The sequence below is a fragment of the Atopobium deltae genome, from assembly GCF_001552785.1.
Lineage (GTDB): Bacteria > Actinomycetota > Coriobacteriia > Coriobacteriales > Atopobiaceae > Atopobium > Atopobium deltae.
In genome coordinates this window covers 147,524-255,223 of record NZ_KQ959516.1, presented here as the reverse complement: position 1 = coordinate 255,223, position 107,700 = coordinate 147,524, and the positions used below count along the sequence as shown (strand labels likewise).

The 107,700-nt window shown below is 53.0% G+C and carries 107 protein-coding genes, 6 tRNA genes and 1 riboswitch (1 of these 114 running past the window's edge); of the genes, 91 read left to right on the top strand and 22 right to left on the bottom strand.

The window, feature by feature from the left end; translation table 11 throughout:
• Nucleotides 1-29: 29 nt before the first annotated feature.
• On the bottom strand, nucleotides 30-1,073 hold the full coding sequence (locus HMPREF3192_RS06395) for a spermidine synthase (protein WP_066306603.1): 1,044 nt from the start codon (nucleotides 1,071-1,073) through the stop codon (nucleotides 30-32).
• 241 nt (nucleotides 1,074-1,314) lie between these two features.
• Here HMPREF3192_RS06395 and HMPREF3192_RS06390 point away from each other — a divergent pair, with 241 nt between their 5' ends.
• From HMPREF3192_RS06390 to HMPREF3192_RS06000, 80 genes are all read left to right on the top strand, one after another.
• A complete protein-coding gene (locus HMPREF3192_RS06390) occupies nucleotides 1,315-1,533 on the top strand; it encodes a Sec-independent protein translocase subunit TatA/TatB (RefSeq protein WP_066306601.1) in 219 nt (72 codons plus the stop codon).
• Nucleotides 1,534-1,783: 250 nt separating this feature from the next.
• Nucleotides 1,784-2,257, top strand: a complete 474-nt coding sequence (gene greA, locus HMPREF3192_RS06385) for a transcription elongation factor GreA (RefSeq protein ID WP_066306599.1) — start codon at nucleotides 1,784-1,786, stop codon at nucleotides 2,255-2,257.
• A 176-nt stretch (nucleotides 2,258-2,433) separates the two neighbouring features.
• Entirely contained in the window at nucleotides 2,434-4,485 is a 2,052-nt protein-coding gene (lysS, locus tag HMPREF3192_RS06380; protein WP_066306596.1) for a lysine--tRNA ligase, read from the top strand.
• Between the two features lie 229 nt (nucleotides 4,486-4,714).
• Complete coding sequence (locus HMPREF3192_RS06375; protein WP_082715694.1) at nucleotides 4,715-7,363, top strand: ATP-dependent Clp protease ATP-binding subunit; 2,649 nt, start codon at nucleotides 4,715-4,717, stop codon at nucleotides 7,361-7,363.
• 9 nt (nucleotides 7,364-7,372) lie between these two features.
• Entirely contained in the window at nucleotides 7,373-8,437 is a 1,065-nt protein-coding gene (disA, locus tag HMPREF3192_RS06370; protein ID WP_066306593.1) for a DNA integrity scanning diadenylate cyclase DisA, read from the top strand.
• Between the two features lie 15 nt (nucleotides 8,438-8,452).
• Nucleotides 8,453-9,487: an IspD/TarI family cytidylyltransferase gene (locus HMPREF3192_RS06365; protein WP_231723382.1), complete on the top strand. Its 1,035-nt coding sequence runs from the start codon at nucleotides 8,453-8,455 to the stop codon at nucleotides 9,485-9,487.
• Between the two features lie 48 nt (nucleotides 9,488-9,535).
• Nucleotides 9,536-10,018: a 2-C-methyl-D-erythritol 2,4-cyclodiphosphate synthase gene (ispF, locus tag HMPREF3192_RS06360; RefSeq protein WP_066306590.1), complete on the top strand. Its 483-nt coding sequence runs from the start codon at nucleotides 9,536-9,538 to the stop codon at nucleotides 10,016-10,018.
• A 126-nt stretch (nucleotides 10,019-10,144) separates the two neighbouring features.
• Nucleotides 10,145-11,683, top strand: coding sequence for a cysteine--tRNA ligase (cysS, locus tag HMPREF3192_RS06355; RefSeq protein WP_066306588.1), 1,539 nt, complete (start codon nucleotides 10,145-10,147; stop codon nucleotides 11,681-11,683).
• Nucleotides 11,676-12,587, top strand: a complete 912-nt coding sequence (gene rlmB, locus HMPREF3192_RS06350; RefSeq protein ID WP_156422897.1) for a 23S rRNA (guanosine(2251)-2'-O)-methyltransferase RlmB — start codon at nucleotides 11,676-11,678, stop codon at nucleotides 12,585-12,587. The genes cysS and rlmB overlap by 8 nt, the downstream gene beginning before the upstream one ends.
• A 34-nt stretch (nucleotides 12,588-12,621) precedes the next feature.
• Nucleotides 12,622-13,155: an NYN domain-containing protein gene (locus HMPREF3192_RS06345; RefSeq protein WP_066306584.1), complete on the top strand. Its 534-nt coding sequence runs from the start codon at nucleotides 12,622-12,624 to the stop codon at nucleotides 13,153-13,155.
• 166 nt (nucleotides 13,156-13,321) lie between these two features.
• On the top strand, nucleotides 13,322-13,681 hold the full coding sequence (locus HMPREF3192_RS06340) for a helix-turn-helix domain-containing protein (protein WP_066306581.1): 360 nt from the start codon (nucleotides 13,322-13,324) through the stop codon (nucleotides 13,679-13,681).
• Between the two features lie 84 nt (nucleotides 13,682-13,765).
• Entirely contained in the window at nucleotides 13,766-14,209 is a 444-nt protein-coding gene (locus HMPREF3192_RS06335; protein ID WP_197414584.1) for an ImmA/IrrE family metallo-endopeptidase, read from the top strand.
• Nucleotides 14,210-14,426: 217 nt separating this feature from the next.
• Entirely contained in the window at nucleotides 14,427-14,795 is a 369-nt protein-coding gene (locus HMPREF3192_RS06330; RefSeq protein WP_066306571.1) for a hypothetical protein, read from the top strand.
• Between the two features lie 2 nt (nucleotides 14,796-14,797).
• Nucleotides 14,798-15,142 (top strand): hypothetical protein, encoded by a 345-nt coding sequence (locus HMPREF3192_RS06325; protein ID WP_066306567.1) that lies wholly within the window; start codon nucleotides 14,798-14,800, stop codon nucleotides 15,140-15,142.
• Nucleotide 15,143: 1 nt separating this feature from the next.
• Nucleotides 15,144-15,551 (top strand): hypothetical protein, encoded by a 408-nt coding sequence (locus HMPREF3192_RS06320; protein WP_066306563.1) that lies wholly within the window; start codon nucleotides 15,144-15,146, stop codon nucleotides 15,549-15,551.
• Nucleotides 15,527-16,198 carry a DUF4417 domain-containing protein gene (locus tag HMPREF3192_RS06315; protein ID WP_082715693.1) on the top strand — a complete coding sequence of 224 codons (672 nt, stop codon included), beginning with the start codon at nucleotides 15,527-15,529 and terminating at the stop codon, nucleotides 16,196-16,198. The genes HMPREF3192_RS06320 and HMPREF3192_RS06315 overlap by 25 nt, the downstream gene beginning before the upstream one ends.
• A gap of 77 nt (nucleotides 16,199-16,275) precedes the next feature.
• A tRNA-Thr gene (locus HMPREF3192_RS06310) sits at nucleotides 16,276-16,350 on the top strand.
• A gap of 253 nt (nucleotides 16,351-16,603) precedes the next feature.
• Nucleotides 16,604-16,687: transfer RNA gene (locus HMPREF3192_RS06305), tRNA-Tyr, on the top strand.
• Nucleotide 16,688: 1 nt separating this feature from the next.
• Nucleotides 16,689-16,764, top strand: a tRNA-Thr gene (locus HMPREF3192_RS06300).
• A 21-nt stretch (nucleotides 16,765-16,785) separates the two neighbouring features.
• Nucleotides 16,786-16,862, top strand: a tRNA-Met gene (locus HMPREF3192_RS06295).
• Between the two features lie 91 nt (nucleotides 16,863-16,953).
• Nucleotides 16,954-18,144 (top strand): elongation factor Tu, encoded by a 1,191-nt coding sequence (tuf, locus tag HMPREF3192_RS06290; RefSeq protein WP_066306558.1) that lies wholly within the window; start codon nucleotides 16,954-16,956, stop codon nucleotides 18,142-18,144.
• A 315-nt stretch (nucleotides 18,145-18,459) separates the two neighbouring features.
• Nucleotides 18,460-18,609, top strand: coding sequence for a 50S ribosomal protein L33 (gene rpmG, locus HMPREF3192_RS06670; protein ID WP_082715692.1), 150 nt, complete (start codon nucleotides 18,460-18,462; stop codon nucleotides 18,607-18,609).
• Nucleotides 18,610-18,620: 11 nt separating this feature from the next.
• A tRNA-Trp gene (locus HMPREF3192_RS06285) sits at nucleotides 18,621-18,696 on the top strand.
• A 90-nt stretch (nucleotides 18,697-18,786) separates the two neighbouring features.
• Nucleotides 18,787-19,164, top strand: coding sequence for a preprotein translocase subunit SecE (secE, locus tag HMPREF3192_RS06280; RefSeq protein ID WP_066306555.1), 378 nt, complete (start codon nucleotides 18,787-18,789; stop codon nucleotides 19,162-19,164).
• A 1-nt stretch (nucleotide 19,165) separates the two neighbouring features.
• Nucleotides 19,166-19,705 carry a transcription termination/antitermination protein NusG gene (nusG, locus tag HMPREF3192_RS06275; protein ID WP_066306550.1) on the top strand — a complete coding sequence of 180 codons (540 nt, stop codon included), beginning with the start codon at nucleotides 19,166-19,168 and terminating at the stop codon, nucleotides 19,703-19,705.
• A gap of 162 nt (nucleotides 19,706-19,867) precedes the next feature.
• On the top strand, nucleotides 19,868-20,296 hold the full coding sequence (rplK, locus tag HMPREF3192_RS06270; RefSeq protein WP_066306546.1) for a 50S ribosomal protein L11: 429 nt from the start codon (nucleotides 19,868-19,870) through the stop codon (nucleotides 20,294-20,296).
• Between the two features lie 52 nt (nucleotides 20,297-20,348).
• Complete coding sequence (rplA, locus tag HMPREF3192_RS06265; RefSeq protein WP_066306545.1) at nucleotides 20,349-21,053, top strand: 50S ribosomal protein L1; 705 nt, start codon at nucleotides 20,349-20,351, stop codon at nucleotides 21,051-21,053.
• 356 nt (nucleotides 21,054-21,409) lie between these two features.
• Nucleotides 21,410-21,931, top strand: a complete 522-nt coding sequence (gene rplJ, locus HMPREF3192_RS06260) for a 50S ribosomal protein L10 (RefSeq protein WP_066306543.1) — start codon at nucleotides 21,410-21,412, stop codon at nucleotides 21,929-21,931.
• A 146-nt stretch (nucleotides 21,932-22,077) separates the two neighbouring features.
• Nucleotides 22,078-22,449: a 50S ribosomal protein L7/L12 gene (gene rplL / locus HMPREF3192_RS06255; protein WP_066306542.1), complete on the top strand. Its 372-nt coding sequence runs from the start codon at nucleotides 22,078-22,080 to the stop codon at nucleotides 22,447-22,449.
• A gap of 440 nt (nucleotides 22,450-22,889) precedes the next feature.
• Nucleotides 22,890-26,552: a DNA-directed RNA polymerase subunit beta gene (rpoB, locus tag HMPREF3192_RS06250; RefSeq protein WP_066306540.1), complete on the top strand. Its 3,663-nt coding sequence runs from the start codon at nucleotides 22,890-22,892 to the stop codon at nucleotides 26,550-26,552.
• Between the two features lie 5 nt (nucleotides 26,553-26,557).
• Nucleotides 26,558-31,000 carry a DNA-directed RNA polymerase subunit beta' gene (locus tag HMPREF3192_RS06245; protein WP_066306538.1) on the top strand — a complete coding sequence of 1,481 codons (4,443 nt, stop codon included), beginning with the start codon at nucleotides 26,558-26,560 and terminating at the stop codon, nucleotides 30,998-31,000.
• Between the two features lie 209 nt (nucleotides 31,001-31,209).
• Nucleotides 31,210-31,602, top strand: coding sequence for a hypothetical protein (locus HMPREF3192_RS06240; RefSeq protein ID WP_066306536.1), 393 nt, complete (start codon nucleotides 31,210-31,212; stop codon nucleotides 31,600-31,602).
• 171 nt (nucleotides 31,603-31,773) lie between these two features.
• Nucleotides 31,774-32,142 (top strand): 30S ribosomal protein S12, encoded by a 369-nt coding sequence (rpsL, locus tag HMPREF3192_RS06235; RefSeq protein WP_028263493.1) that lies wholly within the window; start codon nucleotides 31,774-31,776, stop codon nucleotides 32,140-32,142.
• Nucleotides 32,143-32,186: 44 nt separating this feature from the next.
• Entirely contained in the window at nucleotides 32,187-32,657 is a 471-nt protein-coding gene (gene rpsG / locus HMPREF3192_RS06230; protein ID WP_066306533.1) for a 30S ribosomal protein S7, read from the top strand.
• Between the two features lie 22 nt (nucleotides 32,658-32,679).
• A complete protein-coding gene (fusA, locus tag HMPREF3192_RS06225) occupies nucleotides 32,680-34,776 on the top strand; it encodes an elongation factor G (protein ID WP_066306530.1) in 2,097 nt (698 codons plus the stop codon).
• Nucleotides 34,777-34,823: 47 nt separating this feature from the next.
• Nucleotides 34,824-35,132 carry a 30S ribosomal protein S10 gene (gene rpsJ, locus HMPREF3192_RS06220; RefSeq protein WP_002563157.1) on the top strand — a complete coding sequence of 103 codons (309 nt, stop codon included), beginning with the start codon at nucleotides 34,824-34,826 and terminating at the stop codon, nucleotides 35,130-35,132.
• A 366-nt stretch (nucleotides 35,133-35,498) separates the two neighbouring features.
• The gene (locus HMPREF3192_RS07055; protein WP_082715691.1) at nucleotides 35,499-36,674 is read left to right on the top strand and encodes a BspA family leucine-rich repeat surface protein; all 1,176 of its coding nucleotides are present in this window, start codon (nucleotides 35,499-35,501) and stop codon (nucleotides 36,672-36,674) included.
• Between the two features lie 397 nt (nucleotides 36,675-37,071).
• Nucleotides 37,072-37,692 carry a 50S ribosomal protein L3 gene (gene rplC, locus HMPREF3192_RS06210; protein ID WP_066306526.1) on the top strand — a complete coding sequence of 207 codons (621 nt, stop codon included), beginning with the start codon at nucleotides 37,072-37,074 and terminating at the stop codon, nucleotides 37,690-37,692.
• A 43-nt stretch (nucleotides 37,693-37,735) separates the two neighbouring features.
• Nucleotides 37,736-38,362 carry a 50S ribosomal protein L4 gene (gene rplD / locus HMPREF3192_RS06205; RefSeq protein WP_066306524.1) on the top strand — a complete coding sequence of 209 codons (627 nt, stop codon included), beginning with the start codon at nucleotides 37,736-37,738 and terminating at the stop codon, nucleotides 38,360-38,362.
• Nucleotides 38,362-38,664: a 50S ribosomal protein L23 gene (rplW, locus tag HMPREF3192_RS06200; RefSeq protein ID WP_066306521.1), complete on the top strand. Its 303-nt coding sequence runs from the start codon at nucleotides 38,362-38,364 to the stop codon at nucleotides 38,662-38,664. The genes rplD and rplW overlap by 1 nt, the downstream gene beginning before the upstream one ends.
• A gap of 225 nt (nucleotides 38,665-38,889) precedes the next feature.
• Entirely contained in the window at nucleotides 38,890-39,723 is an 834-nt protein-coding gene (gene rplB / locus HMPREF3192_RS06195) for a 50S ribosomal protein L2 (protein ID WP_066306518.1), read from the top strand.
• Nucleotides 39,724-39,753: 30 nt separating this feature from the next.
• Entirely contained in the window at nucleotides 39,754-40,014 is a 261-nt protein-coding gene (gene rpsS, locus HMPREF3192_RS06190; protein WP_066306516.1) for a 30S ribosomal protein S19, read from the top strand.
• Nucleotides 40,015-40,029: 15 nt separating this feature from the next.
• Entirely contained in the window at nucleotides 40,030-40,392 is a 363-nt protein-coding gene (rplV, locus tag HMPREF3192_RS06185) for a 50S ribosomal protein L22 (RefSeq protein WP_066306509.1), read from the top strand.
• Between the two features lie 4 nt (nucleotides 40,393-40,396).
• The gene (rpsC, locus tag HMPREF3192_RS06180) at nucleotides 40,397-41,107 is read left to right on the top strand and encodes a 30S ribosomal protein S3 (RefSeq protein WP_066306505.1); all 711 of its coding nucleotides are present in this window, start codon (nucleotides 40,397-40,399) and stop codon (nucleotides 41,105-41,107) included.
• Nucleotides 41,107-41,535, top strand: a complete 429-nt coding sequence (rplP, locus tag HMPREF3192_RS06175; protein WP_066306503.1) for a 50S ribosomal protein L16 — start codon at nucleotides 41,107-41,109, stop codon at nucleotides 41,533-41,535. The genes rpsC and rplP overlap by 1 nt, the downstream gene beginning before the upstream one ends.
• A gap of 2 nt (nucleotides 41,536-41,537) precedes the next feature.
• A complete protein-coding gene (rpmC, locus tag HMPREF3192_RS06170; protein ID WP_066306501.1) occupies nucleotides 41,538-41,741 on the top strand; it encodes a 50S ribosomal protein L29 in 204 nt (67 codons plus the stop codon).
• A gap of 17 nt (nucleotides 41,742-41,758) precedes the next feature.
• Nucleotides 41,759-42,025 (top strand): 30S ribosomal protein S17, encoded by a 267-nt coding sequence (rpsQ, locus tag HMPREF3192_RS06165; protein WP_066306495.1) that lies wholly within the window; start codon nucleotides 41,759-41,761, stop codon nucleotides 42,023-42,025.
• A 92-nt stretch (nucleotides 42,026-42,117) separates the two neighbouring features.
• Nucleotides 42,118-42,486, top strand: coding sequence for a 50S ribosomal protein L14 (gene rplN / locus HMPREF3192_RS06160; RefSeq protein WP_066306493.1), 369 nt, complete (start codon nucleotides 42,118-42,120; stop codon nucleotides 42,484-42,486).
• 17 nt (nucleotides 42,487-42,503) lie between these two features.
• Nucleotides 42,504-42,821 (top strand): 50S ribosomal protein L24, encoded by a 318-nt coding sequence (gene rplX, locus HMPREF3192_RS06155; protein WP_066306491.1) that lies wholly within the window; start codon nucleotides 42,504-42,506, stop codon nucleotides 42,819-42,821.
• A gap of 399 nt (nucleotides 42,822-43,220) precedes the next feature.
• Nucleotides 43,221-43,787: a 50S ribosomal protein L5 gene (gene rplE, locus HMPREF3192_RS06150; RefSeq protein ID WP_066306489.1), complete on the top strand. Its 567-nt coding sequence runs from the start codon at nucleotides 43,221-43,223 to the stop codon at nucleotides 43,785-43,787.
• Nucleotides 43,788-43,857: 70 nt separating this feature from the next.
• Nucleotides 43,858-44,043 carry a type Z 30S ribosomal protein S14 gene (locus HMPREF3192_RS06145; protein WP_066306487.1) on the top strand — a complete coding sequence of 62 codons (186 nt, stop codon included), beginning with the start codon at nucleotides 43,858-43,860 and terminating at the stop codon, nucleotides 44,041-44,043.
• A 94-nt stretch (nucleotides 44,044-44,137) separates the two neighbouring features.
• Nucleotides 44,138-44,536, top strand: a complete 399-nt coding sequence (gene rpsH / locus HMPREF3192_RS06140; RefSeq protein ID WP_066306486.1) for a 30S ribosomal protein S8 — start codon at nucleotides 44,138-44,140, stop codon at nucleotides 44,534-44,536.
• Between the two features lie 28 nt (nucleotides 44,537-44,564).
• Nucleotides 44,565-45,101 (top strand): 50S ribosomal protein L6, encoded by a 537-nt coding sequence (gene rplF, locus HMPREF3192_RS06135; RefSeq protein ID WP_066306485.1) that lies wholly within the window; start codon nucleotides 44,565-44,567, stop codon nucleotides 45,099-45,101.
• Between the two features lie 64 nt (nucleotides 45,102-45,165).
• Nucleotides 45,166-45,534, top strand: coding sequence for a 50S ribosomal protein L18 (rplR, locus tag HMPREF3192_RS06130; protein WP_066306481.1), 369 nt, complete (start codon nucleotides 45,166-45,168; stop codon nucleotides 45,532-45,534).
• A gap of 11 nt (nucleotides 45,535-45,545) precedes the next feature.
• Nucleotides 45,546-46,067, top strand: coding sequence for a 30S ribosomal protein S5 (rpsE, locus tag HMPREF3192_RS06125; RefSeq protein WP_066306479.1), 522 nt, complete (start codon nucleotides 45,546-45,548; stop codon nucleotides 46,065-46,067).
• A gap of 2 nt (nucleotides 46,068-46,069) precedes the next feature.
• Nucleotides 46,070-46,258, top strand: coding sequence for a 50S ribosomal protein L30 (rpmD, locus tag HMPREF3192_RS06120; RefSeq protein WP_066306474.1), 189 nt, complete (start codon nucleotides 46,070-46,072; stop codon nucleotides 46,256-46,258).
• Between the two features lie 13 nt (nucleotides 46,259-46,271).
• Nucleotides 46,272-46,721 (top strand): 50S ribosomal protein L15, encoded by a 450-nt coding sequence (gene rplO, locus HMPREF3192_RS06115; protein WP_066306472.1) that lies wholly within the window; start codon nucleotides 46,272-46,274, stop codon nucleotides 46,719-46,721.
• Nucleotides 46,715-48,001, top strand: coding sequence for a preprotein translocase subunit SecY (gene secY, locus HMPREF3192_RS06110; protein ID WP_066306471.1), 1,287 nt, complete (start codon nucleotides 46,715-46,717; stop codon nucleotides 47,999-48,001). Before rplO ends, secY begins: the two co-directional genes overlap by 7 nt.
• A 102-nt stretch (nucleotides 48,002-48,103) precedes the next feature.
• A complete protein-coding gene (locus tag HMPREF3192_RS06105; RefSeq protein ID WP_066306469.1) occupies nucleotides 48,104-48,745 on the top strand; it encodes an adenylate kinase in 642 nt (213 codons plus the stop codon).
• Complete coding sequence (gene map / locus HMPREF3192_RS06100) at nucleotides 48,742-49,530, top strand: type I methionyl aminopeptidase (RefSeq protein ID WP_066306467.1); 789 nt, start codon at nucleotides 48,742-48,744, stop codon at nucleotides 49,528-49,530. Before HMPREF3192_RS06105 ends, map begins: the two co-directional genes overlap by 4 nt.
• A gap of 164 nt (nucleotides 49,531-49,694) precedes the next feature.
• Entirely contained in the window at nucleotides 49,695-49,913 is a 219-nt protein-coding gene (gene infA, locus HMPREF3192_RS06095) for a translation initiation factor IF-1 (RefSeq protein ID WP_028263469.1), read from the top strand.
• 125 nt (nucleotides 49,914-50,038) lie between these two features.
• A complete protein-coding gene (rpmJ, locus tag HMPREF3192_RS06090; RefSeq protein ID WP_002563183.1) occupies nucleotides 50,039-50,152 on the top strand; it encodes a 50S ribosomal protein L36 in 114 nt (37 codons plus the stop codon).
• 14 nt (nucleotides 50,153-50,166) lie between these two features.
• On the top strand, nucleotides 50,167-50,535 hold the full coding sequence (gene rpsM / locus HMPREF3192_RS06085; protein WP_066306465.1) for a 30S ribosomal protein S13: 369 nt from the start codon (nucleotides 50,167-50,169) through the stop codon (nucleotides 50,533-50,535).
• Between the two features lie 12 nt (nucleotides 50,536-50,547).
• Complete coding sequence (rpsK, locus tag HMPREF3192_RS06080) at nucleotides 50,548-50,949, top strand: 30S ribosomal protein S11 (RefSeq protein ID WP_066306462.1); 402 nt, start codon at nucleotides 50,548-50,550, stop codon at nucleotides 50,947-50,949.
• An 18-nt stretch (nucleotides 50,950-50,967) separates the two neighbouring features.
• The gene (gene rpsD / locus HMPREF3192_RS06075) at nucleotides 50,968-51,561 is read left to right on the top strand and encodes a 30S ribosomal protein S4 (protein ID WP_066306458.1); all 594 of its coding nucleotides are present in this window, start codon (nucleotides 50,968-50,970) and stop codon (nucleotides 51,559-51,561) included.
• Between the two features lie 23 nt (nucleotides 51,562-51,584).
• Nucleotides 51,585-52,526, top strand: a complete 942-nt coding sequence (locus tag HMPREF3192_RS06070; protein WP_066306455.1) for a DNA-directed RNA polymerase subunit alpha — start codon at nucleotides 51,585-51,587, stop codon at nucleotides 52,524-52,526.
• Between the two features lie 35 nt (nucleotides 52,527-52,561).
• Complete coding sequence (gene rplQ / locus HMPREF3192_RS06065; protein WP_066306453.1) at nucleotides 52,562-53,161, top strand: 50S ribosomal protein L17; 600 nt, start codon at nucleotides 52,562-52,564, stop codon at nucleotides 53,159-53,161.
• 374 nt (nucleotides 53,162-53,535) lie between these two features.
• Nucleotides 53,536-54,204, top strand: coding sequence for a hypothetical protein (locus HMPREF3192_RS06060; RefSeq protein WP_066306450.1), 669 nt, complete (start codon nucleotides 53,536-53,538; stop codon nucleotides 54,202-54,204).
• Nucleotides 54,188-54,529: a hypothetical protein gene (locus HMPREF3192_RS06055; RefSeq protein ID WP_066306447.1), complete on the top strand. Its 342-nt coding sequence runs from the start codon at nucleotides 54,188-54,190 to the stop codon at nucleotides 54,527-54,529. Before HMPREF3192_RS06060 ends, HMPREF3192_RS06055 begins: the two co-directional genes overlap by 17 nt.
• A 178-nt stretch (nucleotides 54,530-54,707) precedes the next feature.
• Entirely contained in the window at nucleotides 54,708-56,264 is a 1,557-nt protein-coding gene (locus tag HMPREF3192_RS06050; RefSeq protein WP_066306444.1) for an ABC transporter ATP-binding protein, read from the top strand.
• Nucleotides 56,261-57,082: an energy-coupling factor transporter transmembrane component T family protein gene (locus tag HMPREF3192_RS06045; protein ID WP_066306443.1), complete on the top strand. Its 822-nt coding sequence runs from the start codon at nucleotides 56,261-56,263 to the stop codon at nucleotides 57,080-57,082. The genes HMPREF3192_RS06050 and HMPREF3192_RS06045 overlap by 4 nt, the downstream gene beginning before the upstream one ends.
• A 159-nt stretch (nucleotides 57,083-57,241) precedes the next feature.
• The gene (gene truA, locus HMPREF3192_RS06040) at nucleotides 57,242-58,021 is read left to right on the top strand and encodes a tRNA pseudouridine(38-40) synthase TruA (RefSeq protein ID WP_066306662.1); all 780 of its coding nucleotides are present in this window, start codon (nucleotides 57,242-57,244) and stop codon (nucleotides 58,019-58,021) included.
• A gap of 23 nt (nucleotides 58,022-58,044) precedes the next feature.
• Nucleotides 58,045-58,857, top strand: coding sequence for a hypothetical protein (locus HMPREF3192_RS06035; RefSeq protein ID WP_066306442.1), 813 nt, complete (start codon nucleotides 58,045-58,047; stop codon nucleotides 58,855-58,857).
• Nucleotides 58,858-59,053: 196 nt separating this feature from the next.
• A complete protein-coding gene (locus tag HMPREF3192_RS06030; RefSeq protein WP_066306439.1) occupies nucleotides 59,054-60,127 on the top strand; it encodes a glycosyltransferase family 2 protein in 1,074 nt (357 codons plus the stop codon).
• Nucleotides 60,128-60,156: 29 nt separating this feature from the next.
• The gene (locus HMPREF3192_RS06025) at nucleotides 60,157-60,888 is read left to right on the top strand and encodes a response regulator transcription factor (RefSeq protein ID WP_066306434.1); all 732 of its coding nucleotides are present in this window, start codon (nucleotides 60,157-60,159) and stop codon (nucleotides 60,886-60,888) included.
• 1 nt (nucleotide 60,889) lies between these two features.
• Nucleotides 60,890-61,978, top strand: coding sequence for an ATP-binding protein (locus tag HMPREF3192_RS06020; RefSeq protein WP_066306432.1), 1,089 nt, complete (start codon nucleotides 60,890-60,892; stop codon nucleotides 61,976-61,978).
• Nucleotides 61,979-62,160: 182 nt separating this feature from the next.
• Entirely contained in the window at nucleotides 62,161-62,976 is an 816-nt protein-coding gene (locus tag HMPREF3192_RS06015) for an ABC transporter ATP-binding protein (RefSeq protein WP_407921950.1), read from the top strand.
• Nucleotides 62,966-65,161, top strand: coding sequence for an FtsX-like permease family protein (locus HMPREF3192_RS06010; protein WP_197414583.1), 2,196 nt, complete (start codon nucleotides 62,966-62,968; stop codon nucleotides 65,159-65,161). The genes HMPREF3192_RS06015 and HMPREF3192_RS06010 overlap by 11 nt, the downstream gene beginning before the upstream one ends.
• Before the next feature lie 109 nt (nucleotides 65,162-65,270).
• Nucleotides 65,271-66,095, top strand: coding sequence for a GNAT family N-acetyltransferase (locus HMPREF3192_RS06005; protein ID WP_066306426.1), 825 nt, complete (start codon nucleotides 65,271-65,273; stop codon nucleotides 66,093-66,095).
• Between the two features lie 87 nt (nucleotides 66,096-66,182).
• Nucleotides 66,183-66,974, top strand: a complete 792-nt coding sequence (locus HMPREF3192_RS06000) for a Cof-type HAD-IIB family hydrolase (protein ID WP_066306424.1) — start codon at nucleotides 66,183-66,185, stop codon at nucleotides 66,972-66,974.
• 1 nt (nucleotide 66,975) lies between these two features.
• Here HMPREF3192_RS06000 and HMPREF3192_RS05995 read toward each other — a convergent pair whose 3' ends face one another.
• Nucleotides 66,976-70,449, bottom strand: coding sequence for an insulinase family protein (locus tag HMPREF3192_RS05995; protein ID WP_231723381.1), 3,474 nt, complete (start codon nucleotides 70,447-70,449; stop codon nucleotides 66,976-66,978).
• A gap of 148 nt (nucleotides 70,450-70,597) precedes the next feature.
• Here HMPREF3192_RS05995 and HMPREF3192_RS05990 point away from each other — a divergent pair, with 148 nt between their 5' ends.
• Nucleotides 70,598-71,746 (top strand): DMT family transporter, encoded by a 1,149-nt coding sequence (locus HMPREF3192_RS05990; protein ID WP_231723380.1) that lies wholly within the window; start codon nucleotides 70,598-70,600, stop codon nucleotides 71,744-71,746.
• 2 nt (nucleotides 71,747-71,748) lie between these two features.
• Here HMPREF3192_RS05990 and HMPREF3192_RS05985 read toward each other — a convergent pair whose 3' ends face one another.
• Nucleotides 71,749-72,198 carry a universal stress protein gene (locus HMPREF3192_RS05985; RefSeq protein ID WP_066306422.1) on the bottom strand — a complete coding sequence of 150 codons (450 nt, stop codon included), beginning with the start codon at nucleotides 72,196-72,198 and terminating at the stop codon, nucleotides 71,749-71,751.
• A 170-nt stretch (nucleotides 72,199-72,368) separates the two neighbouring features.
• Here HMPREF3192_RS05985 and HMPREF3192_RS05980 point away from each other — a divergent pair, with 170 nt between their 5' ends.
• The 3 genes from HMPREF3192_RS05980 (at nucleotide 72,369) to HMPREF3192_RS05970 (ending at nucleotide 75,785) form a co-directional block, all read left to right on the top strand.
• Complete coding sequence (locus tag HMPREF3192_RS05980; RefSeq protein ID WP_066306420.1) at nucleotides 72,369-73,343, top strand: undecaprenyl-diphosphate phosphatase; 975 nt, start codon at nucleotides 72,369-72,371, stop codon at nucleotides 73,341-73,343.
• Between the two features lie 39 nt (nucleotides 73,344-73,382).
• A complete protein-coding gene (locus HMPREF3192_RS05975) occupies nucleotides 73,383-73,841 on the top strand; it encodes a low molecular weight protein-tyrosine-phosphatase (RefSeq protein ID WP_066306418.1) in 459 nt (152 codons plus the stop codon).
• 174 nt (nucleotides 73,842-74,015) lie between these two features.
• Complete coding sequence (locus HMPREF3192_RS05970; RefSeq protein WP_066306416.1) at nucleotides 74,016-75,785, top strand: immunoglobulin-like domain-containing protein; 1,770 nt, start codon at nucleotides 74,016-74,018, stop codon at nucleotides 75,783-75,785.
• 314 nt (nucleotides 75,786-76,099) lie between these two features.
• Here HMPREF3192_RS05970 and HMPREF3192_RS05965 read toward each other — a convergent pair whose 3' ends face one another.
• Nucleotides 76,100-78,559: a DUF3825 domain-containing protein gene (locus HMPREF3192_RS05965; protein ID WP_066306414.1), complete on the bottom strand. Its 2,460-nt coding sequence runs from the start codon at nucleotides 78,557-78,559 to the stop codon at nucleotides 76,100-76,102.
• Between the two features lie 409 nt (nucleotides 78,560-78,968).
• Between HMPREF3192_RS05965 and HMPREF3192_RS05960 the strand changes: the two genes are divergently transcribed.
• Nucleotides 78,969-81,032: a heavy metal translocating P-type ATPase gene (locus HMPREF3192_RS05960; protein ID WP_331696511.1), complete on the top strand. Its 2,064-nt coding sequence runs from the start codon at nucleotides 78,969-78,971 to the stop codon at nucleotides 81,030-81,032.
• Nucleotides 81,033-81,282: 250 nt separating this feature from the next.
• Here the strand turns inward: HMPREF3192_RS05960 and trmB are convergent, their stop codons facing one another.
• Together trmB and yfbR are read right to left on the bottom strand one after the other, a co-directional pair.
• The gene (trmB, locus tag HMPREF3192_RS05955) at nucleotides 81,283-82,182 is read right to left on the bottom strand and encodes a tRNA (guanine(46)-N(7))-methyltransferase TrmB (RefSeq protein WP_066306411.1); all 900 of its coding nucleotides are present in this window, start codon (nucleotides 82,180-82,182) and stop codon (nucleotides 81,283-81,285) included.
• Nucleotides 82,183-82,222: 40 nt separating this feature from the next.
• The gene (gene yfbR, locus HMPREF3192_RS05950) at nucleotides 82,223-82,822 is read right to left on the bottom strand and encodes a 5'-deoxynucleotidase (protein ID WP_066306409.1); all 600 of its coding nucleotides are present in this window, start codon (nucleotides 82,820-82,822) and stop codon (nucleotides 82,223-82,225) included.
• Between the two features lie 282 nt (nucleotides 82,823-83,104).
• On the opposite strand from yfbR, the gene HMPREF3192_RS06850 reads away from it, so the two are divergent.
• The 3 genes from HMPREF3192_RS06850 (at nucleotide 83,105) to pth2 (ending at nucleotide 85,796) form a co-directional block, all read left to right on the top strand.
• Nucleotides 83,105-83,266 carry a hypothetical protein gene (locus tag HMPREF3192_RS06850; RefSeq protein ID WP_156422895.1) on the top strand — a complete coding sequence of 54 codons (162 nt, stop codon included), beginning with the start codon at nucleotides 83,105-83,107 and terminating at the stop codon, nucleotides 83,264-83,266.
• A 340-nt stretch (nucleotides 83,267-83,606) separates the two neighbouring features.
• Nucleotides 83,607-85,286 (top strand): energy-dependent translational throttle protein EttA, encoded by a 1,680-nt coding sequence (gene ettA, locus HMPREF3192_RS05945; RefSeq protein WP_066306406.1) that lies wholly within the window; start codon nucleotides 83,607-83,609, stop codon nucleotides 85,284-85,286.
• Nucleotides 85,287-85,367: 81 nt separating this feature from the next.
• Entirely contained in the window at nucleotides 85,368-85,796 is a 429-nt protein-coding gene (pth2, locus tag HMPREF3192_RS05940) for an aminoacyl-tRNA hydrolase (protein ID WP_066306403.1), read from the top strand.
• 512 nt (nucleotides 85,797-86,308) lie between these two features.
• On the opposite strand, the gene HMPREF3192_RS05935 is transcribed toward pth2, so the two are convergent.
• Both HMPREF3192_RS05935 and HMPREF3192_RS05930 read right to left on the bottom strand, forming a co-directional pair.
• The gene (locus HMPREF3192_RS05935; RefSeq protein WP_066306394.1) at nucleotides 86,309-87,664 is read right to left on the bottom strand and encodes a putative manganese-dependent inorganic diphosphatase; all 1,356 of its coding nucleotides are present in this window, start codon (nucleotides 87,662-87,664) and stop codon (nucleotides 86,309-86,311) included.
• Nucleotides 87,665-87,909: 245 nt separating this feature from the next.
• The gene (locus HMPREF3192_RS05930) at nucleotides 87,910-88,293 is read right to left on the bottom strand and encodes a hypothetical protein (protein ID WP_066306392.1); all 384 of its coding nucleotides are present in this window, start codon (nucleotides 88,291-88,293) and stop codon (nucleotides 87,910-87,912) included.
• A 93-nt stretch (nucleotides 88,294-88,386) separates the two neighbouring features.
• Between HMPREF3192_RS05930 and HMPREF3192_RS05925 the strand changes: the two genes are divergently transcribed.
• Nucleotides 88,387-89,436, top strand: a complete 1,050-nt coding sequence (locus HMPREF3192_RS05925) for an asparaginase (protein ID WP_066306650.1) — start codon at nucleotides 88,387-88,389, stop codon at nucleotides 89,434-89,436.
• Between the two features lie 57 nt (nucleotides 89,437-89,493).
• Here HMPREF3192_RS05925 and HMPREF3192_RS05920 read toward each other — a convergent pair whose 3' ends face one another.
• The 10 genes from HMPREF3192_RS05920 to galE form a co-directional block, all read right to left on the bottom strand.
• The gene (locus HMPREF3192_RS05920) at nucleotides 89,494-90,975 is read right to left on the bottom strand and encodes a DUF1846 domain-containing protein (RefSeq protein WP_066306391.1); all 1,482 of its coding nucleotides are present in this window, start codon (nucleotides 90,973-90,975) and stop codon (nucleotides 89,494-89,496) included.
• 281 nt (nucleotides 90,976-91,256) lie between these two features.
• Nucleotides 91,257-92,687, bottom strand: a complete 1,431-nt coding sequence (gltA, locus tag HMPREF3192_RS05915) for an NADPH-dependent glutamate synthase (protein WP_066306390.1) — start codon at nucleotides 92,685-92,687, stop codon at nucleotides 91,257-91,259.
• Complete coding sequence (locus HMPREF3192_RS05910) at nucleotides 92,675-93,517, bottom strand: sulfide/dihydroorotate dehydrogenase-like FAD/NAD-binding protein (protein ID WP_066306389.1); 843 nt, start codon at nucleotides 93,515-93,517, stop codon at nucleotides 92,675-92,677. The genes gltA and HMPREF3192_RS05910 overlap by 13 nt, the downstream gene beginning before the upstream one ends.
• Before the next feature lie 391 nt (nucleotides 93,518-93,908).
• Nucleotides 93,909-94,541, bottom strand: a complete 633-nt coding sequence (gene pth / locus HMPREF3192_RS05905; protein ID WP_066306388.1) for an aminoacyl-tRNA hydrolase — start codon at nucleotides 94,539-94,541, stop codon at nucleotides 93,909-93,911.
• Between the two features lie 8 nt (nucleotides 94,542-94,549).
• Nucleotides 94,550-95,545: a ribose-phosphate diphosphokinase gene (locus HMPREF3192_RS05900; RefSeq protein ID WP_066306381.1), complete on the bottom strand. Its 996-nt coding sequence runs from the start codon at nucleotides 95,543-95,545 to the stop codon at nucleotides 94,550-94,552.
• 3 nt (nucleotides 95,546-95,548) lie between these two features.
• The gene (glmU, locus tag HMPREF3192_RS05895) at nucleotides 95,549-97,030 is read right to left on the bottom strand and encodes a bifunctional UDP-N-acetylglucosamine diphosphorylase/glucosamine-1-phosphate N-acetyltransferase GlmU (RefSeq protein WP_066306378.1); all 1,482 of its coding nucleotides are present in this window, start codon (nucleotides 97,028-97,030) and stop codon (nucleotides 95,549-95,551) included.
• Between the two features lie 59 nt (nucleotides 97,031-97,089).
• Nucleotides 97,090-97,164: transfer RNA gene (locus tag HMPREF3192_RS05890), tRNA-Gln, on the bottom strand.
• 141 nt (nucleotides 97,165-97,305) lie between these two features.
• On the bottom strand, nucleotides 97,306-98,217 hold the full coding sequence (locus tag HMPREF3192_RS05885; protein ID WP_066306376.1) for a peptidoglycan-binding domain-containing protein: 912 nt from the start codon (nucleotides 98,215-98,217) through the stop codon (nucleotides 97,306-97,308).
• An 80-nt stretch (nucleotides 98,218-98,297) separates the two neighbouring features.
• Nucleotides 98,298-99,542 carry a polyprenyl synthetase family protein gene (locus HMPREF3192_RS05880; RefSeq protein WP_066306374.1) on the bottom strand — a complete coding sequence of 415 codons (1,245 nt, stop codon included), beginning with the start codon at nucleotides 99,540-99,542 and terminating at the stop codon, nucleotides 98,298-98,300.
• 4 nt (nucleotides 99,543-99,546) lie between these two features.
• Complete coding sequence (gene galE, locus HMPREF3192_RS05875; protein ID WP_066306371.1) at nucleotides 99,547-100,605, bottom strand: UDP-glucose 4-epimerase GalE; 1,059 nt, start codon at nucleotides 100,603-100,605, stop codon at nucleotides 99,547-99,549.
• 301 nt (nucleotides 100,606-100,906) lie between these two features.
• On the opposite strand from galE, the gene HMPREF3192_RS05870 reads away from it, so the two are divergent.
• Entirely contained in the window at nucleotides 100,907-101,935 is a 1,029-nt protein-coding gene (locus tag HMPREF3192_RS05870) for a 3-deoxy-7-phosphoheptulonate synthase (protein ID WP_066306368.1), read from the top strand.
• 76 nt (nucleotides 101,936-102,011) lie between these two features.
• Here HMPREF3192_RS05870 and HMPREF3192_RS05865 read toward each other — a convergent pair whose 3' ends face one another.
• The 3 genes from HMPREF3192_RS05865 to HMPREF3192_RS05855 are packed head-to-tail and all read right to left on the bottom strand — an operon-like array spanning nucleotide 102,012 to nucleotide 105,499.
• Nucleotides 102,012-102,833, bottom strand: a complete 822-nt coding sequence (locus HMPREF3192_RS05865) for an energy-coupling factor transporter transmembrane component T family protein (protein ID WP_066306363.1) — start codon at nucleotides 102,831-102,833, stop codon at nucleotides 102,012-102,014.
• Entirely contained in the window at nucleotides 102,826-104,907 is a 2,082-nt protein-coding gene (locus HMPREF3192_RS05860; protein ID WP_082715701.1) for an ABC transporter ATP-binding protein, read from the bottom strand. Before HMPREF3192_RS05860 ends, HMPREF3192_RS05865 begins: the two co-directional genes overlap by 8 nt.
• Nucleotides 104,908-104,929: 22 nt before the next feature.
• Nucleotides 104,930-105,499 carry an ECF transporter S component gene (locus HMPREF3192_RS05855; RefSeq protein ID WP_066306360.1) on the bottom strand — a complete coding sequence of 190 codons (570 nt, stop codon included), beginning with the start codon at nucleotides 105,497-105,499 and terminating at the stop codon, nucleotides 104,930-104,932.
• Between the two features lie 6 nt (nucleotides 105,500-105,505).
• Nucleotides 105,506-105,630, bottom strand: a riboswitch (FMN riboswitch).
• Between the two features lie 181 nt (nucleotides 105,631-105,811).
• On the opposite strand from HMPREF3192_RS05855, the gene murB reads away from it, so the two are divergent.
• The gene (gene murB / locus HMPREF3192_RS05850) at nucleotides 105,812-106,780 is read left to right on the top strand and encodes a UDP-N-acetylmuramate dehydrogenase (RefSeq protein WP_066306359.1); all 969 of its coding nucleotides are present in this window, start codon (nucleotides 105,812-105,814) and stop codon (nucleotides 106,778-106,780) included.
• Between the two features lie 4 nt (nucleotides 106,781-106,784).
• On the opposite strand, the gene HMPREF3192_RS05845 is transcribed toward murB, so the two are convergent.
• Nucleotides 106,785-107,700 carry the 3' portion of a PFL family protein gene (locus HMPREF3192_RS05845; protein ID WP_066306647.1) on the bottom strand. 449 nt of this gene lie beyond the right edge of the window, so the window shows 916 of its 1,365 coding nt (coding positions 450-1,365); its start codon lies beyond the right edge, outside the window; the stop codon is at nucleotides 106,785-106,787.

The window sequence follows — 107,700 nt, the reverse complement described above, 5'->3', positions numbered from 1 at the left end:
TGCAAGCGTAACAAGACCGTTAGAAATGGCTACAAGCTCGCAGAAAGTAAATCCTGTATGCCAAACTGACTGCTCAGGTCCGCGTCGCTTGCAACCATCACATTGCAACCGCCACGTTTTGGATCCTCGGGGTACTCGGCGATCATATACACATGGGCGAATACCTGCTCAAATGTCGCGAGCGCCTCGTACAGGTGCTCGGAGCGCCTGCCCTCAAGCACCGAAATAATGTTTGCAATATACAGGCCATGCTCGCACAGGTGCTCGTGAATGAGCTTCGCACCCTCCAGCGTGCCCAGCGGGCCAAGCGGTCTTTTTCCTGCGAAGGCATCGTTGACGATAAGATCGAACTTCTCGCCAGAATCACGCAGCCATTGCCAGCCGTCGACGCAGCACAGCTGCAGGCGGCCGTTACGCTCGGTATCGTATCTGTCGATAAGATCGTCCAAGAAGAAATGTTTTTTGGCGAGTTCGGTGATTGCGGGATCGATCTCGATAGCAAATACCTGGATGTTTTTGTGGTGCGCCACGAGGTATTTGGGGAATGAATAGCCGCCTCCGCCGATGACGACGCAGCGGGTGGGTGCGATTTTGGCGTTGGGGTCGGCGGTGTTGCCCTCGGCGGTGGCATCTGCCTGAACCCCACGCATGACACGCATGTATTTTTTGACGAGTAGCGCAAAGTTTCGGTGATACATACAGGCGAGCTCAAAGCGCAGGTCCTTATCGATATAGCTCACCGATTGAAACGCATTGTTGACGTTGAGCAGGCGAATGGGCGTTCCGTCGGCATCTTGGGAGTCAAAAATGAGCGCCTTGCCAAACATGGTTTTGGGCACATAAGTAATGCCGCGAAGTGCAAGCAGGCGAGGAAAAGCCCAGCGAAAGAGCAAACCGAGTACCATCAGACCAACAAGATTGACGACCCAAAACGCTGGTGTCGTGGGGTTAAACAAACTGTCGAGCACGATGTTAGAGAAACGGCATTGTGCATTGCTGGACGCGCCGATTGCTGCGACGCTGCCGCCCGCCGCGATACTGGATAAGGTGTTAAAAGCCGTAGTAAAAGCCATATGGTTTCGCTTTCGATCGTGCCGTCGCGATGAGTCTACCTTGTCGAGACCATTGTCGAGACATTTCCATTTGAAAAATAAATCCCGTACATGGTAGGATAACCACGCATTTGGATATAGTTTTTGTAGTGAACGTCTCGTGTATGTACTCTTTTATATACCTTTTATATACTAAAGGATACGATAAAGGACGTGAACACAACCAAGTACGTGCTTGATTTTACCAATTATGGAGGTAATTATGTTTTTAGGCATGGGTCCGATGGAGCTCATCATTATTGCTGGAGTTGTCCTTCTTATTTTTGGACCTAAGAATCTCCCAAAGCTTGGTAAAACGCTCGGAACAACCGTTAAAAGCATTCGCGAGGGCATGGATGAGGTTGATGATACCCCGTCTACCAGCTCAAAGAAGCACATTGAGGATGCCGAGGTTGTAGACACCAAGTCTGACGATAAGTAATGCGGCTTGAGGACGCCTGCTCGTAAGAGTCAGGCGTCTTGTGCGTTAAGGCCTGTGTCGCTTATGCGAGTGACAGTGTGCATCAGTTCTGCAGCTTAGTGCATGTTTGATTTGTGCAGATACGCTGATATGTGTCGTCGCTTTATGCACGTATAAGCGACAATGAATATTATATAAACGCCGTATGCGCTAAGGCTTGTGCCTGCGCACTACGGCTTGTGTCATAAAAGTTTCGATTAGAGAGTAGAGCATGGAAAACGAAATTATCCTTACTCCCGAAGGCCGCCAGAAGCTCGTTGATGAGCTCGAGTGGCGCGAAGGGGACAAGCACCTCGAAATTATCGAAAGCATTAAAGAGGCCCGCGAGCAGGGCGACCTTTCCGAAAACGCCGAGTACGACGCCGCGAAGGAAGAGGAAGCTCAAAACGCCGCACGCATTGCCGAGATCCGCAAGATCTTGTCGACGGCCAAACTTGCCGAGGTAAGCACTGGTCGCAGGCGCATTGTCTCCATTGGTAGTACGGTGGAAGTTTCTAACGAGAAGGGCAAGAAGCTGTCCTTTACCATTGTGGGAACCACCGAGACCGATTCGCTTTCTAATCGCATTTCGAACGAGTCGCCCGTGGGTGCCGCGCTGATCGGCGCAAAGATTGGCGATTCGGTTGAGTACGCTACGCCGTCGGGCAAGACCCGTACCTTGAAGGTCGAGAAGATCTCGAGGTAGCGTCGGACGTGCCGCCGTCGGGCGCCGCATTGAGGCGTGACATCGGCTTTTGCACGTGGTAACACGTACTATTTGTAGGAATTATAAACGCGACAAGACGTGTTTTGGGATATGCGCAGCGCAGCAGGTTGAGCCGCCGTCCTTGAGCGCGTCTTGTTGTCTAAGAAGGGAACGTCATGGCAGCATCGCAGACCGAATCACAGCAGCATAACGAAACTGCAGCTCAGCTCCAGGCGAGCGCTCAGTCTCAGCCCCAGGTCAACATCAACGACGAACGTGCTGTTCGTCGTGCGCGCCGTCAAGCCTTCATCGATGCTGGCGTCGATCCATATCCTGCGCGTGCAGATATCTCCGCGCATGCGGGTGATCTTATCGACCGCTATGCCCAGCTTAAGGCAGGCGAGTCCACCGAGGACATTTACTCACTTGCGGGACGCATTCGCGCATTTCGCCGCCAGGGGAAGCTTGCCTTTATCGTACTGGAAGATGTAACGGGCTCGCTGCAGCTGTTCTGTCGCCGCGACGTGCTGGGTGACGAGGCCTGGGAGTTGCTCAAACAGTACGATGTGGGCGACATTATTGGCGCGACTGGTCCTGTGGTGCGTACCCGCCGCGGCGAGCTTTCTCTTGCGGCAACCTCCACGACGATGCTCGCGAAGTCCTGTCGTCCGCTGCCTAACAAATGGAGCGGCTTAACAGATAAGGAAACGCGCTATCGTCAGCGCTACGCCGATCTTATCGTCAATCCTGACGTGATGAAAACCTTCCGAAATCGCAGTCGCATTATTTCGGCTATTCGCCGCTACATGGAGCAGGCCCAAGGGTACATCGAGGTCGAGACCCCTATTCTGCAAGAGACCCTCGGCGGCGCCAACGCACGTCCGTTTACGACGCATTTTAACGCGCTGAATCAGGACTGCTATCTGCGCATCGCGACGGAGCTGCACCTGAAGCGCTGCATCGTGGGAGGCATGGAGCGCGTCTTCGAGATCGGTCGCCAGTTCCGCAACGAGGGCATGGATCAGACGCACAACCCCGAGTTCACCTCGATGGAGGCCTACTGCGCCTACTCCGACATCAACGGCATGATGCGCCTGACCGAGGGGCTGTTTGGCGCCATCGCCGACGAACTCGGTCTGGGCGATACCCTCAACTACCAGGGGCAACAGATCAACATTGCGGCGCCGTTCCGCGCGGCCCCCATGAGCGAGCTCGTGAGCGAGGTTGTGGGCCGCGAGGTTTCGATGGAGTCGCCGGTTGAAAGTCTGCGCGAACTCTGTGATGCGCACGAGCTGCCCTATGATGTGAGCTGGGGCGTCGGCCGCTTGATCTTTACATTGTACGACGAGCTTGTCGAGAAGACCCTCGTTAACCCCACGTTTGTTTGTGATTATCCTGTTGAGGTTTCGCCGCTGGCCAAGCGCAAGCCCGACGACCTGCGCTTGACCGAGCGCTTTGAGTTGGTTGTGGCTGGCCACGAGTATGCCAACGCCTTTACCGAGCTCAACGACCCTGTCGATCAGGAGCAGCGCTTCCAGGCGCAGGTGGCTGCCAAGGCCGCTGGCGATGCGGAGGCCATGGAGTATGACGCCGATTACGTGCGCGCACTTGAGTACGGCATGCCTCCTTGCGGTGGTGTTGGCTACGGCATCGACCGCTTGGTCATGCTGTTTTGCGATGAGCCGTCCATTCGCGACGTACTTTTGTTCCCGCACATGCGCCCCGAGCATGCGGGTGCGTCCGCGGGCGCCACAGATGCAGCTGCCGAGAAGACCAACGATACCGCACCAGTCGCCGCCGAGGTTGCCGATGCGGTCCCCGCAAGCGCCACAAAGCCCTTATCGGTACCCTTTGATCCCACAAAACTCACCATTGAACCCTTGTTCGAAGATGAGGTCGATTTCGAAACCTTTAGCAAATCTGACTTCCGCGCGGTCAAGGTGAAGGAGTGTTCGGCTGTTCCCAAATCGAAGAAGCTCTTGCAGTTTGTGCTGGACGACGGCACGGGTGAAGATCGCATCATTTTGAGCGGCATTCACGCGTATTATGAGCCAGAAGACTTGGTAGGCAAAACCCTGATCGCCATCACCAACTTGCCGCCGCGCAAGATGATGGGCATCGCTTCGTGCGGCATGCTGTTGAGTGCCGTGCACGAAGAAGCGGGTGAGGAGCGCTTGAATTTGCTGATGGTCGATAAGAACATTCCGGCAGGTGCAAAGCTGTACTAAACGCTTGCCACACTGCGGGTTGTGCATCGCGTGCCGCCGCGCACGCGATGCACGTTGCAAAATTGTACAAAGTATGTGCGCGCTCATCGTGGGTATACATCAAGCAAAAGACTCATCCAACGACTCGGCTGTCTTTTCGACAGATCTTATCGGCTGACGCTGCTCCAATGCGACCGCCGCCTTTTGGTGGCCCAGCAGCAACGCTAATAGAGAAGGGACCATCTTTTCTATGTTCGAAAAATTTACTGATAGAGCTAAAAAGGTCATGAGCTATGCCAAAGATGAGGCGCGCAAGCTTGGTCAGATGTATGTGGGCACCGAGCATCTGCTGCTTGGCCTTATCAAAGAGCACGATGGCATCGCGGGCCAGGCCTTAACGAAGCTCGAAGTGGATTATGACGAGACCCTCGAGCTTATCCGCGAGCTCACGAAGACGGAAGATTCCGAGGTTCCCGGCGGGCACATTCCCTTTACACCGCGTACCAAGCGCGTGCTCGAAAACGCTTACCGCGAGACGATGCTGCAGGGTAAGACCTACATTTCGACGGAGCATCTGCTGCTTGGCATCGTGCGCGAGGGCAACGGCAGCGCCATGACGGTGCTTACGCGTATGGGCGTGACGTCGGACGCCATCCGTGCTGCTATCAGCGAACTTATCGATAAGTCCCCCGAGGCAGCTCGCGCCGCCGCACAGGTGCGCATGAGCCCCGAGGAATTTTTGAGCCGTCCCGAGTCCGAAGGTTCCACCCTTGCAGAATTTGGTCGCAATCTCACAAAGCTTGCACAGCAGGGTCAGCTTGATCCCGTCATTGGTCGCGACCGCGAGATCGACCGCGTCATGCAGGTGCTCGCACGCCGCCAAAAGAATAATCCCCTTATTTTGGGCGATCCTGGCGTGGGCAAAACCGCCATTGCCGAGGGACTCGCGCAGCTCATTGCCAACGACCAAGTGCCCGATATTTTGCACGACAAACAAATCTGGACGCTCGATGTAGCGGCGCTGGTCGCGGGTGCAAAGTACCGCGGCGAGTTTGAGGACCGCCTCAAAAAAGTGGTGGCCGAGGTCATCGCCTCCAAGCGAGACATTCTGTTTATCGACGAGATGCACACCCTGATCGGCGCCGGCTCGGCCGAGGGCTCCATCGACGCCGCCTCGATTTTAAAGCCCGCACTTTCGCGTGGAGAAATCCAGGTCATTGGCGCGACAACCGCCGATGAGTATCGCAAACATATCGAGAAGGACTCCGCGCTCGAGCGCCGGTTTCAGCCAGTGATGATCACAGAGCCCACGCTCGAGGATTCCATCCAGATCATTCAGGGTCTGCAGGATCGCTACGAGAAGCACCACCATGTGCACTACACACCCGATGCCATCGAGGCGGCGGTCAAGCTTTCGGACCGCTACATTCAGGATCGCTTCTTGCCCGATAAGGCCATCGACGTGATCGACGAGGCTGGCGCACGCACGCGCATTCAAAAGGTCGAGAAGCCCGCCGAGTTCGTTGCTGCTTCCAAAAAGCTGCGTGACATCAAAAAGAAAAAGGCTGCAGCCGCTGCGGCTCAAGAGTTTGAAGAAGCCGCCCAGTATCGCGATACCGAAAAAGAGCTCACCGCCACCGTCAAGCAGTTACGCGACGCGTGGAAAAAGTCGCGTGACGAGCACATTACCACCATCACGCAAAACGACATCGCCGACGTCATTAGTAGCATGACGGGTGTGCCTGTCTCCAACTTGACCGAGGCCGAAGCCTCAAAGTTGCTGCGTGCCGAAGATGCCCTACATCAGCGCGTTATCGGCCAAGACCAGGCAATTTCGTCTGTGGCGCGTGCGATTCGCCGCAGCCGCTCGCCGCTCAAAGATCCGCGTCGTCCAGGCGGCTCCTTCATCTTCTTGGGACCGTCGGGCGTGGGTAAAACCGAGCTTGCCAAAGCGCTCTCGGAGTTTTTGTTTGGCAGCGTTGATGCTCTTATCACCTTTGACATGTCCGAGTTTATGGAGAAGCACGCTGTGTCCAAGCTGGTCGGTGCTCCTCCAGGATACGTGGGTTACGAAGAGGCTGGCGAGCTCACCAAGGCTGTGCGCCGCCGCCCGTATTCGGTGGTGCTTTTCGACGAGATTGAAAAGGCCCATCCCGATGTCTTTAACATTTTGCTGCAAATTTTGGACGAGGGTCGCTTGACCGACGGCCAAGGCCGCAAGGTGGACTTCTCGAACACGGTCATCATCATGACGAGTAACATTGGTGCGCGACAGATTGCTACGACCACCACGATGGGCTTTAGTTCGTCGAGCTCAGAGGGCCTGTCCGATAAGGAAATCAACTCGCGAGTGACCAGCGAGCTCAAGAAGCTCTTCCGCCCCGAGTTCCTCAACCGCGTGGACGAAATTGTGGTCTTTAAGTCGCTCGGCACCAAGCAATTGCGTGGTATTGTTGATCTGATGCTTTCGGAGCTGCGCGATCGCCTGATTTTGCAAGGCATGTCGCTCGAGTTGACCGATGGAGCGCGCGATCTTATCGCTAAGCAGGGTACCGACGTGGTCTACGGCGCCCGTCCGCTGCGCCGAGCGATCCAAACGCTCATCGAGGATCGTCTGGCCGAGGAGCTGCTGGCTGGCAAATGGAAGGTCGGCGACATCATTTCGATCTCGGTCCGCGGTGATTCGCTGGTCTTCAAGCGAAAGCGTGGCAAGATCCCCGAGCTGTCGAAGCGTACTCACATGGAGTTGCCGCAGCCTCGCAATCAGTGGTCGGTTCCCGATGAGTTGCCTGACGGTGCTGGCGAGAACCCCGGCGAGCCCGACACCACTGCAGGTCCCGACACCACCGCAGGTCCCGACACCACCGCAGGTCCCGAAGAAGAGCTACCGTTTACGTAAGGAGAAACAATGGATGCGCCCCTCGATTCCACCCCCGTGTCCTCGATCGACGAAGCAATTCGTCTGACCGCGCCTGGTACGGCCTTACGACACGCCCTCGATATGATCATCGCTGGCAATTTGGGTGCCCTTATCTGCGTGGGCGATTCAAAAAAAGTGCTTGAAGCCGGAAACGATGGCTTCCCGCTTAATATCTCGTTTACGGCAAACAGGCTTTTTGAGCTCTCCAAAATGGATGGCGCTATTGTGATAGATCGCGACTTGACGCAGATCATGCGCGCGAATTTTCACCTCAACCCTGACCCGTCGCTTCCCACAACCGAGACGGGCATGCGTCATCGTACCGCCGCACGCATGAGCTTGCTCACCAACGCGATGGTTATCTCGGTATCGGAACGCCGCCAGGTGGTACACATTTATTTTCGTGGAGAGTCGTATCAGCTGCGCACGGTGGCCGAACTGACCGCCCGCGTCAGCCAGCTGTTGGCCACGTTGCAAACGACGCGCCAGGCGCTCGACCGAAGCCTTTTGCGCTTGACCTCACTCGAGCTCGACAACTATGTGACGCTGGCCGATATCGCAAACATTTACAGCCAGTTTGAGCTGCTCATGGTGACCGACGAGCATCTGCAGGACTACATCGCCCAGCTCGGCTGCGACGGCCGCACAGTCGAGATGCAGCGTATGCAACTCATCGGCGACATGGACAACGAGTACAGCCTCATGATCCGCGACTACGCGAGCGATTCCAGCATCGAAGCAGCTCAGCGCATCCGCAAGCGCTTCTCGGAGCTGTCCGCCAAAAACGAGCTCGACATCAAAAACATCGCGAGCGTGCTGGGCTATCCCGACCGCCGCGAAGATAACGTCATGGTCCCGTTGGGTCTGCGTACGCTGTCGAGAATTTCGGTGGTGCGCGAGGGTATGGCCGATAAGATCGTCGATGAGTACGGCTCACTGCAGGATCTGCTTGACGACATCAAGCAAAATCCCGAGCGCCTTGACGAGATTGGTGTTCGCAACTCGATGATTTTGGCGGACAGCCTGCTCAAGATGCACGAAAGGCAGCAATAGTGAAAGGCAGCAATTGTGAAGCCAGACACGTCGCATAAAGATTCAATGGCGGACACAACGTCGACTGATGTCGCAGCAACACTTTCCGAGCCGACCACCGCATCACTTGCTGCGGCAAAATCGGTGCTCGCACGCCCGTGCAGCTATGCCGAACGCACGCGTACTCACACGCAAACAAAAACCCGCTTGCGGCTGCAAAACCAAGCACAAACACCAGCCGATACCTGCGCCATTATCGCAGCGGGAGGATCGGGTGTTCGCTTTGGTGACCCAAGAGGCAAGCAATTTGTGCCACTGTGCGGCCTTCCTTTAATGAGCTGGTCGTTACTCGCGTTTGATGAGGCTCCTTCAATCTCGTCGATCGTGGTGGTGTGCGCTGAAGACGTTTTGGACGACGTTCGCGAGAAGATCGTCTCGAAGCTGCATTTGCATAAACCTGTTTGGTTTGCGATAGCTGGTGCTACCAGGCAGGATTCCTGCTATGCGGGCTTACTTCGTTCTCCCGTGCACGCTCGCTACGTAGCTATTCATGATGCGGCGCGCCCGCTGATTCAGGCCGACGCTATCGAGCGCGTCATTGCGCGCGTGCGCGCGGGTGCCGTCGCGGGCGCCGAGCGCACAGCGAGCGGCTCCTCGGCAGACGCCGCGCTTACCGTCGCACCCAACGACACCATTGACGGAGCCATTTTGGCGCATCCCGCAACCGATACCCTTAAATTGGTTCACGACAAGCGCATACAAACGACACCACCTCGTGCAGACTATTGGTGTGCCGAAACGCCGCAGGTATTTAAGCGTGCTACCATTCTGCAAGCGAATCATCAGGCGCGCGTCGACGAACTTATCGTCACGGACGATGCGTCGCTCATGGAGCAGCAGGGCTACATAATTGAAGTCGTGCCGAGTGTCGACGCCAATTTTAAGGTGACCGTGCCAGAGGATTTGATTTTGGCCGAGGTGGTGCTGCAAGATCGCATTGCACGTGCAGCGCAAGCGGCCGCTGATGAAGGTGGCAGCGCTGGCAATCCGACTGCGGCCGACGAGGATTAGGCAGCTACACAATCGCTGACGAGGACGTATAAGAGGGGATACAATAACGTGTTACGCATAGGACATGGGTATGACGTGCATCAGTTTGCCGACGAGCGCCCGCTGATTTTGGGCGGCGTGACGATCGAGTATCCGCAGGGATTGCTTGGGCATTCGGACGCCGATGTGGTGGTGCATGCCCTTATCGACGCTCTTCTCGGTGCAATGCGCAACAAGAGCATTGGCGACCTGTTTCCCGATACGGATCCCCGGTATAAAAATGCAAATTCGCTGGAACTTCTCGCCCGCGTGGGTAAGCTCATGCGCGAGAAGGGCATTGCGCTTGTAGACTGTGATTGCACGATCGTGGCGCAGGCACCTAAGCTCAAGGATCATTTTGCGGACATGCGATGTAACATGGCGCATGCGCTGCAACTATCGCCTGAGCAGGTGGGTGTGAAGGCTACGACGACCGAAGGTCTTGGTTTTGAAGGCAAAAAGGAAGGAATAGCAGCTTGGGCGGTGGTTTTGCTGGAGTCGACGAGCGAGTAAGCCACGGCGCAGCATCCACGCCTCGCACCCGCGCCAAAAGCGCCACAACCGCAGTGCCCAGCCTGCGCCCAAAAGCACCCATCCACAAGCAAACCCGCGAAGCATACACAGGAAACCGAGAGAACCATGCTTATTTACAACACGCAAACACATAAAAAAGAGCCCCTGCAGCCCACAGAACCTGGAAAAATCCGCATGTACGTCTGCGGCCCCACGGTGTACGATCAGATCCACATCGGCAACGCGCGTACGTTCTTATCGTTTGACGTTATCCGCCGCTATTTGACCTATCGCGGCTTTGCAGTCACCGTCGCGCAAAATCTAACAGACGTTGACGATAAGATCATCAATCGCGCAAACGAAGAAGGCCGCAGCTCCGCCGAGGTGGCCGAGGAGTTTTCGAACGCGTTTATCGACATTATGCACCGCTTTGGCATCGCTGACCCCGACATTCGTCCCCGTGCGACGCAAGAAATCCAGGCCATGCAAGATATGATTAGCCTGCTCATCGACCGTGGTTTTGCGTACCCCGCCGACAATGGTGACGTCTACTTCTCGGTTCGTTCCGACAGCGCGTACGGCATTTTGTCTGGCCGAGACCTCGATCGGTTGCGTGCGGGCGAGCGCGTGGAGGTCAATGACCAAAAGCGCGACCCCTTTGACTTCGCCCTCTGGAAAGCGGCAAAGCCTGGTGAGCCTGCCTGGCCAAGCCCTTGGGGAGAAGGTCGCCCTGGCTGGCACACCGAATGCTGCGCGATGATCCACCGCTACCTGGGTACGCCCATCGATATCCATGGCGGCGGCCAGGACCTAGTCTTTCCGCACCACGAAAACGAAACCGCGCAGGCCATGTGCGCATGGGACGCCCCCTTGGCGCATACCTGGATGCACACGGGCATGCTGCGCGTCAACGGCGAAAAAATGTCCAAATCCCTCGGCAATTTTTACACCCTCAAGGAGGTGCTGGACAAATATCCTACCAACGCCGTGCGCCTGCTGATGCTCCAGACGCACTATCGCGCCCCACTGGACTTCTCGTTTGACCGCTTGGACGGTACGCTGGGCACCATCGAGCGCCTCGAAAGCTGCGTGCATAATCTGCTTTGGGCTGCCGAGAATACCGGCGAGCTCGCGATCGCACCTGCCGCCGCGCCGTCCGCCGAAACCGACGCCGACGATGTGGACGTCGAATTTAAGGCGGCCATCGCGGCGGCCCGCAACGAGTTTGTTGCCCAGATGGATGACGACTTTAATACCGCTGGCGGCTTAGCAGCGCTCTTTACGCTTGTGAGCAGCGCAAACACCTATTTGGATAAGCATGCGGGACAGGTGGTGCCCGAGCTTGCTCGCGATGCTGCACAAACCATCACCGAGCTACTGGGCGTGCTTGGCATCGAGCTTCAAAGCCAGGATAAGTCTGATCTTCCTGCCGAGTTACTCGATCTTGCAAAACAGTATGCGAGCTATGACGGCAACGACATTGCCGAGGCTGCAAAGTTTGTACTCGATGCACGTACTTCTGCACGCGCCAAGAAAAACTGGTCGCTCGCCGATGCTATTCGTGACGCTCTCGCCGAGCTCGGTCTTATCGTCGAGGACACCGCTGCTGGTCCACGCTTAACGCACAAAAGTGCAGTCAAGGGCAAGGGTGGTGCTCGTGGCTAAACGCACAACGGGCAAACGTCCCGCAGGCAAGGGCAAGCGCCCCACTACTGAGAAGCGCTCCACAGGCAAGAATCCTGCGAGCAAGCGCCCCGCTACAGGCAACCGCCCCGTTGCAAGTAAGCGTCCCACTCCACGTCGCTCACCCGAGCACAGCTACGACCTTATCGAAGGGCGCCGCGCGGTATATGAAGCGCTCGATGCAGGCGTACCCTTAGCAAAAGCGCTCATTGCGCGCCAGAACGCCGAGCAAGACGCATCCTTTGTGGCGCTCTGCAAACGCCTACAGCAAGAGGGCGTCGCGTGCGAAGAAGTTTCAAGGCAAGTGCTGGATAGCTTGTCATCTCACGGCGCTCACCAAGGAATAGTTGTGCGCACGCAGCCATTTGTCTATGCGCAGCTCGACGACATTCTCGACCGCGCCACCGCTGATCACGAGCTCGTGCTCATCCTCGATCACGTAACCGACGAAGGCAATTTTGGCGCCATTATCCGCAGCGCCGAAGTCGTGGGATCCGCTGGCGTGGTTATTGCCAAGGCGCGCGCTGCTCGCGTGGGCACGGCCGTCTACAAAACGTCGGCGGGCGCCGTGTTTCATACTCCCATTGCGCAGGTTTCCAACCTTGCGTCGGCGATTGATACGCTCAAAGAGAAGGGCTTTTGGGTCGCCGGCGCCACAGAACACGCACAGCAGCTGGCGTGGGATGCGCCGTTGCATGGTCGCTTGGCGCTGGTAGTTGGTTCGGAGGGGAAGGGGATTTCCCAACTCTTGCTGAAGAAATGCGACTTTAGCTGCAAATTGCCGCAGCGCGGTATCGTTGAGTCGCTCAACGTGGCCCAGGCGACGACCGCTCTTTGTTTTGAATGGCTCCGCCAGTCGACGGGCTTATCGTCCGACCTTTTGTAAGTAAATCTCGTACATTAAATCGAGCTGATGTGTGATGGCACGACAAGAACTGCTTATTGTCGATGGATACAACGTCATATTTAAAACGCCCCGCTACATGGATCTGATGGATGCCCCCGATCCGAAGTCCTTATCGACCGACCCCTTTGACAGGGCTCGTGAGCTGCTCATTTCTGATGTTGCCGCCTATGCACAGAGCCGCTATACGCCCGTCATCGTGTTTGACGGCTCGGGCAACGTGAGCCCCGAGCGTCCCAATCTTACGCGTGCTTCGGTGCGCCTTATTTTTTCGAAGCCGGACGAAACTGCCGACGCCGTTATCGAGCGCCTGGTGACGCAGTGCCGCTTTGAGGATCGCCCCGTGAGTGTGGTGACTTCCGATAACACCATTCGCGCCACGGTAGGCGGCATCCCTGTCACACGAATTTCGAGTGCGACGCTCATCAGTGATGTCGTGATTAACGAGAAGGACTCTCGGCAGGTCATGGCTGACCAGGGTAAAAAGCGGATGACAGTTGCTGATCGCCTGGATGAATCGACACTTGCTAAGCTTAAAGAGCTGCTGTAGCTAAGTTCGGCATGAAACTGCATATCTTACTAGGTGTTTAGGCACCTCTTCAGTCACAAAAGTACAAGAAAAAATATTCTTGTAGCATAGTTTTACAGATTGTAAAACTATGCTACAATCTTAAAAGAAGGATTCTGTTCGAGGCCTTAGGAGGAAAGGAAGACTCATGTTAACCACGTTAGGAAGATTTCTACGCAAACTGAGAATCGATAACTTGGAGCTTTTAAAGGATATGGCAGACAAGATAGGAATGTCTTCCGCAATGCTCTCTGCCATTGAAAACGGAAAAAGAAGTCCACAGGCCGATTTTGTGGATAGGATTGCAGATGCTTATAGGTTATCAGCAGACGCCAAGCAAGAGCTCATTGCTGCTTTTTGCGAAGTGCAGAATGAAGTAAAGATCAACATGAAGAATAAAAGTGCTAACGATCAGAAGCTGGCCTTTTCCTTTGCACGTCGTTTTGATGAGCTTGATGATCAAAGTAAGAATGAAATTATGAACATCTTAGGAGGTAGAGGGGTTTAGAAGGATAAGTATAAAGACGGCATTGAAGTACAATCCATGTCTAGGCAGGCCATTCGAGATCTTACAAAGACGTTGCGTTCTTATATGGGTGTTTCAGATAATCAAAAGTTTCCAGTTATGAAATTTCTAGAGTTTGTAATGCCCAAGATATATGAAGATTTTAATTATGAAATCCTCTCAAAGGAGGAAATGAAAAACAAGCATGGGGAGACATATCCGAACAAACGTATAATCCACCTGCGTCAAGATGTTTACGAGGGTGCTTGCAATGGAAATGGCAGGGATCTTTATACCGTTGCCCATGAAATAGGGCACTTTTTTATGCATGCTGGAGATTACTCTTTCGCACGTCGTGCTCAAGAAGAATTTCCAGTATATGAAAATTCAGAATGGCAAGCGGATGTTTTTGCTGCAGAACTTTTGATGCCTTATACAGAAATTAAAAACATGCGTCCCGCAGATGTAAGCAGGATCTATGGTGTTTCACCAACGGCGGCACAGGTTCAGTGCAGGATAGTGAATAAATAGGAGTTGATGTGTTTGATTGATTTGAAAAAAACAGTCGTACTTGCTCCAACAAGCACGACTGCAGACGGACCGCTGGGATCCCATTGTCAATTTATTTTAACATTTGTTTCACGTGAGCGAACAATCTTTCTAGCGATTCGACTAGACAAACACAAAGTAATTTTGGTGTTCTCGAAGAATTTTTCGCTTAATCGATCAGTAGGAAGGATTTTTGCCCATGGCAGATTCAAAGTCTCTTTACTCTGACGCATCTGACGAATTTGTAAACAAGGATGTGCAGGAGGAAGCGCAAGCCCAGCGCTGGTACAACAAAAGCAAGGTTCGTGAGGCGCGGCACAAAAAGAAGTGGGAAAGCACTCCTGTTGATATCAACGAGATTGTCGAGCGCTTTGCTCCAGGGGCAAAAGGAGTAAAAGATAAAATTAAATATATCTATAGAGGCGAACGATATATTGTTGTCGCCGATATGGCCTCAGGATATCTTCGAATTCAAGATAGTATTACTAAAGAGTATCTCCACCTAGATGGAACACCAGGTAACGACGATGACACTCATTTTAAGATCAAACGCAGGGAGGAAATGTAATTATGAGAATCGACGTATTTAAAACTTTTGATGGGGTTTCCTATTATGGGGACATTCCTCAATCATTTGGACTAGATGACGCAATAGTGGAATCAAAACGATACAGCTTTGATGTTCCGTGGAGCATGTTAAGCGATTTTGCATTACTGATAGATGATGCATGTGATGTTGCGCTTGATGCTTTTGACGTGGAGTACATACGTTACGAAAAGTGCAACAAACTCATTGATTTGCTGAACACGATTTCCTACCCAGAGTACAAAGAAATGGACAAGTTTATTGCCGACTTAAAGGTGGCAGCCAAACGGGCCATAGAGTATGGCACTGGCGTAGTTGTGGAGCTGTAGTATGAAAAAATCGTATAAATTGTTGGGTTTGTTTTGGGATCGAAAGCCAGAAGCGTCAGCTGTCTATGAGCTGGATGCATACGATCCAGATTATCTTGCTATAACAGAGCAACCGTCTTTATTTGATCTTGTCGAGAAGAAGCGTCGCATTACGCTGACGGAACTTCTGAACGTGAATACTCACCAAGCATTTGAGACCATCATCGAAAAACTAAAAGGCTGCAATTCGGTGGCTATTGTGAATGATTGCCACCCAAGGTCGCGCTCTCGTATCCATCGAGACTTCTTTTTGCACAGGCTGCTGCAGGTAATCGAAGCGCTGTCCTCAAAATTACCAGAATCAAAAGTTATGTTGATGCCGCCTTGGGGGGAGGATAACCAAATATGTTTTCTCGACTTACTGATGTAATGAAGGTAGTGGAGGAGTACTCAAAGTATTTAGAAAGCGAAGGCATCCCACTTGATGAACAGAGCTTTCCAGTTCTTCACCCAGAGTGTTTTCTCGACACGTGGCCAGAAGCTGTAGTTCCTTTCCAGAACAGAAATTCTACCCTCGTTGCAGATCCAAGCAAAACAGTGATCTGTTTTTACTGTCCAGATGAAAGAATCTATCCGAGACTTGACAAAGTTTTTAAAGAAATTCCCGAGTACCAAAGATTTATGGGTGTTGTTGCCACGGACGTAACAGTAACGCAGGATATGGATCCAGAGTGGCAATTCGAAATTATGCTCCTTAATCAGTTATTTATGGGCGTACTTGCAGTCAAAGGCATAAAAGTTATTCCAAACTTACGTTGTGGCTTGCAAGAAACGCTCTTTTGTTTTGAGTCCATACCTCCTGGCGTAATGTGCGCTTCAGGAACACTTGGCTGCTCAAATCTTAAAAGACCACATGACATGAGCTATCTCGAAAAAGTAATGAAAGTGCGTCCGTCCAAAATACTTATTTACGGCAAGCCTGATCCAATTATGGAATCTCAACTCAACACAGTGGGGATTCCGTACAGGCGCTTTGATGATGTGCATCGTGCTACGAAAAAAGAGAGAACGTCATGATTTTTTCTGACGTTCTTCTCGCGCCCCTTGCAAAAATATTGTATGATTACGGTTGCACGATGGGTGCGTTTGATTGTGCTGGTGTAGCTCAATGGTAGAGCCCTGGTTTTGTAAACCAGTTGTTGTAGGTTCGATCCCTATCACCAGCTCCATGATAAGCCCGAGGCCTTTGGGCATACCCGAGGCGCTCCGAGAACAGGAGCTCGCCGACGAGTAATAGAACTGCTCAAGGCCTCGTTTTTATCGACAGAGAAGAACGCCTGAGCTCAAAATGTGCAGGAAACGTGACAAAGTTACGCCCGGGTGCGTGGTTTGCATTGACAAGCTATGATTTAGGTCGTAACATTTGCACGCTTGCAAGCGCGTGTGTTTGGCGCATGTTTGCAAGTCGCTTGAAAAACGCATGGGGATATGGCACAGCGGCAACTGCGGCGGACTGTAAATCCGCTCCCTCTGGGTTCCTTGGTTCGAGTCCAAGTATCCCCACCATGCCCGTGTAGCTCAGTCGGTAGAGCACTTCGTTGGTAACGAAGAGGTCACCGGTTCAAATCCGGTCGCGGGCTCCATTTTTTCGAGCACACGCCCATGCCGGCGTAGCTCAGCTGGTTAGAGCACACGGCTCATACCCGTGATGTCACTGGTTCGAATCCAGTCGCCGGTACCAGAATTCTTACGGCCCCCATGGGCCGTTTGGAATATATACGCAAGTTATTGTGGGATAGCCAATAAGAGCTAGTTCCAAGAGGAGGATGGCAATGGCCAAGGAGAAGTTCGATCGTTCCAAGCCACATGTAAACATTGGTACCATTGGTCACGTTGACCACGGTAAGACCACTCTTACTGCTGCAATCACCAAGGTCCTTTCCGAAACCGAGGGCTGCAAGGCTAACTTTACTGCCTTCGAGAACATCGATAAGGCTCCTGAAGAGCGTCAGCGTGGTATTACCATTTCTGTTTCTCACGTAGAGTACGAGACCTGGGAGCGTCACTACGCACACGTAGACTGCCCTGGTCACGCTGACTACGTTAAGAACATGATTTCCGGCGCTGCACAGATGGATGGTGCAATTCTCGTAATTGCTGCTACAGATGGTCCTATGGCCCAGACTCGTGAGCACATCCTTCTTGCCCGTCAGGTAGGCGTTCCTTACATTATCGTTTACCTCAACAAGTGCGACATGGTTGACGACGAGGAGCTCATTGACCTCGTAGAGATGGAGACTCGTGACCTTCTCTCCGAGTACGATTTCCCCGGCGACGACCTGCCCATCGTTCGCGGTTCCGCACTTGGCGCCCTCGAGGGCGAGCAGAAGTGGGTTGACTCTGTTGTAGAGCTTATGCACCAGGTTGATTCCTACATTCCAACGCCCGCTCGTGACAACGAGAAGCCCTTCCTGATGGCTATCGAGGATGTTATGACCATTTCTGGTCGTGGTACCGTTGCGACCGGTCGTGTTGAGCGCGGTGAGCTCAAGCTGAACGACCCCGTCGAGATCATTGGTATCCGTGACACCCAGAGCTCCGTTGCTACGGGTATCGAGATGTTCCGTAAGACCATGGACTTCTGCGAGGCTGGCGACAACGTCGGTATCCTTCTGCGTGGTGTTAAGCGCGAGGACATCGAGCGTGGTCAGGTTCTCTGCAAGCCTGGTTCGGTAACCCCTCACAAGAAGTTTACCGCTGAGATCTATGTTCTGACCAAAGAAGAGGGTGGACGTCACACCCCATTCTTCGATGGTTACCGTCCTCAGTTCTACTTCCGCACCACTGATGTTACTGGTAACATCAGCCTGCCCGATGGCGTAGAGATGGCAATGCCTGGTGACCACGTCACCATCAACGCAGAGCTCATCTACCCAATCGCTATGGAGGAGGGTCTGCGCTTCGCTATTCGTGAAGGTGGACACACCGTTGGCGATGGCCGTGTAGCTACCATTGTTGAGTAATCTACTCGATTGATTGTTCTGAACCCGGCGTCTTCTTTGAGGGCGTCGGGTTTTGTTTCTGTACATATTGGCATACATTTGCCGCACGAAGCATCTAACGAGAAGATCAAGCGATGTGTACACGCCGCGGTCGCGCGATAGCGCGACGTTCGCGCCGAGAGCGCACGGTCTTCTCAACAGAAGGTTTTGATAGTTTTGTTGAAGATGTCCTTGTTTTGTTAGGATAGCTTGACAAGATCAAACTCGTGATGGTAACGTATTCCACCGCGTATAACTGAGAGGCGCTCTCAGTTATTTGGGTAACTGGGAGGTTTCATGCGTACTATGGTCACCCTAGCTTGCACTGACTGTAAGCGTAGGAATTACACCACGAACAAGAATAAAGCTAACAACCCCGAGCGTATGGAGTTGAAGAAGTATTGTCCATGGTGTCACAAACATACGCCTCATAAGGAAACCCGCTAGGTTTTTCTCATACGCCGGTAGTTCAATTGGTAGAGCATCGGTCTCCAAAACCGACTGTTGAGGGTTCAAGTCCTTCCCGGCGTGCCAGCAAATACACCGGCCCGGCCCCTACGGGCGGGCCGGATTTATTGAGATGGGGTATATCTGCAAAGATGTGCACCCGAAGGGATGAAGTTCATGGCGAACAAGGAGCGCAATAAGAGGAGTGCCCGCAAGGCTCGCGCGCAAGAGCGTGCCGAGCGCGAGATTGCTCAGGTTGATGCTACCCCCACGTCCCAAACAAAGACTGCCGCGGCTGCACAGCCGCAGGCTGCCACCAAGCGCGTAGCTAAACAAGCAAAGGCTGCCAAGAAGCCTAGTTTTCTCGGCAAGAGCATGAGCTGGTTTGGCGATGTCCGTATGGAGATGCGCAGAGTTACCTGGCCTACAAAGGGTGAGTTGAAGAATTACAGCCTTGGTGTTCTTGCCATGCTCGTGATTTTTGGTATCGTGCTTTGGGCCGTTGACCTTGGTGTTGTTGCAGTGCTTTCGGCATATGCAGAGTTAGGGGCATAGCATGGCTAAGCGTTGGTATGTCGTTCATACCTATTCAGGTTACGAGAACAAGGTGAAAGTTGACCTCGAGCATCGTATCGAGACGTTTGGCTTGGAGAATGTTGTTGTTGACATTCAGATTCCGACTGAAGAGGTTACCGAGCTCAAAGAGGGCGGTAAGCGCGAGACGAAGGAAGCAAAAGTATTTCCTGGCTATGTCTTGGTGCGCATGGAGATTGACGATAACTCATGGGCTGTTGTACGTAACACCCCTGGCGTAACTGGATTTGTTGGTATTGATGGTAAGCCGACGCCCTTGACGCGTGACGAGTTCAACAAGATTATGCGCCGCTCGTCGAAGAGCGCAGACGTGCCTCGTCCAGCCTCTACTAATTTGGAAGTTGGTCAGGCTATTCGCGTTGTTTCTGGTCCTTTGGCCGACTTTGATGGCACCATCTCCGAGATTATGCTCGCAGCTGGTAAGGTCAAAGTTATGCTGGCTATCTTTGGTCGAGAAACGCCCGTCGAGCTCAACATCGAGCAAATCGCAGCGATTAACTAGCATTTGCTGCTGCCTTGCGGCGCGTGCCCGCACACCCGCGACTGACAAACATATCAACAACCTCTTGTTTCGTTCGGTGAGGAATGCTTCTGGAGCAAGAGTGTTCGATAACATAAACACATGTATTTGAAACACATGTAAGCAAAACACAGGAGATTACGTATGGCTGAGAAGCAAGTTGTAAAGCTTATTAAGCTTCAGATCCCTGCAGGACAAGCAAATCCTGCACCTCCAGTAGGCCCTGCCCTCGGTGCTGCACAAGTTAACATTATGCAGTTCTGCCAGGCCTTCAACGCACAGACCAAAGAGCAAGCTGGCGACATCATTCCTGTCGAGATTTCGGTTTACGAAGACCGCAGCTTCACCTTTATTTGCAAGACCCCTCCCGCGGCAAAGCTTATCTTAAAGGAGCTTGGCCTCAAGAGCGGTTCGAGCGTTCCTCAGCGCGATAAGGTCGGTCAGCTTACGCAGGACCAACTCAAGAAGATCGCTGAGATCAAGATGCCAGACCTCAACGCCAACGATGTTGAGGCAGCTATGAAGATCGTTGCTGGTACAGCGCGTTCTATGGGCGTTACCATCGCCGAGTAGTATAACGATGTGGGAGGGTTCGCATACCCGCATGCACCACAAAGGAGGAACTATGCCAAAGCACGGAAAGAATTATCGCAACGCTGTTGCCAAGGTAAGCTCTGAGCTCTATAGCCCCAAGGCTGCCCTTGAGCTTGTCAAGGAGCTTGCAGGCGCCAAGTTTGACGAGACGATCGACGTTTCGATTCGTTTGGGCGTTGACACGCGTAAGGCCGACCAGAACGTTCGTGGCTCCATTTCGCTGCCCAACGGCACTGGTAAGACGGTTCGCGTTGCTGTTTTTGCCGAGGGCGAGAAGGCCCGCGAGGCCGAGGCCGCAGGCGCTGACATTGTTGGTGCCGATGACTTGGTTGCATCCATTCAGGCTGGTAACTTCAACTTTGACGCTGCCATTGCAACTCCTAACCTGATGGCTAAGGTTGGTCGCATTGGTAAGCTGCTCGGACCCCGTGGTCTTATGCCTAACCCCAAGCTTGGTACCGTCACTATGGACGTCGCCAAGATGGTCGGCGAGCTGAAGGCTGGTCGTGTTGAGTATCGTGCTGACCGCTACGGTATTTGTCACGTACCTCTGGGCAAGGTTTCCTTTGATATTGCTGCTTTGGTCGAGAACTACCAGGCACTTATCACCGAGATTTTGCGCGTAAAGCCCGCAACCGCTAAGGGCCGTTACGTGAAGTCGGTTGTTGTTTCTTCCACCATGGGGCCTGGTGTTAAGGTTGATGGCACCAAGGTTCGCGCCTTGATGGAAGACTAAGTTTGTTACCTGTGCGCTGATGCGCTTCTCTGCGACACCGTTGTCGGCACTGCCGAGAAGTGCACCGGCGTCTGTTGTATTTTTTATGCTCGCCAGGCTATTTTGCGTGCAGTGCTTGCATACAAGTGCGTACATAGCTATGGTAGAACACGTAACAAAGACGTTGAGCACGTCCACTGCCAGAGACAGCTGGTGCCCGATTGGGGCCTAAGGGGAGAGATCCCGCCCGCCGAGGTGGTCTTAAGAAGTTCGCATCTTTAGGACCCTGTCTGGCATTGCTTGGCAGGGTTTTTGCATGAGCAAGACCCACCGTGCAGGTGGGGCGTGCATAAGGACATGCATAAAGGAGGTGTATTATGCCAGCACAATCTAAGTTCGATATGCTCGAGAAAGTTTCCGCTTCTCTCGATAAAGCAGAAGGCCTTTTTGTCATCGACTACCGTGGTCTTTCCGTAAAGGAGGCACAAGAGCTGCGCCGCTCTTTGCGTGAGTCCCATGCCGAGATGAAGGTCTACAAGAACAACATCGTAAAAATTGCTCTCGAAAAGGCAGGTTTGCCCACGCTTGACGATGCACTCGTCGGTACCTGCGCCTATGTCTTTTACGAGAACGATCCGGTTGATGCAGCCAAGGTCATCAAAGACATGAGCAAAAAGTTCAAGAAACTTGAGTTCCTTGGTGGTATTGCCGATGGTAGAGCTGTAAGCGCCGAGCAGGCAGTCGCTATTGCCGATCTTCCTTCTCGCGAGGAACTTATCGCCAAGTTCGTGGGTTGCATTTCCAATCCTCTTACGCAGACGGTACGCGTTCTCAATGGTCCTGCACAGGGACTTCTTACCGCGCTTTCGGCCTTGCAAGACAAGAAAGATGCTGCATAAGCAATCGCGATGTGCCTGCTGTTTGGGCGCAGATGAAAAACGGATTGCATCACACGGCATGTTTCACCTGTTTGTAGTGTTTGAACATTCGTATGTTAGCTAGGACAACAAAACACAAAGGTTGTCCCTCACAAAGGAGAATTGACATGGCTGTCACAAAAGACGAAATTATTGAAGCTCTTAAGGAGATGCCCGCTTTGGAGCTTGCTGACCTCGTACACGAGCTCGAGGACGTATTCGGCGTATCCGCTGCTGCTCCTGTTGCTGTAGCTGCTGCTCCTGCCGCTGCTGAGCCTGCAGAAGAGAAGACCAACTTTGACGTTGTTCTTGAGGGCTTCGGCGAGAACAAGATCGCTGTTATTAAGGTTGTTCGTGAGCTCACCTCCCTTGGCCTTAAGGAGGCTAAGGAGCTCGTCGAGAGCGCTCCTAAGGCTGTTCTCGAGGGTGCTAAGACCGACGATGCCAATGCTGCCAAAGAGAAGCTCGAGGCTGCTGGCGCTGCTGTCACCCTTAAGTAGTAACTGCTTAAGATTGCGAGTCGCGGCTTAGGGCTGCGACTTGTGAGCCACGGCTTAGGGCTGCGTGCTGCTGCCCAAGAGTTGCAGCCGCCGTTTAGATAAAGCAGCTAAGCTCACGCTCGTACACAACGCATCATGTAAAGGACTTCTGGTTGCGCCAGAAGTCCTTTTGCGTGGGGTTGCAAATGCGCGGGCTTCTCGCCCGGCGTTAAGAAAATTTTTCTTTGGCATCCGCGCACCGTTGCGCTACAATTAAAAATCCTGCACGTATCCTACATATTCCGACTTTTTTGTTTGTGCAGGTAAATGGCAAATTCAAAATTTATACTCCAAAAAGTCAGCTAAGTCAAGTATTTACATTGACCCGGCCGCCTTCCTTCGGTAAATTATTAGATTGCGATATTTGTCGCATTATGTCGTTCCGAAGGAGGAAACACCTGGTGCCTACCACAAAGATTTCCACTACAACCTCCGCAAATGCACGTACGCGCGTGAGCTTCAGTAAGATCACCTCGAACGTCGAGCCACCCAACCTCATAGAAGTTCAGAAGGAATCGTTTAAGCGTTTCATGACCAACGGCTTAGACGAGGCTTTCGCAGAGGCTTCTCCTATCGAGAACGCCGCTGGAACCATGGAGGTTTCGTTTGGCGAGCATCAGTTTGGAGACCCTGCACACAGCATTGCGGAATGCCGTGCAAAAGACATTTCTTACCAAGCGCCTATGCTGGTAGAAGTTCGTTTTGTTAACAAAGAAACGGGTGAAATCAAAGAGCAGCTCGTCTTCATGGGTGACTTCCCCCTGATGACCGAGCGCGGCACATTTATTATTAATGGTTCTGAGCGCGTTGTCGTTTCTCAGCTTGTTCGTTCTCCAGGCGTCTATTTTTCCGAGGAGACCGACGCAGGCATTGTCATTCATCGCTCGCAGTTTATTCCTGCGCGTGGTGCGTGGCTTGAGTTCGAGATCGATAAGCGCGGTCAGCTCGTTGTTTCTATCGATCGTAAACGTCGTCAGTCGGCAACCTTGTTGCTTCGCGCACTAGGCATCGCTGAGTCTGATGACGACATCATTAACTTGTTAGGCGATTCTGACGTCGTGCGTTCGACCATCGAGCGCGACGCGGTACAAACGCGTCAGGGTGCTCTTGAAGAGATTTATCGTCGCCAGCGTCCCGGCGAGCCCGTCACGGCTGATTCGGCTCGTTCGTTGCTGGATGGCTTGTTCTTTAACCCCAACCGCTATGATTTGGCGCGCGTTGGACGTTACAAGATCAACAAGAAGCTCGGCCTTTCGTGTGATCCCGAGGTCACCACGCTTACCAAAGAGGACATCGTTGTCTCGTTGCAGCACTTGCTTGCACTGCATGCTGGCGATACGACCAAGCGTGTTGACGACATTGACCACTTTGGTAACCGTCGCGTGCGCACCGTGGGTGAGCTGGTACAAAACCAGTTCCGCATTGGTATGAGCCGCATGGAGCGCGTTATACGCGAGCGTATGGCTTCGCAGGATGCCGATGACATTACTCCACAATCTCTGATCAACATTCGTCCCATTGTGGCAGCGATCAAAGAGTTCTATGGCTCTTCTCAGCTTTCGCAGTTCATGGACCAGTCCAACCCGCTTGCGGGACTTACCAACAAGCGTCGTTTGTCCGCCTTGGGACCTGGTGGTCTTGCGGGCCATAAGTCTGGTTCGAGTCGCCGCACCAATGTTCCTACTGCGGTGCGCGACGTTCACAACTCGCACTATGCACGTATGTGCCCGATCGAGACCCCCGAAGGCCCCAACATTGGTCTTATCGGCTCGTTGGCACTGTATGCCCACGTCAATGAGTACGGCTTTATCGAGGCGCCTTACCGTCGTGTTAAGGACGGCGTGGTCACCGATGAGATTGTCTGGATGACGGCAGATGAGGAAGAGCAGCACAACATTGCTCCTGCTAACACGCCTACTGACCCCAAAACGCATGCCTTTGTCGAGCTTGATCCCGCCACGGGCAAGCTCGTACGTCCCGCCCGCGTGGTTGCACGTACGCGCGACTTCGACGGTTCCTTTGGTGCTCCTGCGCAGGTGCCCGTCGAGGACATCGACTTTATCGACGTGTCGCCTCGACAGCTCTTGAGTGTAGCTGCGACGCTGATTCCATTTTTGGAGCACGACGACGCAAAGCGTACTCTGATGGGTGCAAATATGCAGCGTCAGGCCGTACCTCTGATCAAGACCGCCGCTCCTTTGGTTGGTACGGGCATGGAAGCTCGTGCCGCCTTGGATTCTGGCGAGATGATCTGCGCTTCCGAAGACGGTCGTGTTATTGAGGTTGACGCACTGCACGCTGTGGTAAAGGGCGCATCGGGCGAGCTCACCTACGAGTTCCCCAAGTTTGAGCGTTCCAACCAATCGACCTGCATCAACCACCGCCCCGTCGTACAGGTGGGCGATGACGTTGTTGCTGGTCAGCCTTTAGCAGACGGTACCTCTATCGATAAGGGCGAGCTCGCGCTTGGTAAAAACCTGCTCGTGGCCTACATGCCATGGGAAGGCTTCAACTACGAGGACGGTATTGTCGTTTCGGAGCGTGTTGTCCAGGATGACCTGCTCACCTCCATCAACATTTCTCGTCACGAGATTGATGCGCGCGATACCAAGCTCGGCCCCGAGGAAATCACTCGCGAGATCCCCAACATTTCGGAGGATATGATCGCAAACCTCGATGAGGACGGCATTATTCGCGTCGGCGCCGAGGTCGGCCCTGGTGATATTTTGGTTGGAAAGGTAACCCCCAAGGGCGAAACGGCCCTCACCGCAGAAGAGCGCCTGCTGCGTGCTATCTTTGGTGCGAAGGCTCATGACGTTCGTGACACCTCGCTCAAGATGCCCCACGGTGCATACGGCCGCGTTGTCGAGGTTATTCGCTTTAGCCGCGAGGCGGGCGACGACCTGCCACCAGGGGTCAACGAGCTCGTGCGCGTCTTCGTTGCACAGCGTCGTAAGATTCAGCAGGGCGATAAGATCTCTGGTCGCCACGGTAACAAGGGTGTTGTCTGCAACGTTTTGCCTGTTGAGGACATGCCGTACATGGTTGATGGCACCCCCATTGACGTACTGCTTGACCCGCTGGGCGTACCTTCTCGTATGAACGTAGGCCAGCTGCTTGAGTGCCACCTTGGATGGGCCGCAAGCCATGGTTGGGATACCACATCCGACCATTCCGACACCCATGTACCAGGACCTATGTATGTCTCGACGCCCGTCTTTGACGGCGCCAACGACACCGAGGTCGCTGAGGTATTGCGCCGCACCAACATCAACATGATTAACAAGGCCAAACAAGAGTACGGCTCGCACATGAACAAGGACTTCATTCCACAGCTTTCGAGCGTGGGTAAGACCACGCTGTACGATGGCCGCACGGGTGAGCCTTTCCGCGATCAGATCACCGTGGGTACCAGCTACATCTTGAAGCTCGGTCACATGGTTGACGATAAGATCCACGCGCGTTCGACTGGCCCCTACAGCTTGGTTACCCAGCAGCCTTTGGGCGGCAAGGCGCAATTTGGTGGACAGCGTTTCGGAGAGATGGAAGTGTGGGCACTGTACGCCTACGGTGCTTCCAACGTGTTGCAGGAGATCTTGACTGTCAAGTCCGACGATACCGTTGGTCGTGTCAAGACCTACGAGGCCATTGTGAAGGACGAAAACGTTCCTTCGGCTGGCACACCCGAGTCCTTCAAGGTTTTGGTAAAGGAAATGCGCTCCCTGGCACTTTCGGTCGAGCCTATTACCTACAGGCGCCGCCGTCATTCGTCCGCCACGCCCGCGCCAACGAGCGCTGCAGCCGCTACGCCCGTCGCCGCTGCCGAGAAGACCGCTGATGCTGCAGTTACCGTCGTAGACGACATGATTGGCGCTCCCGCAACTACCAGCGCAAACGACGCAAGTGACTTGATTGGCGCGTCTGCAATGAGCGCAAACGCATCCGACCCCCGTGTTGCCACCGCATCCGCTGTAGATGATCTTGCAGCCGATCTTATTGGCGACGAGTCCCAGACCACAGACGTCGAAGCCTTTGTTGGCAATGGCGACAACGATAAGGAGTAATCAACGTGGCAGATTTCGATACTACCGACTTTGATGCCATTAAGATCTCGCTTGCTTCTGCTGATCAAATCCGCAGTTGGTCTCATGGTGAAGTAAAAAAGCCCGAAACGATTAACTATCGTACGCTCAAGCCCGAAAAAGATGGCTTGTTCTGCGAGAAGATCTTTGGACCGGTCAAGGACTGGGAATGCTCCTGCGGCAAGTACAAGGGCATCCGCTTTAAGGGCATTGTCTGCGAGCGCTGTGGCGTTGAGGTAACCAGCGCCAAGGTGCGCCGCGATCGCATGGGCCACATTGAGCTGGCCGCTCCCGTGAGCCACATCTGGTACTTCAAGTCGCCCAACAGCTTCCCGCTGGCCCGTCTTTTGGATATTAAGGGCAAGGATCTCGAGAAGATCCTCTACTTCGCAAGCTATGTCATCACCGACGTGGACTACGAAGCGCGCGAGGCCGACAAGGACGAGCTGCGCGAAGAGCTTGCCGCCGACATCGAAGAGCTCGATGCCGAGCGAGACGAGCAAATCGCACGCGTCCGTCAGCAGGGCGAAGGCTCTGGCGATAATTTCGACGAGCTTGAGCCCTTATCGGAAGACGAAGTGCGCGCCGAAGTGGTCGACATCGAGGAAGAGTACGAGGAAGAGAAGGCCCTGCGCCGCGACGCTTACGAGCGCTTTATGCAGCTCAAGAAGCGCGATCTTATCTCCGACGAATCCTTATTCCGCGAGATGAAGCGTTACTATTCTATCTACTTTAAGGGTGGCATGGGCGCCGAGGCTGTACGTGAGCTGCTCCGCAGCGTGGATCTCGAGAAGGATTCCGAAGAGCTGCGCGCCATCATTGCTGATGAAGAGGGCCAAAAGGCCAAGCGCGAGAAGGCCGTCAAGCGCCTCGAGATTGTTGACGCCTTCCTTGAGGGCAAAAACAATCCCGCGGACATGATTCTGGATGTCATCCCCGTGATTCCGCCCGACCTGCGCCCCATGGTGCAACTAGACGGTGGCCGTTTTGCGGCATCCGACCTCAATGATCTGTACCGCCGCGTCATCAATCGCAACAACCGCCTCAAGCGTCTGTTGGATTTGGACGCGCCCGCTATTATCGTCAATAACGAAAAGCGCATGCTGCAGGAAGCCGTCGACGCGCTGTTCGACAATGGCCGTCGTGGACGCCCCGTCACTGGCCGTGGTGGCCGTCCCTTGAAGTCTCTTGCCGAGGCGCTCAAGGGTAAGCAGGGTCGCTTCCGTCAGAACTTGCTCGGTAAGCGTGTTGACTACTCGGGTCGTTCGGTTATTGTTGTTGACCCCCAGCTTAAGCTGCACGAATGCGGCTTGCCTAAGACCATGGCGCTCGAGCTCTTTAAGCCCTTCGTTATGCGTCGCTTGGTTGAATTGAATAAGGTCGAGAATATCAAGGGCGCGAAGCGCGCCATTGATCGTGCGATTCCCGCCGTCTGGGACGTGCTGGATGAGGTTATTCAGGACCGCCTGGTGCTGCTTAACCGTGCTCCGACCTTGCACCGTCTGTCCATTCAGGCCTTCGAGCCCGTTCTGGTCGAGGGTAAAGCAATCCACTTGCATCCGCTGGTCTGCGCGCCCTTTAACGCAGACTTCGACGGTGACCAAATGTCGGTTCACGTTCCTCTATCGACGCAGGCTCAAACCGAGGCTCGCGTCCTGATGCTCTCGTCGAACAACGTTAGAAGCCCGGCTTCGGGTAAGGTACTCACGGTGCCTTCTCAGGATATGGTCTTTGGCGTGTACTTCCTGACGACTGGCAAGGACAATGTCGCTGGTCACGGCCGCATCTTTAGTAGCTTTGACGACATTTTGAGCGCCTACGATTCGCGCTGTGGCTTGGACATTCAGGCCAAGGTTGTCGTGCGTGTTAGCTCCGACGATGTAAACTTGGAGAAGGACGACAAAAAGTACTTCCGCGTCTACAACGGTCGCAACGAGCTCGTTGACTACGACGTCACGGAAGGCCCCGTCCGCTTCGAGACCACCGTTGGTCGCATCATCTTTAACCGCCAGTGCCTGCCCGCCGATTACCCCTTCATCAACTATAAGATGGTAAAAAGCGACATGAGCAAGCTGGTTAACAACTGCTGCGATCGCTATGACTTGACGCAAGTTGAGGAAATTCTCGACAGCATCAAGTACGCTGGCTTCCACTTTGCTACGCGCGCGGGCTTGACCGTCTCGGTTTGGGATGCTGTCATTCCTGACGAGAAGGAGCAAATGCTCGAGGAGGCACAGGCTGCCGTTAACGAGATTAACGAGAACTACGAGGACGGTTTGCTTTCGGAGCGCGAGCGTCACGCCGAGGTTGTTCAGGCATGGACATCGTGCACCGAGGAGCTGGGTAGCAAGATGCTTGCTGGCTTTACCGAGGATAACCCTATTTACATGATGGCTGACTCGGGCGCCCGTGGTTCGAAGACACAGCTTCGCCAGCTCGCTGGTATGCGTGGTTTGATGGCCGATATGAGTGGTGACACCATCGACCTGCCCATTAAGGCAAACTTCCGCGAGGGCTTGGAACCGCTGGAGTACTTCATTTCGACCTATGGCGCTCGTAAGGGTCTGGTCGACACGGCTTCCCACACCTCCGACTCTGGTTACTTGACCCGTCGTTTGGTCGACGTGGCGCAGGATGTTATCGTGCGTGAGCAGGACTGTGGCACTGACGAGGGCGTGACCTATCACCTCATTAAGCCTGGTACCACCACGCTCAACACCAACCTCGTTGGCCGCTGCACGCTCAACGACATCATTGACGATAAGGGCAATGTCGTCCTTAAACAGGACGAATACATCGAGTCTACTGACGACATTCAGGCGCTCGTTGACGCTGGCCTGAAGAAGGTCGAGCTCCGCGCTCTTCTCACCTGTAAGTCAAAGTATGGTGTTTGCCAAAAATGCTACGGTTGGGACTTGTCCACCCGTCGTCCCGTTAACATCGGTACCGCCGTCGGTATTATCGCCGCGCAATCCATTGGTGAGCCTGGTACGCAGTTAACGATGCGTACGATTCACTCTGGTGGTGTTGCCGGCGCCGACGACATTACGCAGGGTCTTCCTACGGTTGCTCGCATGTTTGACGTCGTTGGCAACGTTAATGAGAAGATCTTGGGTCGCGAGGCCGACCTGGCCGAGAATTCTGGCGTGCTCAAGATCATCCCCGAGACGACTGACTACGTCTTGCAGATCGTGGATCCCGAGGACGAAACACGCGTTATTGTCGAGAAGAAAGTCCCTGTGTCGGTACGTTTTATGCCTGGCATCGAGGATGGCAGCGTTGTTCGTGCTGGTGACCAAATCACCAAGGGCTTCGTCAACTTCCGCCGTCTGCGTGCACTGACCGACATCGAGTCGACAATGCATACCTTTGTTGAGTCGGTTAAGGATGTCTACACCAGCCAAGGCGTCGATTTGGACGATAAGCACATCGAGGTTATTGCTCGTCAGATGCTTCGCCGTGTCCAGATCACCAACCCTGGGTCTTCTCGTTACCTGCTTAATCAGTACGTTGACCGTTACGAGTTTGCTGACACGGTTAGCGCCCTGCAGCTTGCGGGCAAAACGCCCCCCGAGGCAACGCCTGCCATTTTGGGTACGCTGCGCGTCGCGAGCTCCATTGATTCGTGGCTTTCGAGTGCATCGTTCATTCGTACCGCGGGTGTTTTGACTGATGGTGCCATTAGGGGAGAGGTGGACAACCTGCTCGACCTGAAGAGCAACGTCATCGTGGGTAAGAAGATTCCTGCTGGTACGGGCCTGTATGCCTACAACGATGTTGAGTTGACCTATCACGGTGAGCCCATTGGTAAAGCTTCTTCCGAAAAGACCCTGCCTGAGTGGGCGCCCGATATGCTCAAGGAAATCGAGGAGCAGCTGCCGCAGCAACTCGACTGGGTGGGCGACGACTACGCGAGCAATGGTGTGTACACCAAGAATGGTCATACGCTTACCAGCGATGAGGCCAAGCTGTATCTGTTTGATGATCTAGGCGTATCACAGCGCTGGACCAACAAGTTTAGCGAGGTTGGTATCGAGACGGTCGGTGACCTCATTGGCAAGACCGAGGACGATCTGCTGCGCATCGACGGTATTGGTGCAAAGGCGATTGAGGAGCTTCGTGATGGTCTTGAGACACGAGACTTGCTCTTTATCCTTGAGCCCGACGACGATGTCGCCACCGACGACGACTTGGCGCAGCTTTTAAATATGGTCTTCAGCCCCGATGATGACGACATTATGTTGGGTGCCGCCGCTCCCGCAACGCATCACTTTACCGATGAGCTCATCGGCGCTCCTTTGGAGTCGAGTACCGATGATACTTCCGATGTCATTAACGAGGACATCGACTCGCTTGACGACCTGCTTCATAAGGTGGCTTGTCAGGAGGATGACGCCGCTCTCACTGACGAGAATGACGACGAAGAGTAAGCCCTTAGGCGCGCTCGTTCTGTCGTAAGCGCCTGCGTGTATCCGTGCCTGCGCGCTCAACGTTGCATCCGCATCTAATCGCGAGCCTAAAGAAAACGTCAGACCCCAAACTCAAGTGTTGACTTGGGTTTGGGGTTTTGCATGCGTGGCTAGTGAGTATCGGTATGAGAATTTCTCCATTTTTGATGTGAAAAAGGAGGATGATTCGTATGAGAAAAATTCCTTGGTTACGCAACTTCGCACCAGGATCGATGCTTGCTGCTTCGTTGCTGATGGCACTGCCCATCAACGTCCTTGCCTGTAGTGGCATCTATGTGGGCTCTCAACTCACCGCAAATGGCGATACCTATTTTGGACGGACGGAAGACGGCTTTCTCCGTCACCGTAAAGTATTCGGCATACAACCAGCAACCAACAATTCAGGTAAGAAATACGTAGGTTCGCAGGGTTACGAGCGTGCGTATCCTCAGAAAACCTACCGCTTCTCATATATCCGCGACGCAAAGGCAACTGAAGTTGGCAAAAACTTGGCCGAGCAGCTGCAGAATAAAGTGCTTCCCGCTATGCACTGCTATGAGGCGCGAGTTATGTTCAGGCTGTGAATCGTGGATACGCCCGGATGCGTGGTGTGTTGACGCTCGAGTTAAAGCGTTGTATTGTACCTGATTGCGCCAATTTTGGCGATGGTGCTGCATCGTCGTTTGAGGTTCGCATTTGAGGTTAGTATAGTTGCTTAGCATAGTTGTTAGCAAATAGGTAAGAAGGAGAAAACTTTGCCTACAATTAACCAGCTCGTTCGCCAGGGTCGCGTGAGCGTCAAGGCCAAGTCCAAAAACGCCGCTCTCCAGCACAACCCCCAAAAGCGTGGTGTCTGCACTCGCGTGTTTACCACCACCCCCAAAAAGCCAAACTCGGCTCTTCGTAAGGTTGCTCGTGTGCGTTTGGTCAACGGCATCGAGGTAACTGCCTACATTCCTGGAGAAGGACACAACCTGCAGGAGCACTCTATCGTTCTTATCCGTGGCGGTCGTGTTCGCGACCTGCCTGGTGTTCGTTATAAGATCGTTCGTGGTGCTTTTGACTGTGCAGCCGTTCAAAACCGTAAACAGGGTCGTTCCCGCTACGGTGCTAAGCGCGGTTAATTCAAGAAATATTCGTTGTTCTTACTGTCCTTAAGGAGAAGATAATGCCGCGTCGTGCAGCAGCAGTTCGCCGTGAGGTTCAGCCTGATGCCGTTTATAACAACAGGCTCGTAACCCAGCTTATTAACAAAATTTTACTCGATGGCAAGAAGTCCGTCGCAGAGCGCATTGTCTACAGCGCCTTTGACCTTGTTGCCTCCAAGACTGGTGAGGATGCCCTTGCCGTCTTCAAAAAAGCCATGGATAACGTACGTCCCACGCTTGAGGTTAAGCCGAAGCGTGTTGGTGGTGCAACCTATCAGGTTCCTATGGAAGTCAACGCTCGTCGTGCAACCACGCTTGCGATTCGCTGGATCGTTGGTTTTTCTCGCACGCGTAAAGAAAAGACGATGATTGATCGCCTTGCTAACGAAATTATTGATGCTTCCAACGGTGTTGGTGCTTCCATTAAGAAGCGTGAAGATGTATTCAAGATGGCAGAGGCCAACCGTGCCTTCTCCCATTATCGCTTCTAAGTGGGAAGGTCTGGAATAATTTATGGCAAAGGTTAAATATAAACTCGAAGATCTTCGTAATATTGGCATCATGGCTCACATCGATGCTGGTAAGACGACTACGACCGAGCGTATTTTGTACTACACCGGCAAGACCCACAAGATTGGTGAGGTCCACGACGGTGCAGCTACCATGGACTGGATGGTGCAGGAGCAGGAGCGCGGCGTAACCATTACGTCTGCTGCTACTACCTGCTTCTGGAAAGATCACGTCATCCAGATCATCGACACCCCAGGTCACGTAGACTTTACCGCCGAGGTCGAGCGCTGTCTGCGCGTCCTCGATGGTGCTGTTGCCGTGTTTGACGCGGTAGCAGGTGTACAGCCACAGTCCGAGACCGTTTGGCGTCAGGCTTCTAACTACAACGTACCTCGTATCGCTTTTATCAATAAGTACGACCGTATTGGTGCCGACTTCAACCACGCTATCGAGACCATGAAGGATCGCCTTGGCGCAAACGCTGTGGCCATTCAGGTACCGATGGGTGCTGAGGATCAGTTCTGGGGTCTTATCGACTTGGTTACCATGGAAGCATGGGACTTCAAAGAGGACGCCAAGGGCATGATTTTCCCCGAGCGCATGGATGCCATTCCCGATGAGTTTGTCGATGTGGCTAACGAGAAGCGCGAGGAGCTGCTCGAGGTTGCCGCAAACTATGACGATGAGCTCATGGAGATGATCCTGGAAGAGCAACAAATTCCTGTCGAGAAACTCAAGAGTGCTATTCGCGCTGGTGTTTTGGCCAATGACTTAAACCCTGTGTGCGTTGGTTCTGCATACAAGAACAAGGGCGTGCAGGAGCTGCTCGACGCCGTTATCGACTACCTCCCCAGTCCTTTGGACATTCCTGACGTCGAGGGTGTTGACCCCAAGACGGGCGACACGCTGACGCGTAAAGCAAACACCAAGGAGCCCTTCTCGGCATTGGCCTTTAAGGTTATGACCGACCCCTTCGTTGGTAAGCTGACCTACTTCCGCGTGTACTCTGGTCAGGCCGAGGCTGGTAGCTACGTGTACAACTCTGTGAAGGATCACCGCGAGCGTTTGGGCCGCATCCTCGAGATGAACGCAAACGACCGTGTCGACCGTGACGAGTGCTCCGCTGGTGACATTGTCGCCGCCGTTGGTTTGAAGAACACCACCACGGGTGACACCCTGTGCGACGAGCAGCACAAGATCGTACTCGAGTCCATCGAGTTCTCGGATCCTGTTATTGACGTCGCTGTTGAGCCTAAGACCAAGGCTGAGCAGGACAAGATGAGCGTTGGCTTGGCCAAGCTCGCCGAAGAGGACCCAACCTTCCAGGTGCACACTGATCACGAGACTGGCCAAACCATTATTGCTGGTATGGGTGAGCTTCACCTCGAGATCATCGTTGATCGTCTGCGCCGCGAGTTTAAGGTCGACTGCAACGTTGGTAAGCCGCAGGTTGCATACCGCGAGACCGCGGGTCATGCCGTACAGCACGCAGAGGGTAAGTTTGTTCGCCAGTCCGGTGGTCGTGGTCAGTATGGTCATGCCATTATCGACATGGAGCCCAACGAGCCAGGTGCTGGTTACGAGTTTGTCAACGCTATCGTGGGTGGTGTTATTCCTAAGGAATACATTCCATCTATCGATAAGGGCATTCAAGAGGCTTTGGACTCTGGTGTTGTTGCTGGCTATCCTGTTGTGGACATCAAGGTTACCTTGGTCGATGGTTCGTACCACGAGGTCGACTCCTCCGAGGCTGCCTTTAAGATTGCTGGTTCCATGGCAATTAAGGACGCTTTGAAGAAGTCCGATCCTGTATTGTTGGAGCCCATCGAGGACGTTGTTGTCGAGACGCCCGAGCAGTACATGGGTGACGTTATGGGCAACCTGTCCAGTCGCCGCGGTAAGATTGAGGGCATGGAGGACCGCAAGGATACCAAGGTTATCCGCGCTAAGGTTCCCCTGGGCGAGATGTTTGGTTATGCAACCGATCTTCGTTCCCAAACTCAAGGTCGCGCGAGCTACACCATGCAGTTCGGTTCCTATGAGGCTGTCCCCAAGGCTGTTGCCGAGGAAATCATAAGTAAAGCCGGCGGTAACGCCTAAGAGACAAACCCTTATGAGCTTGTTGCTCAATGATGGAGGTACTTAAAGTGTCAAGTCAAAAGATTAGGATTCGCCTCAAGGGCTACGATCATGAGGTTGTCGATCAGTCCTCGAAGCTTATCGTTGATACCGCACAAAAAACTGGTGCGCGCGTTTCGGGCCCCATTCCTCTGCCTACCGAGCGTAACCTGTACACCGTTATCCGTTCTCCGCACAAGGACAAGGATAGCCGTGAGCAATTCGAGATGCGCACCCATAAGCGTCTTATCGACATCTTGGAGCCAACGTCTTCAACCGTCGACTCGCTGATGCGCCTTGATTTGCCTGCTGGTGTTGACATTCAAATCAAGCTGTAACGCTTAACACAAGCAAAAAACGATAAAAGCTGCGCGCACGTCGCAGCGCCGCAACATTGTTGTCTATAAAAGCCCGTATGCGTAAAGCTGCGGGCTTTTTGCTTTTCGTCTGCCGTTACCCGCTGCTATTTGCTGATTCGCTATTGCTAGTCGCCGCTGCCCGCGTTGTCCACCGCTGTTCCACACACTGTTGTTCACTGTCGCTGCTCCATCTGCCGTTTTACTTGTTTTATATTATTCAGATTTGGTTTATCATAGAATAGTTCTAGGATTGCAAGATTTCATACGCAGCTTAATTCAATACAAGGAGTCTATCGTGTGCAAGCCACTTTTGTCTAAGCCTAAGCCTATAAGCGCCTGTCCGATTTGGAAGAGGGCAATGTAAGCGGATGGAAGACAGACAGGGTAACCGATAGCGCCTTGATGTTTTATAACTGTCAAGCGCTTACCAAGCTCGATGTTTCTGCCTGGAACATGCAGCGCAATAAAAATATACAGATGATGTTTTACTGGTGCCTCAATCTTCCTGAGCTGGATACTTCTGCATGGACGCTTTCACCCGAAGCCAAAACCTCTTCGTTTAGTACGGGTGCCTCGAGAGCTTTTGGTCGTCTGCTGTCCCTCACAGAACTTGATGTCACTAAGCTCGGCCACTGCTATCACAAAGGCATGGTTGAGCTCAATACTCTTAAGGTTTCTGACGCTGCTGGCAATGAACAGGCGTATCCCGCCGCGCTCGAAACCCTCAAGATGAACACCTACAAAGACACGCAGTCTGGACCGAACAACAGCAGCGTGACTCGCGACTTTACGCAGGCAAAAGACTTCCACACAAGCTTTATTCTTCCCGAGAAGAGCCATTGGAATGTTTATCGTCTTGACGGCGCCGCGACGCGTCAAAAAAAGATTGCCACTTACGACACCGATGCTGCTGGCTTAATGCAGATGACTAATGTTAATCCCCGCATTACAGAGACAGAATCGTTGCAGCAAGATACAAACTATGAGTTCCACATGGCCCATAAGTTGACCTTTGATCCTAACGGCGGCACGCTCGCTTCAGGTACGCTTGATTACATATACGTTGACAGGCACGGTGTGGTCAAGGCCGATGGTATTGTCGATAAGACCGCTCACCCCACAGGTAAAAATCCACAAGCTCAGATTGCTGCTGGGCTTACGCCCCCTGCCGAGAAGGGCAAGTTTTTATATTGGTCCACCACACCAGATGGCAGCTCTGATGCACTGGCAACAGGTATGACCATAACAAAAGACGTGACGCTGTATGCCATTTATGCGCCCAAGTCGCAGCCAACGCCGCCGACACCACCAGCACCAAACCCGCAGCCAACGCCAGGCAAGCCAGCACCTAAGCCTGAAGCTCCCGCAGGCAAGCCAACACCCAAGCCAGCAGCTCCAGCGGCGCCCACAGCTAAGCTGCCCAAAACGGGTGATGTATCTCAGGCAATGATGCCACTTGTCGCGATCTTCTCGGCTGCAGGCGTTGTTATGGCGAGATTGCATCGTCGTAATAAGGCATAGACGTAATACAGGTAAAACATCTTTTGTTGAGAGCCGTCGGTCCTACGCTGTAGGGGGGGGCGGCCCTCGCGCATAAACGTAGCATGCATAAACAAGTTGCATAATCGCGTGTCACGCCGCAGCGTCACACCGAGTGTCACACTGCGCATCAAGCTCATGCGAAAACCCAATGGATACGCCCGAGACGGTGTATTATGTTGGTGCAGCTAGATGCTAGTAATTTTTTATGCGTAGACCTTGTGAAGTTAAAAATATACGTCTACAATAGATAGGCTTATGTCATAGGGAGAAGTGTGTCTATTCGCCCGCGACATACACCTATAAGATGTGGTCCGCTGAGGAAGGGCGCAAGGGTGCGCTTTTTAGGGTCTCAAGACCACCGAAGGTAAGGAGTGGTATGGTCACCACGATTCTTGGCCGCAAGCTGGGAATGACCCAGGTCTTCGACGAGAATGACAACGTCGTGCCTGTTACGGTTATTCAGGCTGGCCCCTGTGTTATTTCGCAGGTAAAAACGAAGGCAACTGATGGCTACGATGCCGTACAGATTGGCTTTGGCGAGCTTAAGGCAAAGCACGTCAACAAGCCAATGGCAGGTCATTTTGCCAAGGCTGGCGTTGAACCCATGCGCTTTTTGCGCGAGGTTCGCGTTGAGGACGCTTCCGAGTTCAAGCCTGGCGACGTAGTATCCGTTGCAGATTTTTCTGAGGTCGCTGCCGTTGATGTAACGGGCACCTCAAAGGGTAAGGGCTTCCAGGGAACCATTAAGCGTTGGAACTTTTCCCGTGGTCCTATGACTCACGGTTCTCGTAACCAGCGCCGTCCAGGTTCTATTGGTCAGTGCGCTTACCCCGCTCGCGTTCGCAAGGGTCTGCACATGGCAGGTCACATGGGCGACGAGCGCATCACCGTTAAGAATCTGAAGCTCGTTCAGGTCGATATCGAGCAGAACATCATGCTCGTAAAAGGTGCTGTTCCTGGTGGTAAAAACGCTATCGTCTCCATTCGCATGGCTTAAAGCCACACACCATCCGAGTCTTTAGGCTAACAAGGAGAACATGATGTCTAAAATCGAAATCAAAAACGCTGAGGGGAAGGCGACCGATACGGTCGAGTTTTCCTCTGCTGTGTATGGCATTGAGCCAAACATTGCTGTTGTACACCAAGTAGTGGTATGTCAGGCCGCAAGCCTTCGCCAGGGTACCCACGCTACCAAGAACCGCTCTGCGGTATCGGGTGGCGGCGTTAAGCCCTGGCGTCAGAAGGGCACCGGTCGCGCTCGTCAGGGCACCATTCGCGCTCCGCAATGGGCTGGCGGTGGTGTTGTCTTTGGACCAACCCCGCGCTCTCACGCACGCCGCACCAACGCTAAAGAGGTTAAACTTGCGATGCGCTCGGTCTTATCGGGCAAACTTGCTGATGCTGAGCTCGTGGTTGTTGAGGCTTTGAGCTTTGACGCACCTTCCACCAAGAAGGCTGTCGAGCTTCTTAAGAACCTCGGCCTTGCCGAGAAGCGCATCACCGTGGTTGTTGCCGACGACGACATTAACACCTTCCTGTCGTTCCGCAACCTCAAGCGCGTCACCGTCATTGGTGCTTCCGAGGCAACTGCAGGTCTGCTCATCGACAACAAAGCTCTTCTCATGAGTGCTGATATTGCTAAGTACTTCGAGGAGGTGCTCGCATAATGAATTCTGTATACAACGTCATTATTCGTCCAGTTGTTTCTGAGCGTTCGTTTGACCTTATGGGTCAGCGCAAATACACCTTCGAGGTTGCTCAGACTGCAGCAAAAGAAGAGATTGCTGCCGCTGTCGAGAAACTCTTTAATGTGCACGTCATTAAGGTAAACACCATGTCCGTCAAGCCCAAAACGAAGCGCGTTCGCTACGTTGCTGGCAAGACTCGCACATGGAAGAAAGCCGTGGTAACCCTCGCTGAGGGCGATTCCATCGAGATCTTCGGAAACCAGCAGGTCTCTGAGGCTTAGTTTGTAGGAAGCAGGTCGAGAAGAAACCTGCTCGTCGAGGTGTCGCGTCCTCTATAGATACGCGCGGCACCGTGGTAATCCGGTGTTACCCTACTCGAGGCTTGTGTAATGGAGCGGTGAGCGCCGCAGCGTCGCAAGCGCACCCGCGCAGCTCACACCGCAGCTCGCAAACACAGCCCCCATCCCTAGGCAGGGTAGCCAGCGGATAAAGAAAGGGAAAGATTTATGGGAGTTAAGCACCTTAGACCCACCAGTGCTGGTCGTCGCTTCCAAACGATTTCGGATTTCGCCGAGGTCACGACGAACAAGCCCGAGAAGTCACTTCTCGCTCCGTTGTCTAAGCATGCTGGACGCAACAACAACGGTCGCATCACCACTCGTCACCAGGGCGGCGGCCACAAGCGTCAGTATCGCATCATTGACTTTAAGCGTAAAAAAGATGGCATTCCTGCTAAGGTTGCCACCATCGAGTACGATCCAAACCGCTCTGCACGCATCGCATTGCTTCATTATGCCGATGGTGCCAAGGCCTACATCTTGGCTCCTAAGGGCCTCAACGTCGGTGACGTCGTTGTTTCGGGTCCTGGCGCGGACATTAAGCCCGGTAACTGCCTTGCTCTGGCAGACATCCCTGTTGGTACCTTGGTACACGCAGTGGAGTTCTTGCCTGGTAAGGGTGCTGCAATTGCTCGTTCTGCAGGCACCTCCATTCAGTTGATGGGTAAGGATAACGGCTATGCCGTCTTGCGCATGCCTTCTTCTGAGCTTCGCCGCGTTCTTCTCACCTGCCGTGCAACGATTGGTGAGGTTGGTAACGCCGAGCACTCCAACATCACCATTGGTAAAGCTGGCCGCAACCGTTGGCGTGGCATTCGTCCTACCGTTCGTGGTACGGTCATGAACCCTGTTGACCACCCACACGGTGGTGGTGAAGGCAAGAACCACACTTCTGGTCGTCCTTCTGTATCGCCTTGGGGTAAGCCCTCCAAGGGTGCTAAGACGCGTGACCCGAAGAAGGCTTCTAACCGCCTGATCATCCGCCGTCGTAAGACGAAGTAGTCTAAACACGAGTAAGAGGAGAAAGATTCAATGAGCAGAAGTCTCAAGAAAGGCCCGTTTGTGGAGACTCGCCTCCTTGCGCGTGTTGCTGCACAAAACGAGGCTGGTACCAAAGACGTTATTAAAACCTGGTCACGTTCTTCCACCATCTTTCCCGAGATGGTAGGACACACCATTGCGGTGCACGATGGACGCAAGCATGTCCCCGTGTACGTGACCGAGTCCATGGTTGGTCACAAGTTGGGTGAGTTTGCCCCAACCCGCACGTTCCGCGGTCACAAGGTTAAGTAGGGGAGGTAACACTAAATGGCACAAACTACTACCTCTCGTGAGGTTCGCGCACAAGCGAAGTACGTTCGCGTTGCTCCTCGCAAGAGCCGCCTTGTTGTTGACACCATTCGCAACAAGACCGTCGAAGCTGCGCTGGAGACCCTCGCCTTTACCGACCGCGCTGTTGCTGTCGATGTCGAGAAGGTCCTGCGTTCTGCAATTGCAAACGCCGAGAATAACCACGGGCTTCGTCGCGATAACTTGGTAATCAAGGCTGCATACGTTGATGAAGGCCCCACGCTGAAGCGTATTCGCCCTCGTGCAAAGGGTTCTGCATCTCGTATTAATAAGCGTACAAGTCACATCACTATTGTCGTTGCTCCACGAAAGGAGGCATAAGAGCATGGGTCAGAAAGTCCAGCCTACTGGCTTCCGTCTTGGCATTACCGAAAACTGGCGTTCCCGTTGGTTTGCTGGTAGCAAGACATACGCACAAAACCTCGGAAATGACCTGCAGATTCGCCGTTTCCTCGAGAAGCGCCTGAGTCGTGCTGCTCTCTCCCGCGTGGAGGTCGAGCGTGCAGGTGACAAGGTAAAGGTCATTATCCTTACCGCTCGCCCTGGTATTGTCATCGGTAAAAAGGGCTCCGAGATCGACGGCCTTCGCAGTGATCTCGAGAAGCTCTGCGGTGTCGAGAAGGGCCAGGTCGCCGTTGACGTTATCGAGATCAAGCGTCCCGAGTTGGACGCAAGGCTCGTAGCTCAGTCCATTGCTGAGCAGCTCGAGCAGCGCATCGCATTCCGTCGTGCCATGCGTAAAGCCGTTCAATCCGCCCGCAAAGCCGGCGCTAAGGGTATTCGTATCCAGTGCTCCGGTCGTCTCGGCGGTGCCGAGATGGGTCGTCGTGAGTGGTATCGTGAGGGTCGTGTACCCCTGCACACCCTGCGCGCACGTATTGACTATGGCATCAGCACAGCTCGCACCACCATGGGTGCCTGCGGTATTAAAGTTTGGATTTACCTGGGCGAGAAACTCCCTGGTCAGCCTGCGCCTAATCCCGCACTTGAAGGCACCAGCCGTCCTCGCCGTCGTGGCGAAAGGAGGGGCAAATAATGCTAGCTCCTAAGCGCGTGCTTCACCGTAAGGTGCAGCGTGGTTCAATGAAGGGTGTTGCCAAGGGCCACACCAAGCTCAACTTCGGTACCTATGGTATTCGTGCCGAGGAGGCACACTGGATTACCAACCGCCAAATCGAGGCTGCTCGTATTGCAATTACTCGTCGTATGCGTCGTGGTGGTAAGGTTTGGATCACGATCTTCCCAGATAAACCAATCTCTAAGAAACCCGCCGAGACCCGCATGGGTAAAGGTAAGGGTAATCCCGAAGAGTGGGTAGCCGTTGTAAAACCTGGTCGTATTATGTTTGAAATCACCGGTGTTTCCGATGAGGTTGCTCGCGAGGCCTTGCGTCTTGCTCAGCACAAACTGCCCATTAAGACCAAGATTGTTACCAGCGCCGACCAGGACGGGGAGGATAAGTAACTATGAAGTCGACTGAACTTCGCAAGCTCTCGGATGAGCAGCTTGCGCAAAAGCTTGAGGACGGCCGTGCAGAGCTGTTTAACCTCCGCTTCCAGATGGCCACCAGCCAGCTGGACAATACGGCGCGTGTAACAACCGTCAAGCGTGACATCGCGCGCGTTCAAACCGAAATGCGTGCACGTCAAATCGCAGCACAGTCCAAGTAGATCGCAGGAGATACACTATGACTCAAGAAACATCCAGGAATTCGCGTAAGCTCCGCACTGGTGTTGTTACGTCTATCTCTGGCGAGAAGACCGTGACAATCGAAATTGTGGACCGTAAACGTCATCCTAAATACGGCAAGATGATGACTTTGACCAAGAAGCTTCACTGCCATGACGAGCAGGGCATCGCAGGTATTGGCGATACCATCCGTGTTATGGAAACACGTCCCTTATCGAAGACCAAAAGATGGCGTGTTGTTGAGGTTGTCGAGAAGGCCAAGTAAGCACGATCTTTACTTAATCGATTCCATGTCATGTGTGCCATACACACCGTTATACATGGCACACCTCTGATGGAACATGTTCGGAGGATCTGATGATTCAACAAGAGACCATGCTCGTCGTCGCCGACAACTCCGGCGCGCGTCGCGTGAAATGCATCAAGATTCTGGGCGGCTCCAAACGTCGTTACGCCCGCATTGGTGACGTTGTTATTGGCGCTGTTCAGGAAGCTACCCCTGGTAGCAACATTAAAAAGGGCGATATCGTTCGTTGCGTTATTGTCCGCACCGTCAAAGAGACCCGTCGTAAGGACGGCAGCTACATCCGTTTTGACCAAAACGCTTGTGTTGTCATCAACAAAGACGGCGCTCCAGTCGGTACCCGCATCTTCGGGCCTGTTGCCCGTGAGCTGCGTGATCGTAAGTACATGAAGATCGTCTCTCTCGCACCTGAGACGCTGTAGGCAAGGGAGCGAATACAATGTCTAAGATGAACATTAAAAAAGACGACCTTGTGGAAGTTATTTCGGGCAAGGATAAGGGCAAGCAGGGCAAGGTTCTGCGCGCATTTCCTTCCAAGAACAAGGTTATTGTCGAGGGCGTTGCCATTATCAAAAAGGCCGTGCGCCCAACGCAGACCAATCAGCAGGGTGGCATCGTTTCGAAGGAAGCAGCCATTGATGTTTCCAACGTTGCGCTGGTTGACCCCAAGTCTGGCAAGCCCACGCGTGTAGGCTATCGCTTTGACGAGACGGGCAACAAAGTGCGCTTTGCTAAGCGCTCTGGTGAGGCTCTGTAATTTTTATTCAACGCGCAACCGCGTAAACGCGTGAAACGTGAGACGCGTGAAAGCGTAAAACATGATGCGAGCTCGTGGGCATATCCGCCTGCGAGCTCGTACTTTTTATCTGTTCGCGTCCCGAGTCGTCGCTCATTACGTTCCGAGCTTTGCACTGCAAGATGCAAGTAGATCACAAACTGCTAGCAGACCACAGGGCGCCTGTAGATGTGCAGGTTAGATGTACAAATTTTGGCAATTCTCAAAAATATAAATTCTATGCTAGCAATAGCAATTCAAAAACACTAAACTTTATCGATGCATGTCTATGTGTAATGGGCGTGTTATGGCCCTTTGCATGCCAAACAAAGGGGCGCGAGGCCAACCCCGCGCATAATCCACCGTTGTTAAGGAGATATTATGGCAGATAAGAAGGATAAAGTTGTCCCTCGCTTAAAGCAGCGCTATTACGCCACCGTTCGCGATGAGCTGCAAAAGCAATTTGGTTACACCAACGTCAACATGATTCCTAAATTCGAGAAGATCGTGGTAAACATGGGTGTTGGCGAGGCAGCCACCGATTCCAAGGCTATTGACGCTGCCGTTGCCGATCTGCGCACCGTTACTGGTCAGCAGCCCATCGTTACCCGTGCTCGTAAATCTATTGCTACCTTCCATCTTCGTGCTGGTATGCCCATTGGTGCAAAAGTTACCCTTCGTGGTGAGCGCATGTGGGAGTTTCTCGACCGCCTGATTGCTATTGCAATCCCTCGCATTCGCGACTTCCGCGGTGTTTCTCCCAAGAGCTTCGATGGCCGCGGTAACTTCTCGATGGGTATTACCGAGCAGCTCATCTTCCCCGAGATTGACTTCGATAAGGTCGATCACACGCGCGGTATGGATATCACCATCGTGACCACCGCACAAACCGATGAAGAGGGTAAGGCGCTGTTGCAGGCCTTTAACTTCCCCTTCAAGAAGAACTAACGAGAAGATACTATTCACATGGTAAGTCGCGCCTTGACATCGGGCCAAGACGACTTTATAAGGAGGATTTGTGGCTAAGACATCGATGATCGTCAAAGCTTCACGCGAGCCGAAGTTTTCTACGCGTACGCAGAGCCGTTGCCAGCGTTGTGGGCGTCCCCACTCCGTCTATCGCAAGTTTGGTCTGTGCCGTGTATGCTTCCGCGAGCTTGCAAGCACCGGCGAGCTTCCTGGCGTCAAAAAAGCAAGCTGGTAAGGCTTGCCGCCAAAGCAGCCGTATCCAGGCGCTTTTACTACGGGTTTAAGCGAACCGGATAGGGAAATTCATCTCTAACAAAGGAGAACACTACATGAACGTTACCGATCCTATTGCCGATATGCTTACACGCATTCGCAATGCAAGTTCCGCTGGTAAGGAGACAGTTTCTATGCCTTCTACCAAGGTACTTGCCCAGATTGCACGTGTTATTGGCGAAGAGGGCTACATCGAGGGCTACGTCATCGAGGACGCCAAGCCCCAGAACATTCTTACCATCACCCTTAAATATGGTAAGAACCGCGCTAAGACCATCAAGGGCATTCGTCGTATTTCGAAACCTGGTCTTCGCATTTATGCTGCAGTGAACGACCTTCCCCGCGTGTTGGGTGGTTTGGGCACCGCAGTTATTTCGACATCTAAAGGCATGATGAGCGATCGCGACGCCCGTAAGGCTGGCGTCGGTGGCGAAATCATCGCATACATTTGGTAAGACTCAAGGAATTAGGAAAGGAGACACCGTGTCTCGTATCGGTAAAAAGCCTGTCCAGATTCCTTCTGGAGTCACTGTGACAGTCGACGGCACTCACGTAAGCGTCAAAGGCTCAAAAGGCGAGCTCTCGCGCGTCTTTTCTGACCTCGTCAGCATTGCTCACGAGGGCGACGAACTTCTCGTCACTTGTGTAGACGAGACGAGCGAGTCCAATGCACAGCAGGGCCTTACCCGCACCCTTATCCACAACATGGTGACGGGTGTTTCCGAGGGTTTCGAGAAGAAACTCGAGCTGACGGGTGTAGGTTACCGTGCCATGCTCAAAGGTAGAGACCTCGAGCTCTCTTTGGGCTATTCTCATCCTGTCGTATATTCTGCACCTGCAGGTATTACCTTTGAGGTTCCCGACAACACTCACATCAGCGTCAAGGGTATCTCAAAAGAGCAAGTCGGTCAGGTTGCGGCCGAGATCCGCGGCAAGCGTCCACCTGAGCCATACAAGGGCAAGGGTATTCACTACGCTGGCGAGCACATTCGTCGCAAGCTTGGTAAGGCTGCTAAGTAATCGTAAGACTTGCAAAATAACAAGACCGTCACCCCGTCAGGTGTCGGCATAAAAAGGAGTGTTGATGAATAAGTTTAAGGCAAAGAAGCTTGGTCTGAAGCGCCGCCAACGCCGCATTCGTGCCAAGATTTTTGGCACCGCCGAACGTCCTCGCTTGAGTGTACATCGCACAAACAGCAACATTTATGCACAGCTTATTAACGATGTAGAAGCTCAAACTATTTGCACTGCCTCCACGCTCGATGCTGAGTTTAAGGCAACAGGAAAGGTAGCTTCCAACAAAGAGGCTGCTGAATTTGTAGGCGAGCTCGTTGCAAAACGCGCCATCGAGAAGGGCGTAACGGTCGTTACGTTCGATCGTGGTGGTCGCCTCTATCATGGTCGTGTCAAGGCACTCGCAGATGGAGCCCGCAACGCGGGCCTGAAGTTCTAGGAGGAATTTAGATGGCACGTGATCGTAAGCGCCAGCAAGAGACTGATCTTCAGGAGCGCGTCGTATACATTCGCCGCGTTTCCAAGACCGTTAAGGGTGGCCGTCGTATGTCGTTGGTCGCGCTGGTAGTAGTCGGCGATGGCAAAGGTAATGTCGGCCTTGGCTCCGGTCGTTCGGCTGAGGTACCCCTGGCTATTCAGAAGGCAGTCGAGGACGCTAAGAAAAATATGTTTAAGGTACCCATTACCGAGTCTGGTTCCGTACCGCACGAGGTAGAGGGTCACTATGGTGCAGGCCGCGTCTTTATTCAGCCTGCCTTTGAAGGTACCGGTCTTATCGCTGGTGGTCCCGTACGTCCCCTGTTCGAGCTTGCAGGTATTACCAATGTACTTGCCAACTCGCTTGGTACGGACAACGCATTGAATATGATTAAAGCGGCTGCTGAGGGCCTCAAAAAACTCGAGAGTCCCGAGCAAACCGCCGAGCGTCGTGGCCTGACCGTCGGTGAAATGTTCGTCGGGAAGGATAAATAATCATGGCAGAAAAGACTCTTAAAGTTACGCTCGTGCGTAGCGCTGTTGCTTCCGTCAAGAAGGACCAGACGGCTACCTGCCGCGCCATGGGCCTTCGCAAGATTAGCGACGTCGCAATTCTTCCCGATAATCCCAGTGTCCGAGGCATGATTTTTAAGGTCAAGCACCTCGTGACCGTAGAAGAGAACTAAGGAGTTAGCCGGTATGCAACTCAATGATCTTCGTCCTGCTCAGGGCGCTAAAAAGGCTCGCAAGCGTGTAGGCCGTGGTAACTCCTCTGGCTATGGCACGACCTGTGGCCGCGGCCAAAACGGTCAGCTCTCTCGCGCAGGTGGCGGTAAGGGTTCGGGATTCGAGGGTGGACAGCAGCCACTGGCTATGCGCCTTCCTAAGCTTCCTGGATTCAAAAACATCAACCGCGTTGAATATGCCCCTGTCAACGTTTCTCGTCTGAATGGTCTTTTTAATGACGGCGACGTTGTCGATGGCGCTGCTCTTCTCGAGAAGGGCGTCATTAAGAGTGAGTTTATTCCCGTTAAGATTCTCGGCGACGGTGAGCTCACCAAGAAGCTTACGGTCAAGGTGGACAAGGTTTCCGCTTCTGCTCAAGCTAAAATTGAAGCGGCTGGAGGAAAGGTTGATCTCCCGTGCTAAAGGGAATCGCCAATGCATTCCGTATTAAGGAATTGCGTAACAAAATTTTATTGACGCTTGGTATTTTGCTCCTGTACAGGCTTGGTGCACACCTGCCTGTACCGGGCATTCCTGTCGCGGGAATGCTCGCGGCATACAAGTCTGCGTCAGCAAACGCGAACTTTATTTCGGTATTAGACCTCTTCTCGGGCGGTGCGCTTTCGCGTGTCTCGCTCTTTAGCTTGGGTATTATGCCCTACATCACTGCCGAAATTATCATGCAGATGATGCAGACAGTCGTTCCCTCTTTGGCCGAATTAGTGAAGGAAGGCGAGTCGGGTCAGCGCAAGATTACCCAGTACAACCGCTACATTACGATTGTGCTCGCGTTTATCAGCGCTATTGGCTATTTATTCTTGTACAAGAGCCCCGCCTTTGGCATTAGCTTTGCCAATACTGGCGCGCCAGAGCTGCTCATGGATGCTGTTGTAGTAGTAACCATGGTCACTGGTGCCATCATGATCATGTGGCTTGGTGAGGTTATTACGCAGCGCGGTATTGGTAATGGCATGTCGTTGATTATCTTTACCAACATCATGAGTGGTTTTCCCACGGCTATCCAGAGCACCATTCGCTCTGGCAACATGGGTCTTCTGTACGCAGCAGGAACATTGCTGATCATCGCTATTGTCGTACCCTTCATTGTGTACATCGAGCGTGGTCAGCGCAGGATCCCTATCCAGTATGCTAAGCGCGTTATCGGGCGTCGTATCATGGGTGGTCAGTCAACTTATTTGCCCATTAAGGTCAATACGGCTGGCGTCGTCCCCATCATCTTTGCGTCTACCATTTTGTATTTCCCCGCCCAGATTGCCGTCTTCTTCCCAGGCGTTGCCTGGATCAGCGGCTTTGCGAATGCAATCTCGACTGGCTGGGTGAACTGGATTTTGTCGGTCATGTTCATCGTCTTCTTCGCGTATTTCTATACGTCGATGGTCTTCAATCCAGACGATACTGCCGATAACCTCCGTAAGCAGGGTGGCTTTATTCCAGGCGTTCGTCCTGGTTCTGCAACAGCGGCGTACATTAAGAGCACGCTTGATCACATTACCTTGCCAGGAGCAATCTTCATGGCATTGATCGCTGTTGTGCCATCCATTGTTTTTACCTTTACCTCCAATGCGCTCATTCGAACCTTTGGTGGTACCTCCATTTTGATTATGGTAGGCGTTGGCTTAGACACCATTTCGCAGCTTGAGGCACAACTCAAGATGCACAATTATGAGGGCTTCTTCAAATAAGCCTTGCCAAGTCCATCCCGCGCTCGCGTGTGCTCGTATGCGTTCGTGCGCGGTTGTAAGCAGATGTAGTCTTCATGTAAGCGTTAGGAAAGAGTGAGACACATGAACATCGTATTATTAGGCGCTCCTGGCGCTGGCAAAGGAACCCAAGCTCAAAGGCTTGTGGATGAGTTTGGCGTTGTTCATATCTCGACTGGAGATTTGCTTCGTGCGGCTGTTAAAGCACAGAGCTCTCTGGGTATTCAGGCTCAGTCGTTTATGAAGACGGGCGCACTCGTTCCCGATGAGCTGGTTATCGGCCTTGTGAAGGAGCGCTTAAGTGCCCCCGACGCCGCCGCTGGCTTTATTTTGGATGGTTTTCCTCGCAATGTTGCACAAGCGCAAGCGCTTGACGCAGAGCTTGAGACCTTGGGCAAAAGTATCACGGATGCCCTTCTCGTCGACGTCAAAAACGACGTCATTATCGAGCGCTTGAGCTCGCGTCGTACCTGCCGTGACTGCGGGTACATGACCAACGCCCAAGCAGCAAGTGAGCGCAACAACGTATGTCCCAAGTGCTCGGGCGAACTGTATCAGCGCGAAGATGACAAACCACAAACGATTGCACATCGTTTGGATGTGTATCAGCAACAAACCTTCCCCTTGATTTCGTATTACGAGAAGCGCGGTCTTCTCGTCAAGGTCGATGGGGACAGGCCTGTTGATGAGGTATATACAACAGTAAAGGATCGGCTCGGTCTATGATTATTATCAAAACACCGCAGCAGATTGAAGAACTCAAAGCTTCAGGTGCCGTGTCAAAACTGGCATTACGTCGCGTTGGCGCTGCTATTAGGCCTGGCGTTAGTACCTTAGAGCTTGATCAAATTGCGGAGAGCGTCATTCGTATGCATGGCGCTATCCCGACATTTAAGGGGTATCAAGGTTTTCCAGGTTCGATTTGCGCGAGCGTAAACGATGAAGTTGTGCATGGTATTCCATCTGCTGACGTTCGCCTTTCCGAGGGCGACATTGTTTCGATTGATACGGGAGCTACCGTCAACGGTTGGGCAGGCGACAACGCGTGGACCTTCTACGTTGGCGAGCCTTCCGATGAGGCCAAGGCGCTGTGCGAAGTGACGCGCGACTGCCTTAAGGCTTCGATTGCGCAGGCAGTTCCTGGAAACCACATCGGTGACATTGGTTACGCATGCCAAAGCCTTGCCGAGAAGCACGGCTATGGCGTGTTGCGCGACTACGTGGGTCATGGCGTTGGCCGCGACATGCACGAGGATCCCAACGTTCCCAATTATGGAAAGCGGGGTCGCGGGGTTCGTCTACAGGTCGGCATGGTGTTGGCCATTGAGCCCATGATTACCTTGGGCAGCCCCGAGGTCTACACTGCCGAGAATGGCTGGACGGTTTCGACCGCTGACGGCTTGTTGTCGGCGCATTTCGAGAATACCATTGCGATCACGCAAGATGGTCCGGTGGTAGTCTCGGCAGATGCTGACGGTCCATGGTGTTCGATGTATGGAGGCCAGCTCTAAAAGACTTCACGTGAGTTGCGTGCGTGAGTGGTGTGTGCGACCTCGCCGGTCTTCTCGCCCGTACCCGTACGCTTGTGTGTGCAATTCATGATGTTTTTGCAAAAGTATCTATAACTTAGGTATGATGTCTAATCGCCTATATTGTGCGAGGAGAGGTATACAGGGTGAGCAAACAAGACGCAATCGAGCTTGAGGGTAAGGTGCTTGAGCCTTTGCCAAATGCTATGTTCAATGTCGAGCTCGAAAACGGTAGCACAATCCTGTGCACCATCTCGGGTAAGATTCGAATGAACTATATTCGTATTTTGCCTGGAGATAAGGTCGTCGTGGAAATTTCTCCCTATGATCTTACTCGCGGGCGCATTACCTATCGTTATAAATAAGTGCTTGCTGTTTTTACAGTATGGTATTCACGCCTGCGGCTGGGCGAGTAGATAGTGCATGATCAGCGCCACCTGGTCGGCCACCAAGCACGAGGGTTCATCAGAACTATCGAGAGGAAACAGAGATGAAGGTACGTCCTTCCGTCAAGAAGATGTGCGATAAGTGCAAAGTGATTCGCCGTCACGGTAAGGTTTACGTGATTTGCGAGAACCCGCGCCATAAACAGCGCCAGGGCTAAGAGAGGAGCACAAGTTGGCCCGTATTAACGGTGTCGACCTCCCGCGCGAGAAGCGCGTCGAGATCGGTCTGACCTATATCTACGGCATTGGCCGCACCAGCGCTAACAAGATTTGTCAAGTTGCTGGGGTAAATCCAGATACTCATGTTCGTGACCTCACTGAGGACGAAGTAACAAAGCTTCGTGACGCTATTAGCGACAACTATACCGTTGAGGGTGACCTCCGCCGTGAGGTTCGCCAGAATGTAGCCCGTCTCATGGAGATTGGTTGCTATCGCGGTTTGCGTCACCGCAAAGGTCTTCCTGTCCATGGCCAGCGCACCCACACGAACGCTCGTACCCGTAAGGGTAAGCGTCGTCAGGTCGGCGGTAAGAAGAAGTAGGGAGACTAGACAATGGCTACACAAAAGAAAAACGCTCGCGTTCGCGTAAAGCGCTCTGAGCGTAAAAACATTGCTGTTGGACAGGCTCACATTAAGAGCACCTTTAACAACACAATTGTTTCGATTACTGACCCAGCGGGCAATGTAATCGCCTGGCAGTCTGCTGGTACTGTTGGCTTCAAGGGTTCTCGTAAATCGACCCCCTTCGCCGCACAGATGGCAGCAGAGGCTTGCGCTAAGGCCGCAATGGAGCACGGTCTGCATAAGGTGGCCGTCTTCGTAAAGGGCCCTGGCTCTGGTCGCGAGACTGCAATTCGCTCACTTCAGGCAGCAGGTCTTGAAGTTTCGAGCATTCAGGACAAGACCCCCATTCCGCACAACGGTTGCCGTCCGTGCAAGCGTCGTCGCGTGTAGTAAGGAAGGATTACTAACATGGCAGTGGATAGGACGCCTGTTCTGAAAAGATGCAGGTCTCTAGACATTGATCCCATCGTCATGGGAATCAACAAGAAGTCCAATCGTCAGCCCCAGCGTCAACATCGCAACGAGTCCGAATATGGTCAACAGCTGCGTGAGAAGCAAAAGGCTAAGTTTATTTATGGCGTATTAGAAAAGCAGTTCCGTGGTTACTACGAGAAGGCTCTGAAGATTGAAGGCATTACGGGTGACAACCTGTTGGCTATTCTCGAGACTCGTCTTGACAATGTTGTCTTCCGTCTAGGCTTTGCTCGTACTCGTAAGGAAGCTCGTCAAACCGTTCGTCATGGACACATTACCGTCAATGGCAAGCGCGTGGACATTCCTTCCTACCGTGTAGAAGCTGGCGACGTTGTTGCAGTTGCAGCAAAAGCCAAGGACTTGCTTCCTATTAAAGAAGCATTAATTTCCACCGAGCACATGACGGTACCCGCGTGGCTTGAGGTTGATATCGAGAAGCTCCAGGGTAGCGTATTGCAACTCCCGAGCCGCGATCAAATCGATCTTGATCTTGATGCCCAGCTCATCGTCGAGCTCTACTCCAAGTAGTTTAGCTCTGGTTGGAGGTATACATGTCCGAATTTATCCGCCCTACAGTTTCTGTTGAGGAGATCAAAGACACGCTCGCTCGCGTTATTGTCGAGCCTTTGGAGCGCGGTTACGGCGACACCTTGGGCAACTCCCTGCGCCGTGTTCTTTTGTCTTCTTTGGAGGGCGCTGCTGTCGAGGCTATTCGAATTGATGGCGTGCAGCATGAGTTCACTTCGATCGAGGGCGTCTATGAAGACGTTACCGACATCGTCTTAAACGTCAAAGAGCTTGTATTTGCAGCGACAGGTACAGGCGACGAGGCTGAAGCAAGCATCAACATCGATGGTCCCGCAACAATCTGTGGCGGTGATTTCTCCGTTCCATCGCAGTTCAATCTTATTAATCCTGAGCACGTCATTTGCCACTTAGGCGAGGGTGCTCACCTGTCGATGTCTTTGCACATTGGCGTCGGCCGTGGTTACGTTAACGGCGAGGATAACGAGCGTGATTCCGATCCTATCGGTATTGTTCACATTGACTCGCGCTTCTCTCCCGTGCGCCGCTGCGCCAAGGTAGTTGAACCCTGCCGCGTTGGCCAGCACACCGACTACGACCGTTTGATCCTCGAAGTCGAGACCGATGGTTCCATCGCACCTCGCGATGCTGTTGTAGAGGCTTCCAACATCATTGACCAGCACATGGCTGCGTTTATGAGCTTGGCCGAGCAACCCGAGGAGCCAGAGGAGCAATCCATCTTCGCGACTGAAGAGCAGGACGATAACAGCGATCTTGATAAGCAGATTGAGGACTTGGACCTTTCGGTTCGTTCCTACAACTGCCTCAAGCGTGCAGCTATTCATTCTGTACGCCAGCTGGTTGAGTTCTCCGAAAACGATCTTCTCAACATCCGTAACTTCGGCGTCAAGTCCATCGAGGAAGTTAAAGATAAGCTTGAATCGATGGGGCTTGGTCTTAAACCTTAAACCCCGCCACTTACACGCTTAGAGGAGTAGTAAGAATGAGGCATAACAAAAAGCGCGGTATGAAGCTTGGTACTGACGCAAGCCACACTAAGGCCATCAAGAACGGCCTGGTAAGTGCTTTGCTCACCCATGACCGCATTAAAACTACCATTGAGCGCGCCAAGGCCATTCGCCCTGACGTTGATCGCATTATTACCTGGGCCAAGAAGGGTGACCTCGCGTCCCGCCGCAATGCTATCAGCAAGCTTAATGACCCCGCATTGGTATCCGAGGTCTTCCAGAAGGCTGCACAGGGTATGTGGGCCGACCGCAATGGTGGTTACACACGCATTATGAAACTTGGCGCTCGCAAGGGCGATAACGCCGAGGTTGTTATCATCGAGCTCGTCAACGAGACTTTGGCTGCAAAGGCAACGGAGGCTCCCGCAACCGTCACGAAGGTGACCAAAGTTGTCGAGAAGACCGACGAGGTCGCTGCTGATGCTGCTGAGGCCGACGATGTCAAGATCGACGAGGCTGCTGCTGATGACGCCAAGATCGACGAGGTTGTTGCTGACGACCCTAAGGCTGACGACGCCAAGGTCGACGAGGCTGTAGCAGACGAGGCTAAGGCTGAAGAGCCCAAAGCTGAGTAGCTAAAAATTGCAGCTGGTACGTTGACCCAGCTGTGTCACAAAAGTGTATGAAACAGACGTCCCGCAAAGCGCGGGGCGTCTGCTTTTTTTGATTTGGGGCCCACAATCCAGCAAATTTTTATAGCTTGAAATCATACTGAATTCAGTTAATATACAGTTTATAATACCAGCTTACGCCTGCGGTAAAAAATATACCGTTGGCGTAATTCTCATACGCTTTTATATGAAAAAGCGTATTTTTAAAGCAAGTTAAAAACCACGAGACGAAAGGAGAATCCAACACACGAAAGAAAGGGGGTACGTGAAACTTTTCTACCCTAGCTCTACCTTTGCTCCACCAATTTCTATTAAAAGCGTATCAAAGGAGGCTCATCATGAGTCCAAAAACAGTACGTACTATTATTTCAGGAGCTTTATCGGCTGTGTTGGTATTTTCTTCTATTCCCTGTGGTGCGTATGCACAAACTACTGTTGATGCTAACGGTTCTTCTGTAAGCGTACGCCAAGTTTCAAATGATTCTTTTGAAGTTGTTCAAGACAAACAACTCTCTAAGATTACAATTGCTAATACTGATCACCATAGAAACGTTACAGTCACCAATACTGCAACTGGTGAAAAATCATTCTTTTCCTACGATAAAAAAGCTCGTACACTGTATTCTTCCATAACAGGAAAAACGATTTCTCTTGATGAGATACAGACCGCCTCAAGTGAGGACGGTGGGTCGTATTTTGCCACCAGATCCTCAGGCAAAATCTCGTATAAATATGTCTCCTATAAATCTATACGAGACGCAATTGGTATTGCGGCTACTGTGGCAACTGTGATTGGAGTGATTCTATCGTTCTTCCCAGCAACGAGAATAGCTGGAAAGGTTAGTGGGAAAATCGCAGATATCCTAAATGCACTTCATAATAGAATTCCCAATCAATCGAATCATGGTCTGAAGCTCACGCAAAAAACCAAAAGACTTAAATATATTCGTTGGGGAAAACCCGTCTATCTCACAGTGGAGGAGACAATAAATGTCACAACATACTGATGATGTCTTGCCGCGCGAGATGAATGACATCTATAACAGCAAACTGTATAAGTACGTCTATTATACGGTGACACTGCTTGCAATGGGTGCGCTTTTACTTGAACTGATTAGGATGATGGGAGTACACTTCATTTCGCTGGAGTTTGAAAATACATTGCTTAAGGGCATTATATGGTCGATCTTCTGCTATGTAGTACTATTGCCGCGCCCTTGGTTTAACGAAACGGGATTAAAGCAGCCATTTAGATGGTACGTAGCATTTGTCATTATTGACCTATTATCACTTTTACTATGCCTTTTAGGATATTTCTTCTGGCCGTTTTAGATGCAACGGTGCATGTTTATAAACGTACTATAGAGTGAAAGCAGAGCGGGGTCGAAAATTTCGGTCCCGCTCAGCTGTGACTGTAGTTTTGGGATACACGCAATAAATATCCCCTAGAAAAGTCTGTTGTTTGTGGTAAGCAGTTTGCATACCACCCAAGAAAACGTATGCTAGAAAAATGCTTCGTTTTGATCACATAGATTTTTCGTATGATACAAAAAACGCAGGGTCATATGCCCTGCGTGACATTTCGTTTGAACTTCTCGCCAGCGAACATGTGTGTGTGGTTGGCAGTAACGGCTCGGGTAAATCGACGCTACTGCGCCTTGCAAATCAAACGCTTAAACCTTCGGCGGGCTCCATATGCCTCAACGGTCGCAACTTTGAGGATCTACCCTCAAGCGAGATTAAACAGCGTGTCGGTCTTGTGCGCCAGGATCCCACGACGCAGCTCGTCTCGTCGGTCGTTTTTGATGAGCTTGCGTTTGGTCCGCGCAATCTGGGGCTGCCACATGATGAGGTTCGGCGTCGTACATCCGAGGCTCTGCATAAGGTTGGTCTGGATGGTTTTGAGCAGCGTTTGACGCATGATTTATCGGGTGGTGAGCAGCAACGTCTTGCGCTTGCTGGGGTTATGGTGATGCGCCCGCAGGTATTGCTGCTTGATGAGGTGGATTCTCAGCTCGATCAGGCTGCGCGAAAGGCGGTCCGAAAGCATATTAAAACGCTGCTGGCCAGCGGAGTGGCAGTGCTCGAGGCAACACACGATGCGGGCGCGCTGCAAGATGCAACGCGCGTTCTGGTACTTGAGCAGGGGCGTTTGCTGTGGTCTGGCGCTCCTGAGGTGTTGCTTTCCTCAGACGAACTGATGCTCCGCTCTGGTCTTATCACTCGACACGGCCAAAGTCATAGCGCACAGCCGAAATTTGCTCCTAGCGAGAAGAATACTTCAAAGGCAACGACTCCTGCCCCTCAACACAATGTTATACTGCACGCCGAGAAACTCGCTGTTGTTTGCAACACTTCGCGAAACGTGTTGCAAAAGCCTGACGCGCATAAGTCCCACCGCGCGTGCAGACAAGCTCTTATTGATGACATTTCCCTAGATTTACATGCGGGCGAGCTCACGCTTGTCAGCGGAAAGTCAGGAGCGGGAAAGACAACGCTTGCGCTGGTGCTTGCAGGGCTTATGAAGCCAAGTTCAGGTAAGGTCTTGTACGAGGATCAACCCGTGCGTCCTTCGCAGGTGGGCTTTGTGTTTCAACGAACTGCTGACCAGCTTTTTTGTGACACCGTACTGGATGACGTAATGTTTGGTCCTTTGCAGCAAGGTTTGTCGGTTGTGCAAGCTCGCGCGCAGGCAATCGCTGCGCTTCGGACGTTGGGCGTTTCTGAAGAGTTGTTTGACCGATCGGTTTTTAGCCTGTCGGGGGGTCAAGCCAGGCGTGTGGCTATAGCAGGCGTCTTGAGTATGCAAACGCGCGTGCTTATCTTTGATGAGCCGACCTGCGGTCTTGATGCGCAGGGGTGCTACGAGCTGCAAACGCTAGTTGCACAGCTCTGTCAGCGTGGTTGCGCGGTGCTCATTATCACTCACGATACCGAAGACTGGATGGATCTGGCGAGCGCGCATCTGCTTCTTGACGAGGGACACGTGGTGGAGCGGGAGTGCGCGGTCGAGAAGGGTCGCATTGTTGCACAAGGTCACGTGATAGGCGAGGGGTGCCAACGATGACAAGTTTTGCTTCAAAGACGCACTCAGCAGTCTACTCGCTTACGCGCTCTACCATGGACTTGCCAGGCATCGCTCCCGCCGCCAAGCTTGCAGCGGCAGCATGCTTACTTGTGAGCATCTTTTTTGTACGCTCCTACGTGGGGCTGGCGCTGTTGGCGCTGTTACAGCTACTGTTACTTTTTGCTTCGCGCATACCGTTTCGGCTGTACACTCCTCTCGTCAGACCACTTGTGGTGATCACCTGCATAAGTATCGTGCTCAACGGATTGGTGCTCGATGGTTCGGGCAGCATCTCGCTCATCGGTTCCTGCGGCATTACGCCGCAGCGCTTGCAGCAAAGTATGTTTGCGCTGGCAAGGATATATGTGCTTGCAAGCTATTTTATGCTGGTATTTTCGACCGTTACAGCGGTGCAAATCGTCGATGTTATTCGCGCGCTGTTGCAACCGCTTGAGCGTCATCGCTGCGGGGCTCTCGATCGAAGGTTTCTTGTAAACGATATTGCTATGATGCTAACCATTGCACTGCGCTTTTTGCCCCTAAGCATCGAGCAGGTCAATCAGCTTGTGCTCGCGCAGCGTTCGCGCGGCGTGCGTTTTGAGCAAAAAAATCTGTTCAAGCGCATGTCGATGTGGCTGTCGGTGTTTATTCCCACCATCGTACTTTTGCTCCAGCAGGCCGACGAGCTGGGGCAAGCTATGCAGGATAGATGTTATGGCGCCCGCGAGCCGAGCTTCGTGGCGCTGTGCATGCGCACTCGCGATATACTGTTTCTTATCGTAAGTGTTTTCTTTTTTGTGGGCGCCGTTCTGTTTTAAAAGCCATTGTAGAAAGCTGTTGTAGAAAGTCCGCGTCAGCCTCGCACGATAGGTGAAAGTTTGAGTATCGATACGAACAATATTGTTGAGCCGAGAAGATCGGCGGAAGTTGCGGCGGCGGAAGTTGCGGCTGGTCTGTCCGACCCCATTGCCGCTACCATGGTGATTAAGCTCGGGTACCGTGGGGCTAATTTTTCTGGCTTTGCCGCGCAGACGGATGGTGTTCGTACGGTCGCCGCCGAACTGATCCGCGCCTTGCAAATTTATTTGCATCGACCCGTAGAGATTGTCTGTGCTGGGCGCACCGATGCAGGGGTTCATGCCCTCGCACAGCATATTAGCCTTCCTGTCTACGCCTCGGAGCTGGCGCTGGGCGGTGCTACGATCAAGCGCGCTCTCAGTGCACTGGTGAGCGACGATATTTCGATTTCGGCAATATATCGAGCAGCGCCGGGCTTCTCGGCACGCTTTGATGCACAATCGCGTACGTATCGCTATCGCATTGCTGATGGCTGGACACGCCCCGTACTCGCGTATGATCATGCCTGGTGGCTTCGCGCAAACCCGCAGGTAGACGCTATGAATCGGGTTGCCCAAGCCCTGGTGGGGGAGCATGACTTTAAAAGCTTTTGCAAGGCCGCGTCGGCGGTGGGCAAATCGACGAATCGTTGCATTTATTGCCTGCAGGTTTCGCGCATCGAGGAAGCTGGAGAGTCGCTCATTGCGGTCGACATTTGCGGCAATGCGTTTTTGCATTCAATGGTGCGCACGATTGTGGGGACGCTCGTAGAGGTTGGCTGCGGTCGCCGAGAAGAATCGTGGGTGGCCGAGGTGCTCGCTGCAAAAGATAGGCGTACTGCTGGGCAGTGCGCTCCCGCGAAGGGTCTAGTGTTTGCGCAGGTGGCGTATCCGCAAGGCGCGCTGGAACTCTGGAAGTAGTGATCTAAGGAGTAGTGATCGGCATGGCAAAATGCACGACAAAACGCATTCGTTATCAGCGCAGCGACGTGGCTTTGAAGACAAAGCACAGCACGCGCAATGCCCTTATCGTCCTAGCAGTGTTGGCGGTAGCGCTGGTCGGCGGCCTTCTTGTTATGTGGCATTTTGCGCAGACGAACTCCAAATTGGGTGACACGCAGCTCACGCAATCAATCAAGGCGCAAAAAACCACCACGACGCCTACTGCGCACACCAAGCTTTCGGGCCATGCTGTCATCACCACGCTGGTCTTCATTCACGCTGACGATAATACCAAGGCGCTGCAGGAAGCGAAGCTCATTTGCATGGATACGACAGCCAAGCGCTCGCACTTCGTGAATCTGCCCGTGCATATACGCGTTGCGTCTGGCGAGAAGCCCGTCGGCTTGCAGGAATTTTTTGCGCAGCACGAGTCAAAGGGCAGCATTGATGCGGTGGCCTCGACGTTGGGGCTTCAGATCTCGCACGTTATGGTGGTCGACTCCCAAGGGTGGGAGCGCTTTTTGGCTACGTCCCGTATGGGTGCGTCGGAGCTCTTAAAGCAAGCGCCCGAATTGCTCAAGACCTTGCACAGCGACATGTCGGCCCCTGAGTTGCTCGACTTCTTTGATACTGCGCGCTCGATTGGTCGAAAAAACACCAAAAAGGTTGAGGCACCGCTTGTTGCGAACGCCGCTGCGGGTGGCGCCGCGAGTGCAGCCGCGGCAGGCGACGCAGGTCAAGACACCGATAACAACCAGGTAGTGGTCGATAACGAGAAGCTCGGTCTTCTCGTCGGAACGCTTGTGGAGCAGTGAGCTCGTAGTACGCGCGACCATCCGCGGAGGCTTCTCGGCGTGACGGCCTTCTCGACATGTCGATGCCCTCATTCTGTTGGTTTCTCGTGATATCCCACAGATGCGGGTAAAATAAACAACATAGCCTATAAAGCTACTTGGTTAAACTGGGTTGCACTGGGTTACGCTGGATTATGTTGGATTAGCTGGAGGTTTAATGGCTCGCAATAATCCCCAAGTTTCAGTCATTATGCCAGTCTATAACGTCGATACGTACGTTGGTCGTGCTATCGAGAGCTTGCAGAATCAAACGTTTCGCGACTTTGAGCTGCTCATTGTTGATGATGGCTCGACGGACCGTTCGGGCGACATTTGTGACCGTTTTGCCAAAAAAGATATTCGCATTGATGTCTTCCACACTTCCAACGCGGGTGCTCCTGCTGCACGCAATTTGGCGCTGGACCACGCCCGCGGCACCTACGTCTACTTTATGGATGCCGACGACTGGGCCGAGCAGAACATGTTGCAGGATATGGTTTCGCATGCAAGCGAGCACGCAGCGCAACTCGTCGTGACGGGCTTTTACATCGACACCTACTACGCAAAAAATAGTAACGAGCACATCAGCGAGCTCAAGCATCAGCCATCCGCAAACTACACCAACGCGGCAGCTTTTAGGCAAGCCGCCTACAAATTGTTTGACGAGAATCTCTTGTATACACCCTGGAATAAGCTCTTTTTGCGCTCGCGCATAGAAGAGCTGTCTCTGCGTTTTAGGCCTACGTTTTGGGATGATTTTCCTTTTGTGCTCGACTTCATTCGTGACGTCGAGCGCGTCGTGGTCAGCGATAAGGCCTACTATCACTTCATTCGTTCGCGTTCGGAATCCGAGACCTCCCGCTGGCGCCCCGACATGTACGAGAAGCGCGAGGAAGAGCATGGCTGGATGTGCGATTTGTACGAGCACTGGGGTCTTCTCGATACAAGCGAGCATCGGGAAATGATTTACCGCCGCTACATTGAGCGCCTGGTTGGCTGCATCGAAAACGTATGTAATCCTTTGTGCACTCTGTCGCGCGCGCAAAAGTTGCAGGCGATTCACATGATGATCAGCACGCCAACAGCGCAAAAAGCTGCCGAGATTGCGCAACCTCGTTCGTCACATATGAAGGCGCTTATCGCCCCCATTCGAGCTCGGCGCACTTGGCTTGTCTACCTCGAGGGTAGCGTGATTTCGTTTGTTAAGCGGCGTAACACGAAGCTGTTTTGTCAACTCAAGTCACGTCGCTAGAGCTATGAGATTGCTGGAGTCGTGTAGCTATGGCACATCTTTTTGTCGTTGAAGATGATAACACCATGTGTGATCAGCTCTGTTGCCTTTTGCGCAATGCGGGTCACAGCGTTGAGATTCCCACTTCGTTTGAGAAGATCGCACAGCAGGTCATGAGCGCACAACCCGATATTTTGCTTCTGGATTTGGGGCTGCCTGGTGTCGACGGGCAGTTCGCGCTGCACGAAATTCGTCAGCAAACGACGATTCCCGTTATCGTCCTCACCAGTCGCGACAACGAACTCGATGAGCTTATGAGCATGAATTTGGGGGCAGACGATTTTCTCGCCAAGCCCTATAATGGCCAGATTTTGCTAGCACGTATCGATGCTGTGCTTCGTCGTAGCAAACCTGCACACGAGATGAGTCGCATCATTAGCTGGGCGGGACTTTCCTGCGATGTGCTGCGCTGCTGCGTTTATAAAGATGATTCGTTGGATGCCGCGCAAACGAAATCCGTGGAGCTCACAAAAAACGAGTTGCGCATCTTGGAGTTGTTGATGAACCGTCGTGGGGCAGTGGTCTCGCGAGAAGAAATTATGGAAGCGCTCTGGGACTCCAACGAGTTTATCGACGATAATACGCTGACCGTCAACATGAATCGCCTTCGTCACACCCTGTCGAAGCTCGGTGCTGGCGGATGTATCGTCACGCATCGCGGCATGGGGTATGCCATGAAGCCCGCGCCCACCGCGTCCACAAGCTCCACGAAGCAGGCCTAAGATGCTCGCCTGGCGCTACATACAATCGCATGTTGTGCAAATCATTTGCTGCTGTTTGGCAGCGTTTCTACCAGCGACGCTCATCTATCTGTCGGGTTTCAGCGTCGATTTTGCAATCCTGTGTGCGTTGCTATCGCTGGGTTGCTTGTTGCTCGCAGGTCTGTGGGGCTATGCACAACGTCGCTCTTATCTGCGAAGTCTGATGGAGCTTCAGCACGCTATCGAGAAGACCAACGAGACAAGCACCATCGCAGGTGAATCGTTGCACAAAACAACGTCGCTCTATGGGATTTCGACCTGGATGCATCAGCTGGAAAAACCCGTATATTGGGAGGGCAAACTCGCTTACGATTTTTGCGAGAAAATCGCTGGTACGGCTCAGCGTTATGCCGCTGACAGCCATCGGGATATGCAGCAGTATCGCGAGTATATTGAACTGTGGGTACACGAGATCAAAACGCCGTTGGCGGCGGCGCACCTGTTGGTGCAAAACAATCCTAGTGCAGCGTCTTCGCAGCTCCGTGCCGAGTTGGCGAAGACCGAAAAATTTGTTGAGCAGGCCTTATTTTTGGCGAGAAGCACCTCGCTCGAAAAAGATTATGTCATTCGCAAGGTGTCGCTTTCCACGCTTGTTGTCGATGCGGTTAAGTCTCGTGCTCAGGCGCTGATTGGCGCGGGTTTTCGCGTGGAGCTCCTAAGCGATGAGCAGCGCGATGTGGTGGTATACACCGATACTAAGTGGATGATCTTCGTGTTGGGGCAGCTGATTGATAATGCCGTACGTTACCGCAGCTCCGACCCTGTGTTGGTCTTCTCGGCAGAGCTTATCGAGAAGGGCAGTGCGCACGAACGAATTGCGCTGAGCATATGGGACAACGGCTGCGGCATTTCGCAGGCAGATGTGGGCCGTGTTTTTGAGTGGGGTTTTACGGGCGACAATGGTCGTATGCAACAAAAAAGTACAGGAATCGGCTTGTATTTGGTGCAGGAGCTGTGCCACAAGATGGGGCTTTCGGTTGCGATCGACAGTCAAAAAGGTGCGTGGACGCAACTGACGATTACCTTTCCGTTCATGCAAAAGTGGGGCTAGGCAGGGAAGTGCTGCTTCACGTACCAACAAACCTTACAAAAATGAAAGCTGCAGGTAAGTACATTCGATGGCAGTGCTGTGGCATAGTTTGAATAATAGAGGTGTCGACATTCAAACGGCTTTTGCGTAAAAGCTTTTACGCAAAAGCTTTTACGCTGAAAAGCACCCTGAAAGGAATCACTATGCTCAAGCCTCGTCACGAAAAACCTGCAATGCAACAAAGCGTAACGCAGCCAGACACTGCGCTTCGCGTATCGCATCTCGAAAAAGTCTACGGCACCAGCTCGCTTTATGTGCGAGCGCTGGCGGGAGTCAGCTTCACTGTCGAAAACGGCGAATTTGTCGCCATCATGGGCTCCTCGGGTAGTGGTAAATCCACCTTGTTGCAGTGCATCGCCACCATTGATGAGCCAACCGCTGGCGAGGTGTACATTGCTGGACAAAACATGGCCGAGCTTTCCAACAAAAAGCTTGCAGAATTCCGTAGCCGTCGTCTTGGGTTTATCTTCCAAGATGCCAATCTTATCGACACCTTAACCGCGCGAGAAAATATTACCCTTCCGCTTGCAATCGCGCGCGTCAATCCCCGCGAAATCTCGCAGCGTGTAGTTGAAGTGGCCACGACGCTCGGCGTGCTGGAAGTGCTCGATAAATTCCCGCACCACATGAGCGGTGGCCAGCGTCAGCGTGTTGCTGCTGCGCGCGCCATGGTAAGCAATCCCGCCCTCATTTTGGCGGACGAGCCAACGGGCGCGCTCGACGTCAAAAACACCCGCATTTTGCTCGAAAGCCTTACCAAGCTCAATCAAGAATACCAGGCGACCGTATTGATGGTTACCCACGACGAATATGCTGCAAGTTGGTGCCAGCGCGTCTTGTTTATTCGCGACGGCAAGCTCTTTTCGGAGCTCGTACGCGGAGACGCCACCCGCCGTGAATTCTTCGATCGTATTATTGCTGTGATTGCCACCATGGCTGGTGATGTCGATGCTTACTAAGCTCGCCTTTCGCAATGTGCATCGCAGTGCACGCGAGTACATCGTCTATTTTTTGACGCTTTCCTTAAGCGTGGCAGTGTTTTACGCCTTTAACACCATCGGGGTACAGGCAAAGTTTTTGCGGGAATCCACGCAAGAGCTCGTGAAAAATATCGGCATGTATATTACGGCGCTCACCGTTTTTCTGGCGCTGATCACAGGCTTTTTGATGGTCTATGCCAACAACTTTTTGATGCGCTATCGCAAGCGCGAACTGGCACTTTACCAGGTATTTGGTATGCGTCGCTTGCAGGTCGTGTACGTCATCATGCTCGAAACCCTCTTCGTGGCCCTCGCGGCCTTAGCCATCGGCTTTGTGTTGGGAGCAGCAATTTCGCAGGTCCTCGTGTTTGTGACGGCCCATATTTTTGAGAAAACCATCACTGAGTTTCGCTTTTTCTTCTCGTCAGAAGCGTTTATCACCACCTGCGCCTGCTTTGTGGTGACCTTTGTGGTCATGTCTTGCTTCAACATGCGCTCGCTGCACCAGGTCAAGCTGGTTGATAGTATGAGTGCTGCGCACCAATCCGAGAAGATCAAGGTAAAAGGGCTTGTTTTTTCGAGCTTGCTCTTTGTGGTAGGCGCGGCGCTAATCGGCGGCGCGTACTATCGGCTGATTACGCAGGGTTTTCCAGGAGCGAGCGCCACGGGCACCACCTTGGCAGATTTTGGCATTACCACGGCGATGGTGTTTGTGGGCACGTTTGTGCTCTTTTATGGTCTTGCGGGATTTTTGCTGGCTGTTGCACAACGCTCGAAACGCTTTTATAACAGCGGTCTGCATAGTTTTACCGTGCGCGAAATGTCCAACCAGATCAACACCAACTGTGTCTCTATGGGCTTCATTTCGCTTATTTTGTTTTTTGCGATTACCTGTGTCACCACGGGTTCTGGTTTGGTCAGTGCGCTCAAATCGTCCGAGAAGCAGGCACTGCCCTTTGATGCCACGATTAGTATGTTTATGAGTCGTACGGGCATCAAGCATCATACACTTCCAGCGAGCATGCAGGCGTTTAAGCAAGCGGGCTTTGACGTTTCGTCCATCGGCAAGGCCGTGATCGTGCGCTTGTGTCGACCAGCTGCACCGCAGACGGACCCGCAGGCGCTCGCGCAATCGGGGAGCGCGCAATCGGGGACGCAAGCACTCGACCGCTCCGAGGTCGCTAAAACAGCATCGCTGGGTGCTTTTGCAGCTACCGCTCACAAGAAGCTTCCCGCTGGCTTTGAACACGCCAACGTCACTACCCAAAGTCTCGACTTCATGGCGCTTTCGACCTATAACAAGCTACGCGAATTTGCGGGAGCCACTCCCGTCTCGCTTGCCCACGACGAGTACCTTCTGACGGCTAATATGATGCTCGTTACGGACATTTACAAAGCCGCTGTCGAACGTGGCCACACCATCACGCTTAATGGCAAAACGTATAAACCCGCTACACAAGGATTTATTGGCGATAAGACCGCCGGTATTTCAAACAATTTTTTCGCCTCAAATACAGGAACCATCGTGGTTGCCGACGATGTCATCGCCAACTATCCCGTCCATCAGCTGCTGGTAAACATCAACTATGCGCAGGGCACCGACGTGAAGCATGCCGAAGACTTTCTCGGCAGGCTGTGTGACGATTCGCAAAGTTTTAAACAAGCCGTGTTTGGTGAGCGCGCCAGCGACCCGAACGTCGCTCACAAAGAGGTGTATCCCATGCTTCTTACGCGTGCCATGATGAAAAGCCAGGGGCTCGATACGCGAGGCATGATCACCTACCTTGCGTTGTACATCGGATTTGTGCTGGTCATTGCCTGTGCTGCTATCATGGCTATTCAACGGCTCTCGTCTGCTTCAGCCGCTGCTGGGCGCTATCGTATGCTGTCAGATTTGGGAAGCTCCCAAGAAGCGCGCAAACGCTCGCTGCTCTTCCAAACTTTTGCTTCGTTTATGCTTCCGCTGCTGGTAGGGCTGGCGCATTCGATCTGTGCGCTGATGGTGATTAGCGATATCCTGCGGATTTTTGGGGGCTTCGATATTATCAACACGACGCTAAGCTTCATCATTTTTGTGAGCGTGTACGGAGGCTACTTGTTTGTCACCTACGCCGTGTCGCTTCGGCTTATCGAGGCGCAGACCGATAATTTCCGTCGCGAATAGTGCAGCGCATAGTTTTTTGTGGTGGCTCATAGTAGAATTAAAATGAAGACCTTGTTAATCAGGTGTTATGAGCTTTTTTCAGGAGCTGCCACTTATCAGGAGTTGCCACATGAGTATTTCTCGCCGCCTCACAGAAGCTGATCGTGCACGTGTGTTGGACTATATCTCGAAGGAACCCGAGGTGACCACCTTTATTTTGGGGGATATTGAGCAATTTGGTCTGACGGATCCTGTCTGTGTATTTGCGCTTGTTAACGATGATGGCAGCTGGGATAGCATTGTGGTGAAGTTTTACACTAACTTTGTCTGCTACAGCCAACACGATCACTTTGATGTGTTGAGCATGGTAACGCTTATTAAGGAGGAGGCAAGCCAGCTATACTACGGTAGCATTAATGGACCGCATGATATTATTGCTGCGCTTGCCCCTTATTTTGATAATCTGTCACTCATTTCTTCTCACTTGGCGCGTTTAGACAAACTGAAAAGCGATCAGGTCGCTCCTGCGCCCGAAGGCTCGGTCATTCGCCGTTTGGGGGAAGATGATTACGACGAGTACTTTGCGCTTTTGGCATCCACCGATGAGTATCATGAGCTGTATCGCGACGGCCATTCGATCGAACTTGCCAAAAAGCAAAAGCGTGCCGATGCCGCGCACGGCTGCGTGAGTTATGGTGTTTTTTATAAAGATAAGCTCGTAAGCGTGGCTTCTACCAGCGCCAATAATTCCAAATCGGCTATGATTGTCGGCGTATGTACGCACAAGGATCGCCGCAACTTTGGCCTTGCGACGGCCGTGGTGGCGCAGTTGTGCCAGGATGAGTTGGCAGCAGGTAAGCAGTTCTTGACCCTGTTTTACGATAACCCAACCGCAGGCCACATTTATGAGCGCATCGGCTTTGAGTCCGTTGCGCAGTATGCCATGTTACGCTAGTGCAACGCGCACTCACATCCGGCTGCACCGCCGCGTATGCCACCCGTATACACCACACCGCTACGACAGGATGAGGTTTTTTAGCACATGACGCAGATAAAAGCGACGCAGGTAAAAGCAGTATTTTTTGATGTTGATGGAACACTATTTTCGTTTAAAGAGCACCAAGAGCCAGCTTCCACGCGCGAGGCTGTGCGCAAATTACACGCCGCGGGCATCATTCCCATTTTGGCAACGGGGCGTCCTATTTACCAGCTGAGCGGCATAGATCAAGAGCCGTTTGACACCTACATCACCCTTAACGGCCAGTATTGCTTTTCTCAACATGGCGTTTACCATAATGTGCCTATCGATAAGACCGACGTGGAAGCGATTGTGAACTATGGGCTGACCAACGGCATCCCGACTCTGTGTATGCAAAAAGACAAGTTTTACATTTCTGCACGCAACGAGCGTGTCAAAAAGCTGGAATCCATGATCGGCATGACCTATACCTGCGAGGACATCACACAGGCGCTCAATCAAGAGATTTATCAGTTTAACGTGTATCAAGAGCCCAGCAGGGACGATGATCTGCTGAGTCGCACCCATTGCCTGGCCACCGCCAGATGGACAGACCTTTTTGCCGACGTCTTTCCGCAACAGGGTGGCAAAGCTCCAGCCGTTATCAAGACCATGGAGCATTTGGGCATCACAGCTGACGAAGCTCTTGCCTTTGGAGATGGTGGCAACGATCTTGGCATGTTTTCGCTGGTAGGCACCTCTATTGCGATGGGCAATGCTGACGAGAAGGTCAAAGAACAAGCAACCATGGTTACCGAAGATGTCGATAACCATGGCATTTACAATGCTTGCGTGCGCCTAGGGTTGATTGATTAGGCTAGGCGTTTGTGGGGCGTGTTGCGGCCTCGTCGATCTTCTCGGCAGCCGTAGCGTCGTCGGGAACTGCTTCGTTATTGGTGGTGTCGTTGGCATCGCGCATCAAAGGGATGCGAGTGAGCTCGGCGTTGGAAGCCTCAATAATATCCTTACTACCAAAAACGCATATTGCATGTTTGTTATGCAGCTGCGCGAGTTTTTGCGCGCGTGCATGAATCTGCTCGACGGTGGTTGCCAGCGCCTCCGCGCGACGCCGCAGGCGAATGTCGGGATCCTGTCCGCTTAGGCGCAGCAGGTCTTGAGCGCGTGCGGTGGCACGGGGTTTCTCGGGAGCATCATAGGATGCCACGGTCGATACAATGTAGCCACACAACTCATCTTCGGAAGGCTGCCAGTTGGCGAGCCAGCCAGCCGTGTTTTCGAAGCGCTGGAGGGTTTCGTCAATGTGGGGATCGCGATACGAGAAGAATCGCGCGAAGCCATCCGTTGCGGTGCTAAAGCCACAGCCATAGGCGCCGCCTGCAACACGGACTTCTTTCCAGAGATAATCGAGAGAAATAGCACGGTTAATGACCTGCCAAACGCCGTCTTTGGGGTCGTCTGCGTCGGCAGAGTTGGCGGGGCCTGCTGGATCGGCAGATTTGGCTTCCGATGCGGCGTTGGGCAGTATCGCACCTTTGGCAACAAAGACAACATTACCTGGAACGCCAAAGGCTTCATTTTTGATCTGTGGCTCGGGAATGATGAGGTGTTGTTCTGCGAGGCTGTTGGCCACTTCGCCCGCTTTGTCCGAGGTGTTGGTTGTGGCAGTCGCGTTGGCTGCGGCGTTGGCTTCGCTCGCGTTTGCGGCGCCAGCAAAAAAGTCGAGTTCTGCGGCGTGCTGCCACCAGCTCTCGAGCTCGTCTTTCGAGCCCGTAAAACTCAACTCGAGATGTGATGCAGCGTTTGATGCCGCGCCTGGCGCCGTGCTTGATGCCGCAGGAGCACCCGCGCTCGCACCCACGCCTGGCTTCACAAAAATGCTGCGGCACAGCTCGGCAAGTTTTGCGCGCAGCTCGTCGAACTTCTCGTCAAAATGTTCGATCAAATCACAGAGGAAGAAATAGTAATCAATGCCATTGATCTGCTGCGATAACAGCGCGTTTTTCGAGAAGTACGAGTACAGGCGGCTCATAGCATATGCGTGACCCGCGCCCATAAAGCCCTGCTCCATGGCGATGCGGCGCTGCGTGAGCGTCTGCAAGATCCGGGCCCTATCGTTAAAGTTCGTGCTGGACCAGATGTGCGCAGGAATCGCGCTCGTTTGAGACAGCTTGTCGGTCAGTGAACTGACGGCAACCACGAGTTTGACCTGCAGTTTGTTGGGGTCATGCGCATTCGCGGTATTCTCGACAAAAAAGCTGAGGCTGCCGAGCTGAGACTCAATCAAGGTATCGAGTTCGGCGGCGGAGTAGTGCGTGGTCGCGAGTTTGCCCAGCACATCGCTCAGGATGGTGACGTAGGGCATGTCCTCAAAGTGCAGGTGGGCCAAGTCGAAGTAGTAATACACATAGTTGATGTAGTGTGTTGCAAAATCGTGCAGGTAGCTGGGCACGCCGTAGCGAGCGGTGTACTGTTCGCACAGCTGCATCGCGACTTCGGCGGGAGGCTCGTCGAGGTCTGCTAGCGAAAGCTTCGGGAGTTTTGCGACATCTTCGGGCGCGTCGGGCATTTCTTGCAGCTTGCGCAGGTGCTCGGTTTTTTGTTTGATATCTGACAGATCCTCGGGGCTCATCGAAGCAGCAAGCGCTGCAAGATGACAGGCTTGCTTTTGTGCATCACCCTCGGCGGAGGGCACAAGCTCGACGCAGGCAAAGTGCGTATTGTTGCAGATAATTTCTTCGAGTAGGCGCTCGTACCAATCCGTGTCGAATGCCTGGTGCAACTCCCGCAGCGCTTCCTCATAGTGAATGTAACTGGTGGGATCATCGTCGTCGTATAGCCAGCTGTTCATGGCTTGCATGGAAAGCGCAATGCCATCGGGGTAGGAGCCCCACTCATTTTCGCGCAGATTAAATTCTGCTTGCGCGAGCGACGCTTCCAGCAAGTTGCGGTCGATGCCCTCGCGTGCAATGTGGTGGCACAAGCTTTGCACAAGCTCGTAAAAATGCTCGAGCGTATCGGGTTTGGCGCCCTTGAGCTCAAGCAAAATATACGGTTGCGCGATGCCATCCATGAGGTAAGCGCAGACATCATCGGCGATCTTCTCGTCGAGAAGGGCTTTTTTGAGGGGTGCCTCGTTGGAGCCAAAAAGGGCGTCGAGCAAAATATCGACCGCGAGTACCCGCGTGCGATCCTTCGAGCTGCCGATCGCAAAACTGAGCGCTGAACAGGCATTATCATGCGTCGTTTGCATGGTCGTTGTAGCATGGCGCACCGACACAGGCGCTTGGATGCCCAGCGTGTTGGGTCGACCAGCGTCGCGATTTTCTTGCGCGCAGAAGCGCTCGTCCAAAAAGGCGAGTATCGACTCGATATGCATGTTGCCGTACAGAATGGTGTAGCTGTTGTCCAGTCGATAATGGCGCGCGTGGGTGTCGATAAACTCATCGTAGGAAAGTTGCGGAATGGCCAAGGGATTGCCGCCCGATTCAAAGCGATAGGCCGTATCGGGGAAGAGTTGGCGGGTAACTTCCTGGAGCAAAACGCTGTCAGGATCCGAAAGCACACCTTTCATCTCGCTAAAGACAACGCCGTTGTAGCTGAGGGTTTGCGCGGGGGCGGCAGGTGCGTCTCCGCTGTCCTCAATTGAGGTCATGCTTGCGGGCTCGCCGCCCTTCTCATCCAGTTCGTAATGCCAGCCCTCCTGCTCAAGGATGTGCGGCTTGTGATAAATGGCGGGGTGGAGCACCGCGTCGATATACACGTCCATGAGATTGAGCAAGTCTTGTTCGTTGGTCGAGGCAACGGGATACATGGTCTTATCGGGGAAGGTCATTGCATTCAAAAATGTTTGCATGGAGGTCTTGAGCAGATGCGTAAACGGCTCTTTTACAGGGAATTTTTGCGAGCCGCACAGCACGGAATGCTCGAGCACATGAAATACGCCCGTGTCGTTTACGGGTGGTGTTTTAAATGCTATCGAGAAGGCTTTGTTGTTTTCGGGGCAGGCAAACCATACCAAGCGTGCGCCTGTGGGCTGGTGCTGCATGAGGTACGCGGCGCCATTAATTTCGCTTACGGGTTCGAAGCGTTTGAGGCTAAAGTTCGAGATGCAGCAACCCTCCTTGAGCTGGGGAAACTGTGTTGTGTAGTCAACATTCGCTGGTGTTGTGGTGGTTGCCGCACGTGCGGCGCCGTGTGCAACGGCGCGGGCTTCGGTTTTTGCGTTGGTGTTCATATAATCCTCGTCGGTATTCTTGATAAGTTTCTTGGTAAGCAGGTGTCGCAACTTGCCCTTGCAATCTCTCGTAGGGATAAAATCATGATAAAGCATAGCAATTACCACGGCGTACAGGTATGCTGTACAGTGGCTCCATGAATGAGCTTTATGTACCCATTTTACATACGAGTAAGATGCTAACAGCGTTTTGTGAGTGCGTTTTGTGAGCTTTGTTGTATGTGCGAGATGTTTTGGAGATGACGTGAGTAAAACGAAGTTGTATACCAATGACGTATCGGCCAACAATCCCGAGGTAGTCAAGCAATATACAGTTGAGCAAAATAACGCCATCGAGCAGGAGAACGTCGCCGCCGATAAGCCCGCCGAGCCGCAGCCCGCCGATAAGCCCGCCGAGCAGGAAAACGACGGTGCCGCGCAAGTCGCCGAGTCGCACAACGATAGCGGCGCAAAAAAGCGCCTTTTGCTCAAAACTTTCAGGAGAAAAAAAGTCAAAGCGCCCAGCTCACAAGAGGTATCTTCTCGGCTTATGCACGGGATTATCATCTCGCTGATTGGCGGCGCGTGTTGGGGCTTAAATGGCACCTTCGTCAAAATCTTGCTTGATACCTATCACGTCCCCGAGCTTTGGCTTGTCTGCATGCGCGAGCTTGGCGCGGGCGTGCTGTTTCTTGCGACGGCCTGGGGTCTGCATCGCGATAAGATGTTTGGCATTCTTAAAGAGCGGGCCGATGTGGTGAGCCTCGTGTGGATTTCACTCACGGCCATTTTGTTCTCGAACGTTTCGTACGTTATGACAATTAGTTACACCAATGCAGCCACGGCTACCGTGTTGCAAACGCTCAGTATTGTGGTTGTCCTCTTTTATGTGTGTATTCATAATCGTCGTCGCCCTCGCAGGCGCGAACTTATTGGCATCGTGCTTGCTATAACAGGTACGTATTTGCTGGCAACGGCAGGCGATCCCTCTCGTTTGCAAATTCCTGCCTGGGGCTTGTTCTGGGGAGCGTCCTGCGCTATTTCGGCAGCGCTTCTCTCCATTTTGCCCATAAAGTTGCTCAACAAATGGGGGAGCTTTGTTGTCAATGGCTACGCGATGCTCTTCTCGGGAGGACTGCTCGCTTTGTACGTGCAGCCGTGGAACTACATGCCCATGCTCGACACCTTTGGCATGACCATGCTTGTCTTTTCGGTTGTTATTGGAACCTACGGCGCCTACGCCCTGTTTTTGCAAGGTCTGTCAGAAGTTGGGTCCGTGCGCTCGAGCATGTTGACTACGTCCGAGCCGCTGGTCGCGATGATAAGTTCGGTGCTCTTGTTGGGCACAAGCTTTTTGCCAACGGATATCGCTGGGTTCATCATGATTATTGTGATGGTGTATCTGACGGCGTAGCGCTATTTAACAACCAAAATGTCGCACTCGGCTGCGCGGAGCAAAAACATCGAGATAGAACCCAGTAGCGCATACTTAATGGGTGAAAGACCTCGCGCTCCACAAATGACGACGTCTGGCTCGATGATGTCCAAAAATTCCTCTTTGAGCGTTTCGCGGATACGACCATACTTGACCATGACCTGCACTTCGGGAATGTCGGGGTCGGCTTGTGCCTGTTCAACGGCGTCGCTAATGGATTCGCGGAAGAGCTTCTCTAATTTTGGTATGAGGTCAATAGGGTAGGTACCTGCGGTTTCCAGCGCGGTAGAGTCAAGGACGTGCCCAATATACAGCTTGGCACCAATACTTCTTGCTACAGCAATCGCGCGATCGAGCACGGTGTCTTGCTCCTCGGTTCCATCAAGTGCTACGAAGACCTTTTGATAGCCTGTGTTCTCGTACTCTGCCATGGTAGCCTCCTTGCTTACCGAGCTCGTGTGCCGAGCTTTTGTTACAGATATAATACCCATTCGCTTTATGTCTGGATGCTTTTTTCTTTGAACGGTACGAATGAGGCGCCAGAAGTTTTATCGCAGGGGTACCATTAAAGCTTCAAGGAGTTGGCCTGAGGAGTGAGCACGTGGACATTGTTGTTTTACTAATCGAACTGCTAAAAGCCTTTATCTATGGCATCGTGGAAGGCATTAGCGAATGGCTTCCCATCTCTTCGACGGGGCACATGCTGCTACTACATCAGTTTGTAAGACTGCAGGTAAGCACTGATTTTTGGGATATGTTTTTGGTCGTCATCCAACTCGGAGCAATCCTTGCGGTTGTCTTTTTGTTTTTTGATAAGCTCAACCCCTGGTCGGGCCACAAAACGACGGTCGAGCAAAAATCAACTTGGCGTCTTTGGGCACAAATCGTGGTTGCCTGCATTCCTGCTGCGATTATCGGCATCCCTCTGGATGACTGGATGGAGGAGCACCTCGGAAGTCCTTTTGTGATTGCCGCCGCCCTTATCGTCTATGGTATTGCGTTTATTGTTATCGAGAAGACCCGTCAAGCGCGTGCTGCATCTGGTGCTATGACGGGCGCTTTTGGGCGCGTTGGCGTTGGCAACACGGTGGGCTACAAGGGCAAACACTTTTCACCCAACGCCGCTCAGGCATTGCAGCCGCAGACCTTGTCTCAGGTGGATAACGCTCAAACGACCGACGTTTTTGCCATGAGTTGGAAAACCGCGCTCGGCATTGGCATCTTTCAGGTCTTGTCAATAATCCCTGGAACGTCGCGTTCGGGCTCGACCATTATCGGCGGCTTGCTTTTGGGCTGCTCACGCGCTGTAGCTGCGGAATTTACGTTTTTCTTGGCGGTTCCCGTTATGTTTGGTGCAAGTTTTTTGCGCCTGGTCAAGTTCTCCCTCAAGGGTAACATGTTCAGCGTCGACCAGCTTGCCATTTTGGGCGTTGGCTGCGTAGTGGCATTTGTCGTTTCGCTACTGACCGTGCGCTTCTTGATGCGCTTCGTCAAACAACACGATTTCCAATTCTTTGGCATTTACCGCATCGTGCTCGGCTTGATCGTGATTGCCTACTTCATGATCTGCCGATAAGCCCGACGTATTGACAACCCCTTTAACGAGGAGTTTCTCATGATAAAAATTTTGTTTGTCTGCCACGGAAATATTTGTCGTTCGACCATGGCGCAGTATGTCATGCAAGATTTAGTCGATCGCGCGGCCTTGGCGGATGCTTTTGGCATTGATTCAGCAGCGACGTCCTACGACGAAATTGGTAGTCCCATCGACAGACGCACCAGAAAAGTTTTGCAGCGCCACCATATTTGGTGTGGTGATCACCGCGCACGGCATCTTATTGCAGCGGACTATGCAAATTTCGATTATCTCGTGGGTATGGACTCGTACAACATGCGCAATATGCGCAGCATGGTGGGCGGTGACTCCGAGCACAAACTGTCGCTTCTTTTAGATTGGGCAGGAAAACAGCGTGACATTGCTGACCCGTGGTACACGGGGAATTTTGACGCTACCTTTGATGATGTACTTGCGGGATGCACCGGTCTTTTCGATCACGTCACACGCGAGCTGTAGGCGAACTGTAGGCTCCTCGAGGCTTAGTCCCAGCCGCGATCAACCCGCTTTCTCGACCATTTGCGCCTATTTTTGGGCCATTGACCTATTATATGGATTTTTTTGATACCCCCTCTTCTTCAAATGAGCTGGGGAGGGTAATCTTTTTGTAAGCATGGGCTTATTGGATCCGACATGGGAGATGATTCGCAGATGAAAAATGCTTACAAGAAGTTTGCCCTTTTTATAGCGGCAACGTTTGTCGTGGTGTTGGTTTGCCTTGCGCTGCCCTTATCGCAGGCGCGCGCCGACGATCCGCAGGTGCCCGACCACGTTGACATTCCCGATGACGAATTTGTCCTCGATATCCTGCCAGAGATGTTTCTTCGGGAGCTCGACGGCGGTAAAGAAGATATTTTTCGTAGTCCCCTCGATACGATTAGCGTGAACAGAACTGCGCATGTACTGGGTTCGATTTGGAGTAAACCCGTTGCTGAGGTGTGGAAAAACATCGCGTTTCACATCTATGACGAGCAGGGAAACCTGATTAAGACCGACAAGGGCATCTATAACCCCTCGATAAAGTTTGGCACTGGCAATGTCCACGGCATCAACTTTAGAGAAAGCGGCTCCAAATTCATTCTTGGTCTCAAAAAGAATAAAAAATACCGTATCAAGATCGATACCTCGACCTTGCCCGCTGGCTATTATGCATGGCTGAGCAACATTGGCTCTGGCTATGGCGAGAAGACCGAGGACTTTTTGATGATTAACGGAAAGAAGGATATGGATGGCGAGGGTCTTGAGGCCATCTATGACGGTACGACCACCAAGCCCTACTGCGCTCTTCGCTTTCATATGGACATCGTGAACATCATTTGGGCCAAAAACAAAGAGGTCGCCAAAGACATCTTTGTGATGAATGGCGATAAGGCTACTGGCTTGAATCCAAAATACAAAGCGGGGAAGGACTATGTGATCACGCAGATTTCTGCTGATAGCAATCCCACAACACCAACCCCTCAGGAGTTTTTGGGTCTGTGTGACGAAGGTTACGTGCCTCTGCGTGCAACCTTTACTTACAAAGGCAAAACGTATACGCGCATCACGCCCTACCATAACTACGGGTACTTGCGCCGGTGGAAAGATGAAGTTGATCACATCAACACCTTCGAGAAATTTAAGAGTACCAGTTGCTTTGTGATGACCCTTGATGCACGCATTCCACAGGTCACCTTTATTTTGAACCACCCAGACAATCCACGTAAAAAAGTTGCCACGCTGCCCATCTACTACAAAAAATCCCTAGCCAACAATTGCGTAGGCGAAGGAGCTGCGACAACGTGCTTACAAAAAGAATTGCCCACAGTGCCCGCAGCTTCCGATGGCAAGGTCTGCGTCGGCTGGAATCTGAAGCCCGACGGCACAGGCACGGCCTTTACTAAGGACAGCGTCGTGACGCACCCGAAGTTTGAGGTCTACGGCCAATGGACCATGCCTCCTGTGCTCGAAGTTAAAAACGCGACCATCGTACAGGGTGACACCCTTGACCTAAAGAGCCTTATTACCAAGGCTTCCGACGCCGAAGACGGTGACAACCTGCATGATCAGGTAGTTATCGAGAAGGGCAACTTCGACACAACCAAACCTGGCGCCTACGAAATTACCTACACACTGACTGACAGCGCTGGCGCTCGCGCTACGGCTAAAGCAACGGTTACGGTTAAGAAAAAAGCTGTGCCACCTACGCCCCCAGCGCCACCCGCACCAAATCCCGCGGCCCAACCGACACCTCAGCCAGTTCCTGCAAAGCCCACAAAGCCGAGCAAGCAGCTTGCAAAGAAACTTCCTAAGACGGGCGATGCTTCACTCGTGCTGCAGGCTTCAGTACTTACGTTAGCTGGCGTCAGCGCTGTCGGCGTCAGTGCCGCTGGTTATGCTTTTGGGCGTAAAAAGCAACAGTAGCATGCAAACACTTGCATATCTGCTGGTATAGAGGCATAGAGCTATCCCGCGACTTTGTTAGGAAGAGCGGGATAGCTTTTTACAGCTTGAAATCATATTGAATTCAGTAAAATACAGCTTATAATACCAGCTTACGCCAACGGTAAAAAATATACCGTTGGCGTAATTCTCATACGCTTTTACTATGCCTTTTAGGATATTTTTTATGGCCGTTCTAGATGCAATGCCGCGTGTTTATAAACGCATTATAGAGTGAAAGTAGAGCGGGACCGAAAATTTCGATCCCGCTCATCTTTACGGTATCAATGAGATCCCTATGAGGCATGAATTTCAGTTACGACGGGCTTCTCGGCAAGCCATGAAGCAGGCGTTGGACTTAAGGTAAACGCACTTTGCTGTGCGACAGAGCGTTCTACCACATTGACGAGCTGATAGTTCGCATCTGCATAATTGATCACCAAAGCGTAGGGCGTTGCGGTCGGCACAGCAAGCTCAACGATGGGAACGCTCTCATTGAGTGCTGAGCTATAGCCTTGTGCGATATTCCGATAGTTCTTTTGAGCTTGCGCAAATGCCTGTTGGCAGGCGTCAAGAAAATCATCTTGCGAAACGTTTTGCTGGATTTCGGCGGGAAGCATGGTCCGAAGCTGGTGTGTATCGATAGCGAGCTCGGCGTTTGCGTCAAAATACAGCGCCTGTGGGCTGAAAGTAAACGAAACAGGTTTTGGCAAGCTGAGCGCGGGAGCGCTAGCGTCCTCCATGGCTTGTGTCACGAAGTTGCCGTCACTCGTAGAAAATTCTGCAAAGGACCATGATGAAGTTTCGGCCCTTGGGGGCTTGTTTCTCACGATGCAAGCATCGAGAACGTCTTCGTTTGCGGCAGGTTGATTGGCTTCTTCTGAAGCGGTATCTGAAGCGGCATTTGCAGCTGTTGCGCCCTCAGCTGTAGGGTCTTCTGGCTCTTCAAGATGGTTGAAGCACATATAAATGGCCTCGCCAAAGAGTGTATACAGGTTGGTGTGCAACAACGCTTTTGTAGAGGTCTGTACGAGTGATTCGGGCGAGGTCGTGTAGGCACGATAAAAAATGCTTGCGAGATAGTTGCAGGCATTTTGAGCGATCCAGCTGCGTGTCACATTTTGGGAACCATTCGGACTGCCTCCTTGACCTCCGTAAATATCGTTCAGCTCTGAAGCGATGGTATGCCAGCTACCAAGTAGTGCAAATTGCGTTAATGCTTGCAGTGCGCCATTAAAAGGATGCTCAATATCGTTTTGCTCAACAAGTTGATCGGAAGCACAGAAAAGGGGTTCATTAAGGACAGCCTGCGGACTCCGTCTTTTATTTGCTGCGGTTGTGGCATTCGTCGCGCTCGCCGTCTTCTGTACGATAAGCTTGCTGATAATCCACGGCTTTTGCTTGGTAATGGGCAGTGTCTTTTGGATGACAGCCACAATGCTCGGCGCATGTTTGCGGTCGCAGCCATATTCCAGCGCAAGAGGGAAATTCACCTTGTTTCGAGTGCCGCTCAGGTTTCCTCCAGAACGGGCAAGCTGCCACGAGTGGGTCAGAAGCTCCATCACGTTGGTGTTTTCGGGGGCAAGATTGTAGAGCTCGTTCAAGATGTTCGTGGGGCAGTAAATGTCATCCTGAAACGTTTGAGGCAAATTCGATTGCAACGCAATAGGAATATACGCCTCCGGTCGAGAAGGTCGACGATTATGGCGTACGGGACCAGGCGGCTCCATTCTATACGCTTGGCGCGTGCGTTGCAATGTGTTTGACCTCGTTCTTTGTGCCGAATCTCGGGAGCTTGATTCTTGTGAGTTATGCTTATGTGCTGTTGTTTCTTGCGAGGTGGGCTCCTGCGACTTTTTCTCTCGACGCCTTTTTGCTGCGGCAGAGTCTTTTTTCTCAGCGGCGTCTTTTGCTGATGCTTCTGCAGGCTCGGTCTTGTGGTTGGAGCTTATGTCTGAGTCTCCGTTGATTCTGGAGTCGGCTTGCTGTTGAATTGCTCGTTTGAGCTCATCTATACCACGCGTTGGTGCAGCGATCACACTTTCTTCCTCAGAGGCAGCGGGATCTTCTTGTGCTGTCGTGGGGATGGACTCTTGCTCGGGTTTAGCTGAAATTTGCTCGACTTCGGCTACGTCGATTTTGTACTCGATGTCAACAGCGACTTGCTCGGGTTCAGCCGCTTCGAGATTCTGCTCCTCGGCAGGTACAGTCTGTACACCCTCAGCGGAGACAACCTGCTCATCGGGTGTCGCGGCCTGTTTGTCCTCTGTCGTCACCTGTTCGACTTCGGCAGCGATCTTCTCGTCCTCTGGCGCTGCTTGCCCTTCGACAATCTTCTCTTCGGCAGCCTCGTCAGCGACCTCAACAGCAACCTCGGGTGCAGCCTCAGGCTTCTTCTGCTTTGGCTTTTGTGGGCGCAAAAGCTTTGTGCGGCGCTTACGACGCCAAGGCTTGAGTTTATCGGCGCCCTTCTCTGCAGGCGAATCTTGATTGAGTGCCTCGAGCGCCTGATCAAATTCGGGGTAGGGCATGAGCGTGACAAACACGCGACCCTTTTTGAAGGTGGTGACCTTGATAAAAGCGGGAACTGCCTGCATAAGGCTTAAGACGTCGTCGCAGTCAAAATCGGCGGCGGCAAGATTATCCTCAGCAAGTACCGCCTCTATGTTGGCAAGCGAAACCTGGCAACCTTCTCCGATGGTGCGTTGGATGAGCTGGTACAGGTACAGTGCATGATTTTGAGAAACTAAAGGCATGTGACACCTCTCACGAATATTTATACCCTTATAGCTTAAAGGAAAATTGTTTTTGTGCGGCCCAAACTTGCCAAACGACGCCACTAATGACACCACTAACAGAATTTTTTCTAAAATTCGCCGCTCTGGGGCTTTTTTTTGGTGCAAATACGATACGATGCATTAAACAAAATCTATACATCTCGAGCACACGCCCACAGCTCACGTCCGCCAGTCCACACACACCGAGAAGATCGCTCAGTCGAGAAGATCAAGCAAACCGTGCGTCGGTGACTTCAAGAGGGGCAGGACCAAACAATTAAGGAGAATTTGTTTTTGACACACAAATGAAATTGCTATAGTATAATAAATGAATATATGAGCAAGTATTCATATATAATGTATCTAACAAATAGAGGATGGAGAGTTTATGACATGCTCTTGCGCTGGTGATAACACGCTTGACCGCACTGTTGGTGCTGCTTGTGATCACACTCCTGACCATAGTTCTGAACATATGGCTACCTGCACCTGCAGCTGCGCATGTGGAAATGCAACCGACGCCGCTGCTGCGACGGCGCACGCGGCCGATCACACCCACGCCCACACCCGCGCAGCAGACCAAAGCAAAGTTCCCCGCATGCTGGCAGCGGGACTGTTGCTTGTGGGGGCACTTATCATCTCGCATGTTGTGACCCTTCCTATGGGCATGATCTTTTTTCTGTATTTGCCCTCGTATTTGGTAGCAGGTTACGACGTGCTCTTCTCGGCAGTTAATTCCATACAAGAGGGGCATCCCTTTGACGAGGATCTGCTTATGTCCATCGCGACCATCGGAGCGTTGTGCATAGGATTCATCCCAGGAGGCGAGCCCGAGTTTGCCGAGGCCGTCTTTGTCATGCTCTTCTTCCAAGTGGGAGAAATTTTTGAGGCCGCCGCACAAGATAAGAGCCGCAATGCGGTGACGGCGCTCGTGGATATCCGCCCCGACATCGCGCATATCGAACGCGACGGCGACGTGGTAACCATCACACCTGATGAGGCGCGCCTTGGCGACATCATGGTCGTTCGCCCTGGTGAGCGTATCGCGCTGGACGGTATTATCGTCGAAGGAAGCTCGAACCTCGATACCGTTGCGCTGACGGGGGAGTCGGTTCCCCGCGCGGCAACGCTCGGCGACACAGTCTTATCGGGCTGTGTCAACCTGAACGCCGTGTTGCGCGTGCGCGTGACTAAAGTCTTTAAGGAGTCGACGGCATCGCGCATTCTTGATTTGGTCGAGAATGCCTCCAAAGGAAAATCCACCAGCGAGCGCTTTATCACGCGCTTTGCGCGCATTTATACGCCCATCGTGGTGTGCGCCGCGCTCGTTGTGGCTTTTGTGCCGCCACTGGTATCGGGCAACTTTGTGCAAAATTTTGCACCGTGGCTCATTCGTGCACTCACGTTCTTGATCGTTTCGTGCCCCTGCGCACTGGTTATTTCGGTGCCGCTCACCTTTTTTGGTGGCATTGGTGCCGCTTCTAAAAAGGGCGTGCTTGTCAAAGGTTCCAACTACTTGGAGGCTTTGTCCAAGGTTAACATGCTGGTGTTCGATAAGACCGGCACGCTGACCCGCGGTGTCTTTAAGGTGCGCGTGGTGCATCCGTCCGAGTTTAACTCCGACAAACTTTTACACCTTACGGCCCATGTCGAGCGTCATTCGACGCATCCCATTGCGGCTGCTTTGCGTGAGGCATATCCTGGCGAGAAGGACAGTTGCGACATTTCGAACATTCGCGAGTATGCGGGCGAAGGTATTATCGCCGAGGTCAACGAGCAGCAGGCCGCCGTGGGCAACAGCGTTCTGATGGAGCACGTGGGCGCCACCTGGCATGACTGCATCCTAACAGGCACCATGATTCACATTGCGGTCGATGGTGTCTATGCTGGTCACATTGTTATTTCGGACGAGATTAAACCCAACGCCGCCGCGAGTCTGAAGAATCTGCGTGAGCTGGGCATTACAAAAATGCTCATGCTTTCTGGCGATAAGACCGAGATCGCTTGGCAGGTTGCCGATCAGCTGGGTATCGATGAAGTGCGTGCGAACCTTTTGCCTGATCAAAAAGTTGCCGCGATCGAAGCGCTTATTGAGCAGAGGGAACCAGACAGGACGCTTGCCTTCGTGGGCGATGGCATTAACGATGCCCCCGTCTTGGCCCGCGCCGATATTGGTATTGCCATGGGTGGTATGGGCTCTGATGCTGCTATTGAAGCCGCCGACATTGTGCTTATGGATGACTCGCTCGATGGCATTGCACAGGCTATACGCTTATCTCGCTTTACACGACTCATTGCACGCCAAAACATTGTGGCTTCTATTGCGGTGAAGCTTCTTATTTTGCTTCTTGCAGCCTTTGGTCTTGCGCCCATTTGGCTTGCCGTGTTTGGTGATGTTGGGATGATGGTGCTGTGCGTGCTCAACGCTTCGCGTACCCTGCGTGTGTCGTAGGCTGTGCGCTCTCGTGACAGCGTGCGCGGGTAGCGTGCGTGTGTCGATAAGATCGTCGTGCGTCCGTAGGTGGTTTTACTTGCGGCGCACGACATTTCACATAATCGTCCAAATTAGGTTATAATTGGACGAAAAGTTTTTAAACTGGACGAATGTCGAGTGCGTGAAATCGGGGAAATGTATGAGAGCGTTTGACTACACTGCCCTCGAAAAGTGGATGCGCTCATTGCAAGTGATCTAAGGACGACTTTTAGCAGTTTTTTGCCATGGCCTTGCGTAATCTTCGGTTGCGCAGGTTAACGACGGTTCCTTCCATGCCATGCGGTATGTAAGAAAGCTCAGAGAGATCATCGGGCAAATAATCCACCAAGCTCATAGACATGGTGAGCTTCTCTTGTATTGCTTTTGGTGTGATCGCTTCTGGCGTGGGGCATGTTTTTTGTAAGTCACGCGGAACAATTTCGAATCCATGAATCTGCGCGCCCTTGGCACGTAGGCGTTTTTCGTATCCCGTTTGGGGCTCATCGGGAAGCACATCTCGCACTTCTTCGCTTTTCCAACAAAGCTCATAACCAGCGGGTTCAATTTGGGTCAAGCTAAAACGATATAGCGGAATACTGTCCGTCTTAAAACGGATTGACGATGTGCTGGTATGGGCCAGAAGTCGAGTATAGCTTGCAAGCATCAGCGCGTGCGTCAGGCGAGCGGTTGCTTCTTTTTTACGAGGGAAGGGGGTCGGGAAGTTAAGGTAGATGCGCTCAAGTTCACCTTCTGCAAAATAGCTCGCAAGTTTTGAGGCATTGCCAGGTACAATAATGACGTTATTCAGATGAGCTTCATGTGCTCGTTGTGCGGCATAGGCAATGCATAGAGGTTCGCTGTCCATACCAATGCATAAAGCATCAGGGTTTTGTGCAGCAAGTTCGCAGGTAAACACACCTTTGCCGCAGCCCAGATCAAGGTATACTTTGCTGAAGCGAGTTTTGCTAAGATCGCTTGTGGCACCCGAATCTGCACCCATGCTGGGATAGCAAAGTGTCACCCACTGACCGCGCAAGCGCGTGGGCTCGACTTCAATCACATGGCCAAAACGCTCGAGGCGTTCTTCCAAAACAAAATTTTTCGGTAAGCGAGCATGAAGTGCGTGCATCAACAGTCCTTACGAATGAATGACTTACAAATGAATGGGCTTATGAATGAATGAGCTGGTCAAGCGTTAAGCCATAGGCGGGCAAAAATTTCTCTACAAAGTCGCGCACCTCGGGGAGCGCTTGCGCAAGTTCATCAACGCTTGCTCGAATGCTCTTCTCGGCAGTTATAAATTCTTGATTGCCCGACTGCGCCTCGTCGATACATTTGATCAGCGCAGAGATCTTATCGGCAGCCTTTACGAGGCGGCGCAGATACACGTCGTCGGCATCATTGGGGTTCGCGCAATAAAGGTCCTGGTAAACGTTGCGTACATCAGTGGGCAGCGTGTTCACAAGCGATTGCTCGGCTTTATGCTCGACGTCCTTGTAGGCGGTCTGGATGTAGCTGTTGGCATATTTGACGGGCGTGGGCATGTCGCCAGTGATAATTTCGGACGAGTCGTGGAGAAGCCCGATCATGGCCGCGCGATTGGCGTCGAGCGTCTTGTGGTAGCGGGTATTAGCGATGGTTGCGAGCATATGTGCGATGAGAGCCACCTCGAGCGAGTGTTCGGCAAGGTTTTCGGGGCGCGAGTTGCGCATAAGGGCCCAGCGCTCGATGTATTTCATGCGCGAGAGAATTGCTAAAAACGGAAACATGACAACTCCAAAATAAAAATGGTTGCAGTGGGTGTCGCGATGAGGCGCTTCGCCCGTCGCGAGGGTGCCGCGCGGGCGCGGCCATGGCCACCGTAGGCTGCAGTCAGTAAGGCGTAATGTGCATACAAGAAAGTATACCGTCTTCATGTTGCGTGGTGACTCGCAGCGTCGCGCGCCTGCTCAGACCCCCACGCAACCTGCACAGCCTACAAGTGCCGCACCCGCCACCGCTCCGTACGAAATTCGCGCCACGATTATCGCGCGCGCTTCGTATAAGGGTCTATGCTTAAAGTCTCTGGTACAGGCTTTTGGGGCTTTGGTGGCACGAGCCACAAATTGGAAGACAAGTACCTCGTAAAACAGGAGGCTCTGCAAAACAAATTTACTCGCTACGAGGTTGTTATTCCCGTCGACTCCTCCGACGTCACCACAGTCACGGCCTAAGCCTAAAAAGCTGCGATTCCCAAAACGTCAGATGCAACGTTGATGGCCGCACCGCAGACAGCAACGCTGTTTGTTTCTGGAGCGACGATGTTGCTTCTTGGTATGCAGCGTCGTTTGCGTTCATGCAAACGCTAAGCGTGTCGTGCGTAATTTCAACTGGGCATCGCGCGTAAAGCGGTCAGGTACACTTCAGTAAAAGCTAAAAGCCAGGGCACTTGCTCTGGCTTCGCGTCTTGATTCCACCTTGAGTGCAGAGCTGCACTCCGCATGGTTGCAAGACTACATACAAACCCAGGAAGCTGGTATGATCAAAGCACAACACAAATCATAAGGAGAAGGCATGGCAGAGTTTATCTACCAGATGTACAAAGCTCGCAAGGCCTACGAGGGCAAAACCATTTTGGATGACGTTACTATGGGATTTTTCCCTGGCGCGAAGATCGGTGTGGTGGGCCCCAATGGCATGGGCAAGTCAACGCTGCTCAAAATCATGGCGGGTATGGAGGACGTTTCCAACGGAGAAGCGCGCCTCGCGCCAGGCTATACCGTGGGTCTGCTGCAGCAAGAGCCACCGCTCGACGACACAAAAACAGTCAAAGAGAATATCGAGCTCGCCTTCAAAGATCTTCTCGATAAGATCGACCGCTTTAATCAAATAGGTAACGAAATGGCCGAGCCCGACGCCGACTTTGACGCGCTGATGAACGAGATGGGCAAGCTGCAAGACGAAATTGATGCTGCTAATGGCTGGGATCTGGATAGCCAGTTGTCGCAGGCGATGGACGCGTTGCAGTGCCCCGATCCTGACGAGAATGTCGCGCATCTTTCGGGTGGTGAGCGCCGCCGTGTTGCGCTGTGTAGGCTGTTGCTTGAGGCTCCTGACCTGCTATTACTCGACGAGCCCACCAACCATCTCGACGCCGAGAGCGTATTGTGGTTGGAGCAATTCCTCAAAAATTACCCTGGTGCCGTGCTTGCCGTGACGCACGATCGCTACTTTTTAAACAACGTGGCGCAGTGGATCTGTGAGGTCGACCGCGGTACCTTGTATCCGTACGAGGGCAACTATTCGACCTATCTCGAGACAAAAGCCCAGCGTCTGGAACTTGAATCAAAGCAAAATGCAAAGCGCGCACGTAAGATGAAGTCTGAGCTCGCCTGGGTGCGTTCGTCTCAGAAGGCGCGCCAGGCCAAGAGCAAGGCCCGTCTTGCTGCATACGAAAAAATGGAAGCCGAGGCCGCACGCGCTACCAATATTGACTTTACGGACATTCATATTCCCGTGGGTCCGCGCCTGGGCATTAAGGTGCTCGAGGTTACTGACCTGCGCAAAGCCTACGGAGAGCGCGTTCTTATCGACAACTTGAGCTTTATGCTTCCGCGCAATGGCATCGTGGGCGTGATTGGCCCCAACGGTGTGGGCAAGTCGACGCTCTTCAAGATGATTGTGGGTGCCGAAAAACCCAGCGCAGGTTCGCTTGAACTGGGCGAGACGGTGCAGCTTTCCTATGTCGATCAGCAGCGCGAAGGCCTTGATGCGAATAAGAGCGTATGGGAAGTCGTTTCGGGCGGCAATGATATTATTCGCGTGGACAAAACAGAGATTCCGAGCCGAGCCTATGTGAGCGCTTTTGGTTTTAAGGGTACTGACCAGCAAAAACCTGCAGGCGTTTTGTCGGGTGGTGAGCGCAATCGTTTGAATCTTGCCTTGACGCTCAAACAGGGCGGCAACCTTTTGCTCCTTGACGAGCCGACCAACGACTTGGATACCGAAACTTTGGCAAGTCTTGAAGAAGCGCTGTTGGAATTTGCGGGCTGTGCGGTAGTCACGAGCCACGATCGCTGGTTTATGGACCGTATTTGCACGCACATTCTTGCCTGGGAAGGAACTGATGAGAACCCCGCACGCTGGCATTGGTTTGAGGGTAACTTTGCGGACTATCAGAAGGATCGCGTGCTTCGCCTTGGTATGGAGGCGGCACGCCCACATTGCTTGCATCGAAAACTCACGCGCGATTAATGGGCTGCTGTGACTGCGTGCTCGCTTTGCAGCAACATACTGACGCACGGTAGATAATAACCCGCGCGACTAAGGAACTTCATGGCATACAAAGCAAAACAAATGATCGTCATGCGCCGCGACCTGCATATGCGCAAAGGTAAAATTGCGGCGCAAGCAAGCCACGCCTGTGTCGAGGCGATTCTTATGGCACTCGCCAAAGAGAGGCGCCTCGATCAGGTGCGGGTAGCGCATAATTCATGGGTCTATCTTGATGATGAAGGCCAAGCGCCCACGCCCTTATCGGCATGGTTTGAAGCAGGTATCGCAAAGATTTGCGTATACGTGGATTCCGAAGAAGCGTTGCTCGATATTGCACAGCGTGCTAATGAGTTGGGTTTTGTCTGCGCGCTCGTACGTGACGCAGGGCTTACCGAATTTCATGGCGAGCCCACCTTTACCTGCCTTGCATTGGAGCCCTTGCTTCCAGAACAGGTTGATCCTTTAACGGGGGATTTGCCGCTGTTCTAGCGTTTCATAGCTACCTCTAGTTGCACCCCGCCGCAACGCTACGGCATGTTGCGGCGCGCCTCTAGCTGCACGCCGCCTCAGCCGACCCCCCAACGCTGACGCAACCAAACCCACCTGCGCCCAATCAGCCTGCGCCTAACCCGCCAGCGCCCCCCGCGCCGACCCCCGCCGCCAAGGACACAACAAAGGACAAGGGCAAAACCAAAAGCCAAGTCCAAGAAACTCCCCAAGACAGCCGACGAGACGTCTGGCACAGGGGTCGCGCTTGCGGGTATGGCAATCATCGCAGAAGCTACGTAACACAAAGTGCGTGCGTATACGGAAGAGTAGTACAAAGTAGTACGCAAGGTGCATAAACGTAAAAAAGGAGGTGGTTTTTTGAGCCACCTCCTTTATGTTGAATCTACATCCTTATGTGAGCTCAAAGCTCATCACGAACGGTAGAGTTTTTACGCCCTACGAATTATACGCTTCGTGCGCTGTACGCGTCTCGAGCATAGTACGCGCGAGCATTACTTCTGACCGACATACTCTTCCAGTGTAGCCATCAGGTTTGGTGCAACCTGCTTCTTACGGCTGACAACACCAACCAAGGTTGCAATATCGTCAACAGGTGCGACACCAAAGGCCTTCTCGACGATCTTATCGGCATCCTTACCCCAGTACAGCATCTCGGAGGTCTTCGACTTAATGTCGGTGAACAGATAGAAGACAGCGGGAATTTCGTTTTCGGCAGCGCCATCCTTCAGGTAGGGACCAACAAGCTCCTCGGCGGCCTTGCGGCTGTTCTCGGTCATGAAGCTTGCCTGGCCAACGCCAAAGCGCACATCGCCGCGCTCGAAGATCTTGAAGTCGGCACCAAAAATGTCAGCAGCGGTGCGGCCCGTAAGGTCGGCGCCCGCGTCAAACATGGAGTCGGCGTAGCTCTCCAGATCCTCACCGCAAATCTCGGCAAGGGCGCGACCTGCCTTGACGTCGCGAGGCGTGCAGGTGGGGGAGCGGAAGCACAGGGTGTCGGACATGATGGCCGAAAGTAAGATACCAGCGATGTTTGCGGGGATCTTGACGTTATTCTCGTTATACATGTCATACAAAATGGTGCAGGTACAACCAACGGGCTCGTTGCGGAAGTACGCGGGGGAGTTGGTCTCGATGGAACCGATGCGATGGTGGTCGATAATCTCTAGGATTTCGGCCTCTTCAATGCCGTCGGCAGCCTGGGTGCGCTCGTTGTGGTCGACCAAAATGACGCGCTTCTTGGTGACGTTCTCGAGGTCGGAAGCGTTTACGAGGCCGTGGTACTTGCCGTCGCGATCCACAACAACAAGCATGTCATCGGCGGCGTCCTCAAGTGTCTTTTTAGCGTCGGCTACCTTGTTTGCGACCGAAACGGTCGTGAGCTTATCAGCAGCGATCATGACAGAGCTCACGGCGTCGTTCAGGGCAAGCTCGTCGGCCGCCTCGGCACCGTCAGCGATGCGCGTGAGCATAACGTCGGCAAGCGTGCGACGACTGATAGCACCAAGCAGCGTCTTGTCCTTATCAACGACGGCAAGAAGCGTCAGACCCTGCTTTTTCATGAGTGCAAGAGCCTCAGAAATCGTGGTCTTCTCGGCAATGCCGTCAACGGTCTGTACCTGGGCATCGGCGATCTGCGGGGCTGCGGTCTCGATCAGAGGAGGCTCGTCAAAGCCGAAGTGCTTTAGGGCAAACGCGGTTTCAAGATTAATGCGCGCGGTGCGGCACGCCTGGTAAATGGGTTTGTCAATTTGATTTTTGAGATAGGCGTATCCTATTGCCGCGCCAATGCTGTCGGTGTCGGGGTGAAGGTGTCCAAAGACGTAGACCTTACGGATATCGTCAGCCATAATAACTCCTTACTAGTGCTGTGTAACTGTGTGATAACGCTGTATACAATACTATCGTACGTGAATGGTACCCCACCGTGCGTCTGCGTGTACGTGAGATACGTTGTTTAACAGCGAGAATACATATTGCGGTGCGCGATCGAATGCGCGTCAGCCTGCCGAGAAGACCGTCCGCTCGCGGCGCATCCACAAGTGCGTGATCGGGCGTTGTTGCAAGCGCGGACCGCGCGCTCAAGTGCGCGATCTTATCGGTCGACTTCCTTGGCAAGGCGGTTGCATAACACGACGCACAATAGCGCAAGCAATCCCAAAATGCCCGCTATTGTGGCACAAAAAACCTTGGAACCAAAAAGGTTGCCAAAGACAGAAACAAAACCAACGATGATGGCAAAGACGAGCACTGTGCCCAGCGTTTTGCCTTGCTCGGTGGCCGCCGAGGGTACGTTTGCTGCCATAGCACTTTTAAAGCCGTAAAATGCCGCAAGACCGCCAACCATAAGACCCGCCACCGAGCCAACCGCGGTGGTGATCTTCATGACGCTCGCAGCGGTGCTAGCAATCATGCTTAACACGCCAAACGTCATGAGCATGAGGCAGACGATTTTAAATTGACGTTGTGCTAAAGACATCGAGGTACTCCTTGTTCGTTTTTGTTGCACGTGGCCTTTATGAGACCAACTATTATATTATAGAACTTCATAGGGATAGAAAGGCTGATGAGCATGAAACGCATCTTAGTGATCGCAACGGGTGGTACCATCGCGTCAACAGGCCAGCAAGGTCAGCTTGCGCCAACACGCACCGCTCAGGAGCTGCTCAGGCAAGTACCGCTGCTCGACGGCCTGTGCGATATTGACTACGTGCAGCTCATGAACATCGACAGTACCAATATGCGCCCCCACAATTGGCTCGACATCGCCGGGACGATTCAAGCAAAGTATAGCGACTACGACGGTTTTGTCGTGCTGCATGGCACCGATACCATGGCCTACACCGCGGCCGCGCTTTCGTATTTTATTCAAGATGTCGAGAAGCCCATCGTCTTGACAGGGTCTCAGCAGCCTATGGACCATCCCTTTACCGATGCGAAGATCAACACCTATCACTCAGTGCTGTATGCCTGCGATCCCGCAGCTGCTGGAGTGGTCATTGTCTTTAGTGGTCAGGTCATTTGCGGTACGCGCGCCCACAAGCAACGCACCATGAGTTTTAATGCATTCACCAGCATGAATTATCCAATTTTGGCGGTCTTTCGCAACAATAAACTCATCCGTAACGTGCATAGCCTGACGCAGACGAGCAATGTTGTCAGCGCTGAAAATCAGAATATTGCTGCCGAGAAGACCGACGAGCCGCGCTTTTATCGCCAGCTCGATGGACGGGTCATCGTACTCAAGCTGACTCCTGGGCTTGACCCTTCGATTTTTGAGCTTTTAAAGCGAGATTATCGAGCGATTGTGTTAGAAACCTTCGGTGTCGGAGGCATTCCAGAGCATGACGGAGCTTCGTATGAGCGAGCTATTTTTGACTGGGTTGATTCGGGACGCACGTTGGTCATTACCACGCAGGTGGATGAAGAAGGTCTTGATCTAGGCGTGTATGAGGTAGGTCGTGCCTATGCACACCATCCAGGCATTTTGCGCGCAGGCGACATGTCCGTTGAGTCTGTGGTCGCAAAAACTATGTGGATACTTGGACAGTCCAGCTCGTCCGAGGAGCGCGCGGAACTCTTTTATCGTGTGATTAATCACGATCGTTCAGACGTCGAGTAGCGCAAAATAAATACCCCCCCACCTGCAAACTAGAGCTGCGGATGGGGTAGCGCAAGCTTACTTGTGGTAGTACGCGCCGCTTTCGAAGTGTGGCTCGCAACACACATTAATGCCGAGCTGCTGATACACACGCTCATCCGTATGCGAAATGATAACCGAGAAGTATGCATCGCAGCCGTAGAGTTGTTTGCTCGCCTCAATAGCGTGCTGTGCCTCGGGATTTGTCGCCGAACTTATCGACAGCGCAATAAGTGTCTCGTCGGAGTGCAGACGCGGGTTATGGCTGTGCAGATGCTCGGTTTTGAGCTTACAAATGGGAACGAGCGCCTCATCGCGCACGATGTACGTCTTTTTGGGGATGCCTGCAACGCGCTTGAGGGCATTGAGTAAAAGCGAAGATGCTGCGCCAAGTAATTCGGAAGTTTTGCCCGTGACGATGGTTCCGTCGGGAAGCTGCATGGCACCCGCGGGCGCACCCGTGTCTTCAGCTTTTTTCAGTGCTGCGGTTCGCGCAGGCGAGAGACTCTCGTCTATGCCAACTTCTTTCATGAGCAAGCTGGCTTTTTCGAGCTCAGAGGCACCTTCTCCCGTTCGCTCGATCTTCTCGGCACAATGGAAATAGCGACGTACGATTTCGTGTTTGGCCGCCTCTCGGCACACTGCATCGTCACTGATGCAGCTACCGACCATGTTGACGCCCATATCGGTGGGCGAGGCGTAGGGGCTGTGTCCCAAAATGCGCTCCATGGTGGTTTTGAGCACGGGGAAAGTCTCGACGTCGCGATTGTAATTGACGGTGACTTCGCCGTGAGCTTCAAGGTGGAAGGGGTCGATGATGTTGTTATCGCCCAGATCCAGCGTGGCGGCTTCGTAAGCAACGTTGACGGGGTGCTGCAAAGGCAGGTTCCACACGGGGAAGGTTTCGAATTTTGCATAGCCTGCGGACACGCCATGGCGGTGCTCGTTATACAGCTGAGAAAGGCAGACGGCGAGCTTGCCCGAACCAGGACCAGGAGCGGTAACCACCACAAGCGGGCGCGTGGTAATAGCATACTCATCTTTGCCGAAACCCTCGTCGCTCACGATGCGGTCGACGTTGGAGGGGTAGCCTTCAATGGGAAAGTGCCTGTAGACGCTTATTCCCATCGACTCAAGTTTTGTTTGATACTGCATGGCCTTTTGCTGGCCCGTCCATTGTGTAATGACAACGCCCGTAATGGCAAGCTTCATATGACGAAACACATCCATCAGGCGCAGGACATCTTCGCCATAGGAAATGCCAATGTCGCTGCGGCGTTTTCCCTGCTCAATGTCATTGGCGTTGATTGCAAAAAGCACCTCGGCTTCGTCAGCAAGCTTTGCAAGCATGCGCGCTTTTGAATCAGGCGCAAAGCCAGGAAGCACGCGGGAAGCGTGGTAATCATCAAAGAGTTTGCCACCAAATTCGAGGTACAGCTTGCCACCAAATTGTGCGATACGCTCTCTAATATGCTCAGCTTGAAGGGTGAGATATTTGTCATTATCAAAACCAAGCTGCATAAGAGACCTCCGCGCGTTTTTGTGTGTACCTGATTTACCTTTGTGGCATTGCTTTACCCCGCGGCTGACCTGATGCCTGCGATATGCGTTGCCCTGCCTTAGTGGCGTTGCCCTGCCCTAGAGCGCCAACCCTTCCTATCATAATATAAACCGCGCCGCGACAGGCGTACAAAAAGCGGACGCATAAATTAGCCGTTCATGCACCCGCTCTTGATTTCGTGTACGTTCGCACGTCTGCGTTATGCGTTGGCGTGCATTCGCGTGGCCCGCGCGAACTTGTGCTAGCTCAGTGTCTCATCAATGGCTTTAGCTGCGGTTTTACCAGCGCCCATGGCAAGAATTACCGTGGCTGAACCCGTGACGATATCGCCACCAGCCCAAATACGCGCTTCGGACGTGTGACCGTTCTCGTCAGTTTCGATGTAGCCCCATTTGTTGAGCTTGTAGTTGGCAACCATCTTTGCCAGCGGGTTCGCATTGGTGCCAATGGCCGAAATCGCAACATCGCAAGGAATGTCCTCAAACGCGCCTTCGATAGGCTCGGGACGACGACGTCCGCTCGCGTCAGGCTCGCCAAGTTTCATTTTTTGCACACGTGCAGCACGCACAAAGCCCTTCTCGCCAGCGAGAAATTCGACAGGCGAGACCAACGGCATGACTTCAACGCCCTCAGCCTTGGCATTATGCAGTTCCGCTTTACTGGCGGGCATCTCCTTTTCGGTGCGTCGGTAGGCGATAATGGCGTGCTCGGCACCAAGGCGTTTAGCAGTACGAACGGCGTCCATAGCGACGTTGCCGCCGCCAAAAACGATAACGTTTTTTCCGTGCTTGGTGGGGGTGTCGTAATGGGGAAAATCTTTTGCCTTCATGAGGTTCACGCGCGTGAGGTACTCGTTAGCAAAAAAGACGCCTGGTAAATTTTCTCCAGGGATGTGGAGCAGCTTGGGAAGTCCTGCGCCCGTCGCGACATACATCGCATCGAACCCCTTCTCGAACAGCTCTTGCGCGGTAGAAATGCGCCCCACCACGGAGTTGTATTCAAATTTGACACCCAGCTGCGTTAGAGCGTCGATCTCGCGCTTGACCACTGCTTTTGGAAGACGAAACTCGGGGATGCCATAAACCAAAACGCCACCGCCCGTGAAGAAGGCCTCAAACACGGTTACATCAAAACCACGACGCACAAGCTCTCCTGCGCAGGTAATGCCCGACGGGCCCGAACCTACGACGGCAACCTTTTTGTGTTTTGCCGCCTCTATGACTGGTTTGCTTGCGAGTTCGGGCTTGTCGCCCACAAAGCGCTCAAGCTGGCCAATGGCAATAGGATTACCACGTTTGCCCAGGATACACTTGCCTTCGCACTGCGATTCCTGCGGGCAGACGCGTCCACAAATAGCGGGAAGCATCGAGTCCTCGTGAATAATATCCAGCGCGCCACCAAAATCTTGCGCGCGGATCTTCTTGATAAATTGAGGGATTTTAATATTCACGGGGCAGCCCGTGATGCACAGCGGACGCTTGCAATCCAGGCAGCGATTTGCCTCGGCAAGGGCCATTTGGATGGTAAAGCCCTTATCGATAGGACGAAAATCCTTCATGCGTTCGGCGGCAGGCTCCTCGTTGTCGGGCGTGCGTGGCGCTGTGGCGTTAGGAATGTAACGCGTTTTTGTTGTGGCTTTTGCAGGGGTTGGGCGATCAATTACTTGTGGCATGGACACATCTTTTCCTCGTACGCTTTGAGCGCTTGCTTTTCTTCGGTGAGGTAGGAAGCTTGACGCATGCGTAAATCATCCCAATTTACTTTGGTTGCATCAAAGTCTGGACCATCAACACAGGCAAATTTTGTTTCGTCTCCAATTTCGACTCGACAGCAGCCGCACATACCCGTTCCGTCAACCATAATGGGGTTGAGCGAAGCGGTGATGGGGGTGTTGTATTTCTCGGCGGTCAGTGTCGAGAATTTCATCATAGACACGGGGCCGACACAAAAAACGCGATCGGCTACATTGGCTTGTAGCAAACGCCCCAAAGGCTGCGTGACGACACCCTTCTCGCCATATGAGCCATCATCCGTGGTGATGTGGATGTGATCTGAGGGTAAAAGCTCGCGAAATTGCTGCTCGAGTAACAGCAATTCTTTGGTGCGTGCACCCATAATGGCATGTACCTCATAGCCCGCGTGGGCCAATAGGCGCGTTACAGGAAACGCAATGGCCAGCCCGACGCCGCCACCAATAACAGCCCAGCGTCCTTCCTTCAGCTGGGTTGGCATGCCCAAAGGCCCGGTGACGTCCTGCAAAAAATCTCCTTCCTGGTACGTAGCGAGCATGCGAGTCGTTTTACCAATAACCATAAAGATAAATTCAACCCAGCCCGCTTTCACATCCCAATCGGCAAAGGTAAACGGCACACGCTCGGATAGTTCGTTGGCGCGAACCATCAAAAATTGCCCCGCGTGCGCATGTTTGGCTATTTCGGCGGTTTCGATGCGAAATTTAAATACGTTTTCGGAGAATTGCGTTTTTTGGAGAATTTTATACATGTGCTGTACTCCTCCCCATAGTTCTCCATGCGAAAATCGACCCCGTGGGGCCGCTTTTCCTTTCCTCCCTTTGGTCGGCTCCAGCCCAACCGTTGACTCCAACAACGGTTCAAGCGGGTAAAACCGACGTATCTTTATTGTAGGCTATAGCATGAACTTTGGCTTAAAAAATTGCTGTGCGGGCTCATAAAATTGCGAGAATATTGCTGGGGCTGCAAAATAGTATTAAAAAATACTAGTATACAGAGAATTTTGTGGGGGAATATGCATAATTACTTATAGTTAGTGTTGGGTAACTGCGCGAACAGGTGATACTCCAGACGGAGCTAGCGTTGGGTAACTGCGCGAACAGGTGATACTCCAGACGGAGCTAGCCCAAAAAGCGCAGGCATTACAAGCTGCACCATCCCAAGAAGCGCAGGCACTCCTGCGCGCCCTGTTGCGCTTCAAATACAAAATCATCTTTAAAATTGCCCTTGAGCTCGCGTAAAACATAGGTTGCGACATCCATCTTTCCAGGAGGTCTACCAATGCCCATGCGTAGACGATAAAAATTGCGAGTCCCTAATTTTTGAGCAATGCTTCGCAGGCCATTATGCGCATTCAGGCCTCCACCACATTTAAGACGAATATCTCCTTCGGGTAAATCTACCTCGTCGTGGATAGCAAGGATTTCTTCGGGCGCAATATGATAGCGCTGTGCAAGTTTTGCAAGAGGACCGCCGCTTGTGTTCATGAAGCTCTGTGGTTTGACCAGAAGAATTTCTTGACTCGAGGTTTGACCTGCGCCCTGGTTTTGACCTGCGGCCAGCCCCTGCGCTCGATGCTTATAAACGCCTACCTGCGCACCGAGTTCGTCTTTCCAGTACGTGATATGGCGGCTTTCGGCTATAGCATCAATCACGGCAAAGCCAATGTTGTGGCGCGTATACGCATACTGCGACCCTGGATTACCAAGGCCGCAGATCATGCGAATGTTTTGTGCGCCACGAAGCTCTTTTGAGGACAGGTCTTGTGCAGGCATTGCAATAATTACATTTCGGAGTTTCCGCCGTGAACACCACTGACGGTCTTATCGGCATAGACGGCATAAATGGCATCAGCAAGCTCTTGCGCGACCGAAATGGATTTAATCTTCGAGTCCTCGGTGTTGGCAATCGAGCAGGGGATAGCATCCGTTACGACGCACTCCTCGATAGGGGCATTTTCGAGGCGCTCGATGGCCTGACCCGAAAAAACGCCGTGTGTGGCGCAGACATAAATGTCGCCAGCGCCCATCTCTTTGAGCTTGGTGATGGAGCCGCACAGGGTGCCCGCCGTGTCGATCATGTCGTCATTAATAATGCAGGTACGACCCTTAATATTGCCGATAATACCCATGACCTCGGCAGCGTTATGACTGGGGCGACTCTTGTGGGCAATAGCAACCTCGCAACCCAAATAATCGGAAAGCTTTTTAGCAACTTTTGCGCGACCCATGTCGGGCGAAACAACCACCGTGTTGTTCCAGTCAAAGTTTTTGGTCTTAAAGTAGTCACCAAATTGATACAACGCCGTCAAGTGCGTGACGGGAATGTCGAAGAAGCCCTGAATCTGACCCGAGTGCAGGTCAAGGGTAATAATACGGTCAATACCTGCAGCTTCAAGCAGGTTTGCCACGAGGCGCGCGGTAATGGGCTCGCGGCTTGCTGCCTTGCGATCCTGACGAGCATAACCGTAGTGGGGGATAACCGCGGTGAAGTTGGAAGCCGAAGCACGATGCGCTGCATCTGCAACAATGAGCGTTTCCATAATCAGGTCGTTAACGTTTTGGCCCGCAATGGATTGAATGAAAAATACCTCGCTGCCGCGTACGGTCTCTTCGAAGCGTGCGTAAATTTCCCCATTCGCGAACTTCTCGATACGAAGACCGGAAAGTCCGAGGTGCAAGACATTTGCAATACGTTGAGCTAGTACGGGATTGCCAGTGCCGGTGTAGAGTTTGATTTTTTTCTCTCTGCTCATGGGCTGACACAGATTTTCGTACATAGACTAATGCCCTTTCTCGAGTTTTGCCCGCTTTGTCTTAGCAAAGCCTTCCTTTATGACTTCTTCCGAGCGCTCAATTGCCAAAGCGTCGGCCGGTACATCTTTGTAAATACACGAGCTTGCACCAGTCATGGCGCCCGCACCAATGTTTACGGGGGCGACCATCATGGTATCCGAACCAATAAAAGCGTTGTCTCCAATTATGGTCTTGTGTTTGTGAACGCCGTCATAATTGCAGGTAATAGACCCGCCTCCTATATTAACGCCACTTCCCATGGTCGTGTCGCCAATATACGAAAGGTGCGGAACCTTGGAACCTTCTCCAACGGTGGAATTCTTGAGCTCAACGTGGGTTCCTGCTTTTGCGCGATCCTTAAGATGCGTATGGCCACGCAGATATGCGCGCGGACCGCAGGACACCTTATTGTCGATACGCGAGTCAACTACAACGCTCTCGTCAACGAGGCACTCGTCTCCAACCTGGGAGTTTATCAAGCGCGTGTTGGGGCCGATGGTGCATTCGCTTCCTACGCGAGTGTCGCCAAAAAGAATACTGTTGGGCAGAATTTCGGTGTCTTGCCCGATCTTAACGTCGGCGCCAATCCAAACCGTCGAGGGGTCAAGCATGCTTACTCCGCGATTCATGTGATACTCGTTAATGCGCGTTTGCATGATCTTTGCTGCTTGTGCCAGCTGAGTGCGCGAATTAACGCCGAGAAGTTCTTTGTAATCGTCGCAGCATACCGACTGCAGGCGCTCGTGTTTATTCACGAGATATCCAACCATGTCAGTCAAATAATATTCGTGCTGAGCGTTGTTGCAGGAAAGCTGCTGGATACCTTGTGCAAGCTCGCTAGCCTTAAAGCAGTATAGGCCCGAGTTGCATTCGCGCAGCGTCTGGCGCTGTTCGTCGCTACAGTCCTTATCTTCGATAATGACGTGGAGCTGCCCATCTTTATAGGCGATGCGACCGTAGCCCGCAGGATCGGGTGGGAGCATCGTGAGCACCGAGCAGGCGTAGTGTTGTTCGGTGGTGGTTTGTACGAGCGTGCGTATGGTTTCGGGGCGCACGAGCGGCGTGTCGCCATAGAGTACGACGATGTGCTCGTCGGCGGCACGCGCGGCGGGGTCGGTGGTCGCGGCGGTGGATGCGCCTACGACAGCAACACCAGTTGTGGTTGCGACCTCGTCGGTCTTCTCGGCAGTTGTGGCATACAAGGCGTCAAAAACGCAGCGTACAGCATGACCTGTGCCGAGCTGTTGAGTCTGCTCGACAAATTCGACGTCGTCGTTGCCAAGGTATGCTTTTACTTCAGCTGCACCATGACCAACAACCACAATAATGCGGTCGCTTCCGGCACGGCGAGCGGCGTCAACAACCCATCCAACGAGGGGCTTATCAAGAAGTTTGTGCATAACTTTGGGATGACGAGATTTCATGCGCGTACCCTCGCCAGCTGCAAGGATTATCGCGGTGAGTGGCATAAGAAGATGCCTCCATTACCTACGTCATGGTTTACAAATGGTTTAAAAGCCAAAGCGATTGGCTGGGGTAGAGGGAGTCGAACCCCCATTACAGGCACCAAAAACCCGTGTCTTAACCATTGGACGATACCCCAGTGCGCGCGAACTATAGTGTATACGACAAAAACGATTCTGACCAGATCTTCACGAAAACTTATTGCTTGAAATTTGCCCTCGAGGCGCAGGTTTGCGTTGTTGCTGCATGAGGACGAATGCGTGTGAGAGCGCACGGGAGCCTATTGGGCAAATGCTTCGCAAATGGCGTCCAGCAGCATAATGGCCAAGGTCTGTGCATCGGAAGCCGAAAACGTACCGTTATACTCGGCGGCCACGGGCAGCTGCAAACGGATAAGCGGATGAGAAGACTGGGCGCTCTCGTATGCCGTACGAATACGCTGCGGGAGGGTTTCGAGGTCGTCGACCTCGACGTTGGCGATGCCAACGGAAGCCACTGCCGTGTTGGGGGAGAGCAAAAAGACAGGTTTTTGTTGCTGTGCAAGATTCTCGAGATTGTCGAGCACTTCAATGTCAGCATCGGTAACCGTGGCCTGTGCAAGGTTACACAAGCGTCCTACGATATTGCGCGAAATGGGGTCATCGGCACTCAAAGCGAAGTGCAGATTTTCGAGTACGGATGCTGCGCGTGCAAAACCCGTGCCAAGCTGCGGATGCGGACCGTTTGCGGGTTTGCCCGACCACACGTGATGCAAGCGCTTAATCGCATCGAAGGTGTCCGAAAATGCCATACCGTCAGCCATAAGGCCAATGTTTTCTTGGAATTGCTTGACGGCTGCCTCGGTATGCACGCCGTAATAGCCGTCGGGCGTCCCACACGAAAAGCCGAGCACGTTTAAGCGCTCCTGCAGCATCATAATGTCGCGCCCGTGAAAATTGGGAAGGCGCAGGTACAAGGTGCGCTCACCAAATTCCCAGCTTTCGTCAACGAGTTGTGCCCAGCACGCGGTATCGACCTCGCTCGAAAGCCCCAAATCGTGATCGAGTCTGAAGCGCGTTACCGCCGTGGCTGTAGAAGAGCCAAATGTTTTGTCCTGATGCTCCTGCGCATCGATGCTGTAGCCGAGCTGCTCAAGACGTTCTTGAATATCTTCTACAGCTGCTCCACTCATACCTTCGTGAACGGGGTCCATTACTCCTCCTTAGCACATTAGGCACGTAAGTACATACCTAGTGTAGTTCATGCTAGTCAAATCTCTGTGCGCTTCAGCCACTAGTCAACACGTTCTATAAAAAAGTCAGCCATGGCAAGCAGTATGTCGGTGGCGTTTTGGTTAAAACCGTGCGCATCAGTAGCTTGTGTGAGCTGCGCTTTTGTCTGGCAAATGAGCTGGTGTGCATAGTTTTGTACATACTTGATGCTCCCCGCTTCTTCTAGCAGTTCGACGGCCTCGGCCAGCTTATCTGGATCGGCAGTATTGCTGTCGAGAAGTTCGATCAGGCGCGCACGTTTTGCCTGCGTGCGTGAGGTCTGCGCAAACTGCGTGAGGGCTCGTACGACAACCAGCGTGCGCTTGGCTTCGGTGATGTCGCTGCGCCAATCTTTGCCCTGCTTGTTGGGGTCACCAATAAGGTTCAGAAGATCGTCTTGAAGCTGAAATGCCAGGCCCGCTTGAAGACCGAAGTTCTGCAGACTTTCGCATTGCTCCTGCGTGGCACCCGCACACAGCGCACCTGCTACCAGCGGTGCTGCTGCCGAATAATAGGCGGTTTTGTGACGGGCCATGTAGAGATAGTCCTCTTCAGTAATATCCCAACGACCGTCACGCGCCCAGCCCAAATCAAGCGCTTGGCCCTCGATGGTGAGTTGCTCTGTCGTGGCGATAAGATCGATGAGCTTGAGTTTAACATCGTCGGCGATCGTTGCTGACTTGACGATGCGCTGTATGACGCTAATAAGTGCCAGATCACCCACGTTTAAGGCAACACCCGTGCCCTGGGTGTGATACATGCAAGGTTGTCCACGACGTTTTTCGCTTTGGTCAGCAATGTCATCGTGGATAAGTGCCGCGGATTGAAAATCCTCAAAGGCGCAGGCGCAGTCAAGTACCTGCACCAAGCGCTGATCTGCGTCACCCGCATCGGCGCTTGCACTGACGTTCGCAACGCCGTTCTTTTGTGGCAGCAAGCTCCCGAGAAGACACAGGGCAGGGCGTGTGCGTTTGCCACCATCGTGAATAAATGCGCGCAGAGGATCATACAAAAACTGCTCGAGATCACGCTCGGTGCTACGCGGCGCGTGCTGTGAGGCAGTCGGAAGCCCTTCAAGCATGGCGTGCTCGATCAGCGCTTGCTGTGCCAAAAGCCAGCTGACAAAAAGGTTATTGCTGTTGCCCGCTCCGCCACCAGCTGCCACGCTGTCTGCTGCAACGCCGTCGAACTTCTCGCCAGCCATCGCGCCGCCCACTGCAGCGCCATCGATCTTTTTGCCAACCTGTGCGGTCTTCTCGTCAGACACGACTTTATCCTTCATAACCATCGGGATTATGCGATTGCCAGTTCCACGAATCGCGGCACATGTCATCAAGGTTGTACTGCGCTTGCCAGCCCATCAGGTCTTTGGCCTTGTCGCATTGGGCATAATTGGTCGCGACGTCGCCGGGACGGCGTGGGTCGATGACGTAGGGGATTTCTTTGCCACAGGCTTTCGAGAAGGACGAAATGACATCCAACACGGAGCTTCCCTGGCCAGTGCCGAGGTTAAACACCTCGACGCCATGGCGGCCTTTCATCCAGCGCAGCGCGGCAACGTGGCCCGTGCCCAGGTCGCAGACGTGGATGTAGTCGCGCACGCCCGTTCCGTCGGGGGTGGGATAATCGTTGCCAAAGACGTGCGTAGCCTCGCGCTTGCCGACAGCCACCTGCGCCACGTAGGGGACAAGGTTGTTGGGAATACCCTTAGGATCTTCGCCCATAAGGCCCGACGGGTGCGCGCCAATGGGGTTGAAGTAGCGCAGCAAGACGACATTCCAGCTCTCGTCAGCCATGTGAAGGTCGGTCAAAATCTGCTCGATCATCCACTTGGTCCAACCGTAGGGGTTGGTGGCACTCTTCTTGGGGCTCTGCTCGGTTAAGGGCAGCGAGTCGGGGTCGCCGTAAACGGTCGCCGAGCTCGAGAAGATAATCGACTTGCAGCTGTGTGCGCGCATGACATCGACCAGTGTCAAGGTGCTGGAAAGGTTGTTCGTGTAGTATTCGATGGGTTTGGAAACCGATTCGCCCACCGCCTTAAAGCCTGCAAAATGAATAACCGCCGTGACGGGGTGCGCGTCAAAAATGGCGCTCAATGCCTGCTTGTCGCATACGTCGGCTTGGTAAAACGTCAGGAGCGAAAACGCCTCGTCGCCTACGATGGTATGTATGCGCTCGAGCACTTTTTTGCTTGCGTTTGAAAGGTCATCCACGATGACGACTTTCACCTTGTGTTGCAGCAGTTCAACGACGGTGTGACTGCCGATAAACCCGGCACCGCCCGTCACTAAAATACAATCTTGCGAATCAAAAGCGCTCAAAGCATCCATAGGCTCCTCCGTGAAGTGTTGTGTGAGGCATCACGTATCGCGCTCGCGAGGCGTGATGCCTGGTGCCGCCTCGTACGCGCCGCCAGCGTGTGAAACGCCGCGAGTGTTAACGTTTCTTTGCAAGTATACGTGACCTACGTGAATTGCGCATGTGCGGAGTTCATGAAGTGATAGTATGCATCAGGATTGTCAAATTTATGCAAATTTTATTCATAGCCGGCATGAACCTGTATAGACGTGCGTTGCTTGCTTTTGCGAAACGTGGCTGGTTGTGATGTGAACGTAACAAGGCGAGGCGCTCATGGCATTTGATTTTTTACGAAGGCTCCCCATCCCACAAGAAATTCGCGAGCAGATGCCCTTATCGGCCACGATGGCACAAAAAAAGCGCGAGTTTGACCAAACGGTTGCTGCCATTTTTAGAGGAGAAGATCCGCGCAAACTGCTGATCATGGGACCCTGTTCGGCCGATCGCGAGGATGCTGTGCTGGAATACATGGGTCGCCTTGCCAAGGTTGCCGAAAAAGTTGCCGATAAACTCGTCATTATCCCGCGTGTCTATACCAACAAGCCGCGTACGAAGGGCACGGGCTACAAGGGCTTGCTGCATAATCCCAATCCGCTAGCGGGCGATGACCTGCTCGAAGGCATCAAAGCTATTCGTCATATGCATCTGCGCGTGATTGAAGAGACGGGGCTGTTTACCGCTGACGAGATGTTGTATCCGTCCAACTATCAGGTGCTCAATGACCTGCTTTCTTACTTGGCGGTAGGCGCGCGTTCGGTCGAAAATCAGGAGCATCGCCTGGTGGCCAGCGGCGTACCCTACCCCGTGGGCATGAAAAATCCAACGGGCGGCAGCATGAGCGTGATGCTCAACTCCATTTATGCAGCTCAGCAGCCGCAAATGTTCATCTATCGAAACTGGGAAGTCAAAACAACAGGCAATCCTTTGGTGCACGCGATTTTGCGCGGCTATATTGGATCGGACGGACGCACCCACGCAAATTATCACTACGAGCATCTCGAGCGTCTGTTCGAGAATTACACGACCGACACCTATATCAATCCCACCGTCATTATCGACTGCAACCATGACAACTCTGGCAAGCGCCCCCTCGAGCAAATTCGCATTTGTGATGAGGTGTTGGACAGCATGCATCGCTCCTCGAAAGTGGCGCACCTGTTCCGCGGCTTTATGATTGAGAGCTATCTTGAGGACGGCAATCAGCCCGTTGACGGCGGCGTCTTTGGTAAATCGATTACGGACGCGTGCTTGGGCTGGGATAAGTCCGAGCGTCTTATTTACGATATCGCCGCACGTTTATAGGTGTAGGTTGCGCACTCGTGATCACAACCTCGGCGTTGTCGCGCCCGTTGCACGTCTATAGACAACGACCGAGCGTTTATAGCCACAGCCCAAAAGCGCCCACGGCACCCGTGCCGATAAGACCAGCGAGGTAGATAACCAACATCGCATATGCAATGCCATCCTGTACATGATAGCTGGAGGGTTTGTAATGCGTGCGCAGCGAGCCGCTCTCGTAGCAGCGCGCATCAAGGCTTCGTGCAAGTCCGTGGGCATGGCGCAAAGAGCTACTGAGCAGCGCAATTAAAAATGCCTTGAGCGCTTGCAATTTTTGCGCAAACGAAGCTCCTTCTCGTTCGGCACCACGCATGGCCTGGGCATCCTTAATGAGCATGGCCTCATAGGCGAGTAGGGGAATGAAGCGCAGCATAAGCGATAAGATCAGTGCGAGCTCGCGGGCGGGAAGGCCAAAGCGAGCAAACGGCTGCAACAGTTTTTCGAACGCGTCGGTGACCTGCGTGGGTGTGGTGGTCAAAAACAGAACGGCCGCGCAAATCAGCGCCCCGACCATGCGCAGTGAAAAAATTACGGCGATATGCAGGCCCTGCGTCGTGATGCGAATAAAACCGAGCTGCACAAGCACGTCTCCACGCGCAACAATGAGCAGGTTGTAAAGACCCAAAATCAAAAGCATACTCACGGCGGGTCGAATAGCGCACAGCACGCTTTTTATGGGCAGCTTGGCAAGGAGGATGAGTCCGAAAGCACCGATCAAGCCCAGCGCTAGCTGTAACGGCGTTTGAATAAAAAGCACGCTGATCATGTAGATAAGACCAACCACAAGTTTGGTGCGCCCATCAAGACGCGTCATCCACGAGTCGGTTTGTATATAGGCTCCGAGCTGCAGTTTTTCACCCACGCGGCTTACCTCCCGCAGGTCGCGTTCCTTCTGCGGCACGCACGCCGCTCGCGCCCCGTGCATCACCTGGGGTTCGTTTGGCGTCTGCAGCACGCGCATCACCTGGGGTTCGCACGTAATCCGTAATGCTAGCGATAAGTTCGCTGAGCGATAACGTCTGCCCGAGCACCTCGCGCCCACACTTTTCGTTAAGGCGTTGTGCAAAGAGCAACGGCTCGGGCAAATCGAGGCCATTTTTGGTGAGCAGTGCCTGGTATGCGGGGGTAAAAATTTCTTGTGGCGTGCCCTGCATCAAAATGCGAGATTGATTCAAAACGATGATCTTCTCGGCGCACGCTGCTTCTTCCATGGCATGCGTGATATGCACCAAGGTCGTGCCCGCCGCATGAATGCGCTTGAGCAGACGCAACACTTCTCGGCGGCCTTTGGGATCGAGGCCAGCCGTCGGCTCGTCGACGAGCAAAATTTTGGGCTGCATGGCTAAAATGCCTGCTAGAGCAGCTAGGCGCGCCTGTCCGCCCGAAAGCTCAAAGGGCGAGGCATCCTTTTTGTGCCAAAGAGCGACCGCCCGCAGCGCCTGTTCGGTTCGCTGGGCCACCTCGCTGGTGGGGAGCTGCAGGTTATTTGGACCAAAGGCTACATCATCGTAGACCGTCTCGGCAAAAAGCTGGCGTTCGGGCTGTTGCATCACGTAGCCGATAAGCCCGTTGAGCAGTTTGCGTTCACGCTTGTGTTTGGTGTCGTGACCTGCGACGATGAGGCTTCCCGCATCTGGTTTTGCGAGACCGCACAACAGGCGCACGAGCGTCGTTTTGCCCGATCCCGTTTGGCCGATAAGCGCCGTGTAGGAGCCCTTTTGTATCGAAAAATTGAGGTCGAGAAGGGCTGCGCGAGAGCTTGCACGTGCTTCCTCGGGAGCTTCGCGCTTGGTTGATCGCACTCTGTGTCCTGCTGAGCGCATCCAGCGACTGTCCGCCCCGTATGAAAAACTTAGGTTCTGCGCACTGATAAAGGTGCTGTCAAAGGCGTTGTTGGCTGTGCTGGCTTCGCTGCTAGGTTTGCTGTGTATTGCGTTGCCGCCACGAGCAGCGTCCCCGCATTCGCTGCGCTCGCTGCCAAACCCCCCGCCGCACCCCCGCAGCCGCTCAGCAAGCTCGCGGCACAAAGTTTCAGCGCTTGTTGTCCAGCTTACAGGTATGTTTACCTGCTGCAATTTGGTTGCTAACTGCGCTGCAAAGGGCAGTTCGAGTTGCGAGTCGGCGATCTTCTCGACATGTTTAAAAATGGCATCGGGAGTGTCGTCTGCCACAATGCGTCCCTGGTGCATCACGAGCACGCGATCCGCTTTGAGGGCCTCCTCCATGAAATGCGTGATGTGCACGATGGTGGTGCCTGCATCTTTCAGTTTGTCGAGCACACCCATCACGGAGCGGCGGCCGCGAACATCCAAAAGCGCTCCTGGCTCGTCGAGCACCAACAACTGTGGATGCATGGCAAGCGCTCCCGCTAGAGCAACGCGCTGTTTTTGTCCACCGCTCAGACACATGGGGTGCGCTTGAGCGTGGTTTTGCATGGCTACGCGGTGTAATTCTCGGGCAACGCGCTTTTGAATTTCTGCAGAATCAAGGCCCAGATTTTCGGGGCCAAAGGCAACATCATCCTCGACGATGGATGTGACAATCTGCTCGTCAGGATTTTGAAACACCAGCCCCAACGAGCGTCGCGCCTGCTTATAGGCTTCATTGTCGATGCGTGCGTCGATACGCGTCTCGCTGCGCTCCGTGCCGCGTCCGTTAATGTTCCCGTCAAGGCGTTTGCCGCTGCGCCCATCGTCGTATACCGCTCGTCCCACGAGCTCGACACTACCTTCATCGGGAGCGAGAAGCCCAGCGAGAACGAGCGCGAGTGTCGACTTACCCGAGCCATTGCCACCCAGCACACACAGATGCTCGCCCTGCGCAATGCTTAAGGAAACATCACGCAGAGCAGCGGTTTTACCATAAAACAAACTTACCTTGTGAAGTTGGACAACGTTCATGCGGTGGTCGACGTTTGTGTGGCGAGCAGTGTCCATGCGATGGGCAACATTCATGCGTTTAGTTGTTCAAAAGTTTGATTGTCTGCTTGTACAAAAGCGCAGTGACAACGCAGTGCAGCAAAATTTTGACAAGGTTAAAAGGAAGAATTGCTGGAACAAGCAGCTTGAGTACATCTTGCAGCTGTACGCCCATGTAGAGTGGTGTTATGACAAGGTTTCCCGCAACGCAGAAAAACAGACTGCATACGCCACCAACGACCATGCCAATGAGCGCACCTGTAAAGTTTTGTTTGTGCTGATGGATGATCGCCGCAGGCAAACTCAAGGTAAGCGTGGCAAGCACGGCCATAAGCATGCCATATAAACCAGATTGCGTGGCAATATGCACAAGGTTGGGAAGTATCGACACGATGACGGCTGTCGCGGGTCCAAAAGCAAGTCCTGCAATGAGCGCCACAATACCCGAGGGATCATATTTCAAAAATTCAAGATGGGGGAGCAATGGAAATTCTATAAAGAGCGTGCAGAGCGCTGCGACAGCACATAAAAGTGCGGTGATAGCGATGCGCTTGGTAGTCCAAGCTCCTTCTTGCGTTGTCGAATGGGTATCGCCAGAAAGCGTATTCATGCTACGACCTCGTTTCTTTCATCCGGACTGTAACCGTTGGCTCTGGAATCTAACCAGATCAACCGCTTATGCGGTGCGCGGGCTTCTTACTTACCGCCAGTGGGGAATTGCACCCCGCCCTGAAACTACGCTTTTACTATACCATCCTCGTCCACGCTTTATGCAAACGCATCATGAAGTTTTTGCATGCAGCTTGCCTTTTATGTATCCAGCTTGCAGTTTTTGCATGGGCGCGCGCAGGCACGTGCCCAAACATGGATTTTATCGCTATACTTGACTGAAAGATTTTAAACAAAGGAGTGAAGCTCTCTCATGTCTGATTCAGGCGATACCACTACAGGCACTACCACGAATTCCACTACCGAGAAACCCAACATTGCAGCGCTCGCGGAGCGCCTCACAAGCATCGTCGGAAAAGAAAATGTCTACCTTGACGAGCCTATGAGCGCTCACACCACCTTTGCTGTTGGTGGTCCTGCTGACATTTATGTCGTGCCCGATACGCTTTCGCGTGTGCGCGTTATTATCGACGCCTGCCGTGAGTTTATGTGCGACTACTTCATCATCGGACGAGGCAGTGACCTGCTGGTAAGCGACGCTGGCTACCGCGGTGTTATTATCGGCATGGCCGATGCCCTTGATGACCTCATGGTGGAGGGTGAGCGCATCATCGCGCAGGCGGGTGTCACGCTGTTTGACGCGGCCGAGATGGCCTGTGCTCTGAGCTTGACAGGCATGGAGTTTGCGTGTGGCATTCCGGGCTCGGTTGGTGGCGCAGCGTTTATGAATGCTGGCGCCTACGATGGCTGCATGTCCGACATTATCGAAAGCGTTAAAGCCCTTACTCCTGCTGGTAACATCATTACGCTCACCAACGAGGAGCTTGAGTTTGGCTACCGTGCAAGCCGTATTAGCCGAGAAGGTCTTGTGGCCTTGGAGGTCACCTTCTTGCTGCAAGAGGGCGACGAAGCTGCTATTCGTGCCAAAATGAACGATTTTACTGAGCGCCGCAATGCTAAACAGCCCCTTGAGCTTCCGAGCGCTGGTTCCACCTTTAAGCGTCCCGAAGGTCATTTTGCTGGCAAGTTGATTATGGATGCAGGTCTTCAGGGATACCGTGTCGGCGGCGCTGAGGTTTCGACCATGCATGCGGGATTTGTCGTGAACGTTGGCGGTGCCTCTGCAGCTGATGTCCATGCGGTAATTGAGCACGTACAGGCTGAAGTTTTGCGCCATTTTGGTGTCACGCTCGAACCCGAAGTGCGCTTCTTAGGCGAATAGTAAGCTAGTTTTTGAGCGAGTTAAGCGGGGCGGGGAAGCGTCCACCACGGTGGGCAAACACCTGTCCTGCATGTGCATTAACAGGCATAACAGGTGCCGAACCAAATAGACCACCAAATTCCAGCACGTCACCCTCAACACAACCAATGGCGGGAATAAGGCGCACAGCGGTGGTCTTGTTGTTAATAACACCAATAGCCATTTCGTCGGCGATAATACCAGCGATAGCTTCGACGGGTGTATCGCCAGGAATAGCAATCATATCCAAACCAACCGAGCAAACGCAGGTCATAGCCTCAAGTTTCTCGAGCGTTAGAGCACCCGTTTTTGCAGCATGAATCATGCCCGCATCTTCCGAAACGGGAATGAACGCTCCCGAAAGGCCACCAACCGAAGAGCTTGCCATAACGCCGCCCTTCTTGACAGCGTCGTTTAACATGGCAAGTGCGCAGGTAGTGCCAGGTCCTCCCGTCGTGCCAACGCCAATGATCTCGAGGATACGTGCTACAGAATCGCCCACCGCAGGGGTTGGTGCGAGTGACAAGTCGACGATGCCCTTCTCGACACCCAAACGACGAGCGGCCTCGCGGCTCATGAGCTCACCAGCGCGCGTAATCTTAAAGGCCGTTTGCTTAATACGCTCGGCTACCTGCATCATGTCTGCGTCAGCGGGGAGGTCTTCGAGGGCTGCCGACATTACGCCAGGGCCCGAGACGCCAACATTAATGACGGCATCGGCCTCGCCTGAACCATGTACGGCGCCCGCCATAAAAGGCGAGTCCTCAACCATGTTCGAAAACACGACGAGCTTTGCAGCGCCGTAGCACTGGATGTCGACCGTGAGCTGAGCAGCTTCAATAATTTTGTGTGCCATGAGCAGCACGGCGTCCATATTAATGCCCGCGCGCAGGCTTGCAACA

Excerpts from the sequence above, each read along its gene's own strand:
- trmB (WP_066306411.1), bottom strand. The coding sequence starts at position 82,182 with ATGCACGCACTTCATGCTCGCTTACCGAAAAATTTTGTTTTGGAAGAA.
- HMPREF3192_RS05970 (WP_066306416.1), top strand. The coding sequence starts at position 74,016 with ATGGGAGATGATTCGCAGATGAAAAATGCTTACAAGAAGTTTGCCCTT.
- pth (WP_066306388.1), bottom strand. The coding sequence starts at position 94,541 with ATGCCTGCACAAGACCTGTCCTCAAAAGAGCTTCGTGGCGCACAAAAC.
- HMPREF3192_RS05885 (WP_066306376.1), bottom strand. The coding sequence starts at position 98,217 with ATGGACCCCGTTCACGAAGGTATGAGTGGAGCAGCTGTAGAAGATATT.
- map (WP_066306467.1), top strand. The coding sequence starts at position 48,742 with ATGATTATTATCAAAACACCGCAGCAGATTGAAGAACTCAAAGCTTCA.
- HMPREF3192_RS06000 (WP_066306424.1), top strand. The coding sequence starts at position 66,183 with ATGACGCAGATAAAAGCGACGCAGGTAAAAGCAGTATTTTTTGATGTT.
- rplE (WP_066306489.1), top strand. The coding sequence starts at position 43,221 with ATGGCAGATAAGAAGGATAAAGTTGTCCCTCGCTTAAAGCAGCGCTAT.
- HMPREF3192_RS05920 (WP_066306391.1), bottom strand. The coding sequence starts at position 90,975 with ATGCAGCTTGGTTTTGATAATGACAAATATCTCACCCTTCAAGCTGAG.
- HMPREF3192_RS06055 (WP_066306447.1), top strand. The coding sequence starts at position 54,188 with ATGTCACAACATACTGATGATGTCTTGCCGCGCGAGATGAATGACATC.
- gltA (WP_066306390.1), bottom strand. The coding sequence starts at position 92,687 with ATGCCACAAGTAATTGATCGCCCAACCCCTGCAAAAGCCACAACAAAA.
- rplR (WP_066306481.1), top strand. The coding sequence starts at position 45,166 with ATGAATAAGTTTAAGGCAAAGAAGCTTGGTCTGAAGCGCCGCCAACGC.
- HMPREF3192_RS05855 (WP_066306360.1), bottom strand. The coding sequence starts at position 105,499 with ATGAATACGCTTTCTGGCGATACCCATTCGACAACGCAAGAAGGAGCT.
- HMPREF3192_RS05975 (WP_066306418.1), top strand. The coding sequence starts at position 73,383 with ATGATAAAAATTTTGTTTGTCTGCCACGGAAATATTTGTCGTTCGACC.
- rplQ (WP_066306453.1), top strand. The coding sequence starts at position 52,562 with ATGAGGCATAACAAAAAGCGCGGTATGAAGCTTGGTACTGACGCAAGC.
- HMPREF3192_RS05870 (WP_066306368.1), top strand. The coding sequence starts at position 100,907 with ATGGCATTTGATTTTTTACGAAGGCTCCCCATCCCACAAGAAATTCGC.
- HMPREF3192_RS06240 (WP_066306536.1), top strand. The coding sequence starts at position 31,210 with ATGAGAAAAATTCCTTGGTTACGCAACTTCGCACCAGGATCGATGCTT.
- secE (WP_066306555.1), top strand. The coding sequence starts at position 18,787 with ATGGCGAACAAGGAGCGCAATAAGAGGAGTGCCCGCAAGGCTCGCGCG.
- HMPREF3192_RS06345 (WP_066306584.1), top strand. The coding sequence starts at position 12,622 with ATGGCACGACAAGAACTGCTTATTGTCGATGGATACAACGTCATATTT.
- rpsG (WP_066306533.1), top strand. The coding sequence starts at position 32,187 with ATGCCGCGTCGTGCAGCAGCAGTTCGCCGTGAGGTTCAGCCTGATGCC.
- HMPREF3192_RS06035 (WP_066306442.1), top strand. The coding sequence starts at position 58,045 with ATGGCAAAATGCACGACAAAACGCATTCGTTATCAGCGCAGCGACGTG.
- HMPREF3192_RS06315 (WP_082715693.1), top strand. The coding sequence starts at position 15,527 with ATGTTTTCTCGACTTACTGATGTAATGAAGGTAGTGGAGGAGTACTCA.
- HMPREF3192_RS06045 (WP_066306443.1), top strand. The coding sequence starts at position 56,261 with ATGACAAGTTTTGCTTCAAAGACGCACTCAGCAGTCTACTCGCTTACG.
- HMPREF3192_RS06395 (WP_066306603.1), bottom strand. The coding sequence starts at position 1,073 with ATGGCTTTTACTACGGCTTTTAACACCTTATCCAGTATCGCGGCGGGC.
- HMPREF3192_RS06850 (WP_156422895.1), top strand. The coding sequence starts at position 83,105 with ATGCTTAAAGTCTCTGGTACAGGCTTTTGGGGCTTTGGTGGCACGAGC.
- rplC (WP_066306526.1), top strand. The coding sequence starts at position 37,072 with ATGGTCACCACGATTCTTGGCCGCAAGCTGGGAATGACCCAGGTCTTC.
- HMPREF3192_RS06060 (WP_066306450.1), top strand. The coding sequence starts at position 53,536 with ATGAGTCCAAAAACAGTACGTACTATTATTTCAGGAGCTTTATCGGCT.
- HMPREF3192_RS06005 (WP_066306426.1), top strand. The coding sequence starts at position 65,271 with ATGAGTATTTCTCGCCGCCTCACAGAAGCTGATCGTGCACGTGTGTTG.
- HMPREF3192_RS06325 (WP_066306567.1), top strand. The coding sequence starts at position 14,798 with ATGAGAATCGACGTATTTAAAACTTTTGATGGGGTTTCCTATTATGGG.
- greA (WP_066306599.1), top strand. The coding sequence starts at position 1,784 with ATGGAAAACGAAATTATCCTTACTCCCGAAGGCCGCCAGAAGCTCGTT.
- truA (WP_066306662.1), top strand. The coding sequence starts at position 57,242 with ATGGTGATTAAGCTCGGGTACCGTGGGGCTAATTTTTCTGGCTTTGCC.
- HMPREF3192_RS05925 (WP_066306650.1), top strand. The coding sequence starts at position 88,387 with ATGAAACGCATCTTAGTGATCGCAACGGGTGGTACCATCGCGTCAACA.
- HMPREF3192_RS06390 (WP_066306601.1), top strand. The coding sequence starts at position 1,315 with ATGTTTTTAGGCATGGGTCCGATGGAGCTCATCATTATTGCTGGAGTT.
- HMPREF3192_RS06340 (WP_066306581.1), top strand. The coding sequence starts at position 13,322 with ATGTTAACCACGTTAGGAAGATTTCTACGCAAACTGAGAATCGATAAC.
- rplA (WP_066306545.1), top strand. The coding sequence starts at position 20,349 with ATGCCAAAGCACGGAAAGAATTATCGCAACGCTGTTGCCAAGGTAAGC.
- HMPREF3192_RS05960 (WP_331696511.1), top strand. The coding sequence starts at position 78,969 with ATGACATGCTCTTGCGCTGGTGATAACACGCTTGACCGCACTGTTGGT.
- rpmD (WP_066306474.1), top strand. The coding sequence starts at position 46,070 with ATGGCAGAAAAGACTCTTAAAGTTACGCTCGTGCGTAGCGCTGTTGCT.
- HMPREF3192_RS05900 (WP_066306381.1), bottom strand. The coding sequence starts at position 95,545 with ATGTACGAAAATCTGTGTCAGCCCATGAGCAGAGAGAAAAAAATCAAA.
- HMPREF3192_RS06330 (WP_066306571.1), top strand. The coding sequence starts at position 14,427 with ATGGCAGATTCAAAGTCTCTTTACTCTGACGCATCTGACGAATTTGTA.
- fusA (WP_066306530.1), top strand. The coding sequence starts at position 32,680 with ATGGCAAAGGTTAAATATAAACTCGAAGATCTTCGTAATATTGGCATC.
- galE (WP_066306371.1), bottom strand. The coding sequence starts at position 100,605 with ATGGATGCTTTGAGCGCTTTTGATTCGCAAGATTGTATTTTAGTGACG.
- rplN (WP_066306493.1), top strand. The coding sequence starts at position 42,118 with ATGATTCAACAAGAGACCATGCTCGTCGTCGCCGACAACTCCGGCGCG.
- rpsH (WP_066306486.1), top strand. The coding sequence starts at position 44,138 with ATGAACGTTACCGATCCTATTGCCGATATGCTTACACGCATTCGCAAT.
- lysS (WP_066306596.1), top strand. The coding sequence starts at position 2,434 with ATGGCAGCATCGCAGACCGAATCACAGCAGCATAACGAAACTGCAGCT.
- rplJ (WP_066306543.1), top strand. The coding sequence starts at position 21,410 with ATGCCAGCACAATCTAAGTTCGATATGCTCGAGAAAGTTTCCGCTTCT.
- HMPREF3192_RS06105 (WP_066306469.1), top strand. The coding sequence starts at position 48,104 with ATGAACATCGTATTATTAGGCGCTCCTGGCGCTGGCAAAGGAACCCAA.
- HMPREF3192_RS05930 (WP_066306392.1), bottom strand. The coding sequence starts at position 88,293 with ATGTCTTTAGCACAACGTCAATTTAAAATCGTCTGCCTCATGCTCATG.
- HMPREF3192_RS06010 (WP_197414583.1), top strand. The coding sequence starts at position 62,966 with ATGCTTACTAAGCTCGCCTTTCGCAATGTGCATCGCAGTGCACGCGAG.
- yfbR (WP_066306409.1), bottom strand. The coding sequence starts at position 82,822 with ATGTTTCCGTTTTTAGCAATTCTCTCGCGCATGAAATACATCGAGCGC.
- rplB (WP_066306518.1), top strand. The coding sequence starts at position 38,890 with ATGGGAGTTAAGCACCTTAGACCCACCAGTGCTGGTCGTCGCTTCCAA.
- rplW (WP_066306521.1), top strand. The coding sequence starts at position 38,362 with ATGAATTCTGTATACAACGTCATTATTCGTCCAGTTGTTTCTGAGCGT.
- HMPREF3192_RS05860 (WP_082715701.1), bottom strand. The coding sequence starts at position 104,907 with ATGGACACTGCTCGCCACACAAACGTCGACCACCGCATGAACGTTGTC.
- HMPREF3192_RS06030 (WP_066306439.1), top strand. The coding sequence starts at position 59,054 with ATGGCTCGCAATAATCCCCAAGTTTCAGTCATTATGCCAGTCTATAAC.
- ettA (WP_066306406.1), top strand. The coding sequence starts at position 83,607 with ATGGCAGAGTTTATCTACCAGATGTACAAAGCTCGCAAGGCCTACGAG.
- HMPREF3192_RS05985 (WP_066306422.1), bottom strand. The coding sequence starts at position 72,198 with ATGGCAGAGTACGAGAACACAGGCTATCAAAAGGTCTTCGTAGCACTT.
- rpsS (WP_066306516.1), top strand. The coding sequence starts at position 39,754 with ATGAGCAGAAGTCTCAAGAAAGGCCCGTTTGTGGAGACTCGCCTCCTT.
- HMPREF3192_RS05995 (WP_231723381.1), bottom strand. The coding sequence starts at position 70,449 with ATGCTTTATCATGATTTTATCCCTACGAGAGATTGCAAGGGCAAGTTG.
- HMPREF3192_RS06025 (WP_066306434.1), top strand. The coding sequence starts at position 60,157 with ATGGCACATCTTTTTGTCGTTGAAGATGATAACACCATGTGTGATCAG.
- rpsK (WP_066306462.1), top strand. The coding sequence starts at position 50,548 with ATGGCTACACAAAAGAAAAACGCTCGCGTTCGCGTAAAGCGCTCTGAG.
- HMPREF3192_RS05910 (WP_066306389.1), bottom strand. The coding sequence starts at position 93,517 with ATGTATAAAATTCTCCAAAAAACGCAATTCTCCGAAAACGTATTTAAA.
- HMPREF3192_RS06050 (WP_066306444.1), top strand. The coding sequence starts at position 54,708 with ATGCTTCGTTTTGATCACATAGATTTTTCGTATGATACAAAAAACGCA.
- cysS (WP_066306588.1), top strand. The coding sequence starts at position 10,145 with ATGCTTATTTACAACACGCAAACACATAAAAAAGAGCCCCTGCAGCCC.
- HMPREF3192_RS06020 (WP_066306432.1), top strand. The coding sequence starts at position 60,890 with ATGCTCGCCTGGCGCTACATACAATCGCATGTTGTGCAAATCATTTGC.
- rpsC (WP_066306505.1), top strand. The coding sequence starts at position 40,397 with ATGGGTCAGAAAGTCCAGCCTACTGGCTTCCGTCTTGGCATTACCGAA.
- rpsD (WP_066306458.1), top strand. The coding sequence starts at position 50,968 with ATGGCAGTGGATAGGACGCCTGTTCTGAAAAGATGCAGGTCTCTAGAC.
- tuf (WP_066306558.1), top strand. The coding sequence starts at position 16,954 with ATGGCCAAGGAGAAGTTCGATCGTTCCAAGCCACATGTAAACATTGGT.
- rplX (WP_066306491.1), top strand. The coding sequence starts at position 42,504 with ATGTCTAAGATGAACATTAAAAAAGACGACCTTGTGGAAGTTATTTCG.
- rplL (WP_066306542.1), top strand. The coding sequence starts at position 22,078 with ATGGCTGTCACAAAAGACGAAATTATTGAAGCTCTTAAGGAGATGCCC.
- pth2 (WP_066306403.1), top strand. The coding sequence starts at position 85,368 with ATGGCATACAAAGCAAAACAAATGATCGTCATGCGCCGCGACCTGCAT.
- HMPREF3192_RS06320 (WP_066306563.1), top strand. The coding sequence starts at position 15,144 with ATGAAAAAATCGTATAAATTGTTGGGTTTGTTTTGGGATCGAAAGCCA.
- rplK (WP_066306546.1), top strand. The coding sequence starts at position 19,868 with ATGGCTGAGAAGCAAGTTGTAAAGCTTATTAAGCTTCAGATCCCTGCA.
- disA (WP_066306593.1), top strand. The coding sequence starts at position 7,373 with ATGGATGCGCCCCTCGATTCCACCCCCGTGTCCTCGATCGACGAAGCA.
- HMPREF3192_RS06375 (WP_082715694.1), top strand. The coding sequence starts at position 4,715 with ATGTTCGAAAAATTTACTGATAGAGCTAAAAAGGTCATGAGCTATGCC.
- HMPREF3192_RS06335 (WP_197414584.1), top strand. The coding sequence starts at position 13,766 with ATGGGTGTTTCAGATAATCAAAAGTTTCCAGTTATGAAATTTCTAGAG.
- rplP (WP_066306503.1), top strand. The coding sequence starts at position 41,107 with ATGCTAGCTCCTAAGCGCGTGCTTCACCGTAAGGTGCAGCGTGGTTCA.
- HMPREF3192_RS05935 (WP_066306394.1), bottom strand. The coding sequence starts at position 87,664 with ATGGCTGACGATATCCGTAAGGTCTACGTCTTTGGACACCTTCACCCC.
- nusG (WP_066306550.1), top strand. The coding sequence starts at position 19,166 with ATGGCTAAGCGTTGGTATGTCGTTCATACCTATTCAGGTTACGAGAAC.
- rpmG (WP_082715692.1), top strand. The coding sequence starts at position 18,460 with ATGCGTACTATGGTCACCCTAGCTTGCACTGACTGTAAGCGTAGGAAT.
- rplV (WP_066306509.1), top strand. The coding sequence starts at position 40,030 with ATGGCACAAACTACTACCTCTCGTGAGGTTCGCGCACAAGCGAAGTAC.
- HMPREF3192_RS06070 (WP_066306455.1), top strand. The coding sequence starts at position 51,585 with ATGTCCGAATTTATCCGCCCTACAGTTTCTGTTGAGGAGATCAAAGAC.
- rpsE (WP_066306479.1), top strand. The coding sequence starts at position 45,546 with ATGGCACGTGATCGTAAGCGCCAGCAAGAGACTGATCTTCAGGAGCGC.
- murB (WP_066306359.1), top strand. The coding sequence starts at position 105,812 with ATGTCTGATTCAGGCGATACCACTACAGGCACTACCACGAATTCCACT.
- rpmC (WP_066306501.1), top strand. The coding sequence starts at position 41,538 with ATGAAGTCGACTGAACTTCGCAAGCTCTCGGATGAGCAGCTTGCGCAA.
- rpsQ (WP_066306495.1), top strand. The coding sequence starts at position 41,759 with ATGACTCAAGAAACATCCAGGAATTCGCGTAAGCTCCGCACTGGTGTT.
- HMPREF3192_RS06015 (WP_407921950.1), top strand. The coding sequence starts at position 62,161 with ATGCTCAAGCCTCGTCACGAAAAACCTGCAATGCAACAAAGCGTAACG.
- rplO (WP_066306472.1), top strand. The coding sequence starts at position 46,272 with ATGCAACTCAATGATCTTCGTCCTGCTCAGGGCGCTAAAAAGGCTCGC.
- rplD (WP_066306524.1), top strand. The coding sequence starts at position 37,736 with ATGTCTAAAATCGAAATCAAAAACGCTGAGGGGAAGGCGACCGATACG.
- HMPREF3192_RS05965 (WP_066306414.1), bottom strand. The coding sequence starts at position 78,559 with ATGCCTTTAGTTTCTCAAAATCATGCACTGTACCTGTACCAGCTCATC.
- rpmJ (WP_002563183.1), top strand. The coding sequence starts at position 50,039 with ATGAAGGTACGTCCTTCCGTCAAGAAGATGTGCGATAAGTGCAAAGTG.
- glmU (WP_066306378.1), bottom strand. The coding sequence starts at position 97,030 with ATGCCACTCACCGCGATAATCCTTGCAGCTGGCGAGGGTACGCGCATG.